This is a genomic window from Streptomyces aurantiogriseus (assembly GCF_014649375.1).
Classification (GTDB): domain Bacteria; phylum Actinomycetota; class Actinomycetes; order Streptomycetales; family Streptomycetaceae; genus Streptomyces; species Streptomyces aurantiogriseus.
On record NZ_BMSX01000023.1, the window covers coordinates 1 to 114,887 of the forward strand.

The window sequence follows — 114,887 nt, forward strand, 5'->3', positions numbered from 1 at the left end:
CTGCTCCGCAGGAACGACGCGCCGACGCTACGCGTCGGTAAACCCGTCTCCGCTCCGCGGAGACGCCGGCCCCTCCGGGGCCATGTGATCCGCTCCGCGGATCACATGCTGGGTCGTCGGTGCGGTGTCCCGCTCGCTCCGCGATGCGGATCACATGCTGGGTCGTCGGTGCGGTGTCCCGCTCGCTCCGCGATCGGGCCTCGCTCCGACTTCTCTGAGCTTGCTCAGTGTAAATAGTTTCGTGCATAGGTGGGTTAAAGAGCCGGATCGCTCCGCGACCGGCTCAGGCCAGCCGACAAAATGGGCCGAGTGGGAACGGTGGTGGGTTCGCGCAGTTTGACTGTTGGTCAGGTACCTGAATGACCGGGCTGGTTGAGAGGGATGTCGGCTTGAGGACCGCTCCGCGCGACTGCCGATGCTCATGCTCAGCTTACAGGCTTGGCCTGCTTCCTTAGAGGAGAAACTATGGAAGGTTCGAGTTTGAGGTCTTCCCCGTTGTTGGGTGAGCGGCAACGGCCTTCCGTTCTAGTTGTGCTCAGGGCTCGTCGGCCGGGATGCTCCCGCGCCCGCCGAGGGTCTCGGACAACAACTGAGCCTGCTTGCCTGGCAGTTGTCCGGCGTTGAGTTTGGTGCGGGCCTTGGCCAGCCAGGGTCCGATCATGACGCGCTCGCCATCGACTTCGATCCACTCGCGGGCTCCGGGAGTGCGTCCCCATCGTTCGAGGAACAGGCCGAGGATGAGTGCAGTCTGCGCGAAGGTGCGCCTCCGTGGAGTGGTGGCCGCGCCCGTTCCGTCCTGACGGTTCAACGGAATACGGTCGGGGATGAGGTCGAGGCGTGTGAGTAGGTCCCGCTGGCCTGGGTCGAGTTGGTCCCAGGCGGTGAACTGGCGGTGCAGCCAGGTGCCCGCCTTCACTCCGTGGATCACTGTGTCGCGGGCCAGCGTGCTGGGGTGGTTGCCGGCTTCGATGTGGCGTCGCAGCACGTGGTACTTACGGTGCCAGTCGGGGCCGTGCGGGAGATTCCAATCCGGGTCGAGGGCGGCGAGCCGGGCTACCCGTCCGGGGGCGAGGCGGCCTTTGCGGGCCAGTGCGCGCTGGTCGATGAGGAACTGGCCGCCGGGTTCTTGCGCGGGAATGGCGAGGTGGCCCTGCTCAGCGTGGTAGGCCTCTACTGTGGCCATGTGGCCCTGCCAGGCGGCCTCGTGCTCGTCCCAGATCATGCCGAGCGCCTCGAGTTCGGCGATCCAGCTCTCTTCCAGGGCACCGGCTTGGTAGGCGGTGCGCTGGCCGGTGATGTAGGCGCCCAGCCGGTAGCCGTAGGCGTCTTCATAGCCGGTCGGTACGCGCAGGTGGCCGTGCTCGGCTCGGTAGCGCAGGGCGGCGGCGAGTCCGGCACGGCGTGGGGCGGACAAGACGGCGCCGCCCGCGGGCCACACCAGCAGGTCCAGGGCGTGGGCGATCGCTGCGGGATCGAGGGTGAAGTCGAAGCGGAAGCGGCGGGTGATGTAGGTGTGGGTGTCTCGGGCGGGGTGGGTGTTCTTGCCGCGCGGGGCGCGGGCGGCAATCGTCTGGTCGTGGTGGCGTAGGGCGGCGGTGACCAGCCAGAGCGCTTCGTACGGGGTGCCGAGAAGGTCTGTGGGGTCAGCGCCGGGCGGGATGTAGGCGGGGATGACCAGGCTGGCCGTCTTGGCAGTGAGGGTGGGGGGTTTGCGCAGGGCGCGGCCAAGGGCCTGGACGATGCGGCGGACGCTGCCGGTGCGGTCGGCGAAGACGACGGCGTCGACGGCCGGAAGGTCGACGCCCTCGCCGAGGATCTTGGCGTTGGCCAGCACGCCGCGGCGTGCGGTGGTGAAGCGGGCGAGGATGTCGGCGCGCTGGTGGGGGCTGTGGGTGCCGTCGATGGACTCGATGCTCAGTTGGTCGGCCCAGTCGGGGCGCTGGTCATCGGGCAGAGTGCGCAGGGTGTGGCGGAGCTGGCGGGCGAAGTCGGCGGCGTCGGCGATCTGCTGGAAGTACACGAACACGTGCTTCAGGTCCTGCTCTCGCATGGCTTTGAGGATGGCCAGATGCAGGGCGGTGGTGCGGCGTGCAGTGGGTCCGGCTTCTGGATCGGTGAGCGCGGTGCGCAGTTCGTCGTCGGTGACGGTGGGCACGACGAGCTGGTAGTCGGCCAGGACACCGTCGTCGATGGCGTCGGCGTGGGAGTAGGTGTGCAGGCGGGGGCCGAAGATCTTCGGCTGGTCCATGGTGGCCAGCAGCGTGGGGTCGTCCCAGTGCGGGGCCGTCGCGGTCGTGCGTTTGGGGGTTGGGCCGGTGGTGGGTGGCTCGGCCAGGCGCGGTGCCTCCCACACGTAGGGGGTGGCGGTGAGGTAGAGACGGCGGTCGGCCGGGATACGGCTGTTGTCGTGCAGCACGGTCCAGTTCTTGGTCCAGGTGCCGGCCGTGGCGTGGGCCTCGTCAACGACCAGGAGGTCGAAGACGGGGGCGGGGAAGACGGCGGAGTGCTGGGCTTCCTCGATTTTGGACAGGGAGTCGAAGGTGAAGAACACCGTCGCTCGGGGGTTGCGGGCCAGCCAGTAGGCCAGGTACTCCCCCGCGTTGGTGGAATCGGCCTCGGCTGCGGCCAGCACCGGATGTGAAGTGGCGCGCAGCGACGAGACAGTGATCATCGGCTCGCAGCGAAGGTCGGCGCGGGCGGCGGCCGCCCACTGGGCGACCAGGTCCAGGCTCGGCACTGCCACCGCCAGATGCCGCACTCCCAGCTCCTCGGAGGCACGCAACGCAAGGAGGGTCTTACCGGTGCCGCAGGCCGAGACGACGTGGCCGCGGGTGTGCGGGCGGCGCAGGTGGCGGACCGTGTTGGCAATGCCCTCCTGCTGATCGGTGCGCAGGGCCGGGCGGGCGGGGTGCTGGGGGTTTGCGGGGCTGGAGGGCGTCACCTGTGTCCTCGACGTACAGCGCGGGCAGGGAAGGTAGCCATTCTGGCCTGAGGGAGTGACTCTGTGTGGGGTGATTCCCGCGCTTCCGGGTTGGTGGTCCGAGGCAGTACTTCCCGGATTATTTTCATCGGCTGACACAGCCCGTGTCGTGGTTCTCCGAGCCGGAGCCTGTCTTGCCAACCGCCCAATCGCCGGGCACGAGGCTACGTTGAACTGCCGGACGAAGGCCTGATCGTTACGGACCGTCTTGGCCAGGTCGGCGGCGCGCTCGGTACCTCGGTGCTCGTCTCCTCATCAGCAGCCGTGTCGGCTGCACACTCACCGACTCGCTGACCGGCGCGGGCGTGCCCGACGTCGTCGCCGGGCGCCTGGAGGAGGCGAAGGACGCGGCAGCCACACCGCCTTCATGAACGGCGTCCACACCGCCGTTCTCGTCACCGGCGTCCTCGCCCACCGCGCCGACCGCGCCGAGCCGCACCTGGCACGCACCGTGGGGATCATCCGGTCGGCGATCTGAGAATCAGGGACCGCGGCACTCCGGCGACGCCCCCGGTTGCCTCTGACTCACCAGGCGGAAAGCGCCTACGCGACGATCTTCGTGACGGAGTCACGAGCCTGGTTCGCGATGCGGTCGTCCGTGGTGTCGTCCGCCCCGCCCACCCCGATGGCGCCGATGACCTCCCCGTCGGCCGTCACGATCGGCACGCCGCCGGCCACCGGCAGAAGGTTGGAGTCGACCAGGTGGGGAGGTGCCACCTGCATCTGAGGGGATGCGGCGAAGGCCGCGAACTTGGCTGTCGGGACACCGCTCACCGCCGAGGTATAGGCCTTGCGTCGCGCGGTCTCCACACCGAGCAGGCCCACGCCGTCGTCGCTGAGAAGGACCTTGGTGACTCCACTGCGGTTGACCACGACGGCGCACACCTGGTGCCCCTCGGCCCTTCCCGCTTCCAGCGCGGCGAGTGCGGCGCCGTGGGCGATCTCGTAGCTGAGAGGCTCTCGCATGGGGCGGTCCCTTCCCTGGGCGGCCGCATGCTGGAGCGGCCGTCTTCCGTGACGGAGGCCCAGTATGTCGTCGCCAACCCCTGAATGTGAAGTGGTGCTCGCATTCACATCAGGAAACCGCGGCTCACCGCGCCGGCGTGCCAAGCAGGTACAGGCAGGCGACGTCCACCAGTTCGTCGGTGAGCTGACGCCACGTCAGCGGCCGGTCGGACTCGAAGAGATCGCCGTACAGCACACGGCTCTGACAGGTCCCGTAGATCAGGCGGTAGACGACGTCCAGGCGCCGCTCCGGATCCGGCGCGTCGACCATCGGCATGATCGGCTCCAGGAACCCGCGGAAGACGCGGTCGGCGTCGATGGCGGCCTCCGACCCGACGCGGGCCACCGCAGGATCGGTCGCGCCCGCGGCCAGGAAGACGCGCATCAGCCGCTCGTGCGCCTGGTAGGTCTCGGTCAGCCCGGTGACCGCCGAGGCGACCAGCGCGGTCGGCTCCGTGCCCATCGGGGCGAAGCGGCGGACGATGTCGGCGTTGAACTGCTCGATCATGTCGTGCTGCAGGGCCGCGATCAGGCGGTCCTTGTCGCCGAACCGCCGGTAGACGCTGCCGACCGAGGCGCCGGCGCGGGAGGCGACAGCCGCGACGGTGAGCGCCTCGGTGCCGCCCTCTTCGAGGAGGGCCGTGCCCGCGTCCAGGATTCGCTGCCGGGTCAGCCGGCTGCGGGCCTGCTGCGCCCGCGGCAGATCGAGTGACGGTTCGGTACTCACCGTCCCAGCCTATACACCGCCGGGATCCGCCCCGGCGGCATGCCCGCCCAGCCGACCCGTGAACACGGCTCTTGACGCCCGAGCGACGTAATGCGAATGTGAATCTCGAATCCTATTTGAGGACCGCACACGGCGATGCCCTCGCAGGCGATCCCCCACAGCCCCTGCACGCACCCCCGGCTGTGCGCCCGAGCCGCACGGGAGACAGCACCATGACCACCACGTCAGAGATCGACACCGGCACGGCCTACGGCCGCCCGAAGCCCTCGTACAACGCCCGCCTCCGCGAGGTCGGCCCCGGCACTCCCATGGGCGAGGCGCTGCGCCGCTACTGGCACCCCGTCGCCAGCTCGGAGACGCTCGTCGCCGGGGCCCTGCCGCAGAAGACCCGCGTGCTGGGCGAGGACCTGGTCGTGTTCCGGGACGGGCAGGGCAGGCCCGGTGTCGTGATCGAGCGCTGCACCCACCGCGGCGCCAGCCTCTACTACGGCCGTGTCGAGGAGGACGGCATCCGCTGCTGCTACCACGGCTGGAAGTTCGACGTCGAGGGCCGCTGTATCGAGCAGGCCTGCGAGCCGGCGCTGGGGCGTAGGCGCGACGCCGCACGTCAGCCCTGGTACCCCGTCCAGGAGCGCTACGGCCTGGTCTTCGTCTACATGGGCCCGCCGGAGCTCAAGCCCGAACTCCCCCGCTACGACGCGCTGGAGGACCCGGCGGAGGACGAGAAGTACTTCGCCGCCTGGCCGGTCCCGCACGCGGCGGTCCTCGGCATGCCGGCCGACTTCAGCTGGCTCAACATCTACGAGAACTCCGCCGACCCCACGCACGTCACCTGGCTGCACTCCACGCACAGCGGCTACCAGATGCTGGGCGCCGGCACCTTCGGCTACCCGGAGAACTTCTTCGACCCGGCCACCATCGCCGAGCGTCTGACGTACGAGCGCACCGACCACGGTGTGAAGTACACCCAGCGGTTCGAGGTTGAGGGCGAGGACGGCGAGGTCACCGAGTACGGCTTCGCGGTCGAGCAGCACCTTCCCAACGTGTTCGGCCTGCCGGACTACGTGAAGGTGACCCCCGACGCGCGGCCGGACCAGCTGCTGTGGGTCGTGCCCTCCGACGACACCAGCCACCGGCTCTTCTTCTCGATTCGCACCAACGACCCCGAGCGCATGGTCCGCTTCGTCATCGGCATCACGCAGAACGGCAAGCAGAACCACGAGCTGACCGACGAGGAGCACCAGAAGTTCCCCGGTGACACGGAGGCGCAAGGCTCGCAGGGAGCGATCACCCTGGACTCCGAGGAGACCCTGGCCACCGGAGACCGCGGCGTCGTCATGCTGCGTCGGATGCTTCTGACCATGGCCGACGACGTCGAGGCCGGGCGGGACCCGATCAACATCATCCGTGACGCGTCGGAGGTCCACCACACCCAGTCCGGCCTGTTCACCATCGGCAAGCGCCCGGCGAACGACGGCGCCGACGCCACCGCCACGGCTGGAATCTGAGCGAGCACCATGAACGACGAGTGGCTCGACACCATCGTGGTCGCCCGGTACGACGCGACGGCCCGCATCGTGGTGCTCGACCTGAGCAGTCCCGCCGGCGCCGAGCTCCCGGAGTTCGCCGCCGGCGCCCATGTCGACGTACTCGTGGACAGCGCCGCCGGGCTTGTCCGCCAGTACTCCCTGTGCGGGCCGCCGCACGATCGCACCCGGTACCGGCTGGCCGTACTGGCCGAGACGGCGTCACGCGGCGGCTCCCTCGGGATGCACCGGCTTCGCGCGGGCGACAGGCTGCGCATCTCCCGTCCGCGCAACAGGTTCGGAGTCGCGGACCGGGCTCGCCGCCACGTGCTGATGGCCGGCGGTATCGGCGTCACGCCCCTGCTGGCGATGGCGCACGCGCTCCGCGTCGCGGGGGCGGAGTACGAACTGCACTACTGCGCTCGAAACCGCGCGGAGGCGGCGTTCCTCGAAGAGCTGGAACTCGACCCCCGCGTACGACTCCACTTCGACGACGAACAGGACGACAAGCGCTTGAGCATCGCCGCCGACCTCGGCCCGCCCGACCCCGACACGGCGATCTACGTCTGCGGGCCCGGCGGCTTCATGGACTTCGTGATCTCCTCCGCACAGACAGCGGGTTGGCCCGCCGAGGCGATCCACAAGGAGCGCTTCGCACCCATGCAGGACGCCGAAGCGCACACGGCCGGCGGGACCTTCACCGTGCGGCTCGCCAAGACCGGCGGCGAGTACGAGGTCAAGGACGGCGAGAGCGTCCTCGACGTCCTGCTCGCGCGCGGCATCGACGCCCCCTACTCCTGCCAGCAGGGGATCTGCGGTGAGTGCATCGTGCGCGTGCTCGCCGGGGAACCCGATCACCGCGACGACATCCTGACGGACCGGGAACGCGCCGACGGAATGTTCACCACGTGCTCGTCCCGAGCACTCTCACCGACTCTGGAGCTGGACCTATGACCACGTCCACCGCGTCCTCCACGACCATCGAGGCGGTCGAACAGGCGGAAGCCGCATGGCTCGTCGCTCTCGTCGATGGCGAGAAGGCGATGACCGCCCTCATGCTCGACGACAGCCACGTCGTCCACGGCCCGGTCGGGAAGATCGACGACCGGGAGGCCTTCGCCCACTTCGCCTCGACACGCCGCCGCACCGTCTTCGCCAAGGCCGAGGCGCTCGCCATCACGCTGCGCGGCAACACCGCGATCACCACGTGTCTCCAGGAGATGCACATCGTCTTCGACGAGAACCTCCCGCCGTTCCCGGTCCAGGAAGCCGTGACGCGCGTGTGGGAGAAGACCGCCGAGGGCTGGCGCCTGGCGCACATGCACCAGGCAAAGCGCATGCCGCCGGCCTGACACGCGGACGGTCGGCGGCCATGTCCTGCCACCGCTGTTCGATGAACGGACAAGAGGGTTCAGGACGGGCCGCCGACCGAAGAGAGTTCGACATACAGGGTTCCTGCGGCGATCGACGACGATCGCCGCTGTTGTGGAGGCGAGGCGACAACAATGTCAGCTACTGAGATCGAGGCACCCACGTCCGGCGCGGTCCGGACCAGCGACCTCTTCATCGCGGGCAAGCACGTCGCGGCCAAGGACGGCCGCTATTTCGAGACGACCGAGGCCCTGACCGGTGAACCGATCGCGCGGGCCGCGGCAGCATCCGTCGAGGACGCCAACCTCGCGGTGGACGCCGCGGCGGCCGCCCTTGAGGAGTGGTCGGGCCTCCCGCCGGCCGCACGGCGGTCGATTCTGGAGCGGGCAGCCGTCCTGCTCGACGAGCGCACCGACGACATCGTCGCCACGATGAGCCGCGAGATGGGTGCCACGCTGCCCTGGTGCGGCTTCAACGTGCACGTCTCGAAGGGCATGCTCGCCGAGGCGGCGGCCCAGGCCTACTCGGCCGTCGGCGAGGTCATCCCCTCGGACGTGCCCGGCCTCACCGCCCTCAGCGTGCGTCAGCCGGTCGGCGTCGTCGTCGGCATCGCACCGTGGAACGCACCCCTGATCCTCGGCCTGCGCGCCATCGTGTGGCCGCTCATCTGGGGCAACACCGTGGTGCTGAAGTCCTCCGAGCAGACGCCGCTCACCCAGGCCGCCATCGTCCAGGTGCTGCACGACGCCGGTGTGCCCGCCGGGGCCGTCAACCTCATCAGCAACGCTCCCGAGGACAGTCCAAGCGTCGTCGAGGCCCTGATCGCCCACCCCGCCGTGACCCGCGTCAACTTCACCGGATCCAGCCGGGTCGGACGCATCATCGGCGAACTCGGCGGTCGCCACCTGACGCGTGTGCTCCTCGAACTCGGTGGCAAGGCACCGTTCCTGGTGCTTCCCGACGCGGACCTGGAGGAGGCCGCCGCCGCCGCCAGCTTCGGTGCCTTCATGAACCAGGGCGAGATCTGCATGTCGACCGAGCGCGCCATCGTCGACCGAACCGTCGCGGACGAGTTCTCCTCCCTCCTGGCCGAGCGCGCCGCCAAGCTCGTCGTCGGACCCCCGAGCGACCCCGCCTCACAGATCGGTCCGCTGGTCCACACCGGCGCCCGCGACCAGGTGATCGAGCTGATCGAGGACGCCCGCGACAAGGGTGCGCAGGTCCTGACCGGTGGCACGGCCGACGGCCTGTTCGTGAAGCCCACGGTGCTGCGCGGTGTCACGTCGGACATGCGCATCTACCACGAGGAGTCCTTCGGACCGGTGGTCTCGATCATCGAGGTCGATTCCACCGACGAAGCCGTCGCGGTCGCCAACGACACCGAGTACGGGCTCTCCGCCGCGGTCTTCGGCAAGGACGCGGCCGCGGCGCTCGACGTGGCCCGCCGGATCAAGTCCGGCGTCTGCCACATCAACAGCGCCACCGTGCACGACGAGCCCCAGATGCCCTTCGGCGGTGTCGGCGCCAGCGGCTGGGGACGGTTCGGCTCCCGCGCCGCGCTGGAGGAGTTCACGGAGCTGCGCTGGATCACCATCCAGTCCGGATCCCGCCACTACCCCATCTGACGATGCGAAAAGGTCGCGGGGCGCATGGGACTCAGCCTGCGCCCCGCCGCCCCCGGCCCCTGCTCCCCCGCCTGTGGTTCCTCGCCTCGGCTTTCAGCCCGGCGGTGGGAGCGGCATGGCTGGCGGACGCCCGGGAGACAGAAGCCTCCCGGCAACTCGACCGGGAGTGGGAGGAGTTCTTCCGGTCTCTGTGACGAGTCCCCGCACCGGGGATCTCCACCCTCCAAGGAGTCAACGAATGTCGCACGGCGACAACGACCGCCACGAGATCAGACAGCTGCTCGAGAACTGGGCGCTGTGGCGCGACGCCGGGGACTGGGACCGCTTCGCCACGGTCTGGCACCCGCGCGACGGCTGGATGAACGCCACCTGGTTCCAGGGCAGCGCCACCAACTTCATCGAGGCCAGCCGTGCGGGCTTCGAGAACGGCGTCAGCATCCTCCACTTCCTGGGCGGCCACACCGCCGACATCGCCGGCGACCGGGCCGTCGCCCAGACGAAGATGACCATCAATCAGCGCGGGCACATCGACGGCGTCGAGGTCGATGTCGTGTGCACCGGCCGCTTCTACGACTTCCTCGCCCGCCACGAAGGTCGCTGGACCCTCGTACGCCGGCAGCCGATCTACGAGAAGGACCGGCTCTACGTCCTCGACCCCGCAGCCTCGCTGACCTTGGACCCCGGCCTCCTGAACCGGTTCCCGAACGGCTACCGGTACTTGGCCTATCTACAGGCCAAGGCGGGTTTCACCGTGAAACAGGGTCTCCCCGGCCTGACCGGCCCAGCAGTCGAACAGCTCTACTCGGAAGGCAAGCAGTGGCTGACGGAAGCCTGATGCGGTTCACCCACCAGACCCTTCCCCAGCGCGTGGTGTTCGCGGCCGGGGAGTCGCCCGCCGCCGTGGCGGCGGAGTTCGACGCACTCGGCGGTACCAGGGTCATGCTGATCGCCTCGGACCGCGAGAAGGAACTGGCCGACCCGATCGCCGAGAAGATCCCGGTCGTCCTGCGTCACGAGGAGGTCGTGATGCACGTACCCGTCGAGGTCGCGGAGCGAGCCCGGCGCGCCGCGGCCGACGCGGGCGCGGACATCCTGGTCAGCGTCGGCGGCGGCTCCACCACGGGCCTGGCCAAGGCGGTGGCCATGACCACCGGGCTGCCGATCATCGCGGTGCCCACCACCTACGCCGGCTCCGAGGCGACCAACGTGTGGGGGCTGACCGAGGGGGAGACCAAGACCACCGGTGTGGACGACAAGGTGCTGCCCGCCTCGGTCGTCTACGACGCCGGCCTGCTGACCACACTGCCCGGCTCGATGACCGTGGCCAGCGGCCTGAACGCGATGGCGCACTGCGTGGACTCCATGTGGGGCCCGCGTGCCGACCCGATCGACCGGGCCCTGGCACAGGAGGGCATCCGCGCGCTGGCCACCGGCCTGCCCGTGGTGGCCGAGGACTCGACAAGCGTCAAGGGCATCGAGCAGACGCTGTACGGCGCCTACCTCGCCGCCGTCTCCTTCGCCTCGGCCGGCTCCGGCATGCACCACAAGATCTGCCACGTCCTCGGCGGCATGTTCAACCTCCCGCACGCGCAGACCCACGCGGTCGTGCTGCCGTACGTGCTGGCCTTCAACGCCTCGCACGCCCCCGAGGCCGAGGCGCGGGTCGCCGGTGCCTTCGGGACCGACACGGCGAACGCCGGCCTGGCCGCCCTGCGCCGGACGCTGGACGCCCCGCGGGCACTGCGCGACTACGGCATGCCCGAAGACGGCATCGCCAAGGCGCTGGCTCCGATCATGAAGGCGATCCCGGCCAACAACCCCACTCCCGTCACCTACACGAACCTGACCCTGCTGCTGCATGCGGCGTGGGCCGGCGACCCGATCAGCTGAAAGAGGCCGTCATGGCTACCTACGTCAACCCCGACTCGGCCCGGACCGACGGCGTCGGCCCGGTCCACCGCGAGGTGTCGCCGGAGCAGCAGGCGGTCGAGCAGCGGCTGGTGGACAACGTCATCGCCTCCTTCGACGCCTGCGGCGACGCCCGGCTGAAGGAACTGATGGTCTCGCTGGTCGGGCACCTGCACTCCTTCATCCGCGACGTCCGGCTGACCGAGGAGGAGTGGGGGGCGGCGATCGACTTCCTCACCAGGGCCGGCCACATCACCGACGACGTCCGCCAGGAGTTCATCCTGCTGTCCGACACCCTCGGCGCGAGCATGCAGACCATCAACGTCAACAACCAGGCCTACCAGGCAGCCACCGAGGCGACCGTCTTCGGACCGTTCTTCGTCGAGGACGCCCCACGGATCGACCTCGGCGACGACATGGCCTTCGGCGCCCCCGGCGAACCCTGCTGGGTCGAGGGCACCGTCACCGACACCGACGGCAACCCGCTCGCCGACGCGCGGATCGAGGTCTGGGAGGCCGACGAGGACGGGCTCTACGACGTCCAGTACGACGCCGGCAAGCGCGCCGGCCGGGCCCACCTGTTCACCGCGGCCGACGGCAGCTACCGCTTCTGGGGCCTCACCCCGACGCCGTACCCCATCCCGAACGACGGACCGGTCGGCAAGATGCTCGACGCGGTCGGCCGCTCCCCGCTGCGCGCCGCCCACCTGCACTTCATGGTGTCCCACGAGGGGGCGCGCACGCTGGTGACACACATCTTCCCCGAGGGCGATCCCATCGGGCGCAAGGACACCGTCTTCGGCGTCAAGGACTCGCTGATCAAACGGTTCGAGCGGCAGCCCGCCGGCACACCGACGCCCGACGGCCGTGCCCTCGACGGCACCTGGAGCCGGGTGCGCTTCGACATCGTCCTCGCTCCTACGGGCATATGACGGAGCGACCGGGCCGCTGTCGCCGGGTCCGGTACCGGCGGCAGCGGGGGCTGACTCGCCTCAGGGAGTGAGGCGGTAGAGGGCGGCGCCGTGCGCGGGGAGGTCGAGGTGCAGAGCGTGGCCGTCGTGCGGGGTGTCGGTGTGGGTCCACAGTTCCCGGACGCAGTCGTCGGGCCGGGCGCCGATGGAGCCGAGGGGCACGTCGACCCGTTGCGGGTTGTCGGCGAGGGAGAACACCGCGGCGTATCGGGTGCGCCCGTCGGTGTCGCCGGCGGTCCACAGGACCAGGTCCTTCTCGCGGAGGACCTCGCGGTTGTCCCTGCTGTGCCAGAGGACCTCCAGCGCCTCGTCGTTGGTGAGCAGGTCGATCGTCTCGGGTGAGCTGGTGGGCAGGTCGCCGCCCATCATCAGCGGGGAGCGGGAGACGAACCACAGGGTCAGCAGGCTGATCTGCTCGGCGTGGGTGAGCCGGGAGGGGCGATCCTCACCCCGTTCGGCGCGGATGCCGATGTGGCCGAGGGGCAGCATGTCGGAGTCCGCCCAGCCCCGCTCGCCCTGCCAGGGGGCCCACCGGGCCATGCGGGAGAACTGGGCCTCCACGTCCTCCCAGCGGTCCCACAGGTCGTCGCAGACGCGCCACATGGTGGCGTTCTCGCGCAGGTGGTCGAGGTGGGCGACGGAGACGTCGGTGCCGGGCGACAGGCTCAGCTCGATGTCCCGGCCGCTGCGGGCGATGGCCCGGGCATAGGCGGCGATCTCCCGGTCGTGGTAGGGGAAGAGCATGTCGTCGGCCTTGATGAAGTCGACGCCCCACTCGGCGAATTGGGCGACCTGGGAGTCGTAGTACGCCTGGGCACCCGGGTGGTCGTGGTTCAGGCCGTAGTTGTCGGAGTTCCAGGGGCAGACGGAGCCGGTGTCGGCGATCTCGTCGGCGGTGAAGTCGGTACCCGCCACGGGTAGTCGGGCGGCCACGGCACGGCGGGGGATGCCACGCATGATGTGCAGGCCGAAACGCAGGCCGAGTTGGTGCACGCGGTCGGCCAGCGGCGCGAATCCCGCGCCACCCGCCGCCGAGGGAAACCTGTTCGGAGCGGGCAGCTGGAGGCCGTGGTCGTCGAGGACCAGGGGGGCGTCCGGGTTGTAGCCGTGGGCGCGGGCGGTGGGCTCGTACCACTGGATGTCCACGACGACGGTGTCCCAGCCGTGAGCCAACAGGTGCTCGTGCATGAACGTCGCGTTGGCGAGGACCTCGTCCTCGGTGACGGTCGTGCCGTAGCAGTCCCAGCTGTTCCAGCCCATCGGCGGACGCAGGTGACGTGCGGGGATCGGGCGGGCGGATCGGGTCATGGCTGATCGTTTCCTGTACGGGTGTGCGGAACGGTGGACGGGTGTCGCTGTGGGTCCCCTAGGTCGTGCGTGCTCGCACCAGGCGCACTTCGCGCAGCCGGACGGTGGTGGTGGGCCCGGTCGCTTCGAACCGAACCTTGACGGGGCCGGCGGGGCGGTCCATGTCGAGGGGGAACACCTGGGAGATTTCCTCGCCCTCGCGGTCCGGCGAGGGCATGATCGTGCCCAGTGTCTCTCCGTCGACCAGCACGCGGGTCGGCCCCGCGTCCTTGTCCGAGAGGTGGATCACCTGAAGCCCGGTGGCTGCGCCGTCCGGGTCCGTCAGACGGTAGGACCACCATCCTGTGCCGGCCCGCCACCTCAGCCCGTCGGTGAGGCCCGACCACGTGTCGTGCCCCAGGAACCGGTGGTCGCTCTCGGGCTGTTGTTCGCCTGCGGCAACGGCGTCAACGGTGCGATCGCGCAGCGCGAGTGCCGCCCCGTCGGCCGCGCGGAGCTCCGCCCGCCGCTCCTCGATCCGCTCCGGCTCCGCCAGGGGGAAGTACAGGACGTAGCGGGAATCGTGGATGCCGGCGAACGGGACGAGGGTGGCGGACTCGCCCGGTCCCGCGTCCACGTGATCCAGCTCGAACGCCACCCGGTCCGGGGCGAGTCGGCGCACGCCGGCCGCCAGATCGGAGGTGCTGCGGGCGAGCACCACGGGCAGGTGCTCCAGTGGGCGCAAAGGGCCACTGGCGACATGTCCCATCCGGGAGTCGTCGGCGAAGTGCCCGACCATGTCGTCCCGGTCGCTCTCGGCCGCGAGGACGCTGGGGCCGTACAGGAACGACACCCACGGCGAGCCGTCCGGGAGCAGCTCGGCCCTGATGCGTGGCCGCAAGCGCACGGTGATCGTGTCCCCCTCGAGCCACTGCCGCTCAAGGCGCACATAGGTCAGGGGTTGTCCGTCTGATCCGAGGGGCATGGAGAGGGGGGCCGTCTCGCCCTCGGGCCATGTGCCGTTGACAAGGACGTGCGGCGCGCCCTCGTGCCAGCTCGGGATGCGCAGGTGGATCGCCATGGGGGCGGCGGGAGCGCCGCGCACCACGAGGCTCACCTCGTCGTCGTAGGGGGCGGTCCCGGTCTGTTCGAGCACCAGGTCGCGTTCGGGCCAGGTGAGTCGGGAGGCGACGAAGAGGTTGACGAAGAGGTCGTCGCCCTCAGTGGTGTACACCAGCTCGCCGTATTTCGCGTGGTTCTCCAGGCCGGTGCCGACGCAGCACCAGAAGCAGCCCTGGGGCGTCGACACGACGCGGTAGTGGCCCGGCCGGACGGGGGTGAAGTACACCAGCCCGCCCTTCGGATGCAGGGACGAGAGGATGTGGTTGACCGTCGCGCGCTCGTAGTGGTCGAGCACTTCGGCGTCCGGTTGTTCGAGGAACAGCGCGCGGCTCAGTTTGAGCATGTTGTAGGTGTTGCAGGTCTCGGGGCCCTCCGGCGACTGGAGCGCGGAGCTGAAGTCGTCTCGGGGGTGCAGGTGCTCGCGCACGGAGTTGCCGCCGAAGGAGAACGTCCGGTGCCGGGTCATGGTCTGCCAGAAGAACCGGGCGGCGTCCCGCAGGCCGGGGTCGCGGGCGACCTCGCCGAGCCGCTGGTACCCGACGGCCTTGGCGATCTGGGTGTTGCCGTGCATCCCGTCGAGGACGTCGCGGTGCTCGCGCAAGGGGTTGAGCAGGCACTGGTCGAGGAACCGCCGTGCCAGGGCGGCGTACCGCTGCTCCCCGGTGATGTCGGCGAGATCCGCCAGCGCCTCGCACATCCCGCCGAACTCGGTGCGGAGCATGGCCTCATGGGTGTCGTCGTCCATCTCCGCGGCTGCCCGGTCCCACCAGTCGGCCAGCCGTCGGACAGCGGTCAGGGCCGGGTCCGAACCCGCGTACCGGTGGGCGTCCAGCAGGCCGGCGAAGAGCTTGTGCAGGTTGTACCACGGCACCCAGGCGCCACCGAGCTCGAACGAATCCCGCTCCACCTGCCCCGCGGCCACCCGCTCCCACAGCCGCACACCGTCCGGGATGCCCCCGACGTAGCCGGTGCCCAGGGCCTCCTGGCACTCGACGATGCCCTCGACCAGGCGTTCGACCATGGCTCTTGGCCAGGGATCGTCCGTCGCCGCGCTCATGAGGGCGGCGCCCGACAGCGCGTGCCCGACGGTGTGGCCGTCGAGACCGGAGTTCTCCCAGTTGCCGTAGGACTCGGCAACCGGCGGCAGGCTGGCCTCGCGCCGCAGGGGCGCGAGGAGTCTGTCGGGGTCGAGGGACATCAGGTAGTCGAGGGCGGTGGTCTGCGCGTCCAGGAACGGGCCGGGCAGAAGGCGTACCGCACTGCGGGGGAATGTCTGCATGGATGCTGGTTTTCTGTGTTCGACGTGTGAACGTCCGTCAGGGCGGGAACAGCAAGGCCCGGTGTCACCGGTCAGGTCCGTCGAGAGGGAGGATGGGGGCCTCCAGGGTCTCGTCGCGGTCGCACACGAGGGTGTCTCCGCTCACCCGCAGGCGGGCGACGTGGACCGAACTGCGGCGGTCCTCGTGGCTGGTGTGGGGTCCGGGGCGGTCGTCGGATCGCCTGGGGTGCGAGAAGTAGAAGATGAACGCGCCGAGTTCGCTGGTGACGACATCGGCGTGGTAGCCGTACCCGCCGTCGTCCGGGCCCTGCCCGGGACGGTCGAGGATGAGTCCTCGCGGTTCCCATGTCTCCAGGTCCGTCGAGTGCAGAACCCGCTGGCCGTGCCATTCGTCGATGAGCATCCAGTAACTGCCGTCCAGCTCGAAGACGTTAGGGCCTTCGTGCTCCGAGATCTCGACGGCGGCTCCCCGCACGGTCCACCGGGCCAGGTCGTCGCTGTCCGCCGCCCAGGTGTGCCCGTGATCGGCCTCGTCCTTGTACCACATGCGGTAACCGCCCGTGGGGAGCCGCAGGACGCAGGCGTCGATCACTCTGTCCGACGAGAGCGACACGGTGGAACGGTAGGTCCACGAGAAGAGGTCGTGGCTCGTGTAGTGGCGGATCACGCGTGCGTGGCCCGGCCACTGGGTCGGAACACCGCGGATCACGCTGACGTACATGTGGTACTCGGTTCCGTCGTCGACGATCTCGGGGGCCCAGTAGGTGTGCCGCCCGGGCTCGGTGTTCAGCCCTTCGGCGATTCCCCGGTACAGCCAGGTGGCTCCCCCGTCCGCGGAGGACGCGATTCCGATGTCGGTTCCGTGGATCCAGCTCGCGTCGTCGATCGGCGGCGCGTCGGCTCGGCGGCTCGTGTAGAACATCCACCACTCGCCGGCCTGCCGGTTCCAGATGACGGTGGGGTCGGTCGCGCCGTCGTGCATGGGGTCTCGGAACAGGGGGCGGGCAACGGTCGTCATCGGTTCTTCCCAGGTGTGAGTGTGATGGTGCCGCGTACAGGCCCATGAGCCGGCGTCCACGACGGGACCAGCGGTCGGTAGCCCATGGGCGGTCGCTGTGTCGGAGTGGTCAGCCCTGCTCGGCCGTCAGCCGGATCATGTTCCAGGAGAGCGGTTCGAGTTCGGCGTGGAGGACGCCGTCGGTGACGGTGGTGCCGGTGGCGGGGTGCGGGGCGACCCGGTCGGGCCGGTCCGCGGTGTTGACGGCCTCAGGGTCGCTGTCGGCCAGGACCAGGTGCTCCACCAGGGCGTGGGCGTCGACGCCGCGCAGGTCGATGTCGAGCGGCAGGGCGTCCGTCTGGCTGCGGTTGACCGCGAAGACGGTGACGTCGCCGGTCTCGTCGTCGATGACGGCGGTGGCGTGCAGCAGCGGCACCTCGCCGAACTTCGCCGTGGTGTACGTCGGGCTGTCCACGTCGACGCGCAGCACCCGGCCGCGCCCGTGCGCCGACGCCTGGGCGAAGGGGAAGAACGTGGTCTGCCGCCAGGCGGGCCCGCCGGGCTCGGTCATGATCGGCGCGATGACGTTGACGAGCTGGGCCAGGGATGCGGCGGTCACCCGGTCGGCGTGCCGGAGCAGCGCGATGAGCATCGAGCCGAACACCACGGCGTCGGTGACGGTGTAGACGTCCTCCAGCAGACGCGGGGCCTGCTGCCAGTCCTCCACCGGGTGCGGGTTGGGCCGCTGCTGGTACCAGACGTTCCACTCGTCGAAGGAGAGGTTGATGCGCTTGGTCGCCTTGAGCTTGGCGCGGACGTGGTCGCAGGTGGCGACGACCGACTCGATGTAGTGCTCCATGTCGACGGCGGACGCCAGGAAGGAGTCACGGTCGCCGTCGATCTCCTCGTAGTAGGCGTGCAGGGAGACGTGCTCGACGTTGTCGTAGGTGGCCTCCAGGACGGTGGCCTCCCAGGCGGCGAACGTCTTGATCGCGGTGCCGGAGCTGCCGCAGGCCACCAGTTCCAGATCGGGATCGATCATCTTCATGGCGCGGGCGGTCTCGGCGGCGAGCCGGCCGTACTCCTCGGCGGTCTTGTGGCCGATCTGCCAGGTCCCGTCCATCTCGTTGCCGAGGCACCACATCCTGATGCGGTACGGCTCCTTGTCGCCGTGGGCGGCGCGGAGGTCGGAGAGTTGGGTGCCGCCCGGGTGGTTGCTGTACTCCAGGAGCCGCAGGGCGTCCTCGACGCCGCGGGTGCCGAGGTTGACGGCCATCATGGGTTCCATGCCGGTCTTGGCGCAGAAGTCCATGAACTCGCCGAGGCCGAACTCGTTGGTCTCGGTGGTCTTCCAGGCGAGCTCCAGCCGGACCGGGCGCTCCTGGCGCGGGCCGACGGAGTCCTCCCAGCGGTAGCCGGAGACGAAGTTGCCGCCCGGGTAGCGCACGGTCGTGACGCCCAGTTCCCGGACCAGCTCCAGGACGTCCTGGCGCAGGCCCTCGGAGTCGGCCTGCGGGTGGCCGGGCTCGTACAGGCCCGTGTAGACGCAGCGGCCCAGGTGCTCGACGAACGATCCGTACAGCCGGGGGTTGACGACGCCGATGCCGAACGCCAAGTCGAGGGTGAAGCGTGCGGGGGTGGTGCGGTGGGACATGACTGCCTTTCGTTGGCTGTGGACCGCGTTACTTGAGTCCGGAGGTGGAGACCCCGGCGACGAAGCCGCGCTGCAGGATCAGGAAGAGCACCAGGACGGGCACGACGTACACCAGGGTTCCTGCCGCGACGAGGTTGTTGAGCGTGCCGCCGTGCGCGTTGTGGTAGCCGGTGGTGAGCTGGACGGCGAGGGTGGTGCGGTTGGTGTCGAGCAGCAGGGCGGGCGCGATCCAGTCACCCCAGGTCCAGGAGAACGAAAGGATCAGGCTGGTGGCGATGACCGGCCATGACTGGGGCAGGAAGATCCGCCAGAAGATGCGGATCTGCCCGCAGCCGTCGACGATCGCCGCCTCCTCCAGCTCCTTGGGCATGTTGGTGAAGAACTGCCGGAACAGGAAGATCAGGAACGGTGCGCCGCACAGGCCCCACAGCACCCAGGGCATGTACGTGTTGATGAGGTTGAGCTTGGAGAACAGCAGGTAGGTCGGGATGAGGGTGAAGATCTGCGGCAGCATCATCGTCGACAGCAGCACACCGAAGATCACCCGCTTCCCCGGTGCCTCGAGTCGTGCGAAGCCGTAGCCGGCCCAGGCCGAGGCGAGGGTTGCCAGGACCGAGTAGATGACAGCGATCGTCAGGGAGTTGCGGGCGTAACCGAAGTAGTCCCAACTGGTCAGCGCCTCCACGAAGTTCCCCGGGCTCGGGTGGTGCGGCCACCAGTGGATGGGGACGGCACGCAGCTCCGAGGCGTCCTTGAACGCGGTGATCGCGAGCCAGGCGAAGGGGCTGAGCATGAGGACGAGGACGCTCACCAGGAGCATGTAGACGACACTGCGCCGGGAGAGCACCATCACGCGCCTCCGATCGTGCGGGTCTTGGTCTTCGCGTGCTCCGGCTCCACGGAGTAGAAGACCGCGCCCTTGCTGAGTCTGAAGACGACGAAGGTGACGGTGACGATGATCAGGAAGAGTACCCAGAGCATGGCGGAGGCGTAGCCGTAACGGCCGCCGAGGAGGTACTGGTCGAGGACGTCGATCATGAAGAGGGAGTTGCTCTCCGGGATGGATCCGATGCCCTTAGTCGTGGGGTCGAGCGAGATGAGCAGCGGCGCGAGGGTCTGCAGCGAGGCGATGACCCCGGTGATGACCTGGAAGAAGATGACGGGGGAGAGCAGCGGCAGGGTGATCCGGGTGAAGGACTGCCAGGGGCTGGCGCCGTCCACCCGGGCCGCCTCGTGCAGCTCCTTCGGGATGTCCTGCAGCCCGGCCAGCGAGATGATCATGACGTTGCCGACGCCCCACAGAGTCAGGACGATCAGTACCCAGCGGGCGTAGGGATCCGCCAGCCACGTGATCCCGTTGACGTGGAACACGTCCAGAAGGCCGTTGGCCGCCCCGGAGTCACGGTCGAAGATCATCCTGAAGGTGAGGGCGGCGCCGACCGGCGGCACGACGGCGGGCAGGTACAGCAGCGTGCGGAACAGGCCGCGAGCCCGGATCGGCTGGTTCACCAGTACCGCGAGGAACAGTCCCGCCACGATCGTCAGCGGTACGGTCGTCGCGGTGAACACCCCGGTGCGGGCCAGGGAGGCCAGCGTCTCCGAGTCGGTGAAGACCTCCTTGTAGTTGTCCAGGCCCACGAAGCGAGGATTGTCCGACAACCCGTCGGAGTTGGTGAAGCTCAGCCACAGGGCGTACCCGAGTGGAAAGGCCGTCAGGGCCAGGAACCCCAGCACCCAGGGGCCGGCGAAGACGTAGAAGGACCAGGCCCTGCGCGCCGTCAGCGAGCGCCGCCGGCGCGGCGGCTGGGTGGCCGCCGCCCCGGCCGGGCTCTGCACAGCAGGCCCGGCCGGGGAATCGGTGAGCTGTCCGGTGCTCACCCCAGCACGTCCTTGCCCTTGGCGAGCAGGTCGTTCATCTGCTCGTTCAGCTTGTCCGCGACCTTGCCCGCGGAGGTACCGGACTTGACCGCGCCCGGCACGACCTTGCTGATCACTCCGTCCAGGGCGTCCCGCTGGGCGTACGGGGTGAACGACAGGACCGAGAAGTGGGCCAGTTCCTGCTCCTGCACCTTGAAGGCCTGCTTCTGGTACGGCTGGTCCTGCGGCATCTGCGAGCGCAGCGACGTCAGGGTGGGAATGCCCCAGCCGCTGGCGGCCCGGGCCTGGGCGGGCTCCTTGCCGAAGAACCACTCGAAGAACTTCCAGGCCGCGTCCTTGTTCTTGGCGTCCCTGGGCATCCAGAAGCCGGTGGCGCCGAAGCAGGGGCTGATGCGACTGCTGCCGAGCTGGGGCGCGGGGGCGAGGCGCGACACCTTGGCGACCTTGGGGTCGCCCGCGATGGCTCCGCCGAACCAGTAGCCGTCGCCGGCCATCGCCATCCGTCCCGCCTGGTAGGTCGGCCAGTCCCAGCCGTCCGGGTTCGGGTTGACGACGCTCGGGCCGATGTCGGCCTTCGTGTAGTCCAGGTACCACCGGAGCGCCTTGAGCGCCTCGGGAGAGGAGAAGTCCACCGAGGCCAGGTCCTCGGCGAACAGGCTGCCTCCGGCCGACGCGGTCATGCTCATCAGCGGGGAGAAGGAGCCGAGTGCCGTGACGCTCATGCCGTACACCTTCACCTTGCCCAGCCGGCGCTTGACGAGGCGCTTGCCGAGGTCCAGCCACTCCTCGTGGGAGAGCGGCTCGGTCTCGCTGGGCAGGTCCAGCTTCGCGGCCTCGAACAGGTCGGTGCGGTACCAGAACATCTGGTCCTGCGAGAAGTCCTTGGCCATGCCGTAGCGGGGGCCCGTGCCCTGCTTGCTGCCTTCGAAGCGCCAGAGGTCGTTGACCGGGTCGAGGTCGGCGGGCTTGAGCACCGTGCTCTTGGCGAAGTACGGGTCCAGGTCGGTCATCAGCTTGCGCGCCGCGAAGTACGGGGCTTCCGTGGCACCGAATCCGCGCACCAGGTCCGGCGGGGTCTTGCTGGCCAGCATGGCGTTGAGCTTGGCAGCGTCGTACTGGAGGAACCTGACATTCACGCCCAGTGCCTTCTGGGCGGCCTTGATGTCGATGTCGTCCTTCTCGCACATGACGGTGAGGGTCGTCTTGCCCTTGCCCTCGCCCGAACCGCTTCCGTCGTCGACGGAGGCGGCGCAGCCGGACAGCGCGGCCGCGCCGAGCGCGGCACCGGAGAGGGTGAGGAACCGGCGTCTGTCGAGGGACTCCGAGACAGGAAGGGACATTCTGGACAGCCTTTCGTGCGGGGAGGGCGGGGAACGGAATACCGCCGCGGGAAGGAGCGGGACTCGGGGCGGGTGGAACGGGGCGAATGCCATGGGTGAGTCGGCAGCGCGAGCGAGGACCAGTGGCGTGCGGTGTGCCGGTGGGCTGCCACCCGGAGGCCGGCGAGCCGTCGTGTCACGCGGCTGAGCTGGGAAGGCGTGGCGCGCTTCAGGGGTGAGGCAGGACGTGGCACGCCATGGCGCCGGGACCGTTCAGCCACCTGTCACCTCGGGAGGCGAGCCGCACCCGTGGGATGCCGGGTCGATGCGGGCCCGGACTGCGGCTGCCGGTGGACGCGTGGTCCCACTGGGGGTGGGTGGAGAACAGGGAGGCCATGCCGACCTTCTTCTGTCGGCTGGCGCCGACTTGGTGCGGAGGAATGTGCCGAACCCGGTAAACCGGATGTTACGGCGGGGAAGCGAGATCAGAATGTCCATCGAGTTCATCGTCGTCAAGCCCTCCGGGCACGGGATTTTTTTGGATCATCCTTGAGCGACAGTCCGAAGGGGACCCCCTTCGAGACGTGATTGCCCCAGTTCAGATAGGCGTTTCCGGAGGGGGGTTCCTGCTCTATGGCCTGCACCACGTCGAACACGTAGGTAAATCCGGCGCCCTAATTCTTTGACAACGATGAATCTCGGTGCGATGCTCCCACTGCCCGGGCCCGTGGCCCCGCACCCGAGGAGACCCAGTGCCACAGAGCACCGATCACACACCGCCCGCCGGCCACCTCTTCGCCTACTTCACCGGTGAGGATCGCGCGGACGGCGAGCAGGTCCGCTTCATGTTCTGCGAGGGCCCCGGCCTGAGCCGTTGGACCGAACTCGCCGCCGGAGCGCCGCTGGCTCCGGCCGGCGGCGGAGCGCGGGATCCGTTCCTGGTCAGGGCCGTGGACGGCAGCGGCTTCCATCTCCTCGCCACCGACCTGCGGATCCATGGCGGCACCGGTTGGGAAGAGGCGATCGCGCGCGGCAGCCGACACCTGCTGGTATGGGACTCGGCCGACCTGACCAGCTGGCAGGGGCCGCGGCGGGTGGAGGTCATGCCGGAGCGGGCGGGCTGCGTCTGGGCGCCGGAGGCCTTTTACGACCCCGGCCGGGACGAGTACCTGGTGTTCTGGGCCTCCACCGTCTACGCGGAGGACGACCCCGGCCACCACGGCCCCTCGTACCAGCGCATGTTCTGCGCGACCACCAAGGACTTCCGCACCTTCGGCGAGCCGCGCGTGTGGCTGGACCCGGGATACCCCGTCATCGACTCCACCGTCGTCGAGGACGACGGGTGGTTCTACCGGTTCACCAAGGACGAGCGCCTGCCCGGTACACCGGACGCCCCTGACGCGAAGTTCATCTTCGTGGAACGCTCCCGGGACCTGACCTCGCAGCAGTACGAGCCGGTGGCCCACGGTGTGGGCCGGGCCGTCGACGGGGCTCCGGGACTGGCGCGCGCCGAGGGCCCGATCGTGCTGTCCGCGCCGGACGGGCCGGGCTGGCTGCTGCTGCTCGACGAGTTCGGAGGCCGCGGGTACGTGCCTTTCCGAGCCGACCGTCTGGACAGTCCGGTGTGGCGTCCCGCCGCCGACGCGGGCGTCTGCGCGCTGCCGCCGGGACTTCGCCACGGATCGGTGCTGCCGCTCACCGAGGCGGAATGCGCCGCGCTGCGTACCTTGATCCTCGTCGAAGCCTAGAGTTCAGCCATGTCCACGATGAACGACGTGGCCCTGCGGGCCGGGGTCTCGCTGAAGACGGTGTCCCGGGTGGTCAACGGCGAGCCGAGCGTGAGCGAACAGACCCGGCAGAAGGTCAACGCCGCGATAGCCGAACTGGACTTCCGGCCCAACTCGGTCGCCCGTAATCTGCGCACCGGCCGTATCGACGTCGTCGGTCTCGTCCTTCCGCAGCTGTCCCAGCCGTACTTCTCCTCCCTCGCCGAAGCGATCATGCGGGAAGCCGAGCGGCACGGGCTCACCGTGCTGATCGAGCTCACCGACGGAGACGCCGAAGCGGAGATGGCGCTGGTGCGCGAACACGGGCCGCACCTGGGTGGATTGCTGATGTATCCGGTGGGGCTGTCGGACGCCGAGGCCCGGACCGTCGCGGGGATCGTGCCGACCGTGTTCATGTCCGAACGCGCCTACGACGCGCCCGTCGACCGGGTCGCCATGGCCAATCGGGAAGGCGTCCGTGCCCTCGTCGGGCACATGGTGTCCCTGGGATACACCCGGATCGCCGCTCTCGGCGCCGACCACAGCGACCTGCCCGAGCGGTCGGCGGCCCACCTGCGCCTGGACGGCTACCGCGACGGCCTGCGCGACGCCGGTCTGCCCTGTCTTCCAGAACTGGTCATCGACGTACACCCCCAGTGGAGCCGTCAGTTGGGAGCCGCGGGCGTGCGACGGCTGATCGAACGGGGCACCTCGTTCGACGCCGTGGTCGCCTTCGCCGACGCGCTGGCGCTGGGTGCCCTGCACGCCGTGCAGGAGGCGGGCCTGCGCATCCCCGCTGAGGTGGCCGTCGCCGGATTCGACGACACGGACGAGGCCGGCTACTCCTATCCGTCGCTCACCTCCGTCGCCCCCGGTACGGCACAGATCGCGAGGGAGGCGCTGGCCCTGCTCAACGACCGTATGAACGATGCCGCCGCCCAGCCGGCGGAGCGGCTCGTCGTCGCCGACTTCGAGCTCATGGTCCGTGAATCGACTCTGGGAGGGACGGCCGCATGGGGCGGAGCGTGACGATGCGGACGGTGGCCGAAGTGGCGGGCGTGTCCGCCAAGACGGTCTCCAACGTCATCAACGGCACGGGCTCCTTCAGCCCCGAGACGGAACACCGGGTCCGTGCGGCCGTCGAGGAACTCGGTTACCAGATCAATCCCTTCGCCCGTGGTCTGCGCTCGCGGCGCACCGGCACCATCGGGCTGGTCCTTCCCAATGTCCACCAGCCGTTCAACGCGGAGCTGGCCGAACAGGTCATCAGGGCCTCGGAGACCGGGGGGCTGAAAGTGGTGGTCGAGACCACCCGCGGCAGCGCCGACCGGGAGCGGACCGCCCTGTCCACGTCGTACCAGGAACTCGTGGACGGGATCATCTACCTGCCGCACGCCCTGACTCCCGAGGAGTACCTGTCGCTGCCCGTCACCCAGCCCACGGTCATCCTCGGCGAGCGCGCCGCCGGCGCGGCCGGGCGGATCCTGGACCACGTCGAGATCAGCGACGAGCAGGGCGCGCACGCGGCCGTCGCCCACCTGCTCGCCCAGGGCCGTCGCCGCATCGCCGCCATCTGCCAACAGGGGGAGCCACGAGCCGGCTCCCGGCGCCTGCACGGCTACCGCAGAGCCCTCGCGGAATCGGGTGTGTCCTACGACGACTCCCTGGTGATCGGCGTGGCCGATCCCGATCTGTGGTCATCAGGGGCCGGTGCGGTGACCCGGCTGCTGCGCACCCGCGTCCGCTTCGACGCCCTGTTCTGCCAGACCGACGTCGTCGCCATCGGCGCCCTGTCGGTACTCGAACGCAGCGGCGTAGCCGTCCCCGACGACGTGGCGCTGGCAGGCTTCGACGACATCGAGGCAGCCCGCTTCACCTCGCCACCGCTGACCACCGTGGACCCCCAGCGTGAGTCGATCGCCCGCATGGCGGTGGAACTGCTGCGCTCGCGCATGGACCTGCCGGACTTCCGCGAGCTCCCCGGCCGCAGCGAGAGCGCCGGGTTCGCCCTGCGCGTGCGCGGCTCCTCCACGCCTTGAGGTACGGGGTACGAGGGTGCGCCTGGCGCCATTCGGGATCAGGCGCCACTTGGCATCGAAAGGGGCCGCGCACCGGGACAGGCGCTGGGCATCAGCTATGGCGACAGCAGCAGGCTGTTCATCCGGGACGATGGTCAGGCCGGCAGCAATTCCGCGAAGTCGCGTACGGGTCGCGACCCGTCCCAGTCGACCGAGGCCCGCCAGACGGATGTGAAGATCTGTCGTGTGCTCTCGTTGTCCTGGACGAGCTCGATCATTCCCGGGGCGTCTTCACCACCGTCCAGGAAGAAGACCTCGCCTCCTGGGGCCAGATCGCGAAAACGCACCACCGCCCCGCTCGCCTCGCGGCGTTCGACTTCTTCCCTGACGTTCGGCACGAGCTTGGCGACGTGGTGGAAGCCGTAGCCGTGGCGTTCGTAGGCGTCCCTGTAGATGGAAGGCTCGTCGTCGAGGGTCTGGACGAGCTCGACCATCACGTGGCCCGAGAAGGCGAGGGCGAGGGTGAACTCGGCCTTCCCGGGCTCACCGCGGTAGGTGGAGCCCTCGCCGCCGATCCTCCGGTTCACGTACCAGGGGCCGACGCCGAGGTGTTCGGTCCACCAGCGCATTCCGGCGGTGAGGTCGGGGACGGCGTACGCGACCTGGATGACGGCGTCGGTCGGCAGGCCGAAGGGGAACTCCACGGTGGTTCTCCTCCCTAGGCCGACGGGCGGATGAAGCTGGTGAGACCGCCGTCCACCACAAGGGCCGTACCGGTGATGTAGGCGGCTTCGGACGAGGCCAGGAAGAGCACGGCGTCGGCGAGTTCGTCCGGTTCCCCCTCTCGGAGCATGGGAGTGCTGAGCCTGATCCGCTCTCGGAAGGCGTCGACTCCCCCGGGAGCGAGACCCGTCGTACGGGAGGCGATGTCGGTGTTCATGCCGGCCGGGATGACGATGTTGACGCGGATACCGTCGGCGACGACTTCGGCGGCGAGGATACGCGTCAGGTGCTCCAGCGCGGCCTTGCTGGCTCCGTACGCGGCCGTCCCCGCGCTAGCCCTTCGGCCGGCCGCCGAGCCGCAGAAGACGACGGCCCCGCCGGGCGCGAGCAGGGGCCGGAGACTTTGCATGAGGAAGAACGAGCCCTTGACGTTGGTGTCGAACACCCTGTCCCACGTGGCCTCGTCCATGTCGTCGAGGCGCTTCATACCGGCGTGCCCCGCGTTGATGTAGGCGGCGTCCACACGGTCGACCTGTGCGGCGACCTCGGTGAGCGCGGCCCTGATGCCGGTGACTGTGGAGAGGTCGGCCGCGACGGTGATCGTGCCGTCGCCGATGAGACCGCTCGCGATCTTCAGCTGGTCGGGGTCCCGGGCGATGACGACCACGCGCGCGCCCTCCCGCGCGAAGGCCTGTGCGGCTGCCAGGCCCAGTCCTCTGCTGCCGCCGGTGACGAGGCAGGTCTTCCCCAGGAAGCGCTGCCGCCGGTCCTCGACGGCCGGGTCGGGATGTCCCACGTCGGTCGTGCCGTTCATGACGCTCCTTCTGGTCGCTTCGAGTGTTGGCTCACGCGTCGATCTCGACGCCACCGAACGGGGCTCCGCCGTTCAGGACGCGCTCCTCGGGAGGAATGGGCGCGAGGCTCACCCGTACGTCGATGCACGTCGGCCGGCGGGACGCGAGTGCCGCCTCGATCGCCGGGCGCAGCTGGTCCGGCTCGGTGACGTCGACGCCGTCCGCGCCGAGGGCTCGGGCCGCGCCGCTGTAGGAGCCGTTCTCCAGGCGGTTGTTGGTGACGCGGTCCTGTCCGAAGAAGAACTGCTGGGTGTGCAGGGTGGCGCCCCAGGCCTGGTTGTTGAGGACGATCACGACGACCGGGAGTCCCGCTCTGACGAGGGTGTCGAACTCGGCGAGGCTGTAGCCGACGGCGCCGTCGCCGGTGACGAGGATCGTCGCCTTGTCGGGATGTGCGTACTGCGCTCCCAGGGCCACGCCGAAGTTGCTGCCCATCGCACTGAGGTAGCCGTGCCCGAGATAGTGGGCCAGCGGTGCGAGCGCGATCGTCTCGGAGAGCCACAGCTCGGTCAGGGCGCCGTCGACGACCACAGTGGCCTGTTCTGGGACGCTTTCGGCGATCGTGCGGACCGCGAGGTAGGGGTGGATCGCGGCGTCCTCGTGCTCCTCGGTCTCGGCGGCGAGTGCGGACCGCCGAACGGCCAAGACGTCGCGCAGGGACGCCAGCCAGTCGTCGCGTCCCGCGGGCACAGGCGCCGCGTCCAGCCGCTCGTTCAGCAGGCGGACCGTGCCGACCGGGTCGGCCTGGACGCCGAGTTCGACGTCCTGCAGACGGCCGAGTTCCCGGCCGTCCGGGTCGATCTGGAAGATCCGCGCGCTCTTCGGGAGCAGTCGGCCCGTGCCGAACTGGGTGGCCATTCCGAAGCGCAGCCCGAGCATCAGAACCAGGTCGGGCCGCTCCTCGTCGGGGACGGTGGCCAGGGTCTGGAGGAGGCCGATGTGCTGTTCGGAGCCGGCGATCGCCCCGAGGCCCTCCCAGTCGGAGAACAGGGGCACTCCGGTCCGGGCGGCGAACTGGTGCAACTGCGCGCGTGCCTCGGCGGTGACGAAGGACTTGCCGACCAGTGCGATCGGGCGCCGGGCGGTGCTGAGCGCCTCGATGATGCGGTCGACGGCACCGGCGGGGGAGACACCGGTGCCGTCGACCTCGACGCGGTAGTCGTCGACATCGTCGACGTCCACCGACTGGCGCAGGACGTCCCAGGGAATGTCCAGGAGCACCGGGCCCTTGGGCTCCGACCGTGCGATGCGGATCGCCTGCGCGACCAGGCGCGGGATCAGCTCGGCTCGGGTGACGCGGTGCGCGAACTTGGTCACCGGGGCCGCCATGGCGACCTGGTCGAACCCGGCCTGCTGGTCATTGATCTGGTCCGTCTCCAGCGGGCCGGAGCCCGCGAGGTAGAGGACGGGGGTCCGGTCCAGGTAGGCGTTGGCGACAGAGGTCAGGACGTTGGTGAAGCCGCCGCCGGCCGTGACGACGGCGACCCCCAGATCCCCGGTGACCCGTGCGTATCCCTCGGCCGCGTGGCCGGCGTTCATCTCGTGCCGTACGTCGACGACCCGCAGCTTGGCGTCCAGGGCGTCCTGGAGGATGCCGTCGATGTGCGCTCCGGGCAGGCCGAAGGCCACGTCGACCCCGGCTCGCCGCAGCGTTCGCACGACGAGCCCACTACCGGTTGCGGTTGCCATTCGATGGTCCGCCTCTCTGGACGTACTCAGGGTTTCGACAAGGGTCGCTGGGACAAGGCCGCAGCTCGGGCCGCCCGTACCGCAGTCTGGGTGGGGCCTTGGGGCACGGCAATGGCGGTGTTCGTTGGACGGCCAATGCCTTGATCGATATCGAACGGTCGTGACCCGACGGCCGGGCGGCTCGCGGAAGCGATGTCAGGTTTCCGGCATCCTGAGCACGGCCTTGATCACACGCCCGGAACCGGTCTCCGTCCACGCCCGGGCGAAGTCGCTGAAAGGGAACTCCTCGATCATCCGGTCGAAGGGGAAACGGCCCGCCCGCCAGTGATCGACGAGTTGAGGGATCAGCGCGTGGGGGTTGGCCGAGCCGCCGATGATCCCTTGAAGCCTGCGACCGCCGGCGAGCAGAAATCCGGTGTCCGGCACCCATTCGCCCGCGGGTGCCACCACGTAGCCGAGGGTGCCTTCGACCCCCAGGCACGTCGTCGCGGTCGCGTAGACGGACGGTACGTCCGCGGTGACGAACGCGAAGTCGAAGCCGTCAGGAGCGATGTCCCGCAGCGCCTGGTCGGCACCGGCACCGCCCAGCACGGTGTCGGTCGCTCCCAACTCCCTGGCGAGGTCGAGCCGAGGCTCGTTGATGTCGACGGCGACGATGCGCCGGGCACCCGCGAGACGGGCGGCCGTGACGGCCGCGAGCCCCACTCCTCCGGTGCCGAACACCGCGATCGACTGTCCGGGGCGGAGCCGGAACGCCTCCAGGACCGAGCCCGCCCCCGTGATGACACCGCAGCCGAGCGGTCCCATCAGGTGCAGCGGGACGTCCTTCGGCAGGAATACCGCGCTCCGCGCGGGCGCCAGCGCGTACGTCGCGAAGGAGGACTGCCCGAAGAACACCGCCGCGACCCGGTCACCGTCCTGGGTGATCGGTGAGCTGCCGTCGAGCCGTGCGCCACCGAAAGCAACGCGCATCGCCTCCCGGCAATAGGTGGGCCGCGCGTCGAGACAGCGGGGACACACACCGCAGGAGTTGCCCGAGAGCACCACGTGGTCACCGGGCGCAAGGCGTGTCACCCCGGCACCGACGGCCTCCACGACGCCCGCACCCTCGTGCCCGAGCACGATCGGACGAGGCACGGGAGGCCCATGGCCGTTGTGCGCGTTGATGTCGGTGTGGCAGATCCCGGTGGCCACGATGCGCACGAGGACCTCGTCCGGCCTCGGTTCCTCGAGGTCGACATGTTCGAGTTCGGGGACGGTCCGGCTCTCGCGGGACACCGCAGCAGTGATCTTCATGAGACGGCGACCTCGGGGTCGTACTCGTAGATCCAGCCATTGGCCTTGAGGGGGTCGGCCTGGGAGTACGCCAGGTCGCGAGCCTGCTGCTCGGGGCCGTCGGGAAGGTGGTTGACATGGGACCTGCCGTGCGACACCTGCTGGAGGCGGGCCGTGCGGCGGCGACGCAGTTCCTCGTAGCGGCCCAGCGCCGCGATCGGGTTGCCCGGGTCCGCCGCGAGGCACAGGGCCAGGACGGCGCCGTCCTCGATCGCCTGGGCGGCGCCCTGGGCGAAGAACGGGAACATCGGATGGGCCGCGTCGCCCAGCAGGGTCGCATTGCCGCGGTTCCAGCGGTCGAGGGGCTCACGGTCGAGCAGCGCCCAGCGCCCCGGCGTGTCGGCCGCCTTGATCAGTTCGACCAGCCGCGGGTCCCAGCCGGCGAATTCGCCGAGCAGTTCCTCGACCGTCGCGGTGGCCGTCCATGACTCCACGCTGTCGGCTCCGGCCGGCGCGAAGGCGACGAGGTTGACGTACTCCTCGCCGGAGACCGGGTAGTGCACGAGATGGTGGTCGGGGCCGATCCAGAGGGTCTGGGCGCGCCGCCTGGCGAAGTCGGGTGCCTTCTGCGCCGGTACGAGGGCCCGGAAGGCGCAGATGCCCGAGTCCCGCGCCTGAGTCGGGCCGACGATGGCGCCGCGCACGCGCGAGTGGACTCCGTCGGCGCCGATGAGGATGTCCGGACGGACCGTCTCGCCGTCCTCGAACCGGAGAACCGCCTGTTCGCCTTCGAACTCGACGGAGACGCAGCGCCTGCCGAGGTGGATCGAGTGCTCGGGGACGGCCGACCTCAGGGCGTCCAGCAGGTCGGCGCGGTGGGCGGTGTAGGTGTGCTCGCCGTACAGGCGTATGCACCCCTCCTCCAGGTTCTCGGCGGACAGGACGGTGCCGTCCTCCCAGCGCCGGAACTCCCAGCCGGTCTCCAGCCGCACCGCACGCTCGACGAACCGGTCCAGGGCTCCGAGGCGTCGCAGGAGGCGGGCGGCGTTGGGCGCGATCACCAGGCCGGCGCCCACCTCGGTCAGAGCGGCCGCCTGCTCGTACACGTGGCTGTCGAAGCCCTGGTCGCGCAGGAAGGCCGCGGCGGCCAGGCCCCCGATGCCGCCGCCGAGGATCGCGATCTTGGGGCCGTTCTCAGTACTCATGTGGTTTCTACTCCCGTGGACCTCGACGAGGTGGTGACTGGCTGTCTCCAAGAGTCGGGCAGGTCGCGCGTTGTTAGAACATCGTCATCCATCCAACGAACATTCACGGTAGAGTGGCCGAGGCCAGGAACGATGAAGGAGCGGCCCATGCCTCGCGCGAACGAGCCCGGACGGACCGTCAGTTCTCGCCTGTGGGATCTGCTGTTCGCCTTCGACTCCGACCACGCCGAGCTGACCCTCGCCGATCTGGTGAGGCGCACCGGCATGCCGCACGCCACCGCGCGGCGCCTCACGCTCGAACTCGTGGAGGCCGGGGCGCTGGAGCGCACCGCCGACAACCGGTTCGCGATCGGCCTGCGGCTGTGGCGTCTGGGCACGCTCGCCCCGCGCGCGGAGACGCTTCGCAGTGCCGCGCAGCCGTTCGTGGAGGACCTGTACACGGCGCTGCGCCAGCATGTGCAGCTGGCCGTCCTCCAGGGCGACCAGGCCGTGATCATCGAGCGGCTGTCGGCGGTCAACGCCGTCGGTCTGACCTCGCAGGTCGGCGGCCATCTGCCGTTGCACTGCTCAGGTGTCGGGAAGGTGCTGCTGAGCCACGGCAGCCCGGAGTTCATCGACGAGGTGCTGGCGGGCAGGCTGCAGCGCTTCACCCCGAAGACGATCGTGGACCCGGCGGAGCTCCGCCGCGAACTGGCGTCCTGTCGCTCCACCGGCACGGTGGTCGTCAAGGAGGAGCTGAGCGAAGGCGCCGAGTCCGTCGCGACGCGCATCGTCGACGGCCGCGGCAAGGTCGTCGCGGCGCTGTCCGTCGTGGTGGCCGCGGGTTCGATCAAACTACAGGCGGCCGTTCCCTCGCTGATCGCGAGCGGGCTGGGGCTGTCGAGGAGTCTCGGCTGGCGGCCTGGCATTCCCATTCGCACGTGGTGACCTCTCCCCCGGCGGGGAAACCGGCGCGTCATACCGCGGGCTGCCGCCGGGAGAGCTGCATGTGGCCGAGCCGCCATCCCTCGTCGGTCGCGAACCACACCCGGGTGGCCACCGCCTGCACCAGAAACGGCGGCAGATCGGGCACGCGCCGGATGCTCATCTTCTGGAAGCACGTCACGACGGCCCGCCCGGCACGCTCCCGGCAGGTCACCTCGCTGGTCTCGGCCTCGATGGTGGCTCCCATCGACGCGTTGTAGGCGAGGAAGCGCTCGCGGTCGTGCACGTTGCCGACCGGGCCGTGGACGATCGCGCAGTTGGGGAGCATGAGCGCACGCTGCTCCTCGTCCCCTTCCGTGAGCGCGACCAGCCACGCCGCCTCCGCCTGGGCGACCGTGTCCGGCATGTGGACCGTGTCCGTACTGCTCGGTGCCGACTGTGTGCTGGTCATGGTCCTACTCCTGTCCGAGTGGGTCGTGTGGTCGTTGTGCGTTGTACGCCGTGGCCCGCCGCGGTGGCCGCTCCCGAGAAGGAGTGGGCGCGACGGGCGATCCGGCGGTCCTGTCCGGCCTGCTGCCCGTGTCCGGTGCCCGCAGGTTCGTCGGGCGGTCAGTCGTCGAGGGTGTGCGGGTTGTCGTCGAGATGAGTCGCGCCTATACCACCGCGCGCACCCACGAGCGTGAGGGCCGCCGCCACGAGAGCGGCCACGCCACCGAGTGTGTAGGCGATGGAGTAGCTGCTGCTGAGGGCGTCGAAAGCGACGTCCTTGAGTGGGTTGAAGGGCATGGACCCCCCGTCCGGCAGCGGGATGGTGGCCGGTACCGAGTTGGCGCCGAGCGGGCCCGACTCCACGGCGTGCACGGTGGCTTCGAGCTGCGGTCTCTGGGCCGCGGGGGCGTTGGCCGCGGAGGCCTGGAAAGCCTCGTAGGCGCTCTTCAGACCGGCGTTGCCGGCCACTTCGCGGGCGATCTCCTTGGCCGCGTGGCCCAGTGCGACAGCGCCGACGATCGCGGGGGCAAGAGCGAACCCGAGGTCCCGGAACATGCTGGTGACGCCGCTGGCCATACCCGCGAGGCGGTTGGGCAGGGTGTTGACCGCGACCGCGCTGACGGAGGCGATGGCGAGCGCCGAGCCGACACCGACGAAGACCAGCGGCACGACGATGGCGCCCAGGCCCCGGTTGCTCGCCGGTACCTGGGCGAACCACAGCCCGCCGGCACCCACCAGAATCAGGGCGGAGAAGAGCACCCACCGGGGGTTGTAGCGCTCCAGCAGCTTGGAGGTGAGGGGCAGCAGCACCAGCCCGATGCCGCCGAAGAAGAGGTACGCGACGGAACTGCGCAGCGGGCTGAATCCCTGGATGGTGGTGAGCCGGATGCTGGTGGAGTACATGATCGCCAGGAAGGCGAACATGCCGATCAGGGTGACCACCGAGTTCATGGCGAACGCCCGGTTCTTGAACACGCTCAGGGCGAGCAGCGGCTCGGTCACCCGGCTCTCGGCGAAGACGAACAGCGCGAGGAAGACGGCCGCGACGACGAACGCGACGACGATCTCCGGGCTCGCCCAGCCGCTCTCGGGGCCTTGGATCACGGCGTACATCAGCGCGAACAGGCCGAGCGCGGCAGTGATCTGGCCCGGCCAGTCGATGGAGCGCCCCTCGGGCGAGGCGGAGTTCTGGGCAAGGGCCTGCGACAGGACCACGCTCGCGGCGGCGAGGACCAGAACACCGACGAAGGCCCACCGCCAGTTCGCGTTCCCGGCCCAGCCGCTCTCGATCTTGGCGGCCACACCCGCCAGCAGCGGCCCGAGGAAGCCGCCGACCGACAGCGCGGAGGCCCAGACCGCCACGCCACGCGCTCGGGTGGCGGTGGTGTGCGTACCGGCCGCCACCATGGCGAGGCTCGTCGGGAAGACGGCCGCGGCCCCGATACCGCTGAGGAGTTGGGCCAGGATCAGCAACGTCACACGGGTGTCGGTCGACGATCCCCCGCCGGGTACCAGGATCGCGAGAACCGAGCCCACGCCGATGAGCGCGGCGCCCCCGACGAGCAGGCGCTTGCGGCCGAACAGGTCACCGAACACGCCGAAGCCCAGTCCCAACGCGGCCACGGGAAGCATGAACGCCTCGACGATCCACGTCAGCTGTGCCGAGGACGGCGCGAGATCCTGCTGGATCAGCCCGGTGATGAGCGAGGGGACGGAAAGGGCTATCTGAGCGAGGCACACCGCGAGAACCACCGCGGCCAAGGTGCCGGGCCTCAGGGTGTATCTGCCGGCCTCGTCACTTGCCTCACTGGGTGAATCGATCTGGACCATGGATGACTCCTCGCGCACAGTGCGCTGCTGTCGGAACCGACGTTCGCCGCCGGACCTTGCTGGGGTGCCTCTGTCCTGCCGTACGGCGACGCCGCTGCCGAACCGCCGCCCCGGGGCCCTCGCGGACCGCCTCCGCGTGGCTCTGCGACCAACCTGACTCAGGACGCTCGGCGTGGTGAGCGACCTGCCGAGCAGCGACAAGGTAGGAAGTGACCCCCGTCACGCTCAATGGACATGTTCGTTGGACGAACAAGTCATCAGCGGTTCGCGGTGTTGACCCGCGATGTCGACGCGCCCTGGCCATGGGTGACGCGGCCGGGACACCGGCTTGAGGAGGAACGGCTCGGACGCGAACCGCCGCCGGGAGCCATAGCCGGCCACCGGGAACCATGAAACACAACCTAGAAGCCCGCTCTAGAGTCTAAACTGGACCAGACCGTCCCCATCAGCAGTTGTGTCGACGAGAAGAGTGCGAAGCGGATGACTTCCGACGTCAGCCACGCCGAGGATCCAGCCATCGGACCAGGAGGTCGACGAGGCCGCTCGACCCGCTGGCCCCGGTCCGCCACAACGCAGCGCGCGGTACTGGACGCAGCTCGGAGGCTGTTCTCCGAGCGCGGCTATGAAAACACCAGCATCAATGACATCGTCCAGACGTCGGGCGTGAGCGTCGGCAGCATCTACCACCAGTTCGGCGGCAAACTCGAAGTGTTCACCGCTCTGGCGAACGAGCTGTCGGGCATCCATGCGGCCGCCTCGGCCCGCGCCGCGAAACGGGCTGCCGGCGCCGAATCGGCCACCCCCGCCACGATCTATCTCGCGGGGGCGCACGCCTACCTCATGAGCACATGGAAAGAACGCAGTATCACCCGCATCATGATCGGCGATGACGGGCCGGCCGGATTTTCGGCCATGCGGCGGGAGGCGCTCGAGCGGTTCAAGCACGGCACGGAAGGTCTCACCATCGGCACCCCGCCTCTGCCGGACTCGACCGCATACGCGGTGACCGGGCTGCTCCACGCGGCGGCTCTGCAGATCGTGCAGGTCGAGAACCGCCGGACCGCCAAGCGCGTCGCGGACTACTTCATCGATCTGCTCATGTGCCTGTTCGACCCGGCCTCGGCTTTGGAGGAACAGCCCGCACAGCAGAGCTGGCACTGAAGCACAGGCCATCGGCGGCCCCGGCCGACAGGGCGAGCGGACGCACCACGCCCAACTCATCCGACACCAGCCGAAGTTCAGGCACCATCCGCCCGAACCAACCGCTTACGTCCAGTCACTGGAAGTCGCGCCGGTGGTTGGGGGCGTCCACCGTGAGCGGGGTGCCGACCGGATCTACGCCACAGGGACTCGACCATCCCTGTACGGAAGGGCAACTCCACGACGGCCGTCCCGCCGTCGGCGGGAAAGCGAGGGACGGCCCGTTCGGGCACGATGCCCACCCAGTCGGTGCCCGCGACGAGGTACGGCATGGTGAGGATGCTCTCGACGGTCATCTCGATCCGTGGTTCGGCACCGTAGGCGGACAATCGCCGCAGGACCTGGAGGCCCGTCGCGAGGAAGAGATGAGGCACCGCCCAGGGGCGCGCTGCGAGTTCCTCGGGACCGGGCGGTGTCGGCGGAGACAACGCACACCCAGCGGTCCTCGTACAGGTCGATGATCGAAGCGTCCGACAGCGGTCCCGGCGGCAGCAGCATGCCGTCGACGGTGCGCAGTGCTCCTGGGCGTTTGTGACGAGCCGCGGAGTGGTGTGCTGGAACCGCAGCCGCACCTCCGGTGCCGCGTCGCGCACCAGAGCGGCGAGGGTACGCCCGAAGGGCGAGGGTTATCTATAGCTGTCAAGTGTTGGTCCGAGTCAGATGACACGGGTGCCCCCAGGGACGTAAGACACGATCCCTGGCTTCGAACGAGTCTGTTGACCCTACGGGAACGAGCTCTCCGGCCCCAGACAGCGATCTTCAGGCAGCCGGGGCTGGGAAGCCTTGGCGTTGACCCGGGTGGTTCTCTGGTGATCAGCAAGGCAATGGTCGTGCGTCCGTGTCGCTGTCTGGAGTCACCGGGATGTCGGGAGTCAGGGAGTGAATGCGTGGTTTCGGCGATGGCAGCAGCCAGATCAGGGACAGCGCTCCGCCGACGGCCCCGATGAGCAGGGTCGCCCGGAGACCGACGAGGGTAGTGGGGAAACCGCCGACGATGGCGCCCACGGCGTGTTGACCGAAGGACGACGCACTCGGAGGCGGGCAACAACCCCGCCAGCCCTGTCCAGTCGGCGGGCCGGGCGACGGCCACGACCGGGAAACCGGCCGCGATGAGCAGCAGCCCGACGATCATGGAGTGGCACAGGTCGGGCCGGTCACCTGCCCAGCGTGTGATGGGCAGGTGGGCACAGACGACCAGCAGGGAGGACAGGGCGAACAGCCAGGAAAGGGCTGCCTGGGAGCCGGTCGCGCGCTATACCTCGTCCGGCAGGGCGAGGTATAGCTGGTTGTAGGTGGTAAGCCGGAAGAAGCCCTGGGCGGGCGGTTCCACCCGCAACGACGCCTCGAACGCCGGGTCGACCCGGGACGGATCACAGGAAACCTGGGGCGCTCTATACCGCTTCGCCTTCACTTAGCCGTGTCGCCGGCCGACGGCGGCCGAGCAGCAGCCCGCCGGCCGTCAGGGCAGAGGCGAGGCCGAGGAGGCCGACGGCGTGGGCCAGGCTGCCGGTGGCCGATTCCAGGGCGATCAGGACGAGCGGGCAGACGAACTCGCCCGCGAAGAAGGCGGCCGTCCACAGTCCGGTGCCGCGGCCTCGGTTGGCGTAGTCAAGCCGGGACATCGCGATGGTGAGCAGTGAGGGCAGCAGGATTCCGGTGCCCAGGCAGTTGAGTACGGCACCGGCGATCACCACCAGCGGGCTGCTCGCCAGGGCGATCACCACGAATCCGGCCGCGCACAGGGCGAAGACCAGGGGCAGCCTGCCGACAGGGTTGCCCGCTAGTTTGGTGAAGGCGATGGACCCCGCCACGGTGGCGGCGCTGGCGAGGGCGGTGGCCAGGCCGATGACGCCGGTGGACTTCACGCCCAGGTCGTCGAGCAGGTAGGACATCTCCACGGGCACGGTGTAGAAGACCATCGCACCGAACACCGTGAGTGTGCAGATGCCCGCCAGCCGTCGCACAGGGAACGGCTTCTTCTCGGCCGTCGGCCCTTCGGCCGCCGCCGCGTTCTCCGGCCGGAACTTGGACAGGGTGGCGGCCATGGCGGGGGCCAGCAACAGGCCAACGGCGTAGATCCAGAAGGGTGCGCGCCAGCCCGCCGAGCCGGCGGCGCCGCCAATGACGAAGAACGCGGTGGCGGAGACGGAGGCGCACATGGTCTGCAGGGCGAGGTAGCGGTCACGCACGGACCCTGTGTAGTAGTCGCCGATCAGCGTGGTGCAGCAGGTCAGGATGGCTGCCTCGGTGATGCCGACCAGCACCCGGCTGACCAGGATGGCGTCGAGCGAGTCCAGCCACAGCGGGGCGGTACCGAGCAGCGCATACAGCGCCGTCGCCCAGACGAGCAGACGGACGCGGCCGAGGCGGTCCACGATGACGCCCGCGAAGGGGGCCAGCAGTGCGAGCGCGAGCGCCGGGATGGTCAGGACGACGGGGACGAGGGTCTTGGCGCCGGGTACGGCGTCGAAGTGTTCCTGCATCTTCGGCAGGACCGGCGCGATCAGGACGGCGCCCAGCACTGGCAGACAGCTGCCGGCCATCAGCAGCGTGGCGCGCAGTGGGCCCGCGTTCGCGGCGCTCGGGTGGGTCTTGTCGGTTGGCGCGGGCAGGGAAACGGATCTGGACATGCCGGACTCCACGTGTGGTGGCAGGGTGAGGCGCCGTCGCGTGGGCGTGGCTGTACCGCGCCGTGGGGCGCCGATGCACCCGAGGGATCGCGCCCAGGAACAGCGCACGTCAGGAACTGCCCCGACTATGAGCCAGCCCACCCTCGTCGCCTAGCCTTCGCACCATCGAACTGCCGGATCCCCTCATCCGCTCAGCGGATGCTCTGCTGTTTCTTGGCCGCCGCCACGCGCGCCGCGGTCTCCCGCAGCCAGATGTGCGCGGCGTCGCGGGTGTGCAGGGGATGCCACCACAGCGCCTCCTGCAGCGGTACGGACTCGTAGGGCGGTTTCATGATCCGTACCGGTGCGGTTCCACGGAGGCGTTCGGCGAGGAGTGCGGGGATGAGGGCGATGCGGCGAGTGCCGGCAACCAGGAAGGGAAGCGTCGTGAAGCTGTCGACGGAGACGTCCACCCGTGGTTCGATGCCGAGCATGCCGAGCTGGCGGACCGCCGGTGAGTCGTAGGCGCGCAGGTACGTCACCCACGGCAGCCGGGCCGCGTCGTCACGGGTGAGGTGATCACCCACCTCGCGGTTGTCCTCGGCGACGAGGAAGACCCAACCGTCCTGGAACAGCTCGGTGGCGGGGAAGCCGCTGATGATGCCATGCGGCATGATCACGCCGTCGACGGTGCTCAGCAGCGCGCCCGGCTCCTCGCTGATGCCGTTCGGGATCTGCACGAAGCGCACGCGGATGCCAGGGGCCTCACGGTCGAAGGCGCGGGCAAGGTCGGCCCCGAAGACGGTCACCGCGTAGTCGGTGGCGGCGAGGGTGAATTCCCTTGACTCTGCGGCCGGATCGAAGTCGGCCTGACTGGTGAAGAGGCGTTCCAACAGGCCGCAGGCCGCCATGGTGCGATCGAGAAGGACCTCGCCCAGGGCCGTCAGCTCGTAGTGACCGCCGACGCGGGCGAGCAGCTCGTCGTCGAAGTGCCGGCGCAGCTTGGCCAGGGCGGCGCTCATCGCGGGCTGACTCAGGCCGATGCGCCGACCGGCCCGCGTCACATTGCGCTCCTCCAACAGGGCGCGCAGGGCGACGACCAGGTTGAGATCAAGACTTGCCAGGTTCACGGCGCGCTCCAGCAAAGACGACGACAACCCCGCCCTCATCATCGGTACGGATGATCGGATCCACACAATCAATTTCTCAGATCGGGGGAGGTGCGGCCACATTAGTCCCATCGCAATCAGGAGGACACGTCCGTGAAACCCGCAGCCACGTCAGTCCTTTTCGCCGGTCCCTTCGCTCTCGGCACCCTCTCCGCCCCCGACGGGGTCCCGTTTCCCCTTCCCATAACGCCGGACGGCCGCGCTCTCGACCTGCCCACCGCCCTCGGGGAACAGGTGGTCACGATCCGCACGCTCCTGGAGAGCTGGAACGAGGAGATGCCCCGTCTGCGCGCCCTCGCGGCGGTCGAGAGGGCCGTTTGGCAGCCGCTGGAGGGCCTGCGCGTGCACGCCTCGGTCGAGCCCCGGCAGATCCTCCAACTCGGCCTGCAGCGCACTCGATGTGTCGAGGAGAGCGCGTGAACCGGCACGATCCCGAGGGCGCGATCGCAGAGGCCGCCAGGAAGTACTCGAACTGGGGGCGTTGGGGCGAGGACGACGTCCTCGGCACCCTGAACTTCCTCGACGAGGCCAAGCGGCGCGAGGGTGCCGCTCTGGTGCGGCGGGGCGTGAGCTTCTCGCTGTCGCAGTCCTTCGACATGAACGGCCCGCAGAAGGGCTGGCGGCGTCGGACCAACCCGGTGCACACCATGCTCGACACCGGCACGGACGCGGCCGTCGGCAACCAGGGCTTCCCGCACGGCATCGGCGGCGCCGACGACGTGATCGCGATGCCGCTGCAGTGCTCGACCCAGTGGGACGGGCTCGGGCACATCTTCGACCACGGTAAGGCGTGGAACGGGCGGGCGGCCGAGAAGGTCGTCACCTCCGACGGCGACCTGGTCACCGGGATCGAGCACATGGCGCCGTACGTCGCCGGGCGCGGCGTTCTCCTGGACGCCGGACGGGTGATCGGTGACCGTGGGGGCACCTCCCGCTCGAGCGCAGCCGAGAGTGGGGGAGAGTTGCCCGACGGGTTCGCGCTCGCCGAGGAGCATCTGACCGCGACCGCCACGGCGCACGGGGTGACCGTCGGACGCGGTGACATCGTCCTCGTCCGCACCGGTCACCTCGCCCGCGCCCGGCGCGACGGCTGGGGCGACTACGCGGGAGGGCCGGCGCCCGGCCTCTCCTTCACCAGCGCCGGCTGGCTGCACGGCACGGAGATCGCCGCCATTGCCACCGACACTTGGGGTTTCGAGGTGCGGCCCAACGAGTTCGAGGGCGCCTTCCAGCCGCTGCACCAGGTCGTCATCCCCAACATGGGTCTGCTGATCGGCGAGATGTGGGACCTCGACGCGCTCGCCGCGGACTGCGCGGCCGACGGCGTGTACGAGTTCTGGCTCACCGCCGCACCCCTGCCCATCACCGGAGCCGTCGGCTCCCCCGTCAACCCCATCGCCGTCAAATAACCCACGGGACAAGGGAGTTCCCATGACCACAGCCCGCAGAGTCCTCGTCATCGGCGGCGGCTCCGCCGGCAACGCGGTGACGATCCTGCTCAGGCGCGCCGGCCTCACCGTCGACCTCATCGAGGCCAAGCCCGACTGGAACGCCACCACAGGCTCCGGCATCACCGTCCAGGGCAACGCCCTGCGTGTCCTGCGTGAACTGGGTGTCTGGGAGCAGGTGGAAGCCTCCTGCTTCCCCTTCGGCTCGCTGGGCATCACCGACCTGGGCGGCACCCTCCTGCACGTCGTCGAGGACATCAAGACCGGTGGGGAGGACCTGCCCGCCACCGTTGGCATGCAGCGCCCCGAGCTCCAGCAGATCCTCATCGACGCGGTCCGCGCCTCCGGCGCTACCGTCCGCCTGGGCACCACCGCCGAGAGCTTGGAGCAGGACGCCGACGGAGTCTCGGTGCGGTTCAGCGACGGCACGAATGTCCGCTACGACCTGGTCATTGGCGCCGACGGCCTCAACTCGGCCACTCGCACGGCCATCGGCATCACGGCCGAACCCGAACCCACAGGCCAGGCGATCTGGCGCACTCCCGCACCGCGCCCTGCCGACGTCACCCGCACCGACCTGACGTTCGGCGGCCCCGCGTACACCGCAGGGTACTGTCCGACCAGCGAGACCACTCTCTACGCCTACGTCGTCGAGGCATGCCGCAGCCGTGACGCGGTTCCGCCGGAGTCGTACGCGGACGAGATGCGCCGCCTCGCCGACCATTACGGCGGTGTCTGGCCCGAGATCGCCAAGCACATCACCGACTCGGAGAAGATCAACTACACCTGGTACCACCGGTTGCTGGTCGAGGGCTCGTGGCACCGCGGCCGGATCGTCCTGATCGGCGATGCCGTCCACTGCTGCCCGCCCAGCCTCGCGCAGGGGGCGGCCATGTCACTCGAGGACGCCCTCGTCCTCGCCGAGCTGCTCACGAGCGGACGGGACTGGGACGACGAGCTGTTCCATGCCTACTACGAGCGCCGCATTCCCCGGGTGCGGACCGTCGTCGACGCGTCCGTGCAGCTCGGCCAATGGCAGATGGACGGAGTGCACGGCGACATGCCGGGGCTGATCGGCCGGTCCATGACCTTCCTCAAGGCGCTCCCGTGATGCGGCCCACCGTAGATGTGCATGCGCACGTCCGGCTGCCCGATGTCGGTGCCCTGGTAGCTGGGCTGCCCGGGTTCGCGGCGGCCCAGGAGGTCGAGGCCCGCCGCCAAGGACCGGTCGCCCTGGCCGTCAACGGGACGATGCTGCGCGAGCGCAGGTCGCGGCCGACCGACGTGTCCGCCCGACTGGCCGCCATGGACGCGCAGGGCGTGGACGTGCCGCTGGTCAGTCCCTCGCCATCGCACTACCACTACTGGGCGGACGAGAAAACGGAACGAGGAGATCTCCAGCCACGCAACGGGACACGACCTGTCGGACACGGTCTACGAGTCTTTCTGGTCACGAGCGGAGAAGACGGGCGCGCTCGTCTTCCTGCACTCCTTCGGCTGCACCCTCGACGAACGTCTCAACCAGTGGTACCTGTCCAACACTGTCGGCCAGCTGACCGAGAACGCTGTCGCCCTCTCGCACCTCATCTTCACGGGGGAATCGGACCGTGCCCCGAGGTGAAGCTGACAGCCGCGCAAGGGGGCGGCTGTCTCCCTACGCACATCGGCCGATCCGACCACGCCTGGACAGCCCGTTCCGACATCGGCGCGGGCTGCGCCCGCCTGCATCACCGCCGCAGACGCCGACCGGGTCCTCCTGGGCTCCGACTACCCCTTCGACATGGGCGCCGAGGACCCCGTCGGCGCCCTGCGTGCCGCCCGTCTGAGCGTCGCCGTGCGCGGCGGCAACGCGGCCGCGCTGCTCAACCTCACCTGAGAGGAACCCCCACGATGAACCGCCTGCTCACCCATCTGCGGCACGTCGACCTCGCCGTGCCCGACTACGACAAGCAACTCGACTTCTACGGCGGCGTATGGGGCCTGACCAAGGTCGCCGAGGACTCGGGTGTCTCCTTCTTGGCCGCCGAGGGCTCCCCCGAGAACTACGTCGTCCGACTGCGCAAGGCTGACGAGAAGCGGCTCGACCTGATCTCCTACGGTGCGGCTTCACCGCAGGACGTGGACACCCTCGCCGAGCGGCTGCTGGCCGGCGGCGTGCAACTGGTCTCCCAGCCGGGCAAGGTGGACACCCCCGGCGGCGGTTACGGCTTCCGCTTCTTCGACGTCGACGGGCGCACCATCGAGGTCTCGGCGGACGTCGAGGTACGACAGCATCGCAAGATCGAGGAGAGGGAGTCGATTCCGGTCAAGCTGTCGCACGTCGTCCTCAATTCGCCGGACCTGAACAAAACCCGGGAGTGGTACGAGACGCACCTCGGTTTCCGTCTCTCCGACACGCTCTGGCATCCCCGCATGGGCGAGGCCATGCACTTCATGCGGATCAGCAACCAGCACCACTCGATGGCCATCGCGCAGGGCCCGCACACCTCGCTGCACCACGTCTCCTTCGAGATGCGCGGCATCGACGAGTACCTGCGCGGCTCCGGCCGGGTCATCCGCGCGGGCTTCGAGAAGCTCTGGGGCCCGGGGCGGCACACGGCCGGCGACAACACGTTCACCTACTTCCTCGATCCGCACGGCAACACCGTCGAGTACACGACGGAACTGGAGGTCCTGGACGAGGACACCTGGCACCCGCACGTCTACGACTTCTCCGATCCCGACATCGCCGACCAGTGGGGCACGGCCAACCCGATGAACGAACTCGTCGCCAAGGAGTCGTTCAACGACGTCGACCGCGGCGTGTTCGTCGCCCCGCCCGTCTGATCCCGAGTTCCGGGGGCGCGGTGGCCCTGTCAACTGCCCTGACGCTCCACGCCGCGCCTCCGGCCCACCACCCGAAGACCGCGTAGTCCCGGTAGTCCCGAAGCCTGGAGCTGCACATGCGCTTCGCCGCGTACGAACACCAACACCAGCGCCGTGTCGCCGTCGTCGGCGAGGACGGCCGGCTGCACCCGGTGCCCAGCGAGTGCACGCTCACCGAGCTGATCGCGTCCGGCGGCCTGTCCGAGGCAGGCACAGCGGCCCTTGAAGCGCCGGCCGGCCCCCATGTCTCCGAGGTGCGGCTGCTCCCGCCACTCCAGCCGCCCACCGTGCGCGACTTCGTCACCTTCGAGGAACACGTCGAGGGCGTACGACGGTCTGTCGACGGGGCCTCCGGGGTGCCCGAGCAGTGGTACGCGGCCCCCACGTTCTACTTCACCAATCCGTACGCAGTGTGCGGCCCGCACGACGGCATTCCCATGCCGCCGGGTTCGAGCGTGCTCGACTTCGAACTCGAAGTCGCCGTCGTGATCGGCAAGGAGGGGCGCGACCTCACCCCCGAGCAGGCCCGCGACCACATCGTCGGCTACACCATCTTCAACGACTGGTCCGCCCGCGACCTGCAGTCCGCCGAGATGAAGGTCGGCCTCGGCCCCTGCAAGGGCAAGGACACCGCCACCACCCTCGGCCCGTACCTGGTCACCACCGACGAGCTGGAGAAGTACCGGGACGAGGACGGCTTTCTGCGCCTCGCCCTGACCGCCTTCGTGAACGGTGAGCTGGTCGGCGAGGACCTGCTGTCCAACATGAGCTGGACGTTCGAGGAGATGGTCGCCTACGCCTCGCGCGGCACCTGGGTGCGCCCCGGTGACGTCCTGGGCTCGGGGACGTGCGGCAACGGCGGCTGCCTCGCCGAGCTGTGGGGCGTACGGGGCAGGCAGGACCCGCCACCGCTCAAGCCCGGCGACACGGTCACCCTCACCGTCGAGGGCATGGGCAGCGTCTCCAACACCGTGGTGGCAGGCGCCGATGCGGTGCCGCTCCCGGCCGCACGGCGCCGATTGCGGGAGCGGCCATGACCGACCGCCACCCGAAACGGCTGCTGGGCAAGGTCGTCGTGGTCACCGGCGCGGCTCGCGGACAGGGCGCCGCGGAAGCCAAGGCACTGACCCGCGAAGGCGCGCGGGTGATCACCACCGATGTGACCAAGGCCCCCGGCTGCCGCCGCCTCGACGTCACCAGCGGGACAGACTGGGCGGAGCTCACCGCCGACCTGCGCGAGGCATACGGGCAGGTGCACGGCCTGGTCAACAACGCCGGCGTCACCTGGCGGGCCCGGCTCGGCGACGTACGTCCCGAGGACTTCGACCGCGTTCACGCCGTCAATGTCACCGGCCCGCTGCTGGGCATGCAGTACCTCGCGCCGCTGATGCCGCCCGGCTCCTCGATCGTGAACGTCGGCTCCTCCGCCGCACTCACCGCCCACTACCCGGTGGCGTACACGGCGAGCAAGTGGGCGCTGCGCGGCCTGTCGAAGACCGCCACGCTGGAGCTCGGCCCCCGAGGCATCCGCGTCAACACGATTCACCCGGGCTACATCGATACCGAGATGACCGCCTCCGCCGCCCCTGCCTTCCGCGAGGCCAACATCCGCGAGACCCCGCTCGGTCGCACCGGCTCCGTGGACGAGGTCACCCCGCTGGTCGTGTTCCTGCTGTCGGACGAGTCGTCGTTCATCACCGGAGCCGAGATCCCCATCGACGGCGGCCTCACCGCACACGGCGGCGTCAAATCCGTCTCTGACTCGCTGCGATCGGAGGCACCGTGAAACGTCTCGATGGCACGGTGGCCCTGATCCCCGTCGCCGCGTGCGGCCAAGGGCGGGCCGCGGCGATCTGCTCGCCGACGACCATCCCATGCGGCACGTCGCCCGCGACATCCCTCCGCCGACCGGCGTCAACCTTGTCGTCCGCGGCGGCCAGTCCGCTGTCCTGCACGGCGCCACCCCATGAAGGGACCCCGCACATGAACAAAGTCCGCGGCAGCGCTGCTGAGGCGATCGCCGACATCCCCGACGGCGCCTCACTGGCCGTCGGCGGCTTCGGCCTGGGCGGGGTTCCGGAGATCCTCATCCGCGCCCTGTACGCGCAGGGCGCGGGCGGTCTGAAGGTCGTCTCCAACAACTGCGGGGTCGATGGCCGCGGGCTCGGCGTTCTCCTGGCCGCGGGCCGTATCGCCCGGGTGACCGGCTCCTACGTGGGCGAGAACAAGGAGTTCGCCCGCCAGTACCTGTCCGGGGAGTTGGAGGTCGAACTCGTCCCGCAGGGCACGCTCGCCGAGCGGCTGCGGGCGGGAGGCGCCGGCATCCCGGCCTTCTACACCCCGGCCGGTGTCGGCACCCAGGTCGCCCGGGGCGGACTGCCCTGGCGGTACGCCCAGGACGGTTCGGTCGCGGTGGCCTCGCCGCCCAAGGAGACCCGCGATTTCGCGGGCCGCGCGTACGTCCTGGAACACGGCATCACCACCGAGTTCGCCCTGGTACGGGCCTGGCGCGGCGACCGCCACGGAAACCTGGTCTTCCGCAAGGCCGCCGCCAACTTCAACCCGTCGGCCGCCATGGCCGGGCGGATCACCGTCGCCGAGGTCGAGGAGCTCGTCGAACCGGGCGAGCTCAGCCCCGACGAGATCCACCTGCCAGGTGTGTTCGTACAGCGCGTCGTGGCGCTCACCGCCGCAGAGGCCGCCGACAAGCAGATAGAGAAAAGGACCGTACGTTCATGAGCTGGACCCGCGACCAGATGGCCGCCCGCGCCGCCGCCGAACTCACCGACGGCTCCTACGTCAACCTCGGCATCGGCCTGCCCACCCTCGTCCCCGGCCACCTCCCGAGCGGCGTCCACGTCGTCCTGCACTCCGAGAACGGCATCCTCGGCACCGGCCCCTACCCCACCGACGACGAAGTCGACCCCGACCTCATCAACGCCGGCAAGGAGACCGTCACCGTCCTGCCCGGCGCCTCCTTCTTCGACTCCGCCCTGTCCTTCGGCATGATCCGCGGCGGCCACATCGACACAGCGGTGCTCGGCGCCATGCAGGTCTCCGCCCACGGCGACCTCGCCAACTGGATGATCCCCGGCAAGATGGTCAAGGGCATGGGCGGCGCCATGGACCTCGTCCACGGGGCCCGCCGTGTCATCGTCCTCATGGAGCACACCGCCAAGGACGGCTCACCGAAGATCGTCGAGGAGTGCACCCTGCCCCTCACCGGCGAGCGGTGCGTCCACCGGATCATCACCGACCTCGGCGTCCTCGATGTCACGGACGACGGCCTCGTCCTGGTGGAGACCGCGCCGGGCGTCACTGTGCAGGACATCATCACCCGCACCAACGCACCGCTGCTGTTGGAGTCCGCACACGTCGCCTGCTGACAACGGCGTGCCACCACCTTCTCTTCCTCTGGCTCAAGGAGCCCTGATGACCCTCTTTCTCACCGACGCCGACGTCAGAGCAGCCTTCGACTGGGCCGACGCCATCGCCGCGCTCCGCAGCGCTTACGGCGCACCGCCCGACGAGACGCGCTTCCCCTCGCGCACGATGGCTCGCGGAGACGGCCTGTGGCTGCGCACGCTCAGCGGCGTGCCCGGCGACGGCGGCCCCATGGGCGCCAAACTGATCGCCGCCTCGATCCGGAACCGCCGCGCCTCGTATCTGATCCCGCTGTTCGACCAGGAGAGCGTGGAGCTGACCGCGCTCCTGGACGGCCACTCGATCACGGGTTTCCGTACGGCGGCCACCTCGGCGCTCGCCGCCGACCTGCTGGCCCCCGTCGGCCCGCTGCACGTCGCGGTGATCGGCTCGGGCTTCGAGGCACAGAACCACGTCCGCGCTCTGGCGGCGATACGCACCCTGTCGTCCGTCACCGTGTTCAGCCCCAACCCGGCCAGCCGCACCCGATTCACCCAGGAACTCGCGGATCTGGGGCTGCCACTCGCCACCGCAGAGAGCGCTGAGGCAGCCATTGCTGACGCCGACCTCGTGATCTGCGCAGCCCGCTCCCGGGACGAGCAGCCGACACTGCGGAAAGCACCGGCCGGGGCGACCGTCGTGTCGATCGGGTCCACCCTGCCCGAGCAGCGCGAACTGGCGACCGAGGTGATCGCCCGCGCCAAGGTGATCGTCGCCGACATGGTCGAGGAAGTCGCCCATGACACGGGAGACATGATCGCCGCCAAGGAGGCGGGCGCCGACTTCGCCGGAAAGGTGGTCTCACTCGCCGACGTCGTCTCCGGCCGCACGACCGGCCGACCGGCACACGACCCGGACGCGGTCGTGATCTACAAGTCCGTCGGCTCGGCGGCGCAGGACCTCGCCGTCGCCGCGATGTGCACCCGGCGGGCAGCCGAACTGTCTCTGGGCACCGAGCTGCCCGTCACGATCTCCCCGGTCTCGAAGTGAGCAACCCCATGAGCAATCCCGTGCGCCGAGAACTCGACGACCCGTCCCTGCTGAAGACCGCCGCGTACGTCGACGGCACCTGGATCACCACCGCCGACTCCTTCCCCGTGCACAACCCGTCCACCGGCGACCTGCTGGCCGAGGTGCCGCTCCTCGACGCCGCGCAGACCGCCGCGGCGATCCACGCAGCGCACCGCGCACTGCCGGCCTGGCGGGCACGCCCGGCCAAGGAGCGGTCCCGGATCCTGCGGCGCTGGTTCGACCTGGTCACCGCACACGCGGACGACCTCGCCCGGCTGATCGTCCTGGAGGAGGGCAAGCCTTACGCCGAAGCCCTGGGCGAGGTCGCCTACGCCGCCTCGTTCCTGGAATGGTTCGCCGAGGAGGCCAAACGCATACGCGGCGACGTCATGGAGGCGCCGGAAGCCTCGCGCAGGATCGTCGTCCTCAGGGAGCCGGTCGGCGTGTGCGCGGCGATCACCCCGTGGAACTTCCCCGCCGCGATGATCACCCGCAAGGCGGGTCCCGCGCTGGCCGCGGGCTGCACCATGGTCCTCAAGCCCGCCGAGCAGACCCCGCTGACCGCCCTCGCGCTCGCCGAACTGGCCGACCGCGCGGGCATCCCGGCGGGGGTGTTCAACGTGGTCACCGGCGACCCGCGCGAGATCGGCCCCGAGCTCACGGGCAATCCACTCGTCCGCAAGATCACCTTCACCGGTTCCACCGAAGTCGGCCGACTCCTGCTGGCCCAGTCGGCGCAGACAGTGAAGAAGACCTCCATGGAGCTGGGCGGCAACGCACCCGTCCTCGTCTTCGACGACGCCGATCTCGACGAGGCCGTCGAAGGCCTGATCGCCACCAAGTACCGCAACACCGGCCAGGCGTGCATCAGTGCCAACCGCGTCTACGTACAGGACGGCATCTACGACGCCTTCGCGAAGAAGCTGGCCGCGCGGGTCGCCGCCCTCGCCGTCGGCGACGGCTTCGACGACGGTGTCCAGCAGGGCCCGCTCATCGACGAGGACGCGGTGGCGAAGGTCGAGTCCCACGTCGCCGATGCCGTCGCCCACGGGGCCACCGTGTTGCACGGCGGCAAGCGCCACGCGCGCGGCGGCCTCTTCTACGAGCCGACCGTCCTGACCGGCGTCACCGCCGAGATGGCCGTCACCCGCGAGGAGACCTTCGGCCCGGTGACCCCGCTGGTGCGGTTCACCGACGAGGGCGACGCGATCCGCATGGCCAACGACACCGAATTCGGCCTCGCCGCCTACCTGTTCGCCAAGGGCGCCGAGCGGATCTGGCGCGTCGGCGCCGCCCTGGAGGCGGGCATGGTCGGCATCAACACCGGCCTGATCTCCAACGAGACCGCCCCCTTCGGCGGCATCAAGCAGTCGGGCGTCGGCCGCGAGGGCTCGGTCTACGGCCTCGACGAGTTCCTGGAGCTCAAGTACCTCGCCTGGGAAGGCGCGAAAACCCCCCACTTCTGATCACCGAACAAGGAGCACTCCACCATGGCCCGTTACACCCGCGCCGAAGCCCGCGACTGGGCGCGCGAGAACCTCGTCGGCGTTGTCAACTGCACCATCCCGTCCTTCACCGGCGACCTGAGGAACATCAACGAAAAGGCGATCCGCCACGACACCCGGCTCGCCATCGAGCACGGCTTCATGGGCACCCTCGGCGTCTCGGAAGTCGCCATTCAGCTACCCGAGTACCTCGACTTCCTGCGCATCATCAAGGACGAGGCCGGCGACCGGCTGCTGCTCACCCATCACGCCAGCTGGAGCACGCTGGAGCAGAACCTCGAGGCCGTGAAGGGGGCGGAGGAGGCCGGCGCCGAGCTGGTGCTGCTGTCGTACCCGCCGAACTTCTACCCCGAGTCCGAGCAGGAGATCTACGACTACACCAAGGCCGTCTGCGACGCGACGAACCTCGGCGTCATGCTCTTCCCGATGTACCTGTGGGGCTTCAGCCCCCGCATCCACCCCTCCGACATCCCCGTACGCCTCATCCGGCGCCTGATCGACGACTGCCCCAACATCGTCGCCATCAAGGCGGAGGGCGGCTTCCCCAGCATCCAGAGCGTCATCGAATGCCACCGTCACTTCGGCGACGAGGTGGTCATCTCCATGCCCATCGAGGGCGAGCTGATCCCGCTGTCCCAGATCATGCCGATCCAGTTCTCCGCCACCAGCGACCACGAGTACTACGGCCCGATGATCCCGCGCGTCTTCCAGCTGCTACGGGAGGGCAAGTACGATGACGCCGCAGACATCTACTGGCAACTGCACCCCGCCCGCAAGATCAAGGGAGGGCTCGCCCCCGCCCTGCACGGCGGAGCCTTCATCAACCGCCAGGCGTGGAAGTTCCAGGGCTGGCTCCAGGGCTACAACGGCGGCCCCCTGCGCATGCCCACCCAGCGCATCCACGACGCCCAGATGACCGCCCTGCGCAAGGGCCTGATCGACGCCGGCCTGGAACCGAGCATGGACCCGCTCCGCGAGTTCTTCATCGGCCGCAACCCGGCCTGAGACGCCGTCGGCCCGCCGCGACGACGTAGTGCCGGACTGCAGGAGCTATAGATATCGCCAGCTGTATGTCGGTCATCACCAGGCTGAACTCCCGCCGGGCGCGGGTGGGATCGAAGGCCGACCGGGCCCGGAAGACCCGGTCGGCGGAGCCGAGCGCCTGCACGGCGTGCTCAGCCAGGCTCTCCGCCAGCGGGGTGAGCTGGTAGGCGTTGCCCACCCGGGTGAGCAGTTCGTCTCCGAAGTGCCGGCGCAGCCGGGGCTAGCGCCGCGCTCACGGTCGGCTGACTCAGACCGAGCCGCTCCGCCGCCCGGCTCACACTCCGCTCCTGCAGCAGCGCCTCCAACGGCACCAGCAGATTCAGGTCCAGCCCCATGGCGCCAGGCCTCTCCACCCAACCTCTCAGCGGCGTGTGCTGCCGCCGTCCGCGACGACGATCTGGCCGGTGATGAACGCGGCGTCGTCAGAGGCGAGGAACGCCACGACACCCGAGACGTCGTCCGGCATCTGCACCCGCTTGATGTTCTGCACCTGCACGGCCTGTTCGAAGAAGGCCTCGCTGGTGTTCTCCAGGGCTGCGACCGTCCGGACCAGACCCGCCGCGACGCCGTTGACGGTGATGTCGTGAGCGGCGAGGTCGGCGGCCAGGACGGAGGTGAGGCCGTTCAGCGCGCCCTTGGCGGAGACGTAGGAGACGAACGGCGGCGGCGCGGTCCAGTAGCTCGACGACGTGATGTTGATGATCCGTCCCGAGCCGGACTTCTTCAGGTCCGGAAGGAAGGCCCTGGAAGCCAGGAAGGGACCGTCCACGTTGACGGCGAAGGTGCGCCGCCAGTCGTCGTAGGTGACATGGTCGAAGTCGGCCAGCAGCACCACCGCCGCGTTGTTCACCAGGATGTCGGCGGAGCCCAGCTCACCGCGGACCCTGGCGGCGAACCCGTTGATCGACTCCTCGTCCGAGACGTCGACGTTGTCGCTGAAGAACCTCCGGCCTGTCTGCGTGACCAGTTCGCGCGTCTGGTCCGCCGCATTGACGTCCGCGACAGCGATGTCCGCGCCCTCCGCCGCGAGCCGCCGGGCGATCTCCTGCCCGATACCCGTACTGCCTCCGGTCACCACGGCGGTCCTGCTCGCCAGTCGTCCAGCCATGGCTCATGTCTCCTCGGTCGGCGTTCGAACACAGTCAGGGCGGGCACAGCCCCGATGGAGCGCTCGGTGCCGCACGGCCGTATTCCTCAGATCTTGTGCGTCGGGACTGCGGACAAGTACGTCTTGTTCGTTCAATGAACACCTGCGGAAGACGGTGACAGAACCGCGCCGCTGTCTCATCGGTAGGGAGGCAGGTAGGTGATGTCGATCGGGGAGCCGTCGATGACGACGCCGGACCGGACGAGGGTTTCCGTCTCCTCGGTGGTGGCGCCGCTCTCCGTCAGCAGTTCGACGGAGTGTTCGCCGAGGCCGGGCGCCGTGAAGTACGTGTCCACGCCGGTGCGGGTGAAGTCGGCGAGCCGGTCGTTGGTGACGAAGCGGCGTCCGTCGAGGGCGGTGAACGTGCCGAGGAGGCGCCGGGCGTGCAGGCCGGGGTCCGTCGCCACCTCCGACGCGCGCCGCGACGGTACGGCGGGAACGCCCGCGGCGGTGAGTTTCGCGACCGCGCTCTCGCGTGTGAAGGGAGCGAGCGCCCGACCTATCTCCGCCACCGGGTCCTGCAGCAGTGCCGCGTTGTCCAGGTCGATGCCCGCCGCACGCCATCTCTCGGCTTCCAGCACCGGTGTCTGCAGGCGTACGTATCCGTCCTTGACGGGGTAGAAGCGGTCCGTGGGCCCCGGCCCGGGGAAGTCCCGCCCTCCCCACCGGCCCGCCGGGCGGTCCGCGTACTCGACGAGATCCGCGGACTGCAGGAACACCGACGTCGTCGCCAGCGAGGTCGACAGGTGCTGTCCGTCGCCGGTCATGGCCCGGTGGTAGATGCCGAGCACCGAGGCGAGTGTCCCGCACACACCGGTCGTCATGTCGTTCGGCGGCACCGAGTACGGGACCGGCTCGTCGTCGCCTCCCTGGGCGAACATCATCCCGGCCGCCGCCTGGATGACGAGGTCGTAGCCGGGCTTGTGAGCGAGCGGGCCCCGTTCGCCATAGGCCGTCACCGAGACCGTGACGATGTCCTTCCTGTCCTTGGTCAGGTCCTCATGGCTCATGCCGAGTCGCTTGGTGACACCGAGACGGAAGTTGTCGACGACCACGTCGCACGACGTGAGCACCCGGTTGAGTGCCTGTTTTCCCTCCTCGCCGGTCAGGTCGATCGCGATCGACCGGTAACCGCGGTTCAGGCTGAAGCCCTGCATCCGCCACGGATCGCCGACCAGCGGTTCGACCTTGACGACGTCGACACCGAGTTCGGCCAGCAGCCGACCGACGTAGGGCCCGGCGACGTAGGAGCCGGAGACGGCGGCCCGGTAGCCGGCCAGCGGGCCCTGACCGCCGTCGCCCGCGGGCCGGGGCGTGGCAGGAGTACCCGGGGTGGCATGCCAGCGTGCGTCGGCGGTGGTGGTCGCGGCGGACGTCGCCGAGACGGCGGCGGGTGCTGTCACGGCGTCCACGACGGCACCCGTCATGTGGATGTCGCCCAGCACCGGGTCGGCGAGGGCGATGCGCTGGTCCATGGCCTTCATCTGCTCGGACCTGAACCACGCCTCGCGGGGGGCGAGCTGGACGCAGGGGACGTCGCTGCGTTCGAGCAGCTCGACCCACTCCGCGGCCGGTCGTGTCAGGAACCGCTCCTGGAACGTCTTCAGCACCCACCGGCTGTTGTCGATGTGCCACAGCCGCTGGAGCTTTCCGCCGATGCGCGGATCGTCGAGCAGGTCACGCAGACCGACGATGTCGATCACCAGGTTGCTGAACTTCGGGCCGAGCCCGCCGACGAAGACCCATTCACCGTCGGACGCCTCGTACCGCGTGTACATCGGGTTGAGCCCTTCGGGGCCGATACCCCGGTCAGGGTCGGGCTCGTCCTCGGGCCGTGTTATGACCGGGTCCCCGAAGACCGTCGCCGCGTTGAACCCGCTCACCGTCAGCAGCTGCCCGAGCCCGGTGTACCGGTACTCCACCAGGGCGGCGACCACGCACGTCGCCGTCCACACACCGTGCGCCTGCACGAGGTAGGGATAGACGGCGTCGACCGGACTGCCCGGATACGACGCCTGGTAGGCCGACAGTCCGAATATCGCGCTGAGCAGTTCCGCCGATTCGCCCGCTCCGGACCACGGCGCCCCGTCGGGCAGATACGGCGGCGTGAGGACGACCAGCCGCCGCGCGCCGAGGCTGTGGGCGTCGACACCGAATGCCGTGAGCCGCTCCTCCGTGTCCGCGACGATCACGTCGGCGGAGTCCGCGAGCCGCCAGATCTCGGCGCGGTCGGCGGCAGAAGAGGTGTCGCCGTGGACAAGGGTTTTGGATCGGTTCCGAACCAGCCAGTCCGGCAGCGAATCGCTTCGCTCCCGGCGGGGGTCACGCGCGACGACCTTGAGGACTTCGGCGCCGTAGTCACCGAGGATCGCCGCCGCCAGCGAGCCGGCTCCCCCCTCCGCCAGATCGAGAACGCGTACGTCGCCCAGCATTCCCCGGGTGACTTCGTCGCTTGCGGCCATCTGCTTCTCTCCCTTGAGAAGTACGGTCCGTCGCAGGACTCATGCCTGCTCTGTCAGCGTCAACGCGCGGGCCGGGCAGCCACGCACCGCCTCGCGCAGCCGCTCGAGATCACCGTGCGGCACCTGATCGCGCACCAGCTCCAGCGTCCCGTCGTCGTCGACTTCGAAGTAGTCGTCGGCGATCGACTCACAGATCCCGATACCGGTGCATCGGTCGCGATCGACAACGATCCTTGCACTGCTGTCAGTCGTCATACCAGAGGAGCGTACTAGAAGGACGCTCTAATGTGAACCTCTCTTCCAGCGTCGAGGAGGGGGCGGACGAGACCGTGGGCAGCGCCCGAACGTGCAGGTGAGCGAGTGCGGGCATGCGTGATCGACATGTGTCGAACCGGTGGAGGGTCCAGCCGCCTCAGTCGGCGCAGGCGTCCGTCTTCGCGCCCTTCACTCGGTCGAGCAGTCGGCGCAGGGCGGCCAGTTCCTGGTCGTCGAGGCTGCCGAACAACTCCGCCTCCGCGGCCTGCACGGCGGCGTCGACCTGCGCGACCAGAGCCATCCCGCGCTCGGAGATCTCCACGACATGCCGACGCCGGTCGGAAGGATCGCGGCGACGGGCGACCAGTCCGTCCCCCTCGAGGGCGTTGAGCAGTGTGACCAGCACGCTCGGATCGACCTGCAGTTCCTCGATCAGAGCCTGCTGACTCAACCGCTCGCGTTCGGCCAGCAGGCCCAGCACATGGGCGTGACTGAGCTTGAGGCCCTGCTCGGCGAGGACCTGCCGGATCGCCGCCTCGACGACCTTGCCGGAGTGGGCCAGAGCGAAGCTGACGCGGTCGATGATCACTTCACGATTCTATCAATCGGCGGCAACGATGGGAATGGACAGATCGTTGGTCGTGTTCAATGATCTGTTAGCGTCCACGAAGAAGGCCCTGCGCGGGCCGGAGCCGTCGTCACGGCTCACTTGAGACGGGAGTCATGCGATGACCGACTACGGTCACGACCTGCGCTTCGGGTCGTTCCTCACCCCTCAGAACAAGGCCCCCCAGGCCGTCGTGGACCTGGCGGTCCTGTCGGAGCGGGTGGGCCTGGACCTGGTGACCTTCCAGGACCACCCCTACCAGCCGGCCTTTCTCGACGCCTGGACGCTGATGAGCTGGGTCGCCGCCCGCACCGAGCGCATCCACCTGTCCGGCAATGTCACCAACCTGCCGCTGCGGCCCCCCGCGGTCCTGGCCCGCTCCGTGGCCAGCCTCGACCTGCTGTCGGGCGGCCGGGTCGACCTCGGTCTGGGCGCCGGCGCCTTCTGGGAGGCCATCGAGGCCATGGGCGGGCGACGGCTGTCGCCGGGCGAGAGTGTCCAGGCCCTCAGCGAGGCCATCGACGTCATGCGCGGCATCTGGGCGGAGGAGGAGCGGGGCACACTGCGCGTCGACGGCACCTACTACCAGGTCAAAGGCGCCAAGCGAGGCCCCGCACCGGCGCATGACGTACCGATCTGGCTGGGCGCCTACAAGCCCCGCATGCTGCGGTTGATCGGGGAGAAGGCCGACGGCTGGCTGCCCAGCCTGGGATACGTGTCCTCGCCGACCGTGTCCGAGGCCAACGCGATCATCGACGAGGCGGCCGAGCGGCACGGCCGCGACCCGCGCGAGATCCGCCGCCTGCTCAACGTCTCGGGCTCCTTCGGCACCTCCGCGCAGCAGTTCCAGGGCCCGCCCGAGCAGTGGGTGGAGCAGCTTCTGCCGCTCGTGCTGGAGGAGGGCTTCAGCACCTTCGTCTTCGGCTCCGACGACCCGGTCTCCCTGCAGACCTTCGCTCAGGAGGTCGCGCCGGCCTTGCGGGAACAGGTCGCGGCCGAGCGCGGGGCCGCGGGTACCCGCACCGGCGGCATCCGCCCCGCTTCCGTCCTGGCCAAGCGCCGTGACGGCATCGACTACGACGGCGTTCCCGCGAGCCTCGGCGAGCGGGCCGTCGAGCCCGGCGACCGCGCCTATTCCACGGTGCGCTCCACCTACCTCTGGCCCGGCTCCCCCGGACTCGTGCTGCGCCCCACCACGGCCCAGCAGGTCTCCGAGGCGCTGCGCTACGCCCGCGCCCAGAACGCACCGATGTCGGTGCGCAGCGGCGGCCACGGCATCAGCAGCCGTTCCACCAACGACGGCGGAACCGTCATCGACCTCGGCGGCCTGAACGGCGTCGAGATCCTCGACCGCGAGCGGCGTCTGGTGCGGATAGGCCCGGGTGCGCGATGGGGTGACGTGGCCGCCGTGCTCTCCCCGCACGGCCTCGCGATCGGGTCCGGCGACAACGGGGACGTGGGTGTCGGCGGGCTCGCCACCACCGGCGGACAGGGCCTCCTCGGACGTTCGTACGGCCTGACCATCGACCATGTCAGAGGCACGGAGGTGGTGTTGGCGGACGGCTCCGTCGTACGCGCCGACGACGAGCACCACCCCGAACTGTTCTGGGCGCTGCGCGGCGCCGGCGCCAACATGGGCATCGTCACCTCGTTCGACATCGAGGCGACCGAACTCGGCGATGTCGTCTTCGCCCAGATCCTGCACGATGCCACCAACACGGCCGAATTCCTTCAGAGTTGGGGCGAACTGGTGGAGACGAGCCCACGTGAGCTGACCCCGTTCCTCCAGCTGGTGCAGCAGCGCGGGCAACGGGTGGCGCAGACGTACGCCGTCTGGGCCGGCGACGACACCGAACGGGCGGCCCGGGAACTGGAACGCTTCCTGCCCGTCGCCCCGGTCCTTCAACAGACCGCGCGGCTTCTGCCGTACGCCGCGGTCGTGGCCCCGGTGAACGCCCCGCACGAGGGGGGTCAGTCCCTGTTCCGCAGCCGGAGCGGGCTCGTCGACCACATCGACGCCACGACGGCCGCGGTCCTGGCGGGCCTGCTGGAGCGGGGCGACGCCGGTTACGCCCAGATCCGCTCGGTCGGCGGAGCGGTCAACGACGTGCCCGCCGACGCCACCGCGTACGCCCATCGCAGCCAGAACTTCTCCCTCACCGCCGTCATCCGGCGCCGCCACGAGGAGCAGGCCGACCGCGAGTGGCGGAAGCTGCCGACGTCGGGCCTGTATCTGAGCTTCGAGACGCATGACCACGCGGCGGCGCTGACCAAGGCGTTCCCGCCGGCCACCCTGGAACGGCTGCGGAAGGCCAAGGCCGTCTACGACCCGGAGAACGTATTCCGGAGCAACTTCGCCATCACCCCTGCCGTGCCGGTCGAGAACTGAAGGCGGCCACCGTGGCACCGACGCCCGGCGACGTCGCCCCGCCGCCGGTGAGGCTCGTCGCGACCGATCTGGACGGGACTCTGCTGCGCAGTGACGGCACAGTGTCCCCCCGCACCCGTGCCGCGCTGGCGGCCGCCGAGCACGCCGGTATCGGCATCGTGCTCGTCACCGGCCGCCCGCCGCGGGCCGTACCCGGCCTCCTGGCGGCCATCGGGCGGTACTGCGTGATCGCCGCCAACGGGGCCGCCGTATACGCACCTGACGGAACCGCGCTGCGGACCTGGCCGATCCAGGCCTCCGAGGCGGCCGAGCTGGTGGCGCGGGTGCGGGCGGCGGTGCCCGGGGTGTCCTTCGCCTTCGAATACGACCACCACTTCGCGCACGAACCGGCCTACCCGAGCTGGTCGTACGCGGAGGACACCGTCGACCTGATCGGTGCGGCCGAGGAACTGCTGTTCCGGCCCCCGGGCCACCCGGTGGCGAAGATCCTCGCCCACCATCGGACGCTGCCCCTCGACGTCTTCCACGACCGGGCGCGGCAGGCCGCGGACGGACATGCCGAGACCACGCACTCCACGGGACTGTCCCTGGTGGAGTTCAGCGCGCCCGGCGTCACCAAGGCCAGCACCCTGACCACCTGGGCAGGCGGGCTCGGCATCGGCAGAGACGACATCGCCGCCTTCGGGGACATGCCCAACGACCTGCCCATGCTCACCGCGGTCGGCAACTCCTACGCCATGGCCAACGCCCACCCGGCGGTACTTGCGGCCGCCCGCCACCGCACCGCGTCCAACGACGACGACGGCGTGGCGCGGCAACTCGAACAGTTCGTCGCCGCGCTGCGCCGGCCGGGCGCCAGGGCCTGAGACAGGACGCTATTCGACGCGCACGGGCGCCAGCGGTTCGCCCGTGCGGTACTGCTGGTCGAAGAGCGGGGTGCCGTCGCGTGTCAGAACGGCGTCGTGCGCTCCGAGAACGGCAGCAGGTGGGCCGGGCAGGGAAGCGATCGAGACACGTGAGCCCGCCGGTCGCGAGCCGTCCACGACCGAGATGAACCAGCCGGTGCCGGACATGTGCAGCCAGGGATCGGCCAGGACGACATCGAGCAGCCCGGCGTGCGCATGAAACCCCACCGCGCCGGCGAACTTCAGTACGGCCCCCTCCGCCGACGCGATCGGGAAGCGGAAGCTGTCGGCGGTCTCCTCCGCGGGCGGCGTGAGCTCTGTCGCGCCGAAGGAACGGACGTAGGCGGTGAAGGAGTCCTTCACCGCCCAGATCAGAGCAGAGGCCGTCATGAGGTGGACGCGCTCGGAGTGCGCCCCGGGGAGTCCGGGGGAAACCGCGTGAGGGCTTCCTCCCACGTCAGCCTCTCACTGATCATCCGCCGGTACTTCATGATCCTGCGCCGTTCGTTGAGGGCCGCCGCGCCGACGAGGCGGCCCGCGTCACGGTACAGGGCCACCCACTTGTCGGCTTCGGGATCGCCCGAGACGAACTCGACGTGGTCCGCGTCGGCAGTTCCGACGAACTGGAGCCGCTGCCCGTACCAGTCGCTCCAGAAGTACGGCACGGTCGAGTACGGCACTGCCGTCTCGGGCCACAGGGCGTTGCGGGCGGCATGACGACCCATCTCGGCGGCATTCGTCCAGTTCTCCAGCCGCATCGCGGAGTCCATGATCGCGTTCGGCCAGTGGACCACGTCACCGGCCGCGTACACATCCGGCACCGACGTGCGCAGCAGCGCGTCACACTGGATTCCGCCGTCGCGGGGATGCAGGTCGACACCACTCCCCCGCAGCCACGCGGCGGCCGGAGCGACACCGATGCCGATGACCACCACGTCGGCGGGGATCACCTCACCGTCGGCGAGCCGGACACCGCGCACGGCGTCCTCTCCCACCAAGCCTTCGACCCTGGCGGACAGGACCAGCCGTACCCCGTTGCGTTCATGGAGCGCGGAGGCCGCGCTGCCGACGGACTCGCCGAGCGCGCGCACCAGCGGCGCGTCAGCCGCTTCGAGAAGGACGACGTCCGCGCCCAGGTGCTTCGCGGAGGACGCGGTCTCCGCGCCGATGAAGCCCGCTCCGATGACGGCCACCCGGCAACCGGCGGAGATCTCCTTCCGCACGCGCTGCGCGTCGTCCAGCGTGCGCAACTCGTGCACGCCGCCCAGGGGAGCGAGTTGGGGAAGTCTCCTCGGCGTCGCACCCGTCGCGATGAGCAGCTTGCCGTACGGGATCTCGGCGCCGTCGACGGTGACGGTCCGACGGTCGGCGTTCAGCGAAGTCGCCGTGCTCGACAACCGCAGGTCGACGTCGAGGACTTCGCGCAGCTCGGTCTCCGTCGAGAGGAAGTCGGGTTCCGCGCCGGCCAGGAGGTAGTTCTTGGACAGTGGTGGGCGGTCGTACGGCAGATGCGCCTCGGCGCCGACGAGGACGATCCGCCCCTGGTAGCCGTCGGAACGGGCGGCCTCGACAGCACGGAGTCCCGCCAGAGAAGCGCCGACGACAACGAACGCACCACCATCGCCGTTCATTCTTGCCTCACATGTGCTGGATAAGCATTCACGATCGAGGATGATACTAGAAGACAGCTCTAGCAGCAACGCCCTGACCTTGCCATAATGCGAGCACAGATAGGGTTGACCAGCCATTTTCCGGCGCCTATCTTAGAGCGTGCTTCTAATTTGTCGAAGTCGACTCCAAAGGAGGAGAGATGGCTGTTCGGCATCATGAGCCGCAGGAGCTGTTCACGACGGAACACCCCTTCGACACCGAGGTGGACATCTCGAGCGATGCCTTCTGGACCCAGCCGTGGCGGGAACGGGACAAGTCCTTCGCCTGGCTGAGGGAGAACGCTCCCGTCAGCTGGCACCCGCCCATGGACGCGCACGGCTACCCGAACCGGGAAGCCGGCTTCTGGGCCGTCGTGAACGCGGACGACATCCGGTACGTGAGCGAGCACACGGAGCTCTTCACCTCGACGCTCGGTGTCGACGTACGCCCCACGCCTCAGCTCGAGCCCAGCATGCTGACTTCGGACCCGCCGGAACACGGCCGGTACCGGAAGATGATCAGCTCCGCGTTCACCCCCAAGGCCGTCAAGCAGCTCATCGAGAAGATCGAGCAGCGCGCCGAGGAGATCGTGGACCGGGTCGTCGGCGCCGGTGACATCAACTTCGTCGAGGAAGTGTCGGCCCGGCTGCCCATGCTGACCATCGCGGACATGTTCGGCATCCCCGATCATCTCCGCCAGGAGTTCGTCGAGGCCGGGGACCGTTTCGCCAACGCCCCCGACCCGACCGTCCGCCCCGAAGGCGTCAGCATCCCCGAGTTCGTCCAACAACAGTTCGACGTCCTCCTGCCGATCGGCGTGGAGGTGGTCAACTACCGCCGCAAGCATCCCGCGGACGACCTGGCGACAGCCCTGGGCGAGGCACGCCTCGACGGCCGGACCCTGACCGACATGGAGATCGGCGGAGTGACGCTGCTGCTCAGCGCCGCAGGAAACGACACGACCAAGCAGACGACGTCCTGGGCGACGCACCAGCTCTGGACGCATCCCGAGCAGAAGGCGTGGCTCGCCGAGGACTACGACAACCGCATCGCGGGGTCCATCGAGGAGTTCGTACGGCACACCTCCCCGGTCACCCTGTTCGCGCGCACGGTCGCGGAGGACACCGTGCTGGGAGGGAAGTCGCTCACGAAGCACGACAAGGTGGTCATGTACTACTGCTCGGGCAACCGTGACGAGACGGCCTTCCCCGACGCCTGGAAGTTCGACCTGAAGCGTGGCCGGACCGCGCACCTGGGATTCGGCGGCGGCGGTATCCACTACTGCCTCGGCAACGCGGTCGCCAAGGCGCAGCTCCGCGCCCTGTTCCGGCAGTTCCTCACCAAGCTGCCGGACATGGAGGTGGGAGAGCCCGAGTTCTTCACCCCGAACGAGCGCTTCAACGCGATGCGCCGGCTTCCGGTGCACATCCCCTGAGCCGACCGCCCGTTGAGCCCTCCCCTCCGGGACGCTCGCGGAACACCAGAATCGCGTAGGGGCACCACCCGGCCGGGTGGTGCCCCTACGCGCTGCGGGGACAGGGCGGAAGATCGCCGACCGCCGCCACGCCGGGCGGTCGTCGACAGATATCAGGAGCTTTCGCTCCCTTGCCGTCGGGGGCAGGAACTGGACAGCCCCGGGGGGCTTCAGCCCGATCTGCAGACGTCGCGTACGGCGGACTTCGCGGTGGCGGTCAGTGTTCCGAACGAGAACGAACGCGTCGCCGCCCGGCCACGCGCTCGGCCCCAGCCAGGCAGGTGGCCGTCTTGATGAACGGTCGCGGCCCGCGTGGAGAGGTGATCCCCCGACCCCCGGCTGGATCTGCCGGGCGACGGAAGATCTGCGGCTCCGCGGGTTCCGGCGCTGGTCAGGAGGCGAGGACGAGAGTGACGGCGGCAGCGATCGCGACGATGGTGAGAATGACAGGTGCCATCGCGTTGCCGCGGGTCTCGGGGTTGGCGTAGTCGCCGGACTTGGCGTGGAAGCCGACAGCTCCGACGAGCACGACCGCAAACCCCAGGGCGGCGGCAACTCCGACGGGCTGCCAGAAGAGACCGGCGAGGAGCCCTGCGGCCGCGGCCAGCTCGGCCAGCCCGATGAACCGGACCAGCGGGGCGCTGAGGCCCCCCGGAGACTGCAACTGTGCTGGGATGCTGCCCTTGAGAAGGGCTTTCGGGAGTCCGGCGGCCAGCCCGACAACGGCGAGCAGCACGCTCAGCACAGCGGCGAGGACAAACATGGGTCATGCCTTTCTGGAGAATGATCCGGACCGCCCACACTGCGTGCCGATCTGACCCGAGAACCGCGACCGGCACCCCGCCGACTGGCCAGGGATCTCCAAGACCGTAAAGAACGTGCCGGTCGGCGAGTGAATACGGACGCGGCAGCCACGTCGGCCGGTACCCGGCCTGCATGGCCGGCCGCGTACGAGACCGGCTCGTCGTCTGTAGGCGAACACAGCAAGATCAAATGCTTGGTGTCCCTGGCTGTGCTGTTGGTCCAGCGCCGCCTCGGCGTGCAGCAGCTGTGCGCTGTCTAGTCGGTGAACCACGGCGCGACCAGCGGCGCCTTGGCCGGGCCCCGGAAGTGGGTCTCGACCTGCTTCGCGAGGGTGTCCAGGTCCCAGAGTTCGTGCGTGGCCACCGCCCGGATCGGCTCGGGGATGTTGTACAGCTCCACCTCGGTACCTCGGGCGCCGATGACCCGGCCGTTGAGCCAGGCGGACCGCTCACTGGCCAGGTAGGTCGCGATCGGGCCGAGGTACTCCGGGCCGTGCATGACGTCCTTGACATCGTCCTGGAGCCGCTCCGAGGGAACCGTCGCGACCAGCCGGGACGCGGCGCCCGGCGAGATCGCGTTCGTGGTCACTCCGTAACGGCTCAGCGCGTTCGCGCAGGAGTACGTCAGACCGACGATGCCCATCTTGGCCGACGCGTAGTTGGGCTGACCGGCGGAGCCGTGCAGGCCGGCGATGGAGGTGAAGTTGATGATCCGGTTGTGGGCGTTCTCGTCCCGCTGCTTGCGCCAGTACTGGGCCGCCGGCTTGATCGTGTTGTAGTGCCCCTTGAGATGGACCGCGATGACCGCGTCCCAGTCCTTCTCCTCCAGATTGAAGATCATCTTGTCGCGGAGGATGCCCGCGACGTTCACGAGGATGTCCAGACGGCCGAACTCCTCGATCGCACGGTTGATCATCGCCGCCGTGGCCTCGTGGTCACTGATGTCGGTGTAGTCGGCGATGGCGGTACCACCGGACCCGGTGATCTCACGGACCAGCAGATCGGCGGGCGCGGTGTCGTTGCCCTCTCCCGCCCCGGATCCGCCGAGGTCGTTGACCAGCACCGCCGCGCCCTCGGCGGCGTACATCGAGGCTATGGCCGCTCCGATGCCCCGACCGCCTCCGGTCACGACGGCCACTCGGTCCTTGAGCCAGTTACTCATGTTGGGTTCTCCATAAGGTGTCGGACGGCCCGAGGGCCGGATGTGACAGGTCGCTCCCCCGCTGTCAGGGGTTCGCGATCTCGGTGACGTGCAGTTCGGTGAACGCGGCCAGCCCCCAGGGACCGTTCTCCACGCCGATCCCACTCCACTTCACGCCGCCGAAGGGGGCCTCCGGGGGCGGGATCTGACCGGCCGTGTTGATACGGACCCGTCCGGTGTCGAGCCGGCGGGCCACCGCTCGGGCACGGTCCAGGTCCTTGGTCCAGACGGAACCGCCGAGCCCGTACGGGGACCGGTTCGCCCTGCTGATCGCTTCGTCCAGGTCGGTGTAGGGGATGACGGGCAGCGCCGGACCGAACTGTTCCTCGTCCACGAGCCGGGTGCCGTCCTCGATGTCACCGACGACGGTCGGCTCGAAGAAGTACCCGTCGCCCGGCAGACGCCTCCCGCCGACGGCGATCGTGGCGCCGGCGGCACGGGCGTCCTCGACGAGCTCCTCGATGTGGTCGCGCTGGAACGGCGTGGTGAGCGGGCCGAGTTCGACGCCGGGTTCGAGGCCGTTCCCGACCCGTGCGGCCCGCGCTCGGTCGGCCAGGGCGTCGAGCACCTTGCCGTATAGACGGCGGGGCACGTAGACGCGCTTGGTCGCTTCGCAGATCTGCCCGGTGTTGGCGAAAGCGGAGAAGAACAGGGGCTCCAGGACAGCGTCGATGTCGACGTCGTCGAGCAGGATCGCCGCGTCGTTGCCGCCGAGTTCCAGGGTGATGAGCTTGAGGTCCTGTGCGGCTGCCGCCGCGACGAGCTTCCCGGTCGGCACCGATCCGGTGAAGCTGATCTTGCGCGGGGTCGGGTGCGCGACGAGGTCACGACCGAGCGGCTCCAGGCCGCTGAGCACGTTGAGCACGCCGGGCGGCAGGGTGTCGGCCAGGATCCGGCCGAGCGCGAGGGTCGTCAGCGGCGTGAAGGGGGACGGTTTGAGGACCACGGTGTTGCCGGCCGCCAGGGCGGGGGCGATCTTCCACATCGCGAGCAGGATCGGCGCGTTCCACGGCGTCATCGCGCCGACCACGCCGACAGGCCGCCGCGAGATCTCGAGGGTGCGGTCCGGGTAGGTGACGACGCTTTCGTCGGGCATCTCCAGGTCGGCGTAGTAGTCCAGCCAGTCGGCGGAGTACGTGATCTCGCCGATGGACGCGAACAGCGGACGTCCCTGTTCCTCGGTGAACAGCGGGCCGAGTTCCTGGGCGGACTTGCGGACCACGGTCGCCGCGCGGTGCAGGGCCTCGCGCCGTGCGGCCGCGTCCTGCCGCCACGTGGTGAAAGCCCGCTGCGCGGCGTTCATGGCCGCGTCCAGCTGCGCCGGGGAACACTGCGGTGCGCGTCCCACGGGCGCACCTGTGGCCGGATTGATGATCTCGAACGAATCGTCTCCGCCGACGGCCTCGCCGTCGATGGTCATGAGCGATTGGCGCATGGCGGCCCCGCTTTCGAGGTTGTGTGTGGACGAACTACGCCGGTCCCGGCCGGACGCCGCCGGTGCGACCGGCCGCGGAAAGCGCGGCTAGGGAATGAGCACCGGCTTGACCACCCGGCCGGAGGCGGCCGCTTCGGCGGCGGCGTTGATCTCATGCAGGGGGAAGCGCTCGACGAGCTTGTCGAACGGGAACAGTCCGGACTGCCACCACTCGATCATCTGCGGGACGAAGACACCGGGGACTGCGTCTCCTTCGAGGACTCCGATCAGTCGGCGCCCGAAGACGATCTGCTGGGCGGGGATGCGCAGTTCCTCCCCCGGGGCGGCCAGAGCACAGGTGCCGCCCTGGCCCAACGCGTCGACAGCCGTGGCGACGACGGCCGACCTGCCGGTGGTGTCGAAGGCGAAGTCAGCGCCACCGGTGATGCTCTGGAGCTGCACGGACAGTTCGGGTGACGCTCCGTCGACCGCGTGCGTGGCACCCAGCGTCAGCGCCAGCTCGCGCCGCTCCGGCACGACATCGACGGCCACGATCGCGCCCGCGCCGCAGATCCGGGCGGCCATCACCGCGGCGAGACCGACCGCACCCACCCCGAAGACCACGAGGGACTGACCGGGCCGGACCCCCAGCACGTTCACGACGGCACCGGCACCGGTCTGCAGGCCGCAACCGAGCGGGCCCAGGATGTCCAGGGGCAGGTCGGGGCTGACTTTCACCACGTTCTGGGCCGTCGCGACCGCGTAGTTCGCGAAGCTCGACTGCCCGAACCAGGTGTTGTTGACGGCCGCACCCGTGGCATCGGTCAGCGTGGCATGTGATCTGGACTCGGCTTGCCCGGAGTTCAGGTCGAACCAGGTCGTACAGAAGTACGGCCGTCCCGTACGGCACTTGGCACAGTGCCCGCAACTGTCGTAGCTCAGGATGACGGAGTCGCCGACCGCGACGTCGTCGACCTCCGCTCCTGTCGCCGCGACGGTTCCGGAGCCCTCATGGCCAAGGACGACGGGGTGTAGTTCCTGTCCGGCCGGGCCGCGCATCGCCAGGTCGGTGTGGCAGATGCCGACGCCGGCGATCCGCACCAGAACGTCACGCGGGCCGAGTGGGCCCAGCTTCAGCGCTTCCAGCGCGAACGGTTCGTTGACGCCACGGGTCACCGCGGCGTCGACCACGGGCGGTACGGATCCGGCCATGGCGACTCCTTTCCTTCGGTAGGTCAGCCGATGACGAACAGGCCGTCGGACAGGATCCGCTCGCCTCGTTGGTTGTCCACGACGAACCGGTGCTCGGGACCTCGGCCCGACACCGAGACGACGAGGTCGTCACCGGGGTACGACGGAGCCGAGAACCGGCCACCAAGGCTGTGGAAGGCGGCCGGGTCGCCGTCGGCGAACTCGTTCAGCAGCAGTCGGCCGACGATGCCGTAGACGCACATGCCGTGCAGAATCGGCCGGGGGAAGCCCGCCCTGCGCGCGTAGGCCGGGTCCGAGTGCAGCGGGTTGGCATCACCGGTGAGCCGGTAGAGCAGCGCCTGGTCGAGGCGCGTGCTGGTCTTCAGGGTGCGGTCCAGCTCGGCCTCGGGCACCGGACTTCCGGCGCCGGGCCCCCGCTCGCCGCCCCAGCCGCCGTAGCCGCGGAAGAACAGGGTCTGGCGGCAGGTGACGTAGCGCTCACCGGAGACCGCGTCGGAGGTGACCGACTCGGTTTCCACTACGGCGGCCTTGCCCTTGTCCCACACCGCGCTGACCCGCCCGGACGTGACCACGTCGCCCGCCGCCGGCAACTCACGGTGCTGCTCCACCTCCTGGGCACCGTGCAGCATGCGCGAAAGATCCACGTCGTCCAGTTCCCTCAACAGGCCGCCGACTCCGACCCTGCCACCGTCGATGACACCGAAGGTGGGCAGGACGCGCTGGGTGATCCCGGCACTGTTCTCGGTGGTGAACTGCAGCTCCTGCTCGGGGTCGGCGCCGCCCGCGCCCACCGCCAGTGCGTACAGCCGGGTATCCCGGCTGGTCCAGCTCGTCTCGGCGAGACCCAACTGCCGTCCGATGAGGTCGTCGTTGATCGGCATGGGTCAGCTCCCCACCGTCTGCTGCGGGATACCGGGGATGAATCCCGGATCGTGGTGGTCGGGCCAGCCGCGCAGTGCCTGCGCCACCGAGTCGATCGTCCAGTCCGCGTCGGCGACGGCGGACTCGGCGGGCGTCCAGCCCGTGTAGCGGTGGATCTGGCGTCCGAACACGCCGTACACCTGCGCGTTGGAGGTGCATTCCGGGCTGAGCAGCCAGGCGACGAGGGGCGAGACATGGGCCGGCGCCAGCGAGTCGTCCGGCTCTTCGACCTCCTCACCGCCGCCGATACTGCCCGCGGTCAGCCGTGTCATGGCCACGGGTGAGATCGCGTTGACGCGGACGCCGTAGCGTTCAAGTTCGCGGGAGGCGGAGATCGTCATGAGGGCGATGGCCGCCTTGGCAGCCCCGTAGTTGACCTGTCCCACATTGCCGTGGAGTCCGGAGATGGCGGTCGTGGTGACCACCGAGGCGTTGACCTTCTCACCGGCCTTGTACCGACCGCGCCAATGCTCGGCGGCGCGCCGAAGGATGTAGAAGGTGCCGTACTGGTGGACCTTGATGACGTCGTCCCACTCGGCCTCGGACATGTTGACCAGCATCCGGTCCCGCAGGAATCCCGCGTTGCACACGACCCCGTCGAGCCGGCCGAAGGAGGCGAGCGCCGTCTCGACGATCTTGTTCGCCGAGTCCCACGTCGTCACCGAGTGCGAGTCTGCGACCGCATGGCCGCCGAGCGCCTGGATCTCGTCCACGACGTCGTGCGCGGGTCCCCGGCCGCCCTCGGTGAGGTCGTTGACAACCACCGAGGCTCCGGCACGGGCGAGCAGGAGCGCGTGCTCCCGGCCGAGCCCTCGCCCGGAGCCGGTCACGACGATGACCCGGCCTTCCAAACTGCTGGACATAGGTTGCCTCACGCCTCTCACTCCAGGTCGAGCTGGACGGGCAGGTGCTTGACGGTGTCGCAGTCGTCCACACCCGAGGACATTCGCCTGCGGCGATGCCATGCGGCGGCCGTCTCGATCACACCGCTTTCCCAGAATTGAATACTAGAATCCAACTCTGGTCAACAACCTCCACCACATGTCAGTATCAGAGCGAGGTTCTAAAACTGGGCCAACTGTCGACGTGATCCGGAGGGCGCCGTGCCCAAGACCAAATTCCTGCCCAAACCCACTCCCGAGACACAGCCGTTCTGGGACGCCGCCGCGCGGGGCGAACTCCACATCCAGCGTTGCGCCACCACCGGAAGGTTCTTCTTCCATCCCCGGCCCTGTTCGCCTTTCGTCTTCGACGGCGAGGTGGAATGGGTCAAGGTGTCTGGTGACGCCACGCTGCACTCGTACAACATCAACCACCGCCCGGCCTGGGGCTTCGAGGACGAGACGCCGTACGCGATCGCCGTCGTCGAGCTCGCCGAGGGGCCGCGGATGATGACGAACATCGTCGGCATCGACAACACCCCCGAGAACCTGGTCCTGGACATGCCGCTGAAGGTCGGGTTCCAGGACCGCGACGGCGTGGTCGTGCCCGTGTTCGCTCCGGCGGAGGTGACCGCGTGAAGCCCGGTTCGATCGCGATCGTCGGAGCCGCCGAGACCGACCGTGTCGGCGTCCTGCCCGAGCACTCCGCGCTCAACCTCAACGTCGAGGCGGCCCGCAACGCCCTGCACGACGCCGGGCTCACGCCGGCCGACATCGACGGGATCGCAGGCACCGGGTTCTCGCCCGGCGAGGTCGCCGAGGCGCTCGGCATCCGTACCCGATGGGTCGACTCCACCAGCGTCGGCGGCTGCTCCTACTTCCTGCACGTCCGCCACGCGGCCGCCGCCATCACCGCCGGCATGGCCTCGGCCGTGCTCATCACGCACGGCGAGTCTGGCCGCTCCCGCGTGGGCGAACCAGGGCTGAACTTCTCCCCCAGCAGCGGCATGGGCCAGTTCGAAATGCCCTATGGGACCGCCGGCTTCGTCACCATGTTCACCGTGCCCGCCCTGCGGTTCATGAAGGAGTTCGGCGTCACCCACGAACAACTGGCCGGCGTCGCGGTCGCACAGCGGAAGTGGGCCCATCCCAACGAACGGGCGTTCCGCCGCGACCTCATCACCGTCGAGGACGTGCTCGCGTCGAAGACGATCGCGTACCCCTTCCACCAGGCCGAGTGCTGCGTGGTGACCGACGGCGGCGGCGCCCTCATCGTGACCTCCGCCGAGCGGGCCGCCGACCTGCCGTCACGGCCGGTATACATCCTCGGCACCGGCGAGAGCACGACGCACTCGATGGTGTCGCAGATGGAGGACTTCACCTCCTCCCGGGCCTTCCGCGACTCCAGCGCCGACGCGTTCCGCGAGGCCGGCGTCGGCCCCGCCGACATCGACCACCTGATGGTCTACGACGCGTTCGCCCACGTCCCCCTGTACGGACTGCAGGACCTGGGCTTCGTCAAGCCCGGCGAGGCGGCGGCGTTCGTCGCCGAGGGCAACACCGAACCGGGTGGCGTCCTGCCCATGAACACCAACGGTGGCGGTCTGTCGTACACGCACACCGGTATGTACGGGATGTTCGCCATACAGGAGGCGGTACGGCAGGTGCGGGGCACCGCCGCCGTGCCCGTTCCGGACGTTGAGCTGAGCTTCGCCCAGGGTGTGGGGGGCATGTTCTCCACCGCGGCCTCGCTGGTGCTGGCGGCCGAACGTCCCTGACACGCCTGAGGGAGCACGGCTGACGCGGTGCCGGTCATACCGACCGGCACCGCGTCGTGTCGTGGGCCGCCCGCCATCAGGCGAAAGGACCGCCCGGCCGGTCGTGGTCGTCTCAGCTCTGCGCGGAGGTCTCGACGGCCGCCTCGTCGGCGCGGAGCCGACGCAGGATGGCGTACTTGCGTTTTCCCGGCAGGAGAAAGGCCACGGCCAATCCGACGACCGCGACCCAGAACGCCGTGAGGAAGAGGTTGTTGAAGGCCTCCTGGGCGGTGCGGGCCGGCACGCCCTCCCCGGTCGCGTTGCCCACCTGGGCCACCAGCAACGCACCGAACACCGCCGCGCCCGCCGCTGCCGAGAACTGTCCCGTGAGATTGGTGATGGCGCTGCCCTGCGCGACGTACCGCTGGGGCAGGCTGTTCATCGAAGCGACGGTGACCGGCATGTTGGCGAGTCCGATGCCGCAACCCTGGAGCACGAGGGCGAGCGCGATCTCCCACGTGGGGGTGTCGGTGCGCAGAGTCGCGAACATCCACATGCTGACCACGATGGCGACAAGCCCCCAGATCACCGGTGTTCGGGCGCCCACCCGGTCGGTCAGCCGGCCTCCGAGCGGGCCGGTGAGTGCGACACCGATGGCGGCCGGCGCGAGGAGCAGTCCCACGTACTGAGCGTCGAAGCCGCGCACCGTCTGCAGTTCCACGGCCAGGAAGTTCACGCGCGCGTACTGCGCCACGTTGATGAACGCGGTCAGCGCCACTGTGAGGTTGAAGGTCCAGTTCCCGAACATCCGGAAGTCGATGATCGGATCGCTGACCTTGAGTGACCGCACGACGAGCCAGAGGGACAACACGACCACGGCTGCGGCCATGGCCCAGAGGATCGGGGATGTGCTGCCCAGGGCGGGGGCCTGGCGGACCGCGAACACGGCAAGAACCGCGGCTGAGGAGGCCATGGCCCAGCCGAGCGCGTCGAACCGGCGGCGCTGCCGGTAGCCGGACGACGGCAGCAGCGCGAGTGCGAAGACCAACGCCAGGACTGCCAGCACCACGAAGACCACGAAGATCGCCCGCCAGCCGACGGAGGTGACCAGCCAGCCGCCCACAACCGGCCCCGCGGCCGGTGCTCCCGCGGTGCCGATGCCCCACAAGCCCATGGCCGTGCCCCGCTTGTCCGGTGGGAAGGCCTCCAGGACGATCGTCATGCCGACGGGAATCAGCGCTCCCCCGCCCGTCCCCTGGACGAAACGGCCCGCGACCAGGAGCGGCATGTCGGGTGCCCAGGCGCACAGGAGCGAGCCGATGCCGAAGATCACGACGCAGGCCGAGTAGACGGTCTTCCGGCCGAAGCGGTCAGCGAGCCAACCCGTGGCTGGCAGCCCGAAGACGACGCCGACGAGGAATGCCGTGGCGACCCAGTCGACGTCGATGCTCCCGCCCAGATCGGCCTCGATGTCCGGCAACGCCACGCTGATCACCGTGATGTTGAGAATCGCGCAGTAGCCGCCGACGAGGACGACCCACAGGGCCACCCAAGCGGACTTGGGAGTGCGGGCTGGGCTCGGTTCCGACACAGGACACCCCACCGTCGAAGCGCATGTTGGCAATTGGCCGGACCACGACGGCCTGCCCCAACAGTAGAACACCATACTAGAATGTTGCTCTGGAGTCGGCGTGTGTGCCGAACCCCACCGCAACCGCCCTGGTCACCTTCCGGCACGACTAAACTCCCGGTCTGGGCGACAAACCCTCGGTTGACGTCAGATGCAGAGACTGGGCAGAGGAAGCACCATGAGCGACAACACCGCCGCTCGGCGCCGGGGCCCGTACGCCACCACACCGGCCCGGCGGGCCCAGATCGTCCGCGCCGCCCTCGCGAGCTTCGCCGAGCACGGGTTCGAGCGGGCCTCGCTGCGCGACATCGCCGCACGCGCGGGCATGACGCACGCCGCGCTGCTGCGCCACTTCTCCGGCAAGGAGGAGCTTCTCCTCACCGCCCTCGCCCAGCGGGATGAGCGTGACGAGGAACAAGCCGACCGGATCCTCGCGTCAGGGACCGCCGGCTCCGCGGTACTCGGCGAGATCCTGGCCGACGAGTTCGCGGACACCGACTATCTGCGCAGCTGGCTCGCCCTCGCCGTCGCGGCGACCAACCCCGCCCACCCCGCGCACGACTACTTCACCCGACGGAGCGAGCGGTTGCGCGTGCGGTTGCGCGGCGGATCCCTGCGCACGCCGCACGGCGGTCCGGAACTGACCGCCGACGACAGAGCGGTCATGGTGCTGGCCATGATGGACGGACTGCGACTCCAGGCCCTCCTCGACCCTTCGAACAATCCGCTGCGACTGCTGGAGCCCTTCATGCGCGCGGTCGTCATCCCGCCGGAGAGCGAATAGCCCGCCACCGCCGACCGTCACGACAGGGGCTCCGGTGCGCACGGCCGCCTCTCGAACGGGAACGACGGCCGACGGAGTGCGAACCCTGCCCGGCGGTCCCGGTCCGCGCCAGAGCCTTCAGGGCCGGCTTTCGGCCTGCCCTCGTGAACCGTCGGAAGGAAGCGACGCCACAGCGCGAGCGATCTCCTGACGAAGCCGGTCCATACCGAAGTCGCCGCCGAGCACCATGCGCCGCAGCTGCGGCATGGCGACGCTCCAGCTCGCCAGGGCGAGGGTGAAGAACACGCGCGTACGGGCGTCGGGGTCGGGTTCGCCGACCTGCGCGGCGGTCACCTTGTCGCCGTAGTGCGCGGTGCGCTCCTCCTCCGCGGGGACCGGCCCGTCGCCGATCTCCAGGGCCTCCCACATCACCAGGCGAAGAGCCTCGGGGTGGGCTCGGTGGTACTCGAAGAGCCGTTCGGCATAGGCGGGCAGGTCCTCCGACGGGGGGACGGCCTCGGCCAGTTCGGCGAGGCGACGCTCCAGGACGACGGCGAAGAGCCTGCTCTTGTCACCGAAGTAGTCGTAGATCGCACGTTTGTTGGCCTTGGCCGCGGCGGCGATGCGGTCGACGCGGGCGCCCGCGACGCCGTGAGCCGCGAACTCGGCGGTCGCCGCCGTGATGATGCGCTCTTTCGTCGCCGCGGAGTCATATGCCATGCGCCCATGGTAACGAACCAGTTCGTTTGACCCTCGCGCGGCGCCGTGCCACGCTGGTCCCGAAAATCGAACCATCTAGTTCGTTCGCTTATCTCGCGGACGGAGCGTCGTCGAAAGGAGTGCACGTCCGCATGTCCCAGACCACACCACCCGCGGCCCCCGCGCCGGCGGTCCTCGGCCGCGGGCTCCCCCTCCTCATGGCGCTGGCCTGCGGTGTCACAGTGGCCAACGCCTACTTCCCGCAGGCCATCACGCCCCTCATCGCACAGAGTCTCGACGTCTCCGACGGCACGGCCACCACCCTCGCGACACTGACCCAGCTCGGCTACGCCGTCGGGATCTTCCTGCTGGTCCCGCTCGGGGACCGCCTCCCCCGCCGGCCACTGATCACCGTGCTGCTGGCGGTGACCAGCCTGGCGCTGCTGACCGCGGGGCTCGCTCCCGGGACCGGTCTGCTGCTCGCCGCCGGGACGCTGGTCGGACTCGCCACCGTGGTGCCGCAGATCCTCCTCCCCATGGCGGCCGGGCTCGTCGCGCCCGAGCGGCGCGGCAGCGTGATCGGCACCCTCCAGGCCGGGCTGATCGGCGGCATCCTGCTGGCCCGCGCCTTCGGCGGGGTTCTCGGCGAGCACCTGGGCTGGCGTGCCCCGTATCTGGTCGCCGCCGTGCTCACCGCGCTGCTCGCCGTGGTGCTCGGCGCCGCCCTGCCCACCACCGTCCCGGCAGTCCGCGACGGCTATCCAGCGCTCCTGGCGGACACCCTGCGCATGCTGCGTACGGAGAGGGAGCTGCGCCGGTCCGTGCTCTTCCAGGTCACCGTCTTCGGAGGGTTCAGCGCCGCCTGGACCGCGGTCGCGCTGTTGGTCACCGGACCGCGCTACGGCATGGGCACTCAGGCCGTGGGCGTGCTCGCCCTGGTCGGCGCGGGCAGCTTGTTCCTCGCTCCCTCCGCCGGGAAGTGGGTGGACCGGTACGGCCCCGACCGCGTCAACCTCTGGTGTGTCGTGGCCGGGCTCGCCGCGGCGGGGGTGCTGGCGGCAGGCGCGCTCGGCGGTGTCGTCGGGATCGTGGCTCTGGCCGCCGGGCTGCTGCTGATCGACGTGGCGGTGCAGTGCGGCCAGGTCGCCAACCAGGCCCGGATCTTCGCCCTGCGCCCGGAGATCCACAGCCGGCTCAACACGGGGTACATGACCTGCTCGTTCCTCGGCGCGAGCGCCGGGTCCTGGCTCGGCACCCGCGCCTACACGCACTTCGGCTGGTGGGCGGTCTGCGCGCTCATCGCACTCGCCGTGGCGTCGGCCCTGGTGACGTACGTGGCCGGGGGCGGCGGGCGCCGTATCACCGGGGCCGGTGAGGAAACCGCCGAGGAGAACGCCATCGAGTCGGCGCCGCCGGCCCGGTCCCGGTGAGCGCAGTGGCCTCAGCCTCCCCCATCCGTACGACTCTCCTGTCCGCCACCGCATCCCTCTCGAAGGAACCGATCATGTCCGGCCCCGTCATGCCCCCGGCCGTACTGCGGTTCTTCCAGGCCTCGCAGAACCGCGACGCCGAGGCCTGGAGCGGCGCCTTCGCCGAGGACGCGTTCTTCCACGACCCGGTCGGCACGCCGCCCCTCGAAGGCCGCGCCGCCGTGCGCGACCTCGTCGTCTCCGTCATCACGGGCTTCAGCCCCTTCCTCGGGCTGACTCCCACCGAGGCACACATCGCCGGTGACAGCGTCGCCGTCACCTGGCACGGTGCCGCCATCACCCGGGACCGCAGACCGGTCAACTGGTCGGGCATCAGCGTCTTCGAACTCGACGACACCGGCCGCATCCGCGAGGCCAGGGCCTACTTCGACCGCGCCGCCTTCCAGGCCCAGGTCGACGGCGGCTGACCTTCATCCGAACCGCAAACCCGTCCCCCACCACCATCCGAGGACACCCGATGAACGACATCGCCCCCACCCCGCTCGCCGACCGCACCGCGCTGATCACCGGAGGTTCCGGCGGCATCGGAACAGCCGTCGCCCTGCGTCTCGCGGACGCCGGAGCCCGTATCGCTCTCGTCTACGGCAGCCACGGCGAGGACGCCGAGGACACCGCCACGCGGATCAACGCACTCCACGGCTCCGGCCGCGCGGTCACCCTCCAGGCGGACCTGTCCGAGGCGACGGCCGCCGCCGAGCTGGTCGACCGGACCTCCCGCGCACTCGGCCCCGTCGACCTCCTCATCGCGGGAGCGGGCATCGGAAAGCAGCTGGCCTGGACCGACATCGACGTCGACACCTGGGACGCCACCATGGCGGTCAACGTGCGCGCGCCCTTCCTCATGGCCCAGGCCGCCCTTCCCGGCATGGTCGAACGCGGCTGGGGCCGGGTCCTGTTCGTCTCGTCGATCGCGGCCCTCAACGGCGGCATCATCGGCCCGCACTACGCCGCCAGCAAGGCGGCCCTGCACGGGCTGACCCATTCCCTGGCGGCCGGTGTCGCCGCCTCCGGCGTCACGGTCAACGCGCTCGCTCCCGCGCTCGTCGGAGGCACGCGGATCCTGCCCGCCGACGCCGGTGAGGGCGGGAAACTGCCCGCGCCCATCCCGGTGGGACGCCTCGGCACACCGGACGAGGTCGCAGCCATGGCCACCTCGATGGTCACCAACGGCTACCTGACGAACAAGGTGATCACGCTCGACGGCGGCCTGTACCCCCGCTGAGCCCGGAGATCTCCTCCGCGTACCGTTGTCCCCACACTTCGAACGATCGTATGCTGATCACCCTGATCGCTCAAATGAACATCCAGGGTGGGAACCAACATGCGTGAGCCGGTCGATGTCAGGCGCCAGCGGATCCTGGCCGCCGTGCAGGAGCGCGGGGTCGCGCGGGTCCGGGATCTCGCCGCCGAGCTGCAGGTGTCGGGGGTGACGATCCGCCGGGACATCGAGGAGCTGGCCCAGGAGGGCAAGCTGCGGCGCGGGCACGGGGTGGTGAGTTCGCCGCTGTCGGCGCAGGAGGCACAGCAGGCAGCGGAGGGCGGCGTCCGGGACGGTGACACCGTGGCCGTGGTGGTGCCGGAACGCCACTCGTACCTCAACGAGGCCCTCCACAAGGCCCGCACTGTGTTCGACGCCGCCGGCGTCCGTGTCGCCCTGCACATCGCCCCACCCGGCCCGGACGCCGAACGCCCCCAGGTGGAGCGGGCGCTGGCGGAGGGAGCGTGCGGTGTGCTGCTCGCACCTCGGTGGCGCAGCCCGGACGCCGAGGAAGCCGACTACGCCTGGCTGGCCGCCCTGGAGGTACCAGCCGCCCTGATGGAGCGCCGACCGCCCCGAGGCAGTGCGCTGCACGCCCTGGACTCGGTCTGCTCGGACCACTGGTACGGCGCCCAGCTCGCCGTCGAGCACCTCGTACGGCTGGGCCACCGGCGGCTGGTGTTCGCGACCCGCGACGACAGCCCGACCGCGCGCACCCTGCGCGCCGCCCTGTCGGAGATCGCCGAGGCGCACCCGCTGGTGGAGAAGTGGGCCTGGACGCTGAGCTCGTCGCGCGCCGGCACGGACCGGGAGCCCTCCGACGTGGCGGACCTGACGGAGGTGCTGCGCGAGGTCGAGGCGACGGGCGCCGTCCTGCACGGCGACGTGGAGGCTCTGATGCTGGTGCAGCAGCTCGCCGAGAACGGGGTGCGGGTGCCGGAGAGCTGCTCGGTCGTCGCCTACGACGACGTGGTCGCAGGCCTCGGTACCCCGCCCCTGACAGCCGTCTCACCCCCCAAGGGTGCGGTCGGCCGGCTCGCCGCCCAGTTGCTCCTGCGCCGTATCGAGGACGCGGGCAAGGCGGACGCCCAGCCGGTTCAGCGCGTCGAGCTGCTGCCGAGACTCATAGTACGGGGCTCGACACGAGCTATCGCGTGAGCGTTTGAACGTTTGAGTTATTTCTGATCGACATCTTGACTGTTTGGACGCAGGGCATCAGGATTTCCGGGAATCGAACAAGGCACAGCGGCTCATCGGCCGCCTCGCGCCCGACGCTCCCGCCTTCCCGGTTACTGCCCCTGTGGTCCTCGTGGGCCGTCAACCAGCCGTTCTCATTGCCTCGTTGAGGAGTTCCCGCACTCTGATGACCGACTCCAAGCGCCGCCCCAGGGCTGCCCTCGCCATGTCCCAGGACGCGGCCACCGTCCTCTTCTCCCCCGAGAGTCTCGCCCGGCTCGACGCCGTCTGCGACCTCGCCCCGCTCCCCGTCCTGGACGACCTCGGCACCCCCCGGGCCCGTGAGATCCTCGCCGAGGTCGACCTGCTGGTCACCGGTTGGCGCTGCCCGCCGCTGGACGCGGACGTCCTCGCGGGGGCACCCCGGCTGCGCGCGGTGGTGCACGCCGCGGGCAGCGTGCGCGGGCACATCACCGAGGCCTGCTGGGAACGCGGCATCGAGGTGTCCTCGGCCGCGGTCCCCAACGCCCTGCCGGTCGCCGAGTACACCCTCGCCATGATCCTGCTCACCGGAAAACAGACTCTCGAACGCGCCCGCGTCCTCCGCGCCACCCGAACCCTCGAACGCCTGGCGCTGATTCCGCGCACCATCGGCAACCACCACCGCACCGTCGGCATCCTGTCCGCCTCGCTCATCGGCCGCCGGGTCATCGAACTCCTGCGTGAGCACGACATCGAGGTCCTCCTCCACGACCCGTTCGTCACCGACGCCGAGGCGGGCGAACTCGGCGCCACAGGAGTCGAGTTGACGGAGCTGTTCACCCGCAGCGACACCGTCAGCGTGCACACCCCGCTGCTGCCCGCCACCCGCGGACTGGTCAGCCGCTCCCTGATCGAGTCGATGCGTCCGGGCGCCGTACTGATCAACACGGCCCGGGGCGCGGTCATCGACCAGGACGCGCTCACCGACGCCGCCCGGGCCGGCCGCATCCGGGCCGTCCTCGACGTCACCGACCCCGAAATCCTGCCGCCCGAGCACCCGTTGTGGGACTGCGACAACGTTCTCATCACCCCCCACCTCGCCGGTTCGCAGGGCAACGAATGGGGGCGCCTGGCCGAACACGCCGTCGCCGAGATCGCCCGGTGGGCCTCCGGCTCCGGCTTCCTGCATCCCGTACGACGTGAGAGGCTGGCGTACTCGGCATGACCCTCGCCTTCCAACTCCCCCCGGAGGACCGGGAGTCGAGCCCGTACACCGGGTACACCCGAGCCCACTGGGAGGCGGTCGCCGACGGCCTGCTGGCCTCCGCCTGGCGCTGGAGCACTCCCGGCGGCGCCCTGCTGGACCTGCCCGGCCGCCCTTCCGCGGCGGGCGTGCGCTCCGACGGTCTGGAGGGCTTCGCCCGTACGTTCCTGGCCGCCGCGTTCCGGGTGGCGGGCGCCGGCGGCGGCGACCCGCACGGCTGGCTGGAGCGCTACGCGAGCGGCCTCGCCTCCGGCACTCGCACTCCCGGCCGCGACGACACCGAGTCCTGGCCGCTCATCCTCGACCACCTGGTCGCGGGTCAGCCCATGGTCGAGTCGGCGTCGATCGCGCTCGGCCTGCGGCTGACCGCGCCGTGGCTGTGGAAGAACCTCGACGCCGGCGTACAGGACCGCACGGAGGAATGGCTGCGCGGCGCCCTGCGCCACACCCCCGCGCCCAACAACTGGTACCTCTTCCCCCACACCGTCGCCGGGTTCCTGGAGTCGGTGGGCCGCGGCGACGCCGAGACCGCCGCCGTACGGCAGCGCGCACGCGAACTGCTGGAGGGCTGGTACGTCGGCGACGGCTGGTACAGCGACGGCGACGGACGCGCCTTCGACCACTACAACGGCTGGGCCCTGCACCTGTACCCGGTTCTCGACGCCCACCTCGCGGCGGCGGACGCGGAGGCGTACGGCACCCGGCTGCGCGAGCACCTCGAAGGCTTCGGCCTGATGTTCGCCGCGGACGGTGCGCCCCTGTACTACGGCCGCTCACTGACGTACCGCTTCGCCGCCTCGGCGGCCGTCGGCCTGGGCGCCGTCACCGGCCACACCCCGCTGTCCCCGGGCGCCTCCCGCCGCCTGATCAGCGGCAGCCTGCGCCATTTCCTGGACCGGGGCGCCCTCACCGAGGACGGCTTGCTGCACCTGGGCTGGTACGGCCCGCACAAGGCGAGCCTGCAGACGTACTCCGGGCCCTCCTCCCCGTACTGGGCCTCGAAGGCGTTCGTCGCCCTGCTCGCCCCACCCGGCCATCCGCTGTGGACCGACCCCGAGGAGCCCGCCCCGGTCGAGACGGCCGACCGCGTCCTCGCGTTGCCCGCGCCGGGCCTGCTGATCCAGTCGACCCGCGCGGACGGGATCGTACGGCTGCACAACCACGGCAGTGACCACGTACGCCCCCACGACGGCGAAACGGCGACGGATGATCCGCTCTACGGACGGCAGGCGTACTCGACGCGCACCGGACCGACCGCGAGCGGGAACATCGCGGACAACCACCTGTCCGTCGAGGTCGGCGGGCGGGGCAGCGTACGGCGTCGCATCCATCCGCTGGGAGCGGGCGGCGGTGACGGCTGGGGCTGGGCCGCCTCCTGGCACCGGCCGGTCTTCACCGCGGGACCGCCCATGGTGCCCGGGCTGCGGGTGGAGAGTGTCACAGTCGCCAGGGGCCCGTACGAACTCCGCGTCCACCGGGTGATCGGCGCGCCGACCGACTCCCGTGTCACCCATACGGGGTGGGCCACCGGCCCCGATGATTCCGTCGTCTCGGCACTGCACGCTCTGCACGGCTGGGACGAAGGCTCCGAGTTGCTGCGCGCCCCGCAGGGCACGGCCCACGCCCGGTGGGCCCAGGTGCCCCGCCTCGCGGGGCAGGCCGGGGGCACCACGGTGCACGTCAGCCTGGCCGCCCTGACCGCCGAGCCGCTCCCGCTGGAGGAGGCCGTCACCGAACTCGTTGTCGAGCACGGTCGAGTCCAGGTGATCTGGGCGCTGGACGGGGCCCGATCGGTGATCGGCTTCGGACCGATGGCCGTGTCCTTGCTGGATTGACGGTCGCCCCGAACAGTCAGGGAGGGCCCCGCCGGCATGCGAAGGTCTCAAGCCCGCAGAGTTCCTGGCTGATGGGAGTGAGACGGGCCGCGTTCGCCCGTAGGGGCGGCGCGCTTCCGGCGCTTCCCTCGCAACGGCGTGGGGGCTGACGGCCGGCGCCGGTCCCGGTCTGGTCTCCGACTTGGCGTTGGCTCCCTGACGGCGGTCACGATGCGCACCGCCCAATCCCAACGACGCGGTCCACGGCGGCCTGGTCTCACCTTCGAGGACGTGGTGGACCGGCGCGGCCGGACCATGGGCTTCCTGACCATCACCGTCCTTGACAGGGACGGCAGGATCGCTGCGAAGAGCCACGGCACGATGCCGGTCGACGGGTCCTCGCGCTTCCTGGACGACACTCCGGCTTGAGGCGTCCTGTCTCCGGGTCTGAGCCTCCACTGTGGCACTGGGTCTCCTCGTGGGCAGGGGCCACCGGCCCAGGCGGTGTGAGCATCGCGCCGAGATTCATCGTTGTCATATGAGGTGGGCGACGTCTCGATGGAGACCCGTCGCCCCGGGGTGGGTCGGACGACGGAGGTAGTGGCCCGAGCAGGCCGTATGGACTGCAAGAATCGCGCATCCTGGAGACGCCTCGAGTGATCCACTCGAGGAAGCTTCGAAAAATCCCAAGGTTCAAGGGCTTGACGACGATGAACCTGGCGGACATTCTGATCCCGATTCCCAGCCGTAACATCCGGTTTACCGGATTCGGCGTTTTCCTCCGCGCGAAGCCGGCGGTCGCCGGCAGAAGAAGGTCGGCATGACCTCGCTGATCCCCGCCTCGGCACCTCCGTACGAGGACCCCGTCCACGCGGGTCCGACCGATCCCGTCGTCCAGTACGGCGGGAGGCAGTGGTGGACGTTCTACACACCGCGTCACGCCGACGCCGGCCGGACCCGGCGTCTCCTGGGTGCACAGCACCGCGATCGGCGTGGCCACCAGCACCGACGGCCGCGACTGGCTCTACCGCGGGGTGCCGGACAGCCTGGCCTTCGAGCCCGGGACCAATACGTTCTGGGCACCGGGAGATCGTGCGCGGCCCCGACGGGGTGTTCCGTATGTACGTCAGCCACATCACCGGCATACCGGACCGCCGGGAAGGCCACGACCGCAGAATCGTCCACTACACCAGCAGCGACCCGTGGCACTGGCTCCCCCCTGTCATCGACTCCCGCGTCCACCCGCTGCCGGACGGCTCCGGACGGCACATGCGGTACAAGGACGAGGCCCACGGCTCGCACACCTGAGCCAAGGACTCACCCGATCCGTACGGACGGCAGGTGCGGGGCCCGGTCCTGGAGCACCGGCGGCACGTGGGCCCCAACGTCTTCGCGCTGGACGGGCGTTACTGGATGATCGTCGAATGCTGGGACGGCCAGGACGTGTTCCGCGACCTGGGACCTACACCACGGCGAAGTTCGGCGAGGTACCGATGGTGCACCGCTGCCTGACGCCACCGCCGTCATCGACGACAAGACCGGTGTCATCGCCGTCTTCGCGGTCGACCGCAGCCAGACGGGCGCCCTCCCGCTGACCGTCGACCTGCGCGGGGTCGAGGCCCGCGCCGTGACCGAGCACCTGGTCCTGGCCGACAGCGACCCGGACGCCACCAACACCGCCCACCGACGCGACCGGGGCACCCCCCACCCCGCCACCGGCACCACTGTCACCGACGGTGTCCTGCACGCCGAACTCGAGCCCCTGTCCTGGAACATGACCCGGCTGACGAACCAGCTGCACTGACCCCTGCCCCGAAACCTTCCAGCTCCACGCTCGCGAGCCGACCCACCAGCGCCACTCCCACACCCCCTCGCAGCGCGGTACGTCTTCTTCCCGGCCGTCGGTGAACGCTCTGTCAACACACTCCCCCTTCGGTACATAGTGATTAGAGGTACAGATGTCCATGCATCGCCAAGGCAAGATCGCCGCTCTCATCTCGTGTCTGATCACAGCGATGTTCATGTCGCTCGTGTTCGCGGTACCCGCTCACGCCGCCACGACGACGTTGACGACCTACCCCGCGCCTGCGGGTAACCCCCTGAGCACCGACTACACGGTCAAGGTGCGCACCCCGGGCGGAACCTGGACCGACCTGGACGAGTACCAGACCCGGATCGGAGGCCCCTCAAGGGCGACGTGGGCCTCGTTCGTCTACTTCGACACCAACGGTCCCGTCGAAATGTCCGTCACCTACAACCTGGCGGCCGTGTCGACGGTGAAGGTCAAGCCCTCGGCCAGAGGCGTCACACCGGCGATCAGCGGCAACACCGCGACCTTCACGATCTCGGGGCCGATGAAGCTCGTCGTCGATGTGAACGACAACGTCGACCAGGACCTGATGATCTTCGCCAACCCGCTGGAGACCAACGTGCCCAGCGCGTCGGATCCGAACGTCATCTACTACGGCCCCGGGTTCTACGACACCGGCGACATCACCGTCCCGAGCGGCAAGACGCTGTACATCGCCGGCGGAGCCGTGGTCAGGGGCGGCGTCATCGCGAACGACGTCTCCGACGTGACGATCAGGGGGCGCGGCATCCTCTACCGCCCCGACGGCGAGGGGGTCTCGGTCGATCGCTCGACGAACGTGACCGTCGACGGCATCATCGTCAACGGTTACGGCAACCTGAACAACGGTGGTTACGGGGTCGACCTCGGATCCTCGAACAACGTGTCCGTCAACAACGTCAAGCTCCTGGCGTACAGGAAGTGGACCGATGGAGTGGACGCGATGGCGTCCAACAACATCAACATCAACGACTCCTACATCCGCACCGGTGACGACAGCATCGCGATCTACGGCTCGCGTGGCGATGCCGGCTTCGGGTACTTCGGAAGCACGAACGTCTTCAACGTGACCAACTCGATCCTCATGCCGGGCAAAGGGCATCCGGTCAACGTGGGCACACACGGCAATCCGGACGACCCCGACACGATCAGCGGGATCACGATCTCCAACGTGGACATCCTGACGCACAACCCGCTGTCCGCCGTCTCGCCGATGTCTCTCACCGCGAGCGATTCGAACCTCGTGACGGACGTCCTGCTCGCGGACATCCGGTGGGAGGACGTACTCGTCGGCAAGTTCCTGGACGTGATCACCTACAAGAATCCGGGATACGGCTTGTCAGTCGGTCGCGGAATCGACGGCGTCACCGTCAAGAACTTCTCGTACAACGGCAACTTGCAGTACGACAACAGCATCTACGGCAATGACGCGACCCGGATGACCCAGAACGTGGCCTTCGAGAACCTGACGGTCAACGGAAACGTGGTGACGAACGCCGCCGCCGGCCGGTTCGTGATCGGGAACTACACCAGCAACATCACCTTCTCCGCGGGCAGCGGAACCCCGATCCAGAGCGGACACGTCTACAAGATCCAGAACGCCAAGAGCGGCAAGGTGCTCGGCATCACCAACATGTTGAAGACCGACGGCGCCCAGGCGCTGCAGTGGTCGGACAACGGGACAGCCGACCACGAGTGGACCTTCAACCAGCAGAGCAATGGCAACTACGAGCTCACGAACGTGAACTCCGGCAAGGTGCTCGGCATCAACGGCATGTCGACCGCGGACGGCGCGCAGGCCCTGCAGTGGTCGGACAACGGAACCGCCGACCACGAGTGGCAACTGGTGACGTCGGCGAACGGCACCTACAAGCTGCTCAACCGATACAGCTCCAAGGCGCTCGGCATCAAGGACGGATCAACGTCCGAAGGCGCGCTGGCGGTGCAACAGCAGGAGAACGGTAATCTCGACCAGAACTGGAACCTGGTGTTCGTCAGATAACCAGGAAGGCCGATTCGAGCCCATGACGTGCCCACCGGACGCATTCCGCTGCGGTGGGCACGCGTCGTCGCGTCGGAACCTTGTGCCACACCCTCAGATGGAGCGTGGGGTAGGGCTGGCGGCGGGGCCGTCAGGCCGGGCACTGTCGTTGCCGGCGGTGGCGGGGCGGGGGGTGGACTGGGCGTACCAGCTGGCGAGGATGCGCAGCTTTCCGAGGTCGTCGTCGGTCTTGCCGGCGTAGACGAAGAGGATCTGGTCGGGGTCGCCCGGCAGGGAGAGGGCTTCGTAGGTGATGTCGAGGCGGCCGACGACGGGGTGGTTGAACCGCTTGGTGCCCCAGGTGCGTTCGACGACGGTCCGCTCGGCCCACCAGGTCCGGAACTCGGGCGATATCGCACGCAGTTCGGCGACGAACTCGGCGATCTGCGGGTCGTTGGGGTTGCGGCCGGCCTCGGCGCGCAGCACACCGACGACCTCCGAGGTGATCTGCGCCCAGTCGAGGTAGAGGGAGCGGGCGGCGGGATCGAGGAGCATCCATCGCAGCAGGTTGCGCTCATTGGCCGGGCGGTGGTTGAACGGGGTGAACAGCGCGTCGAGGAGGTCGTTGGAGGCCAGGACCTCGTTGCGGCGGCCGAGGACGAAGGCGGGCTGGTCGTGCAGTCCGTTCAGCATGCGCAGCAGATCGGGCCGCACCTGCTGGGGCGGCGCCACTTCCGCGGTGCGGCGGGGCTGGGGGCGCAGCAGGTCGCGCAAATACTGGGTCTCGGCCTGGGTGAGCTGCAGGGCCTCCGCGATGGAGAGGATGACGCCTTCGGAGGCGCTGGTGAGCCGTCCCTGTTCCAGGCGGGTGTAGTAGTCCACGCTGACCCCGGCGAGCTGCGCGACCTCCTCGCGGCGCAGGCCAGGGACTCGCCGGCCCGGATAGTTCGCCAGACCGACCTGGGAGGGGCGCACCGCGTCACGCCGGGCGCGCAGGAACTTCTTGATCTCCTCGGCATTGTTCGCCATAGGGACTAGTGTTCCCCGGCTCGCGGTGTGGATCCACTGGCGTGGGGGGGAAGGTCTTTCCCAGGCAGCAGTGGCCCCCGCAGCTGGCTTGGCCTGCGGCTTCTCGGCGTGCATGAATGGTGGGGCGGCCATCGCGATGACCTGCAAAGGGTCTGCGGCCCGCCTGCTGTGTGCGTGGCACCGGCCGGGGCGGGCGCCGCTTCACCCCGTACACAGCACCCCCGTCGCCGTCACCCCTGGTGGTCGGCGTGGGAGGGGTGCGCCCGTTCTGAGGGAGATCCCCAACGTGACTGTCCAGCAGAAGGTCTGGTTCATCACCGGCTGCTCGACCGGCTTCGGCCGCGCTCTGGCCCAGGAGGTCCTCGCCGCCGGCCACAAGGCGGTCGTCACCGCCCGCGACATCGCTCAGGTCAAGGATCTGGTCGAGAACAACGACCAGGCGCTCGCCCTGCCCCTCGACGTCACCGACGCCGCGCAGGTCAGGGAGGCCGTCGAGGCTGCCGAGCAGCACTTCGGCGGCATCGACGTGCTGGTCAACAACGCCGGTATCGGATACTTCGCCGCCGTGGAGGAGAGCACCGACGACGAGATCCGCCGGATCTTCGACATCAACGTCTTCGGCCTGTCCGACGTCATCCGGGCCGTCCTGCCGGGCATGCGCGCCCGCCGCTCGGGCACGATCGTCAACTTCTCCTCCATCGGGGGACTGCGCGCCTTCCCGGCCGTCGGCTACTACGCAGCCACCAAGTTCGCCGTCGAGGGCCTGACCGACGCCCTGCGCCAGGAGGTCGCCCCGCTGGGCATCACCACGCTGCTCGTCGAGCCCGGCCCCTTCCGCACCGACTGGGCCGGCCGTTCCGCCAACGAGACGCTGCCCGAGCGGGAGATCGCCGACTACGCCGACACGGTCGGCGCGGCGCGTGCCGGGTTCCGCGCGGACACCGGCAGGGAGCCCGGCGACCCCCACGCCGCCGCCCGGGCGATCATCACCGCCCTCGCCGCCGACACCCACCCCCAGCGCCTGCTGCTGGGCGCCCCGGCATACAGCATGGCAATCGAGCAGCTGGAATCGATGCTCGCCGAGATCCGCGCGAACGAGGCACTGACGAAGTCGGCCGACTTCGCCTGACCTCGCGCCAGGCGCCGCCGGCCGGTGACGACGCCGTACCACGGCCTGTCATCGGCCGGTGGCGGCCCGGCAGTCGCGCTGCCGCACCCCGCACGGTGATCCCTCGTGGCGTGTGCGACGGACCCGCCGCGTCTTCTTCAGCACTCCCGGCCCCTGCACACGACAGTGAAGGAGATGGAGGCGCTATTCACCGGCCCCCACTCCGACGCGGCATGGTCGGCGCCGGACTGCCGCACCGCTTGACCCGAGCGTCCGCCCCGCGGCGGCCGGCCCTCAGCCGGCGGCGGCCCCGCAGCCTCATCCACCGCCCGCACGCGTACGACGAAAGGTGCTCCAGGATGAATACGTACTCCGCCGCAGCCACCGGCACCGGCACCGGCACCGGCACCGACGACGGCAGTGTCCAGATCCGTCACGGACGTGCCTGGATCGACCAGGAAGCCGGAGTCCGTATCGGCTACACCCTCGCCGAGCTCTCCTCCCGGCCCGACGGACAGGTGCCGAAGACGGCGGTGCTCATCCACGGCGCCCCGCAGACCCGGCATGCCTGGCGCAAGGTCCTCGCCCCGCTCGCGCAGGCCGGCTACCGCGTCATCGCCCCCGACTACCGCGGCGCCGGCACGTCGACCAAGCCCCGCGACGGCTACGACAAGTGGACGATGGCCGCCGACCTGCACACCCTCGTCCACGACCATCTCGGCGTCCAGGGGCCCGTCTCAGTCGTAGGCCACGACCTCGGCTCGATGCTGGCGTTCGGCTATGCCCTGCGCTACCGCGACGACGTGGTCAGCCTCACCACCATGGAGGCGCCGTTGCCCGGCACGGACTACTACGAGCAGCGCAAGGTCGCCAAGAGCGCCTGGCACTTCGACTTCCACGCCCACCCCGACATCGCCGTCCACCTCACCCACGGCCGGGAACGCTGGTACATCACCCGGTTCTTCGACGACCTGACCTACCAGCCCGACGCGATCACAGACGCCGACATCGACGTCTACGCGCGCGCCTTCCAGGCGCCCGGGGCGATGCGCGCCCTGTGCGAGATCTACCGGGAACTCGACCACGACGCCCAGATCCACCGCGACGCCATCGCCTCCCACGGCAAGCTCACCGTCCCCGTCCTCGCCTCCGGCGGCGCCACCCAGGCACTGGCCGCCAACTACCAGGCCATGTGCGAAGAGATCGCCGACCACGTCACCGGCCACCTCGTCGAGGAGGCCGGCCACTGGGTGCCCGAGGAGAACCCCGAGGGCTTCCTGCACATGTTCCTCGACTTCGACACCCGCGCACGCACCGCCTGAACACCGCTTCGCAGAAGGAGTGAGCCACCGTGACAGACCGCCACGACAACCACCTCCAGGGCCGCGTCAGCGTCATCACCGGCGCCTCCTCCGGCATCGGCGCGGCCACCGCCCGGGCCCTGGCCGCGCGCGGCGCCCGCGTCGTCCTCGCCGCCCGCAACGCCGACAAGCTCAACACCCTGGTCACCGAGATCCGCGACGCCGGCGGCGCCGCGACCGCCCGCATCACCGACGTCGCCCGCCTCGACGACGTCGAGGGCCTGATCGAGTTCGCCGCCGGCGAGTACGGCCCCGTCGACCACCTGGTCAACAACGCCGGCCTGATGCTCTTCTCCAAGTGGTCCGACCGTGCCGTCGCCGACTGGGACAAGATGATCGACACCAACCTCCGCGGCTACCTGCACGCCATCAGCGCCGTCCTGCCCGGCATGATCGCCCGCCGGTCCGGCCACATCCTCAACCTCAGTTCGGTGGCCGGCATCCGCGTCGGCGACGCCAGCGGCGTCTACAGCGCCACCAAGTTCTTCATCCGCGGCATCACCGACAGCCTTCGCCAGGAAGTCGGCATCACGCACGGCATCCAGGTCTCCATGATCAGCCCCGGCGTCATCGACACCGGCTGGGCCGACAAGGTCACCGACACCGAGGGCAGGCAGATCGCCCAGAACCTCAACGAGGGCGCCATCCACCCCGACCGCGTGGCCGACGCCGTCGCCTACGCCCTCGACCAGCCCGCCGACGTCACCGTCAACGACATCGTCATCCACCCCACCCGCCAGGACTGGTAGACCAACCCCCAGCCCCACACAGAAACGGAGCACCTCGCATGACCAGCACCGCCTCCCACCGCCCGCTCGCCCTGGTGACCGGGGCCTCCGCGGGCATCGGCTACGAACTCGCGAAGCTATTCGCCATCAACGGCTTCGACCTGATCGCCACCGGCCGCAGCGAGCACACCGACCAGGCGGCGGCCGACCTCGCACGGCACGGCGTCCACGTCACACCCGTACGCGCCGACCTCTCCCAGAGCGAGGGCGTCGAGACGGTGTGGCGGGCGGTGGAGGAGGCCGGACGGCCGCTGGATGCCGCGGTCCTCAACGCCGGCCGCAGCATCGGCGGCGCCTTCCTCGACACCGACCTCGACGACGAGCTCTCCCTGATCCAGCTGAACGTGGCCTCCGTCGTCCACCTGGCCAAGCACGTCGCCCGGCACATGGCCGGCAACGGCCGCGGCCGGATCCTGATCACCTCGTCGCTGTCGGCGACCCTGCCCACCCCCTACGAGACCGTCTATGGGCCCTCCCGCGCCTTCACCCGCATGTTCGCCCTCGGGCTGCGCGAGGAACTCAAGGAGCACGGCGTGAGCGTCACGTGCCTCATGCCCGGCGCCACCGACAGCAACTTCCACTCCCGCGCCGGCATGCACAACACCGCCTTCGGCCCCGGCATGAAGAAGAACAGCCGCAAGGCCGTCGCCCGCCAGGGCTTCCTCGCGCTGATGAAGGGGCGTGCCGAGGTCGTCGGCGGCGACGCCGCCACCAAGCGCACCGCCGTCGAACACCGCTTCCTGCCCGAGACCTACAAGGCCGCCCGCCACGCCACCAAGGCAAAGCCGCGCCCTGAACAGTAGAGGGGCCATGAAGCCCGGGCCTGGAATGTCACGAGCCGACTCCGGCTCCCTCCCGCTGCAGCGCCCTGCCCTCCACACCTGGTGGTGTGCGAACCACCCAGGATCCGAACCAACAGGCCCCGCCCGTCCACGCCCTCGGCGCCCGGGGCTGGGGGCGGCCCGCTGCCGCGTACCGTCGTCAAGCTCCTCGGTGTACCGCTCACCACGTACGGAGTCCCCTCCGAGACGATGGACGAGGCGCCGGTCTACTTGAGCGCGCCGGCGCCGAGGCCGTTCACGATGTTCCGCTGCGCGAGCAGATAGAACACGATCACGGGCACGACCGAGATCACGGTCGCGGCGAGCAGAACCTGCTGTTGCGGTGTCTCAGCCGAGTTGAAGCTCGTCAGTCCGCGCTGGATGGGCATGAGTCCGTTGTCGTCGAAGAGGACCAGGGCCATGAGGTACTCGTTCCAGGCGTGCAAGCCCTGGATCACGGCGACGGCGGCGAGGCCGGGACGGGCCAGGGGAAGGATGATGCTCGCGAAGATCCTGAGCGGTGACGCGCCGTCCAGTGCCGCCGACTCCTCCAGTTCCCTGGGCTGGCTGACGAAGAAGCTCCGCATGATCAGCGTCGCCATCGGGATCCCGGAGGTGATCAGGATGAGGATGTAGCCGAGTCGGCTGTTGGTCAGTTGGAGGTCGAGGAGCAGTCGGTACTGGGCGAGGAACATCGCCGGAGCGGGGATGATCATGACCGCGAGAATCACGAAGGTGATGAAGCCCTTGCCCCAGAACTCCACCCGGGCCAGGACGTATCCGGCCATGCTGGACACGACGAGGATGCCCAGCACGGCGGTCAGCGTGTAGAAGACGCTGTTGGAGAGGTACGTACCGAGGTCGCCGTCGGTCCAGGCGGTGACGTAGTTCTGCCAGTGCGGCACGTTCGGCAGGAAATGGTCACCGGACAGCAGTTCGTCCTGTGTCTGGAGCGATCCGGACAGCATCCACAGGAGCGGGAAGAGCGCGGTCAGTGCCGCGGCGACGAGCAGGCCGTACAGGCCCACCCGCTCGGGCCGTATGCGCCGGCGGCGCGGCGGCTCTGGAGAGCGGTCGTGGAGGGGGTTTCCGGGTGGGGCTTCGGCCGCACCATTCTTCTGGGTGCCTGCGAGCGACGTCACCATGTCTGCCCGGTCACCTGCTTTCGTCGTCACTTGTCGGCCCGCCGTCGCGCGATGGTGAGCTGGATGAAGGAGAGCACCACGAGGGCACCGCCGAAGAGCACCGACATCGCCGCCGCGCTGCCGTAGCGGTTGTTGGTGAAGGCCTCCTCGTAGATGAGGAGGGTGGGCACCAGGGTGTGCGAGCCGGGGCCGCCGTTGGTGAGGACCTGGACGGTGCCGAAGATCTGCAGGGCCGCGAGGAGGGTCAGCAGGCTGACGATCGTGGTCACGGGCGCGAGTTGCGGCCAGGTGATGTACCGGAACTTGGCCCAGGCGCGCGCGCCGTCGAGTTCTGCGGCCTCGTACAGCTCCTCCGGGATGTCCTGCAGACCGGCGAGGAAGAGGAGGAACCCGAAACCCCAGTGGAACCAGATGAAGACCGCGGCGACGGACGGCAGGGCGAACGTCGGGTCTCCGAGCCAGTTCTGCTGCAGCGACTCCAGGCCGACCGTGTCGAGCAGCCGGTTGAGGACCCCCGTCCGGGGTTCGAACATGAACAGGAAGATCACGCCGACGACCACGACGGAGAGGATGCCCGGCAGGTAGAAGACGGTGCGGAAGAAGGTCCGCAGGCGCCGGATCCGGTTCACCGCGATGGCCATGCCCAGGGAGACCGCGTTCCCCAGGAAGAAGCCGACCACGCCGAATACGGCGACGTTCTTCATCGACGCCCAGAACTCGTCGTCCTTGAAGACGAACTCGTAGTTCTGCAGGCCCACCCAGGGAGTGTCCAGGCTGATCCCGTCCCAGGACTGGAAGCTCAGCGTGATCGCGTTGACGAACGGCGTGATCGTGAACACGCCGATGAGCACGATCGCGGGGGCGAGGAACGTCAGTGCCATGAGGTTGCGGCGCAGGGTGCGTCGGTCGCGGACGCGCGCCGTCAACGACGCCATCAGCCGCGGTCCTGCGCCGACTGGAGGTCGTCGAGGACCTGGTCGACGGTCTTCTCGCCAAGCACCAGGCTCTGGGTGTCACGGGTGAGCGCCGCGTTGACGTCGGGGGTGAGGCTGTTGGTCACCTTCTGCTGGTTCTTGGTGGCCTCGACGTAGCCGGTGAGCTGCGCGGGAACACTGCCGTCGGCCAGGACCTTCTGGCTCGTCGGTACGATGCGGGCCTGCTCGGCGAACGCCTTCTGCTGCTCCGGCATCGTCAGCCACTTGACGAAGGCCAGGGCTTCCTTGGGGTGCTTGCCGCGGGGGTTGACGACGGCGCCCTTGCCGGGGACGCCGGGGGACCGCGGTGTCTGCGTGGCGTCCGAGGCGGCGGGCAGTGGCATCGAGGCGTAGTCGGTGTAGTCGGGGGCCGTGCGCTTGCCCACCGAGACGCCTGCGGAGGCGTCGAAGATGGCGCCGACCTCACGCTTGTTGAAGAAGGACGTCTCGACACCGGAGTTGTCGCCCTGGCCGCCGGGGAGCGCTCCGTTGGATATGAGCCCGGCGTCCTTCAGATCGACGAGGAGCTGGAACGCCTTGCGCCAGCCGTCCGCCTTCCAGCTCGCCTTGCCGGCGAAGGTGTCCGAGATCTGCTGGTCGGTCAGCCAGTTGGAGGCGAACTCCTGGATCAACGCCGGGGTGAGCGAAGCGGCAACCGCGAAGTTGCCCTTGCCGTCCTTGTTGGACGCCTTCAGCGCGGTGACGAGGTCGTCCATGGTCTTCGGCGGCGTCTTCGGGTCGATCTTGGTCCTCGCGGGGTCGTAGATCAGGCCGTAGGACTGCGTCTCCCAGTGGGCCGAGTAGATGCCCGGCGGGACACCGAGGTTGTTGTCCTTGGTGAACGCCGACTGCTCGACGACCCCCGGAGCGAACTCCTCGCCCCACGCCCCCTTGAGTTCGGGCTCGAGGTTCATGGCCCAGCCAGCCTTGTAGAACGGGGCCATGTCGACGGCGAGGAACGACGAGTACACGTCGGGCATGTTGCGGGACTGCGCCTTGGCCTGGAGCTTCGCCAGGTAGTCCGCCGGACCGGGGGACTCGATCTTGATGGCGATCCCCGTCTGCTTCGTGTACTGCTTCGCGAGCGCGGTGAGAGCGGCCTCCTGACCACGCGACTGGTTCATGAAGGTCAGCTCGACCTTGCCGCCGTCGGACCCGGTGTCGCTGCCCGACCCGCACCCCTGGAGGAGGAGCGACGCGGCGATGCTCAGCGATCCGGCCGTCCAGACGAAGGAGCGGCGACTCATGGGCCGGGAAACGGGCTGAGCGGTGGGGTTCTTGCGCATGGCTATCACCTTTGATTCGTGCGCTGTTGACAGATGGGGAGGCTGTGCTGTGGTGCTTGATGTGTGTGGGGGAAGTCGGTGGCCGACGCCGTGGTCAGGACCGGGCCGTCCAGGTGGTCCGGATCAGGCGGTCACCGGGCTGTCGTCCGAAACCCTCGGCCGCGATGGTCCAGCCCTCGGGAGGCTTCGCTCCGCCCTCCACGGCGGCCGCGATGTGGGCGACCGCGGCGAGCAGTCCCCCGTTCGCCGGGAGGTAGAGGGTGAGGAAGCCCGGCATCTGGGGGTTGTGGCCGTTGGTCAGGAACTGGTTCTTGGGTGAGGGGAACAGCAGCGCGTCCAACGCGCGGCCCACGTCGCCGAGGCGTGCGGCCGTCATCGCCATGACCGGGTAGTCCCAGCCCCAACTGGTGTGGAAATCCCAGTGGTTCCACACCGCGTCGAGGGTCGCGCCCATGACGTCGGGGTCCACGATCCCGGTGTCGGGCAGCCAGCCGAGCGCCATCAGCATCGACGGATGGTCCCTGCGCACCAGGTACGGCGGCGTCGCGAGTGCGGCGTACGTGCCGTCCGGCAGGACCAGTGGTCGGCGCATGCCGCGCGCGACACGTTCCCAGTCGTCGCGGAGCGGGAGCCCGAGCCGGCGCCGCCACGCGTTCGCGACGTCGAGGGCCCAGGACCAGTAGACGAGTTCGAAGGTCGGGTCGGTGTTGGTGAGGCGGTCGGCGAGGTAGCTCTCCTGTGCGGGGATGAGCGGTGGCGGCAGCGTGAAGGCACCATCGCGTTCCTCGACGAAGTCGGCCATGAAGTCGGCGGTCGCCTCGACCAGCGGATAGTGCTCCCGGAGGAACTCGGTCGATCGGCCTTCCTCGTGCAGCAGTTCCAGCAGATGGATCACGTGAGGCTGCTGCCAGATCAGGAAGACGCCTATGTGGCTGGGCGACTCACGTGCCGAGTTGTCGGTCTGTTTCGGCCAGCGCGCGCCACGGTAGCCCTGACGCTTGGCGGTGGCTCGTGCGGCGGCGAGGGCGTCGTGGTACCAGCCGAGGCTGCGTTCCAGCAGTTCGCCGCGACCCCACAGCGCGAAGTGTGCCGCGTGCCACCAGTGCATCTCCAGATGGAACTTGCCCGTCCACGTGTTGTAGGTCAGACCGGTCTCCGCGGGCGGTGTGGCGCCGGCTCCGTTGACCGCCGTCAGGTACTGCGACAGCACGACGCGACGTTCCAACTCCTCGGCCCGCTCATCGGCGCTGCCTTCAAAGCTCACTGCGGCGCCACCGAGCCAGTGGTTCTCCCACCATCGCGCGGAGGTCTCCTGGACGGACGCGAAGTCTGACGCGGTCACGTCGGCGTCGGCGCTCGACGGCCTGTACGCGGGCGTCGGGGAGGCAGCGCGCTCCTTGGGCCGGAGGGTGACCACCACGTCGAGTTCCGGCTGATCGGTCGTCACAAGGGCGCGACCGCCGCCGTCGTACCGGGAGAGGTGACCCGTCGTCTCGATCTCGACGGAGTACGCCGAAGACTCGACGAAGCGATGTGCTTCCCAGCGTCCCGGGCTCAGCTGTGTCCACCCGACGTGTTCGTCGAGCGGCAGCTCGAAAGGCGCGAGGTCGTCGGGCTGTGGATCGAAGCACCAGGCGACGCCGAGGCCCCGCGCCAGCAGCGGGGACCGCAGACGCACCGCGAAGCGATGGATGACGGGGTGCGCCACGGTCGTCACCGCCACGGGGACGCCGTCGAGCCGGTATGTGGCGTGCACGGTCCCGGTCCACAGGTCGAGCTCTGTGCGGGCGTCCGTGAGCCGGTGCGGATCGTCCAGCCGGGGCCCGTCGGGCGTCGCGCCGAGCGCGAGGCGCCCGAGGTGCATCCGGCGGGGGTTGAAGGCGAACCAGGAACCGGCCGCGAACTCGTCCGGGATCGGGTCGCCGGCGCGGTGCAGTCTCTTGCGGTCGAGGTAGGTCACCCTGCCACGCGGCGTCTCGTACGAGGTCGTCGCCTCGTGGGCGAGGAACGCGCGCTCGGTGCGGGTGCGGTACCACCCCCAGGTCGACTGGGTGCGCAGAGGTATCTGGTGGTCGTCGCGGTCGAACGGGCGCGGCAGGTGCGCGGGCAGGCCGGCCTCGCCGTCGTCGACGACGCGCCGCGGATCCGGGCGCAGTTCGTGGAACTCCGGGAAGGTCTGCAGGCCCGACAGGTCGACCGTCATCGCGATGTCGCCGTTGCCGACGGTGAGGACGTCGGTGGGGTGCGGCGCTGTCAGAACGGGGTTGTACCGGCGGACGAGTTGGCGTCGATCGAGCGTCACGTGGGGACTCCCTCACGTGAGCCGGCCGACGGGGTCATGACGCCGCGACGGAACACCGGCGAGCCGGGGGTGAGCTGGGCGGACATACGTGCTTCCTTCATGTGCTGACGGCGCGCGAGGGTGTTCGCGGGGCGCGGAGTTGTGGCCCTCCCCCGCGGGACGCTCGGAGATGTTCAGGGACGGCCGCGGCGGGCCACGTCCCCGAGCCAGGCGAGGCTCGGCTTGGGACGCCGCTCGAAGGTCTCCCGGTCCACGGCGATCAGCCCGAACTTGGGTGTCCAGTGGCCCCACTCGAAGTTGTCCAGAGCGGACCAGTGCAGATAGCCGCGTACGTCGATGCCGTCGTCCATGGCGGCGAACAGGTGCCGCAACGCCTCGTCCGTATACGCGATGCGGCGGGTGTCGTCGGCGGTGGCGATGCCGTTCTCGGTCACCAGGATCGGGGTGTGGCCGGTGACCTCCCAGGTGTGGCGCACCGCCATGCCCAGCGCGTCCGGCCGGTACGCAGAGCCGACCTGGGTGTTGTCGGGGTGCGGCGGATGCGGCTCGATGCCGTCCTTGCCGACCCACACACTGGAGTACGCCTGGACGCCGATGAAGTCGTCGCCGCTCGCGGCCTCCAGGTACAGGTCCTCCCAGATGTACTCCAGTTCACGCTTGCGTTCCTCGGCGCCGGGGCGGGCGGCGAAGGCCCGGTTGGCCACCGTCCAGCCCACGGCCGCGTCGGTGTGGGCGCGCACGACGTCACGGACCGCGTGGTGCGCCTTGACCAGGGCGTCGCTGATGTCGGTGTCCGGAGTGGGCCACTTCACGCGACGGTCGGTGTCCACAGTGGGGCTCTGCCACATGCCCGACCGCTGCTGCTCCTTGAGCGTCAGACGGTCCCTGGTCAGCATCATCGCGAGCATGTTGGGCTCGTTCATGGTGACGATGTACGGGACGTCGCCGAGGATGTCGGTCACTCGCTCCGCGTAGGTGACGAAGCGGTCGACCGCCCGCTCGCCGGCCCAGTTGCCCTCCTCGGCGAACCAGCGCGGGTTGGAGAAGTGGTGCAGGGTGATCATGGGTGTCAGGCCGAACCCGAGGGCCGTGTCGATCATGCGGCGGTAGTGGGCGAGTTCGGCCCGCGAGAACTCCCCCGGGACAGGTTCGATGCGCGCCCACTCCACGCCGAATCGGTACGAGTTGAGCCCCGCCTCCGCGAGGAGCCGCATGTCCTCCTCGTAGCGGTGGTAGCTGTCGCAGGCGTCCCCGCTGCGCTCCAGGCCGGGCACCTGGCCCTCACGCACCCACCAGTCGCTGTTGGTGTTGTTGCCCTCGATCTGGTGCGGGGCGGAGGCGGCCCCCCAGAGGAAACCGTCGCTGTGGGTACTGCCCGGCATTCCAGCTCCTTGGGGTGCGGACGACGCCGCTGCCTGATTGTTCATTCGATCAGTCATGGCACCTCCTGCCTGTTCGAGTCACGGGAATACTGATCGGCTTACGGTATTTGGTCAATAGGTCAATCAGAAGAAACCAAAACGTTCAAATGCTCATCCGGACACGGGGGTTCCAGCGAGTGCCGGAGCGGCCTTGCCGCCGGCGACCAGGTCAGGGCCGTCACACGTCGCGCGCGAGCGGCCCACGACGATGTGCTGACGGGGCGTAACTCATGCGACCTCCTGCACCGTTGAAGCAACCACCGGCGGGGGCAACCGAGTTCAGGGTCTTGCCATCCGCTGCGGCCTGAGGGTCTAATCGCCGAACTGCCACCACCGTGGTTACATTCTAACGAGCCGCCCCTCTCGCGTTCCCTCTCCGCCCTCAGCCGGGGGCCACTCGACGTGATCGCGACACGCGTCCACCGCGCCGTTCGCCTCGGACTCCTCGCAGCACGCAGCACCCGGGCCGTACGGCGGCGCCCTTTTCTGCCTCCCCGCAGACCCACCACCACACCCGAAGGAGCCGGCTTGCGCACAGAGGGCGTGTGCGACACCGAGCCGCGAGGGAGCCCCGTGGCTGCGCCGAGCACCGTGAGAACACGGCGGCTCATCGCCGGGTGATCTCCACGGACGGGTTCCTGTACGCGAACGGCTCCCGTCCCGGACGAGGCCTGCGACCGAGCGAGGAGGACGCCTCCCCTGACCCGCACCTTTGTGACGCCCAACTCAAGGAGGAGATAGGCATGTTGTACGTGAGAAGAATCCGGATCCCGCGAGTGTTGCCGGTAATAACGGTGATCCTCGCCCTGGCCGTGAGCGGCGGCTCATTGCAGCCCGCGCATGCCTCGCCGGCCGCGGACAGCGGACAGGTCGTCCCGCCGCCCAGGCCCGAGCCGGTCAAGGTGCGGGAGCTGCCGCTGCCGCCGGTCACGCCGAGCACCGAGGCCGGCTCCTGCACCAGGGAGATCAACCCGCGCGGGACCGGATGCGTCGGGCAGTCCACCGGCCTGTTCTCGGGGAACTTCCTGCCGGACAGCCGCACCATCGTCGCGACGGTGCTGTTCACCGGCGCACCGGCGGCACCGGACCCGGCGAGCATCTACACCGGTCAGCAGCTGATCCTCGTCAGGAGCGACGGCACCACCTTCCCCAACGGGGACGCGTGGAAGTGCGTCACCTGCGGCGTCCCCCAGAGCAACGCACTCGGCCCCGCCGACGCGATGGACTACCCCCAGGCGTTCAGTGACGGCAAGCGGGTCCTCGCCGGGACGAACATCATCGACTGCGGCCCCTACCAGCTGGCCGACCGGGCCTGCACCCCGCAGCGGGTCCACATCTACCCCATCCGCTGGAACACCACCGCGGACGGCTCGGGGCCCGGCGGAAGCATCCGCGAACTGCGCCTGCACCCCGACGACACCCACCTGGGCTTCAGCTCGATGAGTGTGACGGGCGGCAGGCTCGACCAGTTCTCGTACCTGGGCCGACTGCGGTTCAACCCGTCCCCGACGACGGGCACACCCCTGGTACCGCGCTATGACCTGGTCAAGGTCAGCCGGCTGTTCGACCCGACCACCACGCAACCGGTGGACATCGATCCCGGGAGCCCCGGCAAACTGCGATTCGATCCGTTCGTGCCCTCGGTCGGCGAGCTGCGGGGCTTCTCCGGCGACGGACGCGAGGTCACCTACGTCGGATACCCGGCGGAGTCGTCCAACATCGACGTCTTCGCGGCCGACCTGACCACCGGCAAGGTCCGCCGGCTGACCGCCGACCCCGAGTACGTCGACCCGGTCGACATCTCGCCCGACGGCAAGTGGACGGTGGTGATGGACACCCGGGGTACCGACCGGCTGTCGTTCCTGTCCGCCATGCGCGATGTCCCGGGCATCACCGACCTTCTGAGTGCCAGCGCGATCTCGGCCGCCCGCAACAACGGCAAGCGCCGGTTCTTCCAGCCGTACCTCATCGACGCCTACGGCGACCGGGGCTCCTACGCGGGTCAGCGGCTCAACGCCGCCGGCGACGGCAGCCCCGGCAGCATCAACGACCCGCTGTGGAACGGCCGGGCCGACCCCAAGTGGTCACCCGACGGGACCCGGATCGCGTACTGGCAGTCGCTGGTCATCCCGCCCGACTGCGGCGGACAGAACCCGCTTCCCTGCCCCGTGTCCACCGCTCCCGGCGGCCGGACCGAGCGTTTGATGATCGCCGACCTCACCAGCCGCAAGCCGCAGCAGCGCAAGCCGGTCGCCCCCATCTCCGACACCGTCCCCTGGGCAGTCCCCTACGAGCCGGGCAGTGCCATCCCCACGCGAAGGCATCTGCCGCAGGGCACGTACACCCTGGACGGCAAGAAGTCCGGCTCGGCCGAGGTCACCGTCACCGAGAACAACGCGCACACCGCCATCAGCACCCTCGCCGTCACCTACGAGGACTACTCCGACGACGGGCGCTATCTCATCAACGGCACCGAGAGGATGACGCTGCAGAACGACACCCCCTTCCACAACAGGATCGACTGGTACTCCGACCTGGTCCAGACCGAGATCGGGACCGGACGCGTCCACGCGACGAAGAAGACCGGCCCCGACGGATTCCACCTGGACATCACGGTGGGAACCAACAAATTCCAGGCGACCGGCACGCTGATCACCACCGTCGACGGCCACGCCTATACCCAGCCCGCCAACGGAACCTGATCTCGCCGAGATCGCGACGTAACGGTGTGTCCCGGTGGGCGGCGACGGCCGCCCACCGGGACCGGCCCACGTCGCGGAACAGTCGTCCTTCAGGGCGCACCGAAGAGTGGTCGGATCTGGCCCCATGCGGCCGCCCGGGCGGGCCTGTACCGAGCCAACCGGGAGGGTCGCCCACCTCATGTCCGCCGATCCAGCTGAACCAGGTCGCGCATGTCCGCGGCCCGGAGGCCCTCGACCTGAGGCAGGCGGTGTTCCGCCGGGGGGCGAGGTCGGTGGTTCAGGTGCGGGGTTTGGTGAAGCGTTCCTGGCGGGCGGCCTTGACGGGTTCGGGCAGTACTCGGTTGATCAAGGCAGTGCGCTTGGTGGCACGGTCGCCTCCGACGACATGGTCCTTGCCGGCCATGAGTGCGTCATATCCCTGCTGGGCGACCACACGTCGGCTGTTCTTCTTGGCTCCGGGGCCGAGCGCGGTGTTGTCCATGCCGGCGCGGGAGTGGAAGTCGGTGTCGGTGGCGCCGGGCAACAGGGCGGTGACGCCGACGCCGTGCTCCTTGAGCTCGTGCCGCAGTGACTCGGCGAACATGAAGGTGAAAGCCCGCGAAGGGCCGTAGGTGGTTTCGTAGGGCGTGGGCGTGGTGGCGGAGATCGACGAGGTGATCAGGATACGGCCGCGGCGACGTTCGGCCATGTGCCGGGCCACGTGCTTGGCGAGGTGGACAACGGAGGTGATGTTCAGCGCGATCAGACCCAGTTCGTCGTCCAGGTCGGTGTCGAGGAAGGCTCCTCCGATGCTGCGACCGGCGTTGAGCACGGCGGCCTCCAGCGGCCGTCCGGTCTTCGCGACAGCCTGCCAGACGTTCTCCACCCCCTGATGGTCGGCGAGATCGGCCTGGACGGGGATGGTCTGGGCGCCGTGGCGTTCGAAGTCGGCCGCTACTTTGTGGATGTTGTCGCTGCGACCGGTGGCGATGAGGTCGTAACCGTTGCGGGCGAAGAGCAGGGCGAGTTCGTAGCCGATGCCGGCGGAGGCGCCGGTGACCAGTACCAGTGGCCGGCGGGAGAGGGCGCTGTTCACGGTGTGCTCCTATGGGGTGTGGTCTTGGCGTGCCCGCAGGCCCAGTCCTTGGCAGGGGTGTCGGCGTTCCAGTTGGTCGACAACTTCCACGCGTTCAACGCGCTTGCGGGCGATCCGGCTCGCCACAACGCCCCGGCGCTTGACGCAGCTCGGTGGGGCCGATCGCTTCGATGGTGTAAAAGATCAAGGGGACCCCAAGGAGTGCTTGCGACTGCGGTCTTCCTTCGGTCGCGTGGTGCGAGAACCAGGCGGGCTCCAGGCCCCCTGGACGATCTCTGATATTCGTTGGACCAATCCTCGTCGTCGTCAAACGTACCCCTCTCCGGTTGATCGAGCGATACATTGGTCCAACAAATATCCCCTGCGATCGGTGGATGAAGCGTGCTCCGGTCAGGCAGCGGGCGCGCTCGCACACACGCAGGTGTGCAAGTGCTGTGCTTCCGGCATGGTCAGGGAAGTGCAGCGACAAAGCCCCGCGAGGGCGAGGAGGGGTTGGGCATGGACGCGGAGACCGAACTTCTGGTGACCCTGTTGACCCAGGCCACCGCGGACGGGAACTCCGGCCGACTGCCTACGGAGCGTGAACTCGGGGCCCGTCTGGGTGTGAGCCGTGGCACCCTGCGTGAGCGGCTCGCGACCCTGGAGGCTATGGGCATGGTGCGGCGCAGGCAGGGCAGCGGCACCTACCTTGAGGCGCCCGATCCGGCTTTCGCCAGGTTGTACTTCAACCTGGCCGTGAGGTTCGGCCAGATCTCCACCGCCGAACTGGAGCGTGCCAGGGAGATGCTGGAGACGGCGGTCGTGCGCAGTGCGGCGGAACGCGCGAACGCTCAGGACGTGGGCAGGCTGCGCGCCCAGATCGACGAGATGTACGCGGCCTCATCGGCCGACGACGTCGAACGTGGTGACAGCGCCGACTACGAGTTTCACCGCCTGCTCTACCGGATCGCTGACAGTCCGGTGCTGGACCTGCTCACGGATGGCCTGTCAGCGGCACTGCGCGGGCTGTTGCACGATCGTCGCCGCTCCGCCTGGGAGGCCGAAGACCTGAAGGCCGGTGGCACGCCGCGCCGCCGGGTGACGGACGCGGTCCACGAGGAGATCGCGGACGCGATCGCCGCGAACGACCCTGAGGCCGCGACGCTCGCCGTGAAACGCCACTACGAGGTATGGCGGCAGATCACCGGCAAGACCTCGGACTGACAGCGGCCGGGACCTCCGAGCATCCCTCCCCGAAGCGTCATGCCCGCGCGCCCTCGGCGCGCGGGCCCTTCGACGTGTCCGAAGCCGGCGAGAGCCGGCCTGGTCCGGTCCGGCGAGCCCTGTGAGGCCACGGGCCCACGGAAACCGTGCTGATCCCGCTCCCGCACGTCTGCTCCGGCGCCGTACCGCCGCATCCCGCTATGTCGCCACAACGGGCGCGGGCTCAGAATGGATGCCACCTCTAAGATTTGTTGGACCAATTCGTTGACAGTGCCCGCACCGGTCCCTACCTTCGTTGCAACGGTGACCGCCGCGACACGCGCTGGTGACGCAGATGTCACATCTGCAACCACCACACCTTCCTGTCACTGCTGCTCCCCTTCGTCCGAGTGGGGCGCGCTCCTTGCCAACCGCGCACCGCCCCACTCCGAAACTCCGCTTCGCGTGTCCGCATACGAAAGGCAGTCGAAGCCATGACGCGAACCCAACGCTCCACAAGACGTACACGGCTGAGGACCGCGGCCTTCGGGGCCGCCCTCTCCCTTGTCGCCGCCGGTTGCGCGACCTCCAACCAGGCCTCGTCGGCATCCGGCGACGCGAAGGCGGGCGTCGCCGCCAAGTGCGACGTCACCAAGGAGGGGAACGTCAAGTCCTCGGGACTGGAGGCCCCGCCCACCAAGAAGAAGGGACAGCTGCGGATCGGCTTCAGCCCGACGGCGATGGACACGTACTACAAGCGGGTCCTGGCCGGCGTACGCGAGGGCATCGACGCCGCAGGCGGCAAGTCCAAGATCAAGCTGGACGTCCAGGCACCCTCCAGCCAGTCGGCCACCGACGACCAGGTCCGCAGCGTGGAGGCGTGGATCTCGCAGGGGTACGACGCCATCGCCGTCGCCCTCTACAACGAGAACGCCCTGGAACCGCTGTTCAAGAAGGCCTCGGAGAAGGGCATTCCCATCTTCACCTTCAACTCGCCGGTGGTGTGCAGCCCGTACTACGTCAGCAACATCGGCTACGACCAGAGCGAAGGCGGCCGAGCCCAGGCGCAGTGGATCGTCGACCACTACAAGAACAAGGGCACCGTGAAGATCGCCATGCTCGAAGGGCTGCCGGGCCCGCACACCTCGGAACGGATGCGCGGCTTCAACTCGGTGATCTCCAAGTACCCCAACCTCAAGGTGGTCGCCTCCCAACCGGCCGGCTGGACCAGGGCCCAGGGGCTCAGCGTCACGGAGAACATCCTCACCGCACACCCCGACATCGACATTCTGGTCGCGCTCTATGACGAAATGGCGCTCGGGGGCCTGGAGGCGCTCAAGGCGCGCAACCTGCAGGGGAAGATCGCGGTCGTCGGCTACGAGAACATGAGCGAGGCCAACGCCGCGATCAAGAAGGGCGACTTCGCCGCGACCGTCGACACCGGCGCCAAGCAAGAAGGCCGCAACATCATCAGCACCATCGAGAAGTACGTGGCCGACGGCCAGCGCGTGCCCCGGACGGTGTTCGACAAGGTCACCGTCTACGACAAGACGAACATCGCCGACTTCAACCCCGACGACTACGTCTACGTGCCCCCGGCGAAGAAGTGATCAGTGATGACCACTTCAGCACCCAGCCACGCGGGGGAGCGAGAACCGTCCGGCCGGCCCCCCGTTCTCGACATGCGCGGCATCACCAAGCGCTTCGGTGCCACGCACGCTCTGCGCGATGTCGATCTCACCCTCTTCCCGGGCGAGGTCCTCGGCCTCGTCGGGGAGAACGGCGCCGGCAAGTCGACCATCATGAAGATCCTCTCCGGCGCGTACAGCAAGGACGACGGCGACATCCGCATCCGCGGCGAGGCCGTGGACCTCCGCGGACCCGCGCACGCGCAGGAGCTGGGCATCGCGATCATCTACCAGGAGTTGTCGCTCTTCCCGGACCTCACGGCCGTGGAGAACATCTTTGTCCGTCATGAGAAGTGCCGGGGCGGACGTCCGTGGATCCTGAGCCCTCTTGACCGCGGCGCGATGCGCGATCGGACGCTCGACCTTCTCCGGGAGGATCTCGGAGTCGTCATCGACGTCGATGTTCCGGTCAGCAGGCTGAGTCTGGCGGAGAAACAGCTCATCGAGATCGCGCGGGCACTGCACTCCCGTGCGGACATCATCATCATGGACGAGCCGACCGAGGCGCTGGAGGCCGAAGAACGCGAGCGGCTGTTCGCCACGGTGCGCAGGCTCAGAGACGCCGGCAAGTCCGTCATCTACGTGTCGCACCAGCTCGACCAGGTCGTCGGCCTGTGTGACCGCGTCACCGTGCTGCGCGACGGAAGCCACGTGTCGACGGCTCCGAGGGATCAGGTGGACGTCGCCTCCATCATCTCGCTGATGATCGGCGGCTCTCTCGAAGAGCAGTATCCGACGCTGCCACCGCCGGCCGAGGAGACCGTTCTCCAGGTGGAGGACCTCACCCTGGCACGGGACTTCGAGAAGGTCAGTTTCGCTGTCAGGCGCGGCGAGATCCTCGGCATCGCAGGGCTGAACGGATCAGGCAAGAACGCGCTCGTCAGGTCCGTCTACGGAATCCGGCCACCGGACGAGGGAACCGTGACGGTCGCCGGACGGCGGGTCACGATCCGCAGCCCCAAGGACGCGACGGCATGCGGCCTGGCCTTCCTGCCGGCCGAGCGAAAGACGGAGGGAGTGTTCACCGGGCACTCCATCCGCTGGAACCTGACCATCGCGGGCTTGCGGCGCACCTCACGGCTGCGCCTGCGCCGGGAGCAGGAACGACAGGTCACCGACCGCTACGCGAGTGAACTGGGCGTGAAGGCCGCGTCCGGCGAGCAGGAGATCACCCTGCTCAGCGGCGGAAACCAACAGAAGGTACTGCTCGCCCGCTGGCTCGCGGTCGATCCGGAGGTCTTCCTCCTCGAGGAGCCGACGCGCGGCATCGACGTGTCGGCCAAGGCCGACGTCTACCGGCACATCGCCGACTACGCGCGGCGCGGAAAGTCCTTCGTCGTGGTCTCCTCCGAGAGCCCCGAACTGCTCGGTATCTGCCACCGCGTTCTCGTCATGTACGAAGGCCGCGTCGCGGCGGTCCTGGACGCCGGCGAGGCCACCCAGGAACTCATCGCCCACTATTCCGTCCAACGTGCCGAAGAGGCCGCAGATGAGTGACAGCAAGACGTACCCCCAGACGCCCGCGGCGTCCGGAGCCTCCTCCGTACCCCAGGCCGCGCCTGCCGTCCGCCCTCCCCGGGCGGCGGGCTTCCTCTCCAGCATGTTCGGCAGCAGCGCCGGGCGGATCCTTCCCGTCTTCGTGCTGATCGTCGCGGCGCTGAGCCTGACGGCGAACGACTTCCTCACCGTCGACAACATCACCAACGTCCTGCGGCAGATGGTCTTCGTCTCCGTCATCGCCTTCGCGGCGACGTTCGTGATCGGCATGGGCGGCATCGACCTCTCGGTGGGCGCCACCACCGCCCTGACCGGTCTGTTCATGGCCGACTTGATGCTGCAGGGCGTCAACATCTACCTCGCCGTGCTCGCCGGACTGCTGTTGGGCGGCCTGATAGGCCTCGTCAACGGCTTGCTCATCGACCGGCTCGGCATCTCGCCGTTCATCTGCACCCTGGCAGCCATGATCATCCTGCGAGGGGTGGTCATGGTGTACAGCCAGGGAGTCCCCCTGACCGGGCTCGGCTTCTCCGAGTTCCAGTGGTTCGGCCAGGGCTCCATTGCCGGTGTTCCCGTCCCGGTCCTCGCGATGGTCCTCGTCTTCGCTGTCTGCTGGTACCTGCTGTACCGCACCAAGTACGGCCGGTATGTGCTGTCCATCGGCAGCAACCGTGAAGCGGCGCGACTGGTCGGGATCGGCATATCGCGGATCCAGGTGTCGGTGTACGTGATGACAGGCTTCGCCGCCGCGCTGGCAGGGCTGTTGTTGACCTCCCGGCTCGAAGCCGCGATGCCGGAGGCGGCGACCAACTACGAACTGGACGTCATCGCCGCTGTCGTCATCGGCGGCACCAGCCTCAACGGCGGCAAGGCATCTCTGGCCGGCACGGCGATCGGCGCGGCACTGATGGCAGTGGTGCGTAACGGATTGAATCTGCTGAATGTCAACACGTTCTGGCACCAGGTGGTCATCGGTTCCATCATTCTCGTCGCGGTTTCCTTCGACGCTCTCAGCGCGCGCCGACGGGCCAAGGCTTCTTGACTGTAAGAGGGGCAACAACTCGGAAGTGCCCAAGAAGCGAAAGGGGCAATGCATGCCCGGTCAATCGATTCGAATCGTCGCCGAGGTAACGGCGCATGCGGGTCAGGCCGAAGAACTCTGGCGGAACCTGGCCGAGCTGGTGGAGCCCACCCGGAAAGAGGCCGGGAACATCAGCTACGACATACTCCAGGACCTGGACAATCCTGATCACTTCCTCTTCTACGAGGAGTGGGAATCCAGGGAGTTTTTCGAGCGGCATCTCGAGTCCCCGCACGTCGTCGATTACGGCCGCGTCACCAGGCATCTGATCGCGATTCCGGTACGCATCTCCCTGTGCACTCCGCGTACCGACGCCAAGGCCTGACCAGAAAAGGAGCACTCATGAACAGGTTGCAGGGCAAGGTGGCCGTGGTTACCGGTTCCAGTTCCGGCATCGGCCGTGCCATCGCCCTACGGTTCGCCGAGGAAGGCGCCAAGGTGGTCGTGAGCGATGTGCGCGCGACCCCGCGGGAAGGCGGTTTCGAAGAGGACGGTGACGTGGCGACGGCCGACCTGATCGTCAAACGCGGCGGGCAGGCCGTTTACGTTCCCTGTGACGTCTCGGCACACGACGAGGTCCGGGCACTGGCGCACGCGGCCGTGGAGCGGTTCGGAAGGCTCGACCAGTGGGTGAACAACGCGGCCGTCCGCCGCTACGGAAAGGTCGCCCACGAATACAGCGACGACGATCTGAACCAGATCCTCGACGTCAACGTGAAGGGGACGTACTTCGGCTCCGTGGAAGCCATCAAGGTGTTTTTGGAGCAGGGGGACGGCGGCAACGTCATCAACATCGTCTCCACTTCCGGCTTGCGCGGTCATCCGCGCCAGGCGCTGTACAACACCAGCAAGGGCGCCACCCGCCTGCTCACCATGTCCCTGGCGACCGACTACGGCCCGAAGGGAATCCGGGTCAACGGAATCTGCCCCACCTTCGTGAAAACGTCCTTCACTCGTGACGAATTCGACGACACCGAATTCCAGAACTCCTTGGCCCAAGGACTTCCACTCGGCCGCTGGGGTGAGGCAGTCGACGTCGCGAACGCCGCTGTCTATCTCGCTTCCGACGAATCCAGCATGGTCACCGGACACCTGCTGAGCGTCGACGGCGGAGAAACCCTGAGCCGGTACATCTGACCAGAGGGAGGCATCTGAAGATGAGCAGCGGCGAGATCAAGCTCACCGTCATGCCGGTGGGAAAGTTCGAGGCCAGTCTGAGCTGGCTGCTGTTCGACCCCGCCCGCGTGGTCGGCACCCGTCAGGAGCCTCACAAGGCGGCACCGTGGGTGGACGTGCCCGTTCATTCCGTGCTGATCCAGCACCCCGAGGGCAACCTTCTCTGGGACACCGGGCTGCCGCGTGACTGGGAGACCAAGTGGGCGCCGACCGGGCTGACCGATTACTGGCCGGTCGTCGCCGAGGAGCAGGAGTGGTTCGACTCCCGGCTGAAGCAGGCCGGAGTGGAGACCGGTGACATCGACTTCCTGGTCTTCTCCCACCTGCACTGGGACCACGCGGGCAACGGCTGGATGTTCAACGGCACCGACGCCAAGGTCGTGTGCAGCCAGGCGGAGTACGAGGGCGCGTTCGGCTTCGAGGGCTACTGCGACGGCCCCTTCATCCGCAGCGACTACGGCGAACTGCCCTTCGAGACCGTCCAGGAGGACACCGAGATCCTGCCCGGCGTCACGCTGCTCCAGACCCCGGGGCACACCTGGGGCACGATGTCGCTCCAGGTGGATCTGCCGGACACCGGGACCATGATCTTCACCTCCGACGCCATCTTCCTGGGCGACAACTTCGGCCCGCCGACCGTCACGCCGGGCATCGTCCACGACAGCCAGAAGTGGCTGGCATCGGTCGAGAAGATCAGGACAATCGCCGAACGCACCGACGCGACCGTGATCTTCGGCCACGACGCCGAACAGGCGAAGCGCATGCGGTCCGCCCCGGACTACTACACGTGACCGCACCGGGCACCGATTCCCGCCGCCCGGCCGAAAGGACTTCCCCATGCCGATCTACGACTACGAGTGCAGCCAGGGACACGGTTTCGAAGCACTCGTCCCCCGTTGGAGTTCACCCCACCCCGCGTGCCCGGCATGCGGGACGCAGACCCGGCGCCGGCCGGCCGCCGGGGCCTGCCTGACCGGCACCGCGAGCCTGCCGCCGAGCAACCACGAGGCCCCGACGACCTGGCTCGGCACCCACCGGGGCAACCGTGAGGTCGTCACCGGCTGGCGCCGAGCACTGGAGCAGCGCAGGAACCTCGAAGAGCGCTACCCGGAACTCTCCACCCCCCGGTCCCCGGTGGTGGCCCACGAAGGCCACTACCACCACGCACCGCTGACCGTGGACGAAGTGCGCGCCACCACGAGCCGCGCCGACCGGCCGTCCCGGCCCAAGGCCGACGGAGCGCCGGCATGAGCGTCGTCACCACGTCCGATCCGCAGCCATGTGGTCGGCGGCACGGCAGCAGGAGGGCCAGGCCATGACACAGCTCGAACACCACTATGCGCACCTGTCCGAGGTGCTGATGCACTACACGGTCGCGGGCGAGGGTGAGCCGCTGGTGCTGCTCCACGGTTACCCGCAGACCTGGTTGTGCTGGGAGAAGACCCTGCCGTTCCTCACCGACCGCTTTCGGGTGATCATGCCTGACCTGCGCGGGCTGGGAGACACCTCCCGCCCGGCTGGCGGGTACGACAAGAAGACCGTCGCGGCGGATGTGTGGGAACTCGTCCACGACCGGCTCGGTATCGAGGCGTTCCATCTGGCCGGACACGACTGGGGCGGAGTGGTCGCCTTCCGGCTGGCCGCCGACCACCGTGACGCCGTCAGCCGACTGGCCGTCGTCGACGTCGCCATCCCCGGCGACGGCGCCCCTGACATCGGCCAGGGCGGACGCCGTTGGCACCATCGCTTCCTGCAGACCCTCGACCTGCCCGAGGCACTCGTCGAAGGACGCGAGCACCACTACCTCGGCTGGTTCTGGCGCAACTACGGACACCGGCCCGATGCCATCGACCCCGCGCACATCGCCGAGTACCTCCGCGTGTACACCTCCGCGGGCGCGACCCGCGCCGGGTTCGCCTACTACCGGAGCGTCACGCAGGACGTCGCGGACAACACCGGGCTGCCTCCCCTGGACATGCCGGTCCTGGCCGTCGGCGGCGGCACCAGCTGGGGACGAGGGACCGAAGTGGCCGTCTCCTGCCGCACGATGGCCAAGGACGTCACCGAGGTAGTGATCGACGAGTGCGGGCACTGGGTCCCCGACGAGCAGCCCGAGGAACTGGCCGGGCACTTCCGCTCCTTCTTCACGGCGGCCCGGGCATAACACGCCACTTCTCTCACCCCCATCAGCGCACCTGTCCGAAAGGACCTGTCATGTCTGTCGTCGCGCCCAACGGGCGCACCATCGCCGAGCGTATCGGTGTCTCCACCGTGTGCTTCCGGCACCTTGAGCTGGCCCCCGCCCTGGAACGGATCGCCTCACTGGGCGCCGACGCCGTCGACCTCGCAGCGCTGCGTGGACTGTGCGAGCACGTGTCTCCCGACGGCGAACCGGCTCAGCTGCGGAAGGCCGCAACCGTGGTCGAGGCCAGCGGTCTGAAGCCGCTCGCGCTGAACGCGGACCCTGAGTCCTTCGACGAGCAGGACTTCGCCGTGGTGCTGAACCGCGTGGAGAGACTGACGGAATTCTGTGCCACCGTCGGTGCGCCTCTGCTCATCCTTCCTGGCGGCGCTGCCCTGCATCCAGGCGACAACGGCGCCGCGGCCAATGACGTCAGGGCTCGGCTTGCTCAGGTGATCGAAGGCTCCCTCCTGGCGGCGGCCATCGGGCAGCGATACGGCGTGCGGGTCGCTGTCGAGGCACCGCACTACCTCCGGCTGGCCCGTACGCTCGATCTGGCCGACCAACTGGGTTCACAGCTACCGCTGGTGTTCGACACCTCGCATGTCGCCGCGGGTGGATTCGACCCCGGGGAGGCGTTCTCCCAGCGCGCCCACCAGATCGTGCACGTGCAGTTGCGCGACGCTGTTCCCGGGGACATACGGCGTGCTGTCGGCCACGGTGACATTGACTTCGCCCGGTTCTTCGACGCCTCGGAATCCGCCGGCTACCAGGGCGCCTTCGTTCTGGAGTTGGAGACCCACAACAGCCCGTACACCAGCAAGGACGATGAGGTGACGGCGGCTCTGTCCGCCATGTTCCTCGCAGCCTCAGAAAGTGGACACGACGGCCGGGAGGACCAATGACACGTGTGGGATTCGTGGGGGTCGGAGCCATCGGCCTGCCCATGGCGAAGCATCTGGTCAGTGCGGGATTCGACGTCGTCGCCTTCGACGCGTCCCCGGTGCGGCTGGACGAGGCCGCGGCGGCGGGGATGCGCCCGGCAGCAGGCGCCGGGGAAGCGGCCAAGGACGCCGACGCCGTCCTGGTGATGGTGGCCACGCCTCAGCAGTTGCACGACGCCGTCCTCGGGGAGGGCGGAGTGGCCGAGCAGATCGCCGCGGGGACATGCTGCGTGATCATGAGCACGGTCGGTGTCGACGCTGTCCGCGCGGTCGCCGAGGTCCTCGTCGATCGTGGGGTCGGAGTCCTGGACGTACCCGTCACCGGTGGAGTGGCGCGAGCCGAGACCGGCACGCTGACGCTGCTGGCCGGCGGCGACCTCGAACTGCTGGGCCGGCACACGAACCTCCTGACGCCGATGGGCCGGATCGTCCTGTGCGGCCCGGCCGTGGGCGACGGGCAGGCGGTCAAACTGGTCAACCAACTGCTGTGCAGCGTCCACTTGGCCGCGGCCGCCGAGGCTCTGGCCTTCGCGGAGGCTCTCGGTCTGGACCCGGACACCGTGCTCGAGATCGTCAAGGACGGTGCGGCCGGCTCGTGGATGCTGTCCGACCGCGGCCCTCGCATGATCGCAGAGGATCCGCCGGTCCGCTCCGCCGTCGACATCTTCGTCAAGGACGCGACGTTGGTCGCCGATGCCGCCGGCGTGGCCGGATTCGACGCGCCGCTGCTCACAGCGGCGGCAAGCAGGTTCCGTGCCGCCGCGGCTGCCGGTCTCGGCCGCGCTGACGACTCCCGCGTCATCACCACGTACCGTGCCGCGGGGCCTGGCCCGGGAACCGGACGAGCAGGGGCGGATGATGCCGCGTCAAACATGGAGAACGACCGATGACCCATCTGTTCAACGACCCGGCGGCCTTCACCGAGGACATGCTCGCCGGATTCCTCGACGCCAACTCCGACTACGTCACCGGCGTGCCCGGGGGCGTGGTCCGCGCCCAGGAGACCCCACAGGGCAAGGTCGCGGTCGTCGTCGGAGGCGGCTCCGGGCACTACCCCGCTTTCTGCGGCATCGTCGGCCGCGGCTTCGCCGACGGTGCTGTCGTCGGGAACATCTTCACCTCGCCCTCCGCCCAGGAGGCCTACACCGTGGCGAAGGCCGCCACCGGTGACGCAGGGGTGCTGATCCTCTCCGGGAACTACGCGGGCGACGTCCTGAACTTCACCAGCGCCGCGCAGCGGCTGACTTCTGAGGGCACGCAGGCCCGGGTGCTGTTCGTCACCGACGATCTCGCCAGTGCACCCGACACCGAAACCGAGCGCCGCCGCGGGGTCGCCGGGGACTTCGTGGTCTTCCGCGTGGCGGGTGCCGCGGCCGAGGCCGGCTACGACCTCGACGCGGTCGAGAAAGCAGCGAGCCGCGCCAACGACCGTACCCGCACCCTCGGCGTGGCCTTCTCCGGCTGCACCCTGCCCGGCGCTCGGACGCCTCTGTTCACGGTGCCCGAGGGGCGCATGGGCGTCGGGCTGGGGATCCACGGTGAGCCAGGAGTGTCGGAGGCCGACATGCCGTCCGCCTCCGAACTGGCCACCCGGCTAGTCGACGGTGTTCTCGCCGAGCGACCCGCCGACGGCTCGGGGCGGATCGCGGTGATCCTCAACGGACTCGGCACCACCAAGTACGAGGAACTCTTCGTCGTGTGGGCCACGGTCTCGCGGCTCCTTGCCGGGCGAGGCCTCACCGTCGTCGAACCAGAGGTGGGCGAGTTGGTGACCAGTCTCGACATGGCCGGTGTCTCCCTCACGGTGACCTTCCTCGACGAGGAACTGGAGTCCTTGTGGCGGGCACCGGCGGACACCCCCGCCTACCGCAAAGGGCCCGCCCGCCTGGCCCAGAAGGAGGGCGGGAGCCGACGGCGCTCCCCAGCAGCGCAGGGTGGCTCGTCCATCGAGGCGGCACAGATCCCGCCCGCGACGACTGCGGCCCGGCAGGCCGCTGCCGCTGTCGTCGCAGGTCTGAGCAGCATGCGGACCGCACTGATCGATTCCGCCGACGAACTCGGCCGCATCGACGCCGTCGCCGGAGACGGAGACCACGGACGGGGCATGGTCAAGGGCGTGACCGCCGCCGTCGAGGCGGCCACGGGTCTTGCCGAGCGTGGGGCAGGCGTGTCCACCGTGCTGATCGGCGCGGGCGACGCCTGGGCCGCGAAAGCGGGTGGTACCTCCGGTGCACTGTGGGGTGCCGGGATGCGTGAGGCCGGGGCACACCTGAGCGACACCGCATCCGACATCACCGCCGAAGATGTCTCGGGCGCCCTTCGGCGAGGGCTGAACACCATCGTCGCCATCGGCAAAGCCGCTCCTGGTGACAAGACGTTGCTGGACGCCGCCCTGCCGTTCGCCGATGCCCTGGAGACCGCCATCGGCCGTGGCACGGACCTGTGGACCGCGTGGGACGAGGCAGCGGCCGTGGCCCACACCGCCGCCCTGGCGACCGCGGACCTCGTTCCGAAGACAGGACGGGCCCGCCCGTTGGCGGCCCGCAGCATCGGCACACCCGACGCCGGGGCGACGTCCTATGCCCTGTGTGTTCGCTCAGTTCTTTCCGTACGCACGAAGGAGCACGCCGAATGACCGGACAGCAGCCCCTGCGACTGGTCGTCGGCTGCGATGACGCGGGCCTGGAGTACAAGGAGGCTCTCAAGGCCGATCTGCAAGCAGATGACCGGATCGCCGAGGTCATCGACGTGGGGGTGACCCGCGGCGAGACCACCGCGTATCCGCATGTAGCGGTTACCGCAGCCAAGCTGGTCGCGGCAGGGGAGGCGGAGCGGGCACTCCTCGTGTGTGGCACCGGGCTCGGTATGGCGATATCCGCCAACAAGGTGCCGGGTGTGCGGGCCGTGACCGCTCACGACAGCTTCTCGGTGGAGCGGGCCGTGCTGTCCAACGACGCCCAGGTGTTGTGCTTCGGCCAGCGTGTCGTGGGCCTGGAACTCGCCCGCCGCCTTGCCCGCGAATGGCTCAACTACCGCTTCGACACCAGCTCCGCCTCTGCGGCCAAGGTCGCGGCAATCTCCGGATACGAGCAGAAGGATCCCTCGAACGGCTCCGGCACACCGTGATCGAACCTGCCCGTCCCGCCCCCGGCAGCTGCGCCCTCCCCCGCTGCGGCGCGTCAGTCGCCCGACTCCGGACCCCTCGGTCAGCGGTCTCGGCCTCAAGACCGGCGCCGAGCCCCGCACGCGTCCGACCACCGATTGGGGGGAACGGCGCCGCCGAGGCGGCCCCCTCCGCTGCGACGCGGCTATGAACCGCAGGATGGAATCCCCATGCACGTGTCCCCGTCCGACCTCGCGTGGACCGAGTTGGACCAGCGGGCCGTCGACACCGCCCGGATCCTGGCCGCCGACGCCGTACAGAAGGTCGGCAACGGCCATCCGGGTACGGCGATGAGCCTCGCGCCCGCCGCGTACACCCTCTTCCAGAAGGTGATGCGCCACGACCCCGCCGACCCCGACTGGGTGGGCCGCGACCGCTTCGTGCTGTCCGCCGGCCACTCGTCCCTGACCCTCTACATCCAGCTGTACCTGGGCGGCTTCGGCCTGGAGCTGGCGGACCTGGAGTCCTTTCGCACCTGGGGCTCGAAGACGCCGGGCCACCCCGAGTACGGGCACACCAGGGGCGTGGAGACGACGACCGGCCCGCTCGGGCAGGGTGTGGCCAACGCGGTGGGCATGGCGATGGCGGCCCGCTACGAGCGCGGCCTGTTCGACCCGGACGCCGCTCCCGGTACCTCTCCGTTCGACCACCACGTCTTCGTGATCGCCGGTGACGGCTGCCTGCAGGAGGGCATCTCCGCCGAGGCGTCCTCGCTGGCCGGGCACCAGAAGCTCGGCAACCTGGTCCTGCTGTGGGACGACAACCACATCTCGATCGAGGGCGACACCGAGACGGCCGTGTCCGAGGACGTCGTCGCGCGGTACGCGGCGTACGGCTGGCACGTGCAGCGGGTGGAGCCCAAGGAGAACGGCGACCTCGATGTGGCCGCCCTGTACGAGGCGATCCAGAAGGCCAAGGCGGTCACCGACAAGCCGTCCTTCATCGCGATGCGCTCGATCATCGCCTGGCCCGCCCCGAACGCTCAGAACACCGAGGCCGCACACGGCTCCGCGCTGGGCGAGGGGGAGGTCGCGGCCACCAAGCGCGTCCTCGGCTTCGCCCCGGAGCAGCACTTCGAGGTGGCGGACGAGGTCCTCGCCCACGCCCGCGAGTTGGGCAAGCGCGGCCGTGAGGCCCATGCCCAGTGGGAGAAGCAGCTTGGGGAGTGGCGCACCAACAACCCCGAGCGCGCGGCCGAGTTCGACCGGATCTGTGCCGGCCGGCTGCCCGAGAGCTGGGAGTCGCACCTGCCCGTCTTCGAGGCGGGCAGGGGGGTCGCCACGCGTGCCGCGTCCGGCAAGGTGCTGCAGGCGCTTGGCGCGGTGATCCCCGAGCTGTGGGGCGGCTCCGCCGACCTGGCCGGCTCCAACAACACCACCATCGACAAGACGAGTTCGTTCCTCCCGGCGGACAACCCCCTGCCCGCGGCGAACCCCTACGGCCGCACGATCCACTTCGGCATCCGCGAGCACTCCATGGCCGCGGAGATGAACGGCATCGCGCTGCACGGCAACACCCGCATCTACGGCGGCACGTTCCTGGTGTTCTCCGACTACATGCGCAACGCGGTGCGTCTGTCGGCGCTGATGCACCTGCCGGTGACGTACGTGTGGACCCACGACTCCATCGGCCTGGGCGAGGACGGCCCCACCCACCAGCCGATCGAGCACCTCGCCTCGCTGCGCGCGATCCCGGGCCTGAACGTGGTCCGCCCGGCCGACGCCAACGAGACCGCCATCGCCTGGCGCGAGATCCTGAGGCGCTACACCAAGGAGTTCGGCAAGGGCGCCCCGCACGGCCTCGCGCTGACGCGTCAGGGCGTGCCGACGTACGAGCCCGACGAGGCTGCGGCGAAGGGCGGTTACGTCCTGTTCGACGCCGAAGGGTCCGAAGGGCAGAACACCGAGCCGCAGGCCATCCTCATCGCGACCGGCTCCGAGGTGCACATCGCCGTTCAGGCGCGTGAGCAGCTCCAGGCGCAGGGCGTGCCGACGCGGGTGGTGTCCATGCCGTGTGTGGAGTGGTTCGAGGAGCAGGACCAGGGGTACCGGGACAGCGTCCTGCCGCCGGCCGTCAAGGCACGCGTCGCGGTCGAGGCCGGGATCGGGCTGACCTGGCACCGTTACGTCGGGGACGCGGGCCGCATCGTCTCGCTGGAGCACTTCGGTGCTTCCGCCGACGGCAAGGTCCTCTTCCACGAGTTCGGCCTCACTGCCGAGAACGTCGCATCGGCCGCCTGCGCATCCCTGCGCCAGGGGGCCACGTCATGACAGAGGCACTGA

101 protein-coding genes and 4 pseudogenes (1 of these 105 running past the window's edge) are annotated in these 114,887 nt (G+C 69.3%); 62 read left to right on the forward strand and 43 right to left on the reverse strand.

Translation table 11 applies throughout. The features are described from left to right. Positions 1-535 precede the first annotated feature (535 nt). A complete protein-coding gene (locus tag IE263_RS37020; protein ID WP_189942462.1) occupies positions 536-2,941 on the reverse strand; it encodes a DEAD/DEAH box helicase in 2,406 nt (801 codons plus the stop codon). 252 nt (positions 2,942-3,193) lie between these two features. On the opposite strand from IE263_RS37020, the pseudogene IE263_RS37025 reads away from it, so the two are divergent. Further along, positions 3,194-3,458: pseudogene (locus IE263_RS37025) on the forward strand (hypothetical protein); the annotation flags it as partial. A gap of 65 nt (positions 3,459-3,523) precedes the next feature. On the opposite strand, the gene IE263_RS37030 reads toward IE263_RS37025, so the two are convergent. Beyond that, positions 3,524-3,946, reverse strand: coding sequence for a GlcG/HbpS family heme-binding protein (locus tag IE263_RS37030; RefSeq protein WP_189942463.1), 423 nt, complete (start codon positions 3,944-3,946; stop codon positions 3,524-3,526). 124 nt (positions 3,947-4,070) lie between these two features. Further along, the gene (locus tag IE263_RS37035) at positions 4,071-4,712 is read right to left on the reverse strand and encodes a TetR/AcrR family transcriptional regulator (RefSeq protein ID WP_189942464.1); all 642 of its coding nucleotides are present in this window, start codon (positions 4,710-4,712) and stop codon (positions 4,071-4,073) included. A 212-nt stretch (positions 4,713-4,924) separates the two neighbouring features. On the opposite strand from IE263_RS37035, the gene IE263_RS37040 reads away from it, so the two are divergent. From IE263_RS37040 to IE263_RS37070, 7 genes are all read left to right on the forward strand, one after another. Further along, complete coding sequence (locus IE263_RS37040) at positions 4,925-6,220, forward strand: Rieske 2Fe-2S domain-containing protein (protein ID WP_189942465.1); 1,296 nt, start codon at positions 4,925-4,927, stop codon at positions 6,218-6,220. Positions 6,221-6,229: 9 nt separating this feature from the next. After that, positions 6,230-7,192 carry a PDR/VanB family oxidoreductase gene (locus IE263_RS37045; RefSeq protein WP_189942466.1) on the forward strand — a complete coding sequence of 321 codons (963 nt, stop codon included), beginning with the start codon at positions 6,230-6,232 and terminating at the stop codon, positions 7,190-7,192. Beyond that, positions 7,189-7,590, forward strand: coding sequence for a nuclear transport factor 2 family protein (locus IE263_RS37050; RefSeq protein WP_189942467.1), 402 nt, complete (start codon positions 7,189-7,191; stop codon positions 7,588-7,590). Before IE263_RS37045 ends, IE263_RS37050 begins: the two co-directional genes overlap by 4 nt. Before the next feature lie 153 nt (positions 7,591-7,743). Beyond that, on the forward strand, positions 7,744-9,234 hold the full coding sequence (locus IE263_RS37055; RefSeq protein WP_189942468.1) for an aldehyde dehydrogenase: 1,491 nt from the start codon (positions 7,744-7,746) through the stop codon (positions 9,232-9,234). Between the two features lie 238 nt (positions 9,235-9,472). Continuing rightward, on the forward strand, positions 9,473-10,069 hold the full coding sequence (locus IE263_RS37060; protein ID WP_189942469.1) for a nuclear transport factor 2 family protein: 597 nt from the start codon (positions 9,473-9,475) through the stop codon (positions 10,067-10,069). Further along, positions 10,069-11,124, forward strand: a complete 1,056-nt coding sequence (locus tag IE263_RS37065; RefSeq protein WP_189942591.1) for a maleylacetate reductase — start codon at positions 10,069-10,071, stop codon at positions 11,122-11,124. Before IE263_RS37060 ends, IE263_RS37065 begins: the two co-directional genes overlap by 1 nt. An 11-nt stretch (positions 11,125-11,135) precedes the next feature. Further along, positions 11,136-12,074 (forward strand): hydroxyquinol 1,2-dioxygenase, encoded by a 939-nt coding sequence (locus IE263_RS37070; protein WP_189942470.1) that lies wholly within the window; start codon positions 11,136-11,138, stop codon positions 12,072-12,074. A gap of 60 nt (positions 12,075-12,134) precedes the next feature. Here IE263_RS37070 and IE263_RS37075 read toward each other — a convergent pair whose 3' ends face one another. The 7 genes from IE263_RS37075 to IE263_RS37105 form a co-directional block, all read right to left on the reverse strand. After that, on the reverse strand, positions 12,135-13,421 hold the full coding sequence (locus IE263_RS37075; protein ID WP_229911372.1) for a glycoside hydrolase family 27 protein: 1,287 nt from the start codon (positions 13,419-13,421) through the stop codon (positions 12,135-12,137). 58 nt (positions 13,422-13,479) lie between these two features. Next, positions 13,480-15,801, reverse strand: coding sequence for a glycoside hydrolase family 127 protein (locus tag IE263_RS37080; RefSeq protein WP_189942471.1), 2,322 nt, complete (start codon positions 15,799-15,801; stop codon positions 13,480-13,482). Positions 15,802-15,865: 64 nt separating this feature from the next. Next, positions 15,866-16,819, reverse strand: a complete 954-nt coding sequence (locus tag IE263_RS37085) for a glycoside hydrolase family protein (RefSeq protein ID WP_189942472.1) — start codon at positions 16,817-16,819, stop codon at positions 15,866-15,868. 109 nt (positions 16,820-16,928) lie between these two features. After that, the gene (arfA, locus tag IE263_RS37090; RefSeq protein WP_189942473.1) at positions 16,929-18,452 is read right to left on the reverse strand and encodes an arabinosylfuranosidase ArfA; all 1,524 of its coding nucleotides are present in this window, start codon (positions 18,450-18,452) and stop codon (positions 16,929-16,931) included. Between the two features lie 28 nt (positions 18,453-18,480). Continuing rightward, positions 18,481-19,302, reverse strand: coding sequence for a carbohydrate ABC transporter permease (locus IE263_RS37095; RefSeq protein ID WP_189942593.1), 822 nt, complete (start codon positions 19,300-19,302; stop codon positions 18,481-18,483). Next, positions 19,302-20,330, reverse strand: a complete 1,029-nt coding sequence (locus IE263_RS37100) for a carbohydrate ABC transporter permease (RefSeq protein WP_189942474.1) — start codon at positions 20,328-20,330, stop codon at positions 19,302-19,304. The genes IE263_RS37095 and IE263_RS37100 overlap by 1 nt, the downstream gene beginning before the upstream one ends. After that, positions 20,327-21,670, reverse strand: a complete 1,344-nt coding sequence (locus IE263_RS37105) for an extracellular solute-binding protein (protein WP_189942475.1) — start codon at positions 21,668-21,670, stop codon at positions 20,327-20,329. Before IE263_RS37105 ends, IE263_RS37100 begins: the two co-directional genes overlap by 4 nt. Before the next feature lie 731 nt (positions 21,671-22,401). Between IE263_RS37105 and IE263_RS37110 the strand changes: the two genes are divergently transcribed. Genes IE263_RS37110 through IE263_RS37120 form a run of 3 tightly spaced genes read left to right on the forward strand, consistent with a single transcriptional unit; the run spans position 22,402 to position 25,454 of the window. Beyond that, on the forward strand, positions 22,402-23,397 hold the full coding sequence (locus IE263_RS37110) for a glycoside hydrolase family 43 protein (RefSeq protein ID WP_189942476.1): 996 nt from the start codon (positions 22,402-22,404) through the stop codon (positions 23,395-23,397). Positions 23,398-23,406: 9 nt separating this feature from the next. After that, entirely contained in the window at positions 23,407-24,444 is a 1,038-nt protein-coding gene (locus IE263_RS37115; RefSeq protein WP_189942477.1) for a LacI family DNA-binding transcriptional regulator, read from the forward strand. Beyond that, the gene (locus IE263_RS37120; RefSeq protein WP_189942478.1) at positions 24,429-25,454 is read left to right on the forward strand and encodes a LacI family DNA-binding transcriptional regulator; all 1,026 of its coding nucleotides are present in this window, start codon (positions 24,429-24,431) and stop codon (positions 25,452-25,454) included. Before IE263_RS37115 ends, IE263_RS37120 begins: the two co-directional genes overlap by 16 nt. A 134-nt stretch (positions 25,455-25,588) precedes the next feature. On the opposite strand, the gene IE263_RS37125 is transcribed toward IE263_RS37120, so the two are convergent. From IE263_RS37125 to IE263_RS37145, 5 genes are all read right to left on the reverse strand, one after another. Continuing rightward, on the reverse strand, positions 25,589-26,137 hold the full coding sequence (locus IE263_RS37125; RefSeq protein ID WP_189942479.1) for a VOC family protein: 549 nt from the start codon (positions 26,135-26,137) through the stop codon (positions 25,589-25,591). A 14-nt stretch (positions 26,138-26,151) separates the two neighbouring features. Beyond that, positions 26,152-26,970, reverse strand: a complete 819-nt coding sequence (locus tag IE263_RS37130) for an SDR family oxidoreductase (protein WP_189942480.1) — start codon at positions 26,968-26,970, stop codon at positions 26,152-26,154. A gap of 31 nt (positions 26,971-27,001) precedes the next feature. Further along, positions 27,002-28,699 carry a thiamine pyrophosphate-binding protein gene (locus tag IE263_RS37135; protein WP_189942481.1) on the reverse strand — a complete coding sequence of 566 codons (1,698 nt, stop codon included), beginning with the start codon at positions 28,697-28,699 and terminating at the stop codon, positions 27,002-27,004. Between the two features lie 195 nt (positions 28,700-28,894). After that, positions 28,895-29,995 (reverse strand): NAD(P)-dependent alcohol dehydrogenase, encoded by a 1,101-nt coding sequence (locus tag IE263_RS37140; RefSeq protein WP_189942482.1) that lies wholly within the window; start codon positions 29,993-29,995, stop codon positions 28,895-28,897. Continuing rightward, positions 29,992-31,179, reverse strand: a complete 1,188-nt coding sequence (locus IE263_RS37145) for an FAD-dependent monooxygenase (protein WP_189942483.1) — start codon at positions 31,177-31,179, stop codon at positions 29,992-29,994. The genes IE263_RS37140 and IE263_RS37145 overlap by 4 nt, the downstream gene beginning before the upstream one ends. Positions 31,180-31,326: 147 nt before the next feature. On the opposite strand from IE263_RS37145, the gene IE263_RS37150 reads away from it, so the two are divergent. Further along, positions 31,327-32,106, forward strand: a complete 780-nt coding sequence (locus IE263_RS37150) for an IclR family transcriptional regulator (RefSeq protein ID WP_189942484.1) — start codon at positions 31,327-31,329, stop codon at positions 32,104-32,106. Between the two features lie 28 nt (positions 32,107-32,134). On the opposite strand, the gene IE263_RS37155 is transcribed toward IE263_RS37150, so the two are convergent. Next, positions 32,135-32,554, reverse strand: a complete 420-nt coding sequence (locus tag IE263_RS37155) for a nuclear transport factor 2 family protein (protein ID WP_189942485.1) — start codon at positions 32,552-32,554, stop codon at positions 32,135-32,137. 158 nt (positions 32,555-32,712) lie between these two features. Then, on the reverse strand, positions 32,713-34,422 hold the full coding sequence (locus IE263_RS37160; protein WP_189942486.1) for an MFS transporter: 1,710 nt from the start codon (positions 34,420-34,422) through the stop codon (positions 32,713-32,715). A gap of 480 nt (positions 34,423-34,902) precedes the next feature. Here IE263_RS37160 and IE263_RS37165 point away from each other — a divergent pair, with 480 nt between their 5' ends. Then, positions 34,903-35,583, forward strand: coding sequence for a TetR/AcrR family transcriptional regulator (locus tag IE263_RS37165; RefSeq protein ID WP_189942487.1), 681 nt, complete (start codon positions 34,903-34,905; stop codon positions 35,581-35,583). 77 nt (positions 35,584-35,660) lie between these two features. Here IE263_RS37165 and IE263_RS50170 read toward each other — a convergent pair whose 3' ends face one another. From IE263_RS50170 to IE263_RS37180, 4 genes and pseudogenes are all read right to left on the reverse strand, one after another. Next, positions 35,661-36,215 carry a LysR substrate-binding domain-containing protein gene (locus IE263_RS50170; protein ID WP_373312209.1) on the reverse strand — a complete coding sequence of 185 codons (555 nt, stop codon included), beginning with the start codon at positions 36,213-36,215 and terminating at the stop codon, positions 35,661-35,663. A 425-nt stretch (positions 36,216-36,640) separates the two neighbouring features. Then, positions 36,641-36,922 (reverse strand): annotated as a pseudogene (locus tag IE263_RS50370) (MFS transporter); the annotation flags it as partial. A 91-nt stretch (positions 36,923-37,013) separates the two neighbouring features. Further along, on the reverse strand, positions 37,014-38,252 hold the full coding sequence (locus IE263_RS37175; protein ID WP_189942489.1) for an MFS transporter: 1,239 nt from the start codon (positions 38,250-38,252) through the stop codon (positions 37,014-37,016). Between the two features lie 191 nt (positions 38,253-38,443). Next, positions 38,444-39,361 carry a LysR family transcriptional regulator gene (locus tag IE263_RS37180; protein WP_189942490.1) on the reverse strand — a complete coding sequence of 306 codons (918 nt, stop codon included), beginning with the start codon at positions 39,359-39,361 and terminating at the stop codon, positions 38,444-38,446. A gap of 132 nt (positions 39,362-39,493) precedes the next feature. On the opposite strand from IE263_RS37180, the gene IE263_RS37185 reads away from it, so the two are divergent. The 13 genes and pseudogenes from IE263_RS37185 (at position 39,494) to IE263_RS37245 (ending at position 50,657) form a co-directional block, all read left to right on the forward strand. Then, a complete protein-coding gene (locus IE263_RS37185) occupies positions 39,494-39,820 on the forward strand; it encodes a hypothetical protein (protein WP_229911373.1) in 327 nt (108 codons plus the stop codon). Next, the gene (locus IE263_RS37190) at positions 39,799-40,809 is read left to right on the forward strand and encodes a cyclase family protein (protein ID WP_189942491.1); all 1,011 of its coding nucleotides are present in this window, start codon (positions 39,799-39,801) and stop codon (positions 40,807-40,809) included. Before IE263_RS37185 ends, IE263_RS37190 begins: the two co-directional genes overlap by 22 nt. 22 nt (positions 40,810-40,831) lie before the next feature. Continuing rightward, positions 40,832-41,959 (forward strand): FAD-dependent oxidoreductase, encoded by a 1,128-nt coding sequence (locus tag IE263_RS37195; RefSeq protein ID WP_189942492.1) that lies wholly within the window; start codon positions 40,832-40,834, stop codon positions 41,957-41,959. Beyond that, a pseudogene (locus IE263_RS37200) lies at positions 41,959-42,724 on the forward strand (amidohydrolase family protein). The gene IE263_RS37195 and the pseudogene IE263_RS37200 overlap by 1 nt, the downstream one beginning before the upstream one ends. A gap of 14 nt (positions 42,725-42,738) precedes the next feature. Beyond that, positions 42,739-43,674 (forward strand): VOC family protein, encoded by a 936-nt coding sequence (locus IE263_RS37205; RefSeq protein WP_189942493.1) that lies wholly within the window; start codon positions 42,739-42,741, stop codon positions 43,672-43,674. A 116-nt stretch (positions 43,675-43,790) separates the two neighbouring features. Further along, positions 43,791-44,750 (forward strand): fumarylacetoacetate hydrolase family protein, encoded by a 960-nt coding sequence (locus tag IE263_RS37210; protein WP_189942494.1) that lies wholly within the window; start codon positions 43,791-43,793, stop codon positions 44,748-44,750. After that, positions 44,747-45,499 carry an SDR family NAD(P)-dependent oxidoreductase gene (locus tag IE263_RS37215; protein WP_189942495.1) on the forward strand — a complete coding sequence of 251 codons (753 nt, stop codon included), beginning with the start codon at positions 44,747-44,749 and terminating at the stop codon, positions 45,497-45,499. Before IE263_RS37210 ends, IE263_RS37215 begins: the two co-directional genes overlap by 4 nt. 40 nt (positions 45,500-45,539) lie before the next feature. Further along, a complete protein-coding gene (locus IE263_RS37220) occupies positions 45,540-45,683 on the forward strand; it encodes a hypothetical protein (RefSeq protein ID WP_189942496.1) in 144 nt (47 codons plus the stop codon). A 13-nt stretch (positions 45,684-45,696) separates the two neighbouring features. Then, entirely contained in the window at positions 45,697-46,452 is a 756-nt protein-coding gene (locus IE263_RS37225) for a CoA transferase subunit A (RefSeq protein ID WP_189942497.1), read from the forward strand. Further along, on the forward strand, positions 46,449-47,099 hold the full coding sequence (locus tag IE263_RS37230; RefSeq protein ID WP_189942498.1) for a CoA transferase subunit B: 651 nt from the start codon (positions 46,449-46,451) through the stop codon (positions 47,097-47,099). The genes IE263_RS37225 and IE263_RS37230 overlap by 4 nt, the downstream gene beginning before the upstream one ends. A 46-nt stretch (positions 47,100-47,145) precedes the next feature. Continuing rightward, positions 47,146-48,126 (forward strand): ornithine cyclodeaminase family protein, encoded by a 981-nt coding sequence (locus IE263_RS37235; RefSeq protein ID WP_189942499.1) that lies wholly within the window; start codon positions 47,146-47,148, stop codon positions 48,124-48,126. 8 nt (positions 48,127-48,134) lie between these two features. Then, entirely contained in the window at positions 48,135-49,613 is a 1,479-nt protein-coding gene (locus IE263_RS37240; protein ID WP_189942500.1) for an NAD-dependent succinate-semialdehyde dehydrogenase, read from the forward strand. Positions 49,614-49,637: 24 nt separating this feature from the next. Continuing rightward, positions 49,638-50,657 carry a dihydrodipicolinate synthase family protein gene (locus IE263_RS37245; RefSeq protein ID WP_189942501.1) on the forward strand — a complete coding sequence of 340 codons (1,020 nt, stop codon included), beginning with the start codon at positions 49,638-49,640 and terminating at the stop codon, positions 50,655-50,657. A gap of 170 nt (positions 50,658-50,827) precedes the next feature. Here the strand turns inward: IE263_RS37245 and IE263_RS50175 are convergent, their stop codons facing one another. The 5 genes from IE263_RS50175 to IE263_RS37270 form a co-directional block, all read right to left on the reverse strand. Beyond that, complete coding sequence (locus IE263_RS50175) at positions 50,828-51,031, reverse strand: LysR family transcriptional regulator (RefSeq protein WP_373312212.1); 204 nt, start codon at positions 51,029-51,031, stop codon at positions 50,828-50,830. A 26-nt stretch (positions 51,032-51,057) separates the two neighbouring features. After that, on the reverse strand, positions 51,058-51,804 hold the full coding sequence (locus IE263_RS37255; protein ID WP_189942502.1) for an SDR family NAD(P)-dependent oxidoreductase: 747 nt from the start codon (positions 51,802-51,804) through the stop codon (positions 51,058-51,060). Between the two features lie 176 nt (positions 51,805-51,980). Continuing rightward, a complete protein-coding gene (locus IE263_RS37260; protein WP_189942503.1) occupies positions 51,981-54,305 on the reverse strand; it encodes a CoA transferase in 2,325 nt (774 codons plus the stop codon). 39 nt (positions 54,306-54,344) lie between these two features. Then, entirely contained in the window at positions 54,345-54,560 is a 216-nt protein-coding gene (locus IE263_RS37265; protein ID WP_189942504.1) for a ferredoxin, read from the reverse strand. Positions 54,561-54,717: 157 nt separating this feature from the next. After that, positions 54,718-55,149 carry a MarR family winged helix-turn-helix transcriptional regulator gene (locus tag IE263_RS37270; RefSeq protein ID WP_189942505.1) on the reverse strand — a complete coding sequence of 144 codons (432 nt, stop codon included), beginning with the start codon at positions 55,147-55,149 and terminating at the stop codon, positions 54,718-54,720. A 139-nt stretch (positions 55,150-55,288) separates the two neighbouring features. On the opposite strand from IE263_RS37270, the gene IE263_RS37275 reads away from it, so the two are divergent. Then, entirely contained in the window at positions 55,289-57,556 is a 2,268-nt protein-coding gene (locus IE263_RS37275) for an LLM class flavin-dependent oxidoreductase (RefSeq protein WP_189942506.1), read from the forward strand. An 11-nt stretch (positions 57,557-57,567) separates the two neighbouring features. Continuing rightward, a complete protein-coding gene (locus IE263_RS37280; RefSeq protein WP_229911374.1) occupies positions 57,568-58,422 on the forward strand; it encodes a Cof-type HAD-IIB family hydrolase in 855 nt (284 codons plus the stop codon). 9 nt (positions 58,423-58,431) lie between these two features. Here IE263_RS37280 and IE263_RS37285 read toward each other — a convergent pair whose 3' ends face one another. Both IE263_RS37285 and IE263_RS37290 read right to left on the reverse strand, forming a co-directional pair. Next, positions 58,432-58,851 (reverse strand): HtaA domain-containing protein, encoded by a 420-nt coding sequence (locus IE263_RS37285; RefSeq protein WP_189942507.1) that lies wholly within the window; start codon positions 58,849-58,851, stop codon positions 58,432-58,434. After that, entirely contained in the window at positions 58,848-60,092 is a 1,245-nt protein-coding gene (locus IE263_RS37290; RefSeq protein WP_189942508.1) for an NAD(P)/FAD-dependent oxidoreductase, read from the reverse strand. The genes IE263_RS37285 and IE263_RS37290 overlap by 4 nt, the downstream gene beginning before the upstream one ends. A 179-nt stretch (positions 60,093-60,271) precedes the next feature. On the opposite strand from IE263_RS37290, the gene IE263_RS37295 reads away from it, so the two are divergent. After that, entirely contained in the window at positions 60,272-61,546 is a 1,275-nt protein-coding gene (locus tag IE263_RS37295; protein WP_189942509.1) for a cytochrome P450, read from the forward strand. A gap of 430 nt (positions 61,547-61,976) precedes the next feature. On the opposite strand, the gene IE263_RS37300 is transcribed toward IE263_RS37295, so the two are convergent. The 6 genes from IE263_RS37300 to IE263_RS37325 form a co-directional block, all read right to left on the reverse strand. Then, positions 61,977-62,348, reverse strand: a complete 372-nt coding sequence (locus IE263_RS37300; protein ID WP_189942510.1) for a DoxX family protein — start codon at positions 62,346-62,348, stop codon at positions 61,977-61,979. A gap of 296 nt (positions 62,349-62,644) precedes the next feature. Continuing rightward, entirely contained in the window at positions 62,645-63,550 is a 906-nt protein-coding gene (locus IE263_RS37305; protein ID WP_189942511.1) for an SDR family NAD(P)-dependent oxidoreductase, read from the reverse strand. Positions 63,551-63,614: 64 nt separating this feature from the next. Beyond that, on the reverse strand, positions 63,615-65,024 hold the full coding sequence (locus IE263_RS37310; protein WP_229911375.1) for an aldehyde dehydrogenase family protein: 1,410 nt from the start codon (positions 65,022-65,024) through the stop codon (positions 63,615-63,617). A gap of 87 nt (positions 65,025-65,111) precedes the next feature. After that, positions 65,112-66,215, reverse strand: coding sequence for an NAD(P)-dependent alcohol dehydrogenase (locus IE263_RS37315; RefSeq protein WP_189942512.1), 1,104 nt, complete (start codon positions 66,213-66,215; stop codon positions 65,112-65,114). A 23-nt stretch (positions 66,216-66,238) separates the two neighbouring features. Then, positions 66,239-67,096 (reverse strand): MaoC/PaaZ C-terminal domain-containing protein, encoded by an 858-nt coding sequence (locus tag IE263_RS37320; RefSeq protein WP_189942513.1) that lies wholly within the window; start codon positions 67,094-67,096, stop codon positions 66,239-66,241. Between the two features lie 3 nt (positions 67,097-67,099). Beyond that, entirely contained in the window at positions 67,100-67,999 is a 900-nt protein-coding gene (locus IE263_RS37325; RefSeq protein WP_189942514.1) for an SDR family NAD(P)-dependent oxidoreductase, read from the reverse strand. A 240-nt stretch (positions 68,000-68,239) separates the two neighbouring features. Between IE263_RS37325 and IE263_RS37330 the strand changes: the two genes are divergently transcribed. Both IE263_RS37330 and IE263_RS37335 read left to right on the forward strand, forming a co-directional pair. Beyond that, complete coding sequence (locus tag IE263_RS37330; RefSeq protein WP_189942515.1) at positions 68,240-68,656, forward strand: Zn-ribbon domain-containing OB-fold protein; 417 nt, start codon at positions 68,240-68,242, stop codon at positions 68,654-68,656. After that, positions 68,653-69,795, forward strand: a complete 1,143-nt coding sequence (locus IE263_RS37335) for a thiolase C-terminal domain-containing protein (RefSeq protein WP_189942516.1) — start codon at positions 68,653-68,655, stop codon at positions 69,793-69,795. The genes IE263_RS37330 and IE263_RS37335 overlap by 4 nt, the downstream gene beginning before the upstream one ends. Before the next feature lie 112 nt (positions 69,796-69,907). Here the strand turns inward: IE263_RS37335 and IE263_RS37340 are convergent, their stop codons facing one another. Beyond that, positions 69,908-71,323 carry a DHA2 family efflux MFS transporter permease subunit gene (locus IE263_RS37340; protein WP_189942517.1) on the reverse strand — a complete coding sequence of 472 codons (1,416 nt, stop codon included), beginning with the start codon at positions 71,321-71,323 and terminating at the stop codon, positions 69,908-69,910. A 259-nt stretch (positions 71,324-71,582) separates the two neighbouring features. Between IE263_RS37340 and IE263_RS37345 the strand changes: the two genes are divergently transcribed. Beyond that, positions 71,583-72,188 (forward strand): TetR/AcrR family transcriptional regulator, encoded by a 606-nt coding sequence (locus tag IE263_RS37345; RefSeq protein WP_189942518.1) that lies wholly within the window; start codon positions 71,583-71,585, stop codon positions 72,186-72,188. A gap of 117 nt (positions 72,189-72,305) precedes the next feature. On the opposite strand, the gene IE263_RS37350 is transcribed toward IE263_RS37345, so the two are convergent. Beyond that, positions 72,306-72,887, reverse strand: a complete 582-nt coding sequence (locus IE263_RS37350; protein WP_189942519.1) for a TetR family transcriptional regulator — start codon at positions 72,885-72,887, stop codon at positions 72,306-72,308. Positions 72,888-73,018: 131 nt separating this feature from the next. Here IE263_RS37350 and IE263_RS37355 point away from each other — a divergent pair, with 131 nt between their 5' ends. The 10 genes from IE263_RS37355 (at position 73,019) to IE263_RS37400 (ending at position 83,701) form a co-directional block, all read left to right on the forward strand. Continuing rightward, positions 73,019-74,296, forward strand: a complete 1,278-nt coding sequence (locus tag IE263_RS37355; protein WP_189942520.1) for an MFS transporter — start codon at positions 73,019-73,021, stop codon at positions 74,294-74,296. 74 nt (positions 74,297-74,370) lie between these two features. Further along, complete coding sequence (locus IE263_RS37360; protein ID WP_189942521.1) at positions 74,371-74,763, forward strand: nuclear transport factor 2 family protein; 393 nt, start codon at positions 74,371-74,373, stop codon at positions 74,761-74,763. A gap of 50 nt (positions 74,764-74,813) precedes the next feature. Further along, entirely contained in the window at positions 74,814-75,578 is a 765-nt protein-coding gene (locus IE263_RS37365) for an SDR family NAD(P)-dependent oxidoreductase (protein WP_189942522.1), read from the forward strand. A gap of 99 nt (positions 75,579-75,677) precedes the next feature. Continuing rightward, positions 75,678-76,772 (forward strand): substrate-binding domain-containing protein, encoded by a 1,095-nt coding sequence (locus tag IE263_RS37370; protein ID WP_189942523.1) that lies wholly within the window; start codon positions 75,678-75,680, stop codon positions 76,770-76,772. Between the two features lie 205 nt (positions 76,773-76,977). Further along, a complete protein-coding gene (locus IE263_RS37375) occupies positions 76,978-77,997 on the forward strand; it encodes a hydroxyacid dehydrogenase (protein ID WP_189942524.1) in 1,020 nt (339 codons plus the stop codon). Further along, positions 77,994-79,871 (forward strand): DUF2264 domain-containing protein, encoded by a 1,878-nt coding sequence (locus IE263_RS37380; RefSeq protein ID WP_189942525.1) that lies wholly within the window; start codon positions 77,994-77,996, stop codon positions 79,869-79,871. The genes IE263_RS37375 and IE263_RS37380 overlap by 4 nt, the downstream gene beginning before the upstream one ends. 210 nt (positions 79,872-80,081) lie before the next feature. After that, entirely contained in the window at positions 80,082-80,279 is a 198-nt protein-coding gene (locus IE263_RS37385; RefSeq protein ID WP_229911376.1) for a hotdog fold domain-containing protein, read from the forward strand. A gap of 663 nt (positions 80,280-80,942) precedes the next feature. Beyond that, entirely contained in the window at positions 80,943-81,158 is a 216-nt protein-coding gene (locus tag IE263_RS37390; RefSeq protein ID WP_189942527.1) for a glycoside hydrolase family protein, read from the forward strand. A 238-nt stretch (positions 81,159-81,396) separates the two neighbouring features. Further along, complete coding sequence (locus IE263_RS37395; RefSeq protein ID WP_229911385.1) at positions 81,397-81,654, forward strand: alpha-L-arabinofuranosidase C-terminal domain-containing protein; 258 nt, start codon at positions 81,397-81,399, stop codon at positions 81,652-81,654. A 160-nt stretch (positions 81,655-81,814) separates the two neighbouring features. Further along, complete coding sequence (locus IE263_RS37400) at positions 81,815-83,701, forward strand: RICIN domain-containing protein (protein WP_189942528.1); 1,887 nt, start codon at positions 81,815-81,817, stop codon at positions 83,699-83,701. A 93-nt stretch (positions 83,702-83,794) separates the two neighbouring features. On the opposite strand, the gene IE263_RS37405 is transcribed toward IE263_RS37400, so the two are convergent. Then, positions 83,795-84,709, reverse strand: a complete 915-nt coding sequence (locus tag IE263_RS37405; RefSeq protein ID WP_189942529.1) for a helix-turn-helix transcriptional regulator — start codon at positions 84,707-84,709, stop codon at positions 83,795-83,797. A 286-nt stretch (positions 84,710-84,995) separates the two neighbouring features. On the opposite strand from IE263_RS37405, the gene IE263_RS37410 reads away from it, so the two are divergent. From IE263_RS37410 to IE263_RS37425, 4 genes are all read left to right on the forward strand, one after another. Then, positions 84,996-85,838: an oxidoreductase gene (locus tag IE263_RS37410; RefSeq protein WP_189942530.1), complete on the forward strand. Its 843-nt coding sequence runs from the start codon at positions 84,996-84,998 to the stop codon at positions 85,836-85,838. Between the two features lie 338 nt (positions 85,839-86,176). Continuing rightward, positions 86,177-87,139: an alpha/beta fold hydrolase gene (locus tag IE263_RS37415; RefSeq protein WP_189942531.1), complete on the forward strand. Its 963-nt coding sequence runs from the start codon at positions 86,177-86,179 to the stop codon at positions 87,137-87,139. A gap of 29 nt (positions 87,140-87,168) precedes the next feature. After that, complete coding sequence (locus tag IE263_RS37420; protein ID WP_189942532.1) at positions 87,169-87,927, forward strand: SDR family oxidoreductase; 759 nt, start codon at positions 87,169-87,171, stop codon at positions 87,925-87,927. A 38-nt stretch (positions 87,928-87,965) separates the two neighbouring features. Next, a complete protein-coding gene (locus IE263_RS37425; RefSeq protein WP_189942533.1) occupies positions 87,966-88,769 on the forward strand; it encodes an SDR family NAD(P)-dependent oxidoreductase in 804 nt (267 codons plus the stop codon). Positions 88,770-89,014: 245 nt separating this feature from the next. Here the strand turns inward: IE263_RS37425 and IE263_RS37430 are convergent, their stop codons facing one another. The 5 genes from IE263_RS37430 to IE263_RS37450 form a co-directional block, all read right to left on the reverse strand. After that, complete coding sequence (locus IE263_RS37430; RefSeq protein WP_189942534.1) at positions 89,015-89,932, reverse strand: carbohydrate ABC transporter permease; 918 nt, start codon at positions 89,930-89,932, stop codon at positions 89,015-89,017. Positions 89,933-89,958: 26 nt separating this feature from the next. Further along, positions 89,959-90,867 carry a carbohydrate ABC transporter permease gene (locus tag IE263_RS37435; RefSeq protein WP_189942535.1) on the reverse strand — a complete coding sequence of 303 codons (909 nt, stop codon included), beginning with the start codon at positions 90,865-90,867 and terminating at the stop codon, positions 89,959-89,961. After that, positions 90,867-92,192: an ABC transporter substrate-binding protein gene (locus IE263_RS37440; protein ID WP_189942536.1), complete on the reverse strand. Its 1,326-nt coding sequence runs from the start codon at positions 92,190-92,192 to the stop codon at positions 90,867-90,869. The genes IE263_RS37435 and IE263_RS37440 overlap by 1 nt, the downstream gene beginning before the upstream one ends. Positions 92,193-92,286: 94 nt before the next feature. Further along, entirely contained in the window at positions 92,287-94,494 is a 2,208-nt protein-coding gene (locus IE263_RS37445; protein ID WP_189942537.1) for a hypothetical protein, read from the reverse strand. A 173-nt stretch (positions 94,495-94,667) separates the two neighbouring features. Beyond that, entirely contained in the window at positions 94,668-95,876 is a 1,209-nt protein-coding gene (locus IE263_RS37450) for a glycoside hydrolase family 1 protein (protein WP_189942538.1), read from the reverse strand. 782 nt (positions 95,877-96,658) lie between these two features. Here IE263_RS37450 and IE263_RS37455 point away from each other — a divergent pair. Continuing rightward, a complete protein-coding gene (locus IE263_RS37455) occupies positions 96,659-98,617 on the forward strand; it encodes a TolB family protein (protein ID WP_229911377.1) in 1,959 nt (652 codons plus the stop codon). 277 nt (positions 98,618-98,894) lie between these two features. On the opposite strand, the gene IE263_RS37460 is transcribed toward IE263_RS37455, so the two are convergent. Beyond that, positions 98,895-99,692 carry an SDR family NAD(P)-dependent oxidoreductase gene (locus tag IE263_RS37460; protein WP_189942539.1) on the reverse strand — a complete coding sequence of 266 codons (798 nt, stop codon included), beginning with the start codon at positions 99,690-99,692 and terminating at the stop codon, positions 98,895-98,897. A 498-nt stretch (positions 99,693-100,190) separates the two neighbouring features. Here IE263_RS37460 and IE263_RS37465 point away from each other — a divergent pair, with 498 nt between their 5' ends. From IE263_RS37465 to tal, 15 genes and pseudogenes are all read left to right on the forward strand, one after another. Next, a complete protein-coding gene (locus tag IE263_RS37465; RefSeq protein WP_189942540.1) occupies positions 100,191-100,895 on the forward strand; it encodes a FadR/GntR family transcriptional regulator in 705 nt (234 codons plus the stop codon). Positions 100,896-101,368: 473 nt separating this feature from the next. Beyond that, on the forward strand, positions 101,369-102,484 hold the full coding sequence (locus tag IE263_RS37470) for a sugar ABC transporter substrate-binding protein (RefSeq protein WP_189942541.1): 1,116 nt from the start codon (positions 101,369-101,371) through the stop codon (positions 102,482-102,484). Positions 102,485-102,490: 6 nt separating this feature from the next. Then, on the forward strand, positions 102,491-104,059 hold the full coding sequence (locus IE263_RS37475; protein ID WP_189942542.1) for a sugar ABC transporter ATP-binding protein: 1,569 nt from the start codon (positions 102,491-102,493) through the stop codon (positions 104,057-104,059). Further along, the gene (locus IE263_RS37480; RefSeq protein WP_229911378.1) at positions 104,052-105,101 is read left to right on the forward strand and encodes an ABC transporter permease; all 1,050 of its coding nucleotides are present in this window, start codon (positions 104,052-104,054) and stop codon (positions 105,099-105,101) included. Before IE263_RS37475 ends, IE263_RS37480 begins: the two co-directional genes overlap by 8 nt. A gap of 52 nt (positions 105,102-105,153) precedes the next feature. Further along, positions 105,154-105,465 carry a putative quinol monooxygenase gene (locus IE263_RS37485; protein ID WP_189942543.1) on the forward strand — a complete coding sequence of 104 codons (312 nt, stop codon included), beginning with the start codon at positions 105,154-105,156 and terminating at the stop codon, positions 105,463-105,465. A gap of 17 nt (positions 105,466-105,482) precedes the next feature. Continuing rightward, positions 105,483-106,277: an SDR family NAD(P)-dependent oxidoreductase gene (locus IE263_RS37490; protein WP_189942544.1), complete on the forward strand. Its 795-nt coding sequence runs from the start codon at positions 105,483-105,485 to the stop codon at positions 106,275-106,277. 20 nt (positions 106,278-106,297) lie between these two features. Then, positions 106,298-107,107 carry an N-acyl homoserine lactonase family protein gene (locus tag IE263_RS37495; RefSeq protein ID WP_189942545.1) on the forward strand — a complete coding sequence of 270 codons (810 nt, stop codon included), beginning with the start codon at positions 106,298-106,300 and terminating at the stop codon, positions 107,105-107,107. A 46-nt stretch (positions 107,108-107,153) separates the two neighbouring features. Continuing rightward, positions 107,154-107,567, forward strand: a complete 414-nt coding sequence (locus IE263_RS37500) for an FmdB family zinc ribbon protein (protein WP_189942546.1) — start codon at positions 107,154-107,156, stop codon at positions 107,565-107,567. A gap of 64 nt (positions 107,568-107,631) precedes the next feature. Then, positions 107,632-108,480, forward strand: a complete 849-nt coding sequence (locus tag IE263_RS37505; protein ID WP_189942547.1) for an alpha/beta fold hydrolase — start codon at positions 107,632-107,634, stop codon at positions 108,478-108,480. A gap of 50 nt (positions 108,481-108,530) precedes the next feature. After that, positions 108,531-109,403 carry a sugar phosphate isomerase/epimerase family protein gene (locus IE263_RS37510; protein WP_189942548.1) on the forward strand — a complete coding sequence of 291 codons (873 nt, stop codon included), beginning with the start codon at positions 108,531-108,533 and terminating at the stop codon, positions 109,401-109,403. Beyond that, a complete protein-coding gene (locus IE263_RS37515; RefSeq protein ID WP_189942549.1) occupies positions 109,400-110,332 on the forward strand; it encodes an NAD(P)-dependent oxidoreductase in 933 nt (310 codons plus the stop codon). The genes IE263_RS37510 and IE263_RS37515 overlap by 4 nt, the downstream gene beginning before the upstream one ends. Then, entirely contained in the window at positions 110,329-112,077 is a 1,749-nt protein-coding gene (locus tag IE263_RS37520; protein ID WP_189942550.1) for a dihydroxyacetone kinase family protein, read from the forward strand. Before IE263_RS37515 ends, IE263_RS37520 begins: the two co-directional genes overlap by 4 nt. Further along, positions 112,074-112,568 (forward strand): ribose-5-phosphate isomerase, encoded by a 495-nt coding sequence (locus IE263_RS37525; RefSeq protein ID WP_189942551.1) that lies wholly within the window; start codon positions 112,074-112,076, stop codon positions 112,566-112,568. The genes IE263_RS37520 and IE263_RS37525 overlap by 4 nt, the downstream gene beginning before the upstream one ends. Before the next feature lie 207 nt (positions 112,569-112,775). Continuing rightward, positions 112,776-114,875 carry a transketolase gene (gene tkt, locus IE263_RS37530; RefSeq protein WP_189942552.1) on the forward strand — a complete coding sequence of 700 codons (2,100 nt, stop codon included), beginning with the start codon at positions 112,776-112,778 and terminating at the stop codon, positions 114,873-114,875. After that, positions 114,872-114,887 (forward strand): annotated as a pseudogene (gene tal, locus IE263_RS37535) (transaldolase); it runs 1,131 nt beyond the window's last position. Before tkt ends, tal begins: the two are co-directional and overlap by 4 nt.

What these genes read in the sequence shown, in the direction of transcription:
- IE263_RS37135 (WP_189942481.1), bottom strand. Translation starts at nt 28,699, where the DNA reads ATGGCAACCGCAACCGGTAGTGGGCTCGTCGTGCGAACGCTGCGGCGA.
- IE263_RS37045 (WP_189942466.1), top strand. Translation starts at nt 6,230, where the DNA reads ATGAACGACGAGTGGCTCGACACCATCGTGGTCGCCCGGTACGACGCG.
- IE263_RS37060 (WP_189942469.1), top strand. Translation starts at nt 9,473, where the DNA reads ATGTCGCACGGCGACAACGACCGCCACGAGATCAGACAGCTGCTCGAG.
- tkt (WP_189942552.1), top strand. Translation starts at nt 112,776, where the DNA reads ATGCACGTGTCCCCGTCCGACCTCGCGTGGACCGAGTTGGACCAGCGG.
- IE263_RS37315 (WP_189942512.1), bottom strand. Translation starts at nt 66,215, where the DNA reads ATGGCCGGATCCGTACCGCCCGTGGTCGACGCCGCGGTGACCCGTGGC.
- IE263_RS37055 (WP_189942468.1), top strand. Translation starts at nt 7,744, where the DNA reads ATGTCAGCTACTGAGATCGAGGCACCCACGTCCGGCGCGGTCCGGACC.
- IE263_RS37525 (WP_189942551.1), top strand. Translation starts at nt 112,074, where the DNA reads ATGACCGGACAGCAGCCCCTGCGACTGGTCGTCGGCTGCGATGACGCG.
- IE263_RS37345 (WP_189942518.1), top strand. Translation starts at nt 71,583, where the DNA reads ATGAGCGACAACACCGCCGCTCGGCGCCGGGGCCCGTACGCCACCACA.
- IE263_RS37285 (WP_189942507.1), bottom strand. Translation starts at nt 58,851, where the DNA reads ATGACGGCCTCTGCTCTGATCTGGGCGGTGAAGGACTCCTTCACCGCC.
- IE263_RS37355 (WP_189942520.1), top strand. Translation starts at nt 73,019, where the DNA reads ATGTCCCAGACCACACCACCCGCGGCCCCCGCGCCGGCGGTCCTCGGC.
- IE263_RS37405 (WP_189942529.1), bottom strand. Translation starts at nt 84,709, where the DNA reads ATGGCGAACAATGCCGAGGAGATCAAGAAGTTCCTGCGCGCCCGGCGT.
- IE263_RS37190 (WP_189942491.1), top strand. Translation starts at nt 39,799, where the DNA reads ATGTGTCGAGGAGAGCGCGTGAACCGGCACGATCCCGAGGGCGCGATC.
- IE263_RS37435 (WP_189942535.1), bottom strand. Translation starts at nt 90,867, where the DNA reads ATGGCGTCGTTGACGGCGCGCGTCCGCGACCGACGCACCCTGCGCCGC.
- IE263_RS37450 (WP_189942538.1), bottom strand. Translation starts at nt 95,876, where the DNA reads ATGCCGGGCAGTACCCACAGCGACGGTTTCCTCTGGGGGGCCGCCTCC.
- IE263_RS37360 (WP_189942521.1), top strand. Translation starts at nt 74,371, where the DNA reads ATGTCCGGCCCCGTCATGCCCCCGGCCGTACTGCGGTTCTTCCAGGCC.
- IE263_RS37495 (WP_189942545.1), top strand. Translation starts at nt 106,298, where the DNA reads ATGAGCAGCGGCGAGATCAAGCTCACCGTCATGCCGGTGGGAAAGTTC.
- IE263_RS37480 (WP_229911378.1), top strand. Translation starts at nt 104,052, where the DNA reads ATGAGTGACAGCAAGACGTACCCCCAGACGCCCGCGGCGTCCGGAGCC.
- IE263_RS37325 (WP_189942514.1), bottom strand. Translation starts at nt 67,999, where the DNA reads ATGTCCAGCAGTTTGGAAGGCCGGGTCATCGTCGTGACCGGCTCCGGG.
- IE263_RS37145 (WP_189942483.1), bottom strand. Translation starts at nt 31,179, where the DNA reads ATGAGTACTGAGAACGGCCCCAAGATCGCGATCCTCGGCGGCGGCATC.
- IE263_RS37085 (WP_189942472.1), bottom strand. Translation starts at nt 16,819, where the DNA reads ATGACGACCGTTGCCCGCCCCCTGTTCCGAGACCCCATGCACGACGGC.
- IE263_RS37235 (WP_189942499.1), top strand. Translation starts at nt 47,146, where the DNA reads ATGACCCTCTTTCTCACCGACGCCGACGTCAGAGCAGCCTTCGACTGG.
- IE263_RS37255 (WP_189942502.1), bottom strand. Translation starts at nt 51,804, where the DNA reads ATGGCTGGACGACTGGCGAGCAGGACCGCCGTGGTGACCGGAGGCAGT.
- IE263_RS37300 (WP_189942510.1), bottom strand. Translation starts at nt 62,348, where the DNA reads ATGTTTGTCCTCGCCGCTGTGCTGAGCGTGCTGCTCGCCGTTGTCGGG.
- IE263_RS37215 (WP_189942495.1), top strand. Translation starts at nt 44,747, where the DNA reads ATGACCGACCGCCACCCGAAACGGCTGCTGGGCAAGGTCGTCGTGGTC.
- IE263_RS37065 (WP_189942591.1), top strand. Translation starts at nt 10,069, where the DNA reads ATGCGGTTCACCCACCAGACCCTTCCCCAGCGCGTGGTGTTCGCGGCC.
- IE263_RS37350 (WP_189942519.1), bottom strand. Translation starts at nt 72,887, where the DNA reads ATGGCATATGACTCCGCGGCGACGAAAGAGCGCATCATCACGGCGGCG.
- IE263_RS37195 (WP_189942492.1), top strand. Translation starts at nt 40,832, where the DNA reads ATGACCACAGCCCGCAGAGTCCTCGTCATCGGCGGCGGCTCCGCCGGC.
- IE263_RS37210 (WP_189942494.1), top strand. Translation starts at nt 43,791, where the DNA reads ATGCGCTTCGCCGCGTACGAACACCAACACCAGCGCCGTGTCGCCGTC.
- IE263_RS37465 (WP_189942540.1), top strand. Translation starts at nt 100,191, where the DNA reads ATGGACGCGGAGACCGAACTTCTGGTGACCCTGTTGACCCAGGCCACC.
- IE263_RS37265 (WP_189942504.1), bottom strand. Translation starts at nt 54,560, where the DNA reads ATGACGACTGACAGCAGTGCAAGGATCGTTGTCGATCGCGACCGATGC.
- IE263_RS37095 (WP_189942593.1), bottom strand. Translation starts at nt 19,302, where the DNA reads ATGGTGCTCTCCCGGCGCAGTGTCGTCTACATGCTCCTGGTGAGCGTC.
- IE263_RS37515 (WP_189942549.1), top strand. Translation starts at nt 109,400, where the DNA reads ATGACACGTGTGGGATTCGTGGGGGTCGGAGCCATCGGCCTGCCCATG.
- IE263_RS37290 (WP_189942508.1), bottom strand. Translation starts at nt 60,092, where the DNA reads ATGAACGGCGATGGTGGTGCGTTCGTTGTCGTCGGCGCTTCTCTGGCG.
- IE263_RS37375 (WP_189942524.1), top strand. Translation starts at nt 76,978, where the DNA reads ATGACCGACTCCAAGCGCCGCCCCAGGGCTGCCCTCGCCATGTCCCAG.
- IE263_RS37400 (WP_189942528.1), top strand. Translation starts at nt 81,815, where the DNA reads ATGCATCGCCAAGGCAAGATCGCCGCTCTCATCTCGTGTCTGATCACA.
- IE263_RS37380 (WP_189942525.1), top strand. Translation starts at nt 77,994, where the DNA reads ATGACCCTCGCCTTCCAACTCCCCCCGGAGGACCGGGAGTCGAGCCCG.
- IE263_RS37230 (WP_189942498.1), top strand. Translation starts at nt 46,449, where the DNA reads ATGAGCTGGACCCGCGACCAGATGGCCGCCCGCGCCGCCGCCGAACTC.
- IE263_RS37205 (WP_189942493.1), top strand. Translation starts at nt 42,739, where the DNA reads ATGAACCGCCTGCTCACCCATCTGCGGCACGTCGACCTCGCCGTGCCC.
- IE263_RS37310 (WP_229911375.1), bottom strand. Translation starts at nt 65,024, where the DNA reads ATGCGCCAATCGCTCATGACCATCGACGGCGAGGCCGTCGGCGGAGAC.
- IE263_RS37030 (WP_189942463.1), bottom strand. Translation starts at nt 3,946, where the DNA reads ATGCGAGAGCCTCTCAGCTACGAGATCGCCCACGGCGCCGCACTCGCC.
- IE263_RS37040 (WP_189942465.1), top strand. Translation starts at nt 4,925, where the DNA reads ATGACCACCACGTCAGAGATCGACACCGGCACGGCCTACGGCCGCCCG.
- IE263_RS37520 (WP_189942550.1), top strand. Translation starts at nt 110,329, where the DNA reads ATGACCCATCTGTTCAACGACCCGGCGGCCTTCACCGAGGACATGCTC.
- IE263_RS37430 (WP_189942534.1), bottom strand. Translation starts at nt 89,932, where the DNA reads ATGGTGACGTCGCTCGCAGGCACCCAGAAGAATGGTGCGGCCGAAGCC.
- IE263_RS37175 (WP_189942489.1), bottom strand. Translation starts at nt 38,252, where the DNA reads ATGTCCAGATCCGTTTCCCTGCCCGCGCCAACCGACAAGACCCACCCG.
- IE263_RS37080 (WP_189942471.1), bottom strand. Translation starts at nt 15,801, where the DNA reads ATGCAGACATTCCCCCGCAGTGCGGTACGCCTTCTGCCCGGCCCGTTC.
- IE263_RS37115 (WP_189942477.1), top strand. Translation starts at nt 23,407, where the DNA reads ATGTCCACGATGAACGACGTGGCCCTGCGGGCCGGGGTCTCGCTGAAG.
- IE263_RS37490 (WP_189942544.1), top strand. Translation starts at nt 105,483, where the DNA reads ATGAACAGGTTGCAGGGCAAGGTGGCCGTGGTTACCGGTTCCAGTTCC.
- IE263_RS37160 (WP_189942486.1), bottom strand. Translation starts at nt 34,422, where the DNA reads ATGGTCCAGATCGATTCACCCAGTGAGGCAAGTGACGAGGCCGGCAGA.
- IE263_RS37425 (WP_189942533.1), top strand. Translation starts at nt 87,966, where the DNA reads ATGACCAGCACCGCCTCCCACCGCCCGCTCGCCCTGGTGACCGGGGCC.
- IE263_RS37105 (WP_189942475.1), bottom strand. Translation starts at nt 21,670, where the DNA reads ATGTCCCTTCCTGTCTCGGAGTCCCTCGACAGACGCCGGTTCCTCACC.
- IE263_RS37245 (WP_189942501.1), top strand. Translation starts at nt 49,638, where the DNA reads ATGGCCCGTTACACCCGCGCCGAAGCCCGCGACTGGGCGCGCGAGAAC.
- IE263_RS37155 (WP_189942485.1), bottom strand. Translation starts at nt 32,554, where the DNA reads ATGACCAGCACACAGTCGGCACCGAGCAGTACGGACACGGTCCACATG.
- IE263_RS37165 (WP_189942487.1), top strand. Translation starts at nt 34,903, where the DNA reads ATGACTTCCGACGTCAGCCACGCCGAGGATCCAGCCATCGGACCAGGA.
- IE263_RS37385 (WP_229911376.1), top strand. Translation starts at nt 80,082, where the DNA reads ATGCGCACCGCCCAATCCCAACGACGCGGTCCACGGCGGCCTGGTCTC.
- IE263_RS37130 (WP_189942480.1), bottom strand. Translation starts at nt 26,970, where the DNA reads ATGAACGGCACGACCGACGTGGGACATCCCGACCCGGCCGTCGAGGAC.
- arfA (WP_189942473.1), bottom strand. Translation starts at nt 18,452, where the DNA reads ATGTCCCACCGCACCACCCCCGCACGCTTCACCCTCGACTTGGCGTTC.
- IE263_RS37500 (WP_189942546.1), top strand. Translation starts at nt 107,154, where the DNA reads ATGCCGATCTACGACTACGAGTGCAGCCAGGGACACGGTTTCGAAGCA.
- IE263_RS37225 (WP_189942497.1), top strand. Translation starts at nt 45,697, where the DNA reads ATGAACAAAGTCCGCGGCAGCGCTGCTGAGGCGATCGCCGACATCCCC.
- IE263_RS37050 (WP_189942467.1), top strand. Translation starts at nt 7,189, where the DNA reads ATGACCACGTCCACCGCGTCCTCCACGACCATCGAGGCGGTCGAACAG.
- IE263_RS37440 (WP_189942536.1), bottom strand. Translation starts at nt 92,192, where the DNA reads ATGCGCAAGAACCCCACCGCTCAGCCCGTTTCCCGGCCCATGAGTCGC.
- IE263_RS37140 (WP_189942482.1), bottom strand. Translation starts at nt 29,995, where the DNA reads ATGAAGATCACTGCTGCGGTGTCCCGCGAGAGCCGGACCGTCCCCGAA.
- IE263_RS37475 (WP_189942542.1), top strand. Translation starts at nt 102,491, where the DNA reads ATGACCACTTCAGCACCCAGCCACGCGGGGGAGCGAGAACCGTCCGGC.
- IE263_RS37370 (WP_189942523.1), top strand. Translation starts at nt 75,678, where the DNA reads ATGCGTGAGCCGGTCGATGTCAGGCGCCAGCGGATCCTGGCCGCCGTG.
- IE263_RS37075 (WP_229911372.1), bottom strand. Translation starts at nt 13,421, where the DNA reads ATGACCCGATCCGCCCGCCCGATCCCCGCACGTCACCTGCGTCCGCCG.
- IE263_RS37510 (WP_189942548.1), top strand. Translation starts at nt 108,531, where the DNA reads ATGTCTGTCGTCGCGCCCAACGGGCGCACCATCGCCGAGCGTATCGGT.
- IE263_RS37150 (WP_189942484.1), top strand. Translation starts at nt 31,327, where the DNA reads ATGCCTCGCGCGAACGAGCCCGGACGGACCGTCAGTTCTCGCCTGTGG.
- IE263_RS37415 (WP_189942531.1), top strand. Translation starts at nt 86,177, where the DNA reads ATGAATACGTACTCCGCCGCAGCCACCGGCACCGGCACCGGCACCGGC.
- IE263_RS37240 (WP_189942500.1), top strand. Translation starts at nt 48,135, where the DNA reads ATGAGCAATCCCGTGCGCCGAGAACTCGACGACCCGTCCCTGCTGAAG.
- IE263_RS37070 (WP_189942470.1), top strand. Translation starts at nt 11,136, where the DNA reads ATGGCTACCTACGTCAACCCCGACTCGGCCCGGACCGACGGCGTCGGC.
- IE263_RS37320 (WP_189942513.1), bottom strand. Translation starts at nt 67,096, where the DNA reads ATGCCGATCAACGACGACCTCATCGGACGGCAGTTGGGTCTCGCCGAG.
- IE263_RS37275 (WP_189942506.1), top strand. Translation starts at nt 55,289, where the DNA reads ATGACCGACTACGGTCACGACCTGCGCTTCGGGTCGTTCCTCACCCCT.
- IE263_RS37295 (WP_189942509.1), top strand. Translation starts at nt 60,272, where the DNA reads ATGGCTGTTCGGCATCATGAGCCGCAGGAGCTGTTCACGACGGAACAC.
- IE263_RS37365 (WP_189942522.1), top strand. Translation starts at nt 74,814, where the DNA reads ATGAACGACATCGCCCCCACCCCGCTCGCCGACCGCACCGCGCTGATC.
- IE263_RS37455 (WP_229911377.1), top strand. Translation starts at nt 96,659, where the DNA reads ATGTTGTACGTGAGAAGAATCCGGATCCCGCGAGTGTTGCCGGTAATA.
- IE263_RS37485 (WP_189942543.1), top strand. Translation starts at nt 105,154, where the DNA reads ATGCCCGGTCAATCGATTCGAATCGTCGCCGAGGTAACGGCGCATGCG.
- IE263_RS37505 (WP_189942547.1), top strand. Translation starts at nt 107,632, where the DNA reads ATGACACAGCTCGAACACCACTATGCGCACCTGTCCGAGGTGCTGATG.
- IE263_RS37305 (WP_189942511.1), bottom strand. Translation starts at nt 63,550, where the DNA reads ATGAGTAACTGGCTCAAGGACCGAGTGGCCGTCGTGACCGGAGGCGGT.
- IE263_RS50175 (WP_373312212.1), bottom strand. Translation starts at nt 51,031, where the DNA reads ATGGGGCTGGACCTGAATCTGCTGGTGCCGTTGGAGGCGCTGCTGCAG.
- IE263_RS37260 (WP_189942503.1), bottom strand. Translation starts at nt 54,305, where the DNA reads ATGGCCGCAAGCGACGAAGTCACCCGGGGAATGCTGGGCGACGTACGC.
- IE263_RS37120 (WP_189942478.1), top strand. Translation starts at nt 24,429, where the DNA reads ATGGGGCGGAGCGTGACGATGCGGACGGTGGCCGAAGTGGCGGGCGTG.
- IE263_RS37470 (WP_189942541.1), top strand. Translation starts at nt 101,369, where the DNA reads ATGACGCGAACCCAACGCTCCACAAGACGTACACGGCTGAGGACCGCG.